Origin of the sequence: Micromonospora narathiwatensis (assembly GCF_900089605.1) — a bacterium.
In the GTDB taxonomy this organism is placed as follows: domain Bacteria; phylum Actinomycetota; class Actinomycetes; order Mycobacteriales; family Micromonosporaceae; genus Micromonospora; species Micromonospora narathiwatensis.
On record NZ_LT594324.1, the window covers coordinates 343,411 to 458,234 of the forward strand.

Consider the following 114,824-nt stretch of genomic DNA (forward strand, 5'->3'; position numbering starts at 1 on the left):
CGGGACCAGCGCCCAGCCACGGTGGGCGGGCCGCCGCGGCTGGGCAGCGCCACCCGGCCGGGCCGGCGGTAGCGGGTACGCGGGGCGGACGGCCGGGACCGGTGCGCCCCGCCCCCGCCGAGCACCGCCCGCAGCGGGGCGAGCGTGTCGTTGGTGAGGTGCCCGGCCCAGACCAGGTCCCAGATCGCGACCGCCAGCGCGGCGTCGTCGGTCGAGCCGACCCGGTCGGAGAGCGCGCGGAAGAAGAGCGCCTGCCCGTCGCCGAGCGCGTCCAGCACGGCCTCGTGCAGCGGGGTCGGCGCCAACGCCTCGCCTGGCGGCGGGAGCAGCAGCGGCGCGACATCGGCGTACGCGAGGGTGATCCAGCCGTCGCCGCCGGAGATCGCCCCGGACCCGGCCCACACCACCTCGCCGCTGGCGCACAGCTCGTCGAGCTGGGCGGGGGAGTAGTCGGCCACCCGGGCGGGCAGCACCAGGCGTTCCAGCGCGGACGCCGGCACCGCCGCCCCCTGCAACTGCTCGACCGTGGCGGCGACCGCCTCCACGCCCCGGGCCGACGAGCCGACCTGCTGCCAGCGGGGCAGGAACGCGGCGAGTGCTCGTGGCGGCACCGGCTCGATCTCCCGGCGCAGCGCGGCGAGCGAACGGCGGCGTAGCAGCCGCAGCACCTCGGCGTCGCACCACTGGGTGCCGACGCTGTCCGGGGCGAACTCGCCGGAGACCACCCGCCCGGTGGCGGCGAGCCGGCGCAGCGCCTGCTCGACCACGAACACCCCGAGCCCGAACCGGGCGGCGCAGGTGGCCGCCGCGAACGGGCCGTGGGTGCGCGCGTACCGGGCGACCAGGTCGCCGAGCGGGTCGGCCACCGGCGCCAGGTATGCCTCCGCGACCCCGACCGGCAGCGCCACGCCGAGCGCGTCGCGTAGCCGGGCCGCGTCCTCGACGCCGACCCAGCGTTCCTCGCCGGCGATCCGGACCCGCAGCACCCGGCGGGCCGCCGCCAGCTCGGCCAGCCACCCGGCCGGTACGCCCCGCTCGGCCAGCTCGGCGTCGCTCAGGTCGCCGACGACGCGGAGCAGCTCGACCACGTCCTCGGCGTCGCGGGGGCGGCGCTGCTCGGTGCGCCAGCGCAGCTGCCGCTCGGTCTCGGCGAGCACCGCCGGGTCGAGCAGCTCCCGCAGGTCGACCCGGCCGAGCAGCTCGCCGAGCAGCCCGGAGTCGAGGGCGAGCGCGGCGGCCCGGCGTTCGGCCAGCGGCGCGTCGCCCTCGTAGAGGAACGCGCCGACGTAGCCGAAGAGCAGCGAGCGGGCGAACGGGGACGGGCGCTCGGACTCCACCTCGACCAGGCGCACCTTGCGGGCGGCCAGGTCGCGCATCAGTTCGGCCAGCGCCGGCTGGTCGAAGACGTCCTGGAGGCACTCCCGGGCGGCCTCCAGGGTGACCGGGAAGTCGGCGTACTCGCGGGCGACGTCGAGGAGCTGGGCGGCCCGCTGCCGCTGCTGCCAGAGCGGCTGCCGGCGGCGCGGGTCGCGGCGGGGCAGCAGCAGGGACCGGGCCGCGCACTCGCGGAACCGGGACGCGAAGAGCGCCGAGGTGCCGACGGACTCCTCGACGAGCTGGGCGATCTCGTCGGGTTCGAAGACCACCACGTCGGCGCCGGGCGGCTCGTCGGCGGTGTCCGGCAGCCGCACCACGATGCCGTCGTCGGAGGGCATGACCTGGGCGTCCACCCCGTACCGTTCGGCGAGGCGGCGGCCGATGGCGAGCGCCCAGGGGCCGTTGACCCGCGCGCCGAGCACCGAGTGCACGGCGAGCCGCCAGTCGCCCAGCTCGTCGCGGAACCGCTCGACCACCACCGTCCGGTCGTCCGGCAGGGCGCGGGTGGCCTCCCGCTGCTCCCGCAGGTAGGCCAGCAGGTTGCCGGCGGCCCAGTCGTCCAGCCCGCCGGCGCGCAGCGCGGCGACGGCGTCGGAGTCGCTGGACCGGAGCAGTGCCCGGATCCGGGCGCCGATGGCCCGGCCCAGCTCGACGGGGCGGCCGAGCTGGTCGCCCTTCCAGAACGGCATCCGGGCGGCCTGCCCGGGGGCGGGGGAGACCAGCACCCGGTCGGGGGTGATCTCCTCGATCCGCCAGGACGACGAGCCGAGCAGGAAGACGTCGCCGACCCGGGACTCGTAGACCATCTCCTCGTCCAGCTCGCCCACCCGGGCGGCCCGCTCCGCCCCGGCCAGGAATACGCCGAACAGCCCCCGGTCGGGGATGGTGCCGCCGCTGGTCACCGCGAGTCGCTGGGCTCCCGGCCGGCCGGTGAGCACGTCGGTGGCCCGGTCCCAGACCAGCCGGGGCCGCAGCTCGGCGAAGGCGGTCGACGGGTAGCGGCCGGAGAGCATGTCGAGCACCGCGTGCAGCGCCGAGTCGGGCAGCTCGGCGAAGGGCGCCGCCCGGCGGACCAGCACGGCGAGGTCGCCCAGCCGCCACGGCTCCAGCGCCACCATCGCCACGACCTGTTGGGCCAGCACGTCGAGCGGATTGCGCGGGTAGCGCAGCTCCTCGATCGCCCCCTCGGCCATCCGCTCGGCGACGACCGTGCAGGAGAGCAGGTCGCCGCGGTGCTTGGGGAAGACCACGCCCCGGGAGACCGCGCCGACCTGGTGCCCGGCCCGGCCGACCCGTTGCAGGCCGGCGGCGACGCTCGGCGGGGCCTCGATCTGCACCACCAGGTCGACCGCGCCCATGTCGATGCCCAGCTCCAGGCTGGAGGTGGCGACCACGGCGGGGAGCTGCCCGGCCTTGAGCGCCTCCTCGATGTGCTTGCGCTCCTCGCGGGAGACGCTGCCGTGGTGGGCGCGGGCGATCACCGGCGCCGCGCCGGCCGCCGCCCCGGACTGGGCCATCACCTCGGCCGGCTGCCGGGGCGCCCGCAGCGGCCCAGCCGGGCCGCCCCACGCGTCCGCACCGCGCCGCCGTGCCGGCCCACCGAGCTGCGGGCCGGGTCCGTCCACCCGACTGCCGTCGCCGGCCGCCGGCCCGTCGCCCCGACCAGGCGGATCGGATACGCCCACCGACCCGCCGCCCAGCGCCACGCGACCGCCCTCCGGGGCGCCCGCCGACTCCAGCTCCTCGGCGGCCAGCTCGTTGAGGCGTGCGCAGAGCCGCTCGGCGCTGCGCCGGGAGTTGGTGAACACGATGGTCGACCGGTGCGACCGGATCAGCGCGAAGACCCGCTCCTCGACGGCCGGCCAGATCGACGCCCGGCGCGGGCCGGGGCCGCCGAGGTCGTCCTCCGGCGGCTCCTGCTCGTCGAGGCGGGTCATGTCCTCCACCGGCACCTGGACGCTGACCTCGATTGTCTTGCCGCTGGCCGGCTGCACCACGTCGACCGGGCGGGCCCCGCCGAGGAACCGGGCGCAGCCGTCGACCGGGCGTACGGTGGCGGAGAGGCCGATCCGCTGTGCGGGCGCCTCCAGCAGCGCGTCGAGGCGCTCCAGCGAGAGCGCCAGGTGGGCGCCGCGCTTGGTGCCGGCGACCGCGTGCACCTCGTCGACGATGACTGTCCGCACCCCGCGCAGCGAGTCCCGGGCGGCGGAGGTGAGCAGCAGGAAGAGCGACTCCGGCGTGGTGATGAGGATGTCCGGCGGGGTACGCGCGAAGGCCCGTCGCTCGTCGGCCGGCGTGTCGCCGGTGCGCATGCCGACGGTGATCTCCGGCGGGGTGACGCCGAGCCGGGTGGCCGCCTGCCGGATGCCGGCGAGCGGGGCGCGCAGGTTGCGCTCCACGTCGACGGCGAGGGCCTTGAGCGGGCTGACGTAGAGCACCCGGCAGCGCTGCCGCGCCTCGGCCGGCGGGGGCGCCTTGGCCAGCTGGTCCAGCGACCAGAGGAACGCGGCCAGCGTCTTGCCGGAGCCGGTCGGCGCCACGACCAGGGCGTTGCGCCCGGCGGCGACCGACCGCCACGCGCCGGCCTGGGCGGCGGTGGGCGCCGCGAAGGCGGCGGTGAACCACTCCCGGGTCGCCGCGCCGAAACCCGCCAGCACGTCTCCGCCGGTCACCTCGTCCGCCACGCCGTCCATCCTGCCTCGCCGATGTGACATTCGGCCCGCGCCGGACGCTGTTCTGTCCGGGTAGGAAGGCTTACGCGATGGATGAGGCGTTGCAGCTATTAAGTCTTACTTAACTGCTTGCTTGTGCCGCGCAACATAAAGTAACTTCACTCGCAACGCAGCGTGGGGTGGAGGGCGTGGATGACCGTCGAGGGGCGAGGCTCCGGGCCCGGGACCGACGTGCTCATCCGCAAGGTCGACAGTCATCTCGCCACGCTCCGCACCGGGCTGCACGGTCCCGAGCTGGAGCTCGCCGAGAAGCTGGCCCGCTGCCTGCGCGAGCTGGTCGTCGCCACCGCCCACTCCAGCGCCGCCGACCGCGGGCTGGTTCGCGCCGCCGTGCACTATTTCGTCCTGCGTCGGGAGAGCCGCGGCAAGCTGCTGCCGGTACGTTCCCTCGCCGCCGCCCAGCGGGTGGTCAACAAGGCCGTCCGCCAGCTCGGCCGCCCCGACCTGCTGGTGGAGACCCCGCGGGAGCGCCCGGCCCCTGAGCCGGCCACGACCATTCCGGCTCGACACGTCTGACGCCGCGTTTACCAGCCGGCCGCGCCTGGGTATGCCCAATCGAGCCCCGAGCGGGGCATTTTCCGTAAACCTGCCCCTCGCCCGGCGATCTGACGTCTGATCGGTCGTGGCGTGGCGGCGCGCGCCGCCACCTCGACCTGGAGTACGCGTGCTCGTCCTGCTGATCCTGCACCTGGTGGCGGCCCTGCTCGCGCCGCTGCTGGTGCGAAGGTGGGGACCGCGTGCCTGCTACCCGCTCGCGCTCGCCCCGGCCGCCACCTTCGGCTGGGCCGTCGCCCACACCGGGACGGTCCGCACCGGCGGCGCGGTGGTCGAGACGTACCCCTGGATCGCGGACCTCCAGCTCGACGTGGCGCTGCGGGTCACCACCCTGTCCTGGCTGATGCTGCTGCTGGTCGGCGGCGTCGGCGCGCTGGTGCTGGTCTACTCCGCCCGCTACTTCCACGCCGGCTCGGCGGGACTGGCCCGGTTCGCGGCCGTCCTGGTCGCCTTCGCCGGGGCGATGCTCGGCCTGGTCGTCTCCGACGACCTGCTGCTGCTCTACGTCTTCTGGGAGCTGACCACGGTCTTCTCCTACCTGCTGATCGGGCACAGCACCGAACGACGATCCAGCCGGTTGGCCGCCGCCCAGGCGCTGACCGTCACCACGCTCGGCGGGCTGGCCATGCTGGTCGGTCTCCTCCTGCTCGGCCACCACGCCGGCGGCTACCGCTGGTCCCTGATCACCGCCGTCCCGCCGCCGGGCGGCGGGTACCTCGTCACGGCCGTGTTGCTGATCCTGGCCGGGGCGCTGGCCAAGTCGGCGGTCTTCCCGTTCACCTCGTGGCTGCCGGTGGCGATGGCGGCCCCGACGCCGGTCAGCGCGTACCTGCACGCGGCGGCGATGGTGAAGGCCGGGGTCTTCCTGGTCGCGCTGCTCGCCCCGGCGCTCGCCCCGGTCGGCCCGTGGCGGTCGGTCACCGTGGTCGCCGGGCTGGTCACCCTGGTCGTCGGGGGTTGGGCGGCGCTGCGGCAGACCGACCTCAAGCTGTTGCTCGCGTACGGGACCGTCAGTCAGCTCGGCCTGCTGACCGTGGTGCTCGGCGCGGGCACCCCGCAGGCGGCGCTCGCGGGCACCGCGCTGCTGCTGGCGCACGGGCTGTTCAAGGCGGCGCTCTTCCTCGTCGTCGGCATCCTCGACCACAGCGCCGGCAGCCGGGACCTGCGCGACCTGTCCGGCGTGTGGCGGGGCGCGCCGGTGCTCGCCGGGGTCGCCGCGCTGGCCGCCGCCTCGATGGCCGGACTGCCGCCGCTGCTCGGCTTCGTCGCCAAGGAGGCGGTCCTCGCCGCGTTCCCCGGGCGGCCCGTGCTGCTCGCGGTGCTCGTCGCGGGCAGCGCGCTCACCGTGGCCTACAGCATCCGCTTCGTCTGGGGCGCCTTCGCCGCCCGACCGGGCGTCCCGGCCACCGACGTCGAGCGGCCCCCGGCCGTGATGCTCGTACCCGCGGGCCTGCTCGCCGTGGCCGGGCTCGCCGCCGGCCCGGCCGCCGGCTGGCTCGGCGGCCTGCTCCGCCCGTACGCCGAGCTGCTCGGCCCGGTCGAGGAGGGCCTGGCGCTCTGGCACGGACCGACCGTCGCGCTGGGCCTCTCCGCCGCCGCGATCGCCGGCGGCGCGGCGCTGCACCTGGTCCGCGGCCCGCTCGCCCCCGCGCTGGCCCGGCTGCGCGCCCCGGTCGGCGGCAACCAGGGGTACGAGTGGGTGACCCACCAGTTCGACCGGTTCGCCATCAAGGTCACCGGCGCCACCCAGCGCGGCGCCCTGCCGCAGTACCTCGGCACCGTGCTGGTCGTGCTGGTCCTGGTGCCCGGCACGGCGATGCTGGTCGCCCGGCCCTGGCGGACCGGCCTGGTCGCCTGGGACACCCCGGCGCAGGTCGTGGTCTGCGCGGTGATCGCGGTGGCGGCGGTGCTCGCGGTCGGCGCCCGGCGCCGGCTCACCGCGATGCTGCTGGTCGGGGTGACCGGCTACGGCACGGCGATGATCTTCGTGCTCTACGGCGCGCCCGACCTGGCGCTCACCCAGTTCCTGGTGGAGACGGCCACCATCGCGGTGTTCGTGCTGGTGCTGCGCCGGCTGCCGGACCGCTTCTCGGCCCGCCCGCTGCGCCTCAGCCGTTGGGCACGCCGGGGGATCGGGGCCGCGACCGGGGTGGTGCTGGCGGGACTCGCCCTCGTCGCGGCCGGCGCCCGGCGTGCCCCGTCGATCTCGCTGGCCTTCCCCGACCTGGCAGTCGCGCAGGGCCACGGCCGCAACGTGGTCAACGTGACCCTGGTGGACATCCGGGCCTGGGACACCATGGGCGAGATCTCGGTGCTGGTGGCGGCCGCGACCGGGGTGGCCAGCCTGATCTACGAGCGGTCCCGCACCGGGCCCCGGCCGCGCCGCCCGCGCCCGTCCGGGGACCGGCGCACGGTGTGGCTGCGCGGCGGGACCACCCTGCAGGAGCACCGCCGCTCGATCGTCTTCGAGGTGGTCACCCGGCTGATCTTCCACACCGTACTGATCTTCTCCCTGTTCCTGCTCGTCTCCGGGCACAACGCCCCCGGGGGCGGGTTCGCCGGCGGGCTGGTCGCCAGTCTCGCCCTGGCGGTCCGCTACCTGGCCGGCGGCCGGTACGAGCTGGCCGAGGCCGTACCGGTCGGGGCCGGCACGCTGCTCGGCGCCGGGCTGGGCCTCTCGGTCGGCAGCGGCGTGGTCGGGCTGCTGACCACCGGCGCCGTGCTGCGGAGCGGGCAGGTGCACCTCTGGCTCCCCCTGGTCGGCCATTTCCACCTGGTCACGTCGCTCTTCTTCGACATTGGCGTCTACCTGGTCGTGGTCGGGCTGGTGCTGGACGTCCTGCGCAGCCTCGGCGCCGAGGTGGACCGGCACGTCGAGGCGGCCGGCGAGCCGGCCCGGGGGCTCACGGTCGAGCGGGAGGGGGAGCGGCGGTGAGACAGCCGAGCCTGGTCCTGGTGGTCGCCGTCGGCGTGCTCGCCGCCGCCGGCGTCACGCTCCTGCTGGAGCGGAGCCTGACCCGCATCCTGCTCGGCATCATCCTGCTGGGCAACGGGGTGAACCTGCTGATCCTGGTCGGTGGCCGGGCGGGCGACGCGCCGCTGGTCGGCACCGGGTCGACCGGCGGGACGAGCGACGCCCTGCCGCAGGCCATGGTGCTCACCGCCGTGGTGATCACCTTCGGGCTGACCGCGTTCCTGCTCGCCGTCGCCTACCGGAGCTGGTATCTCAGCGGCGACGACGAGGTGCAGGACGACCTCGAGGACCGACAGATCGCCCGGCTCGCCGAGCGCAACGAGGTCTCCGCCGCGGACCTCGGCGGCGAGGGGCCGGACGACGACCCGGAGCAGGTGGACCCGGAGCCGGCGCTGCGCCGGCTGCGCCGCCGGGGGGAGGCACGGTGAGCGTGAGGAGTGAGCCGGTTTTGCGAGCCCCGCAGTCGCGAACGGGGGAAGCACGGTGAGCGGTGGCGGGGTGACCCCGGCGCTGGTGCCGTTGCCGGTGGTGGTGCCGCTGTTCGGCGCCGCGCTCACCCTGATCCTGGGCAACCGGCCCAGGTTGCAGCGCTCGGTCAGCGTGTTCGGCCTCGCCGCCACCCTGGCGGTCGCGGTGCTGCTGCTGGTCGAGGCGTACCGGCACGGGCCGGTGGTGGTCCAGGTGGGCGGCTGGCCCGCGCCGGTCGGCATCGTGCTGATCGCCGACCAGTTGGCGGCCCTGCTGCTGGTGGTCTCCTCGGCGGTGACCCTCTGCGTGCTGCTCTACTCGGTCGGCCAGGGTCGGGGGGAGGTCGGCGAGAGCGCGCCGGTGAGCATCTACCACCCCACCTACCTCGTGCTCACCGCCGGCGTGACCAACGCCTTCCTGGCCGGCGACCTGTTCAACCTGTACGTCGGCTTCGAGATCCTGCTGGCCGCGAGCTTCGTGCTGATCACGCTCGGCGGCACCGAGACCCGCATCCGCACCGGCCCGACGTACGTGGTGGTCAGCATCCTCTCCTCGATGATCTTCCTGACCGCGGTGGGCCTGGTGTACGCGGCCACCGGCACCCTGAACATGGCCCAGCTCGCCGGGCGGCTGGACGCGCTGCCGGACGGCGTACGCCTGGGGTTGCAGCTCATGCTGCTGCTCGCCTTCGGCATCAAGGCGGCGGTCTTCCCGGTCTCCGCCTGGCTGCCGGACAGCTACCCGACCGCGCCGGCCCCGGTCACCGCGGTCTTCGCCGGCCTGCTCACCAAGGTCGGCGTGTACGCGATCATCCGCACCGAGACCCTGCTCTTCCCCGGCGGGCAGGTCGCCGGCCTGCTCCTGGTGGTGGCCGGGCTGACCATGGTGGTCGGCATCCTCGGCGCGGTGGCCCAGTTCGACATGAAGCGGCTCTTCTCCTTCACCCTGGTCAGCCACATCGGCTACATGATCTTCGGGGTGGCGTTGAGCAGCGTCGCCGGCCTGGCCGGGGCGATCTTCTACGTGGTTCACCACATCACCGTCCAGACCACCCTCTTCCTGGTCGCCGGCCTGGTCGAGCAGCGGGCCGGCAGCACCGACCTGCGGCGGCTGGGCGGACTGGCCCGGGTCGCCCCGCTGCTCGCCGTGCTCTTCTTCGTACCGGCGATGAACCTGGCCGGCATCCCGCCGTTCTCCGGTTTCCTCGGCAAGCTCGGCCTGCTCCAGGCCGGCGTGGCGGCCGGCGGGGTGCTGCCCGCCGTACTCGTCGCCGCCGGGGCGCTGACCAGCCTGCTCACCCTCTACACCGCCTCCCGGGTGTGGAGCATCGCGTTCTGGCGGGCGCCCCGGCAGGCCACCACGCACCCGCCGGTACGGCTGCCCGCGCTGATGGTCGGCGCCACCACCGCCCTGGTGGCGCTCGGCGTGGCGCTGACCGTGGCCGCCGGGCCGCTGTTCCGGGTCAGCGTGGACGCCGCCACCGACCTGCGCGAACGCACCCCGTACGTGCGGGCCGTCCTGCCGGTGGACGCACCGTGACCGACGACCGGCCGGACCGCCGCGGACCGGCACCGGAGGCCCGCCCACCCGACGACCCGCAGGCGTCCCACGACCCCGGCGCGGCCCGTGACGCGCCGGCGGCTGAGGACCCGCCGGCGGCCGTCGGGCGGGGCGGGCGGCGGCGGGACCAGGCCGTGGCGCTCGGCTGGCTGGTGGCGATCTGGCTGCTGCTGTGGGGCGACCTCTCCTGGGGCAACCTGCTCGGCGGCCTCGTCGTCGGCGCGGCCGTGCTGATCTTCTTCCCGCTCCCGCCGGTCACCTTCGGTGGCCGGCTCCGCCCCGGCCCGCTGCTGGTCCTCGCGGTCACCTTCGTCGGCGAACTGGTCAGCGCCAGTGTGCACGTCGCGGCCGTCGCGGTCCGCCCCGGCTGCCGGCCGCGCGGCGCGGTCATCGCGGCGCCGCTGCGGGTCCGCACCGACCTCAACCTGGCCCTCACCGCCGAGCTGGTCTCCCTGGTCCCCGGCACCCTGATCCTCGACGTGGACCGCGACCGGGGCGTCCTCTACGTGCACGTCCTCGACGTCCGCCGCCCCGAGGACCTGACCGCCAGCCGCGAGCGCGTCCTCGCCGCCGAACGGCGCATCGTCCGCGCCGTCGGCTCCGCCGAGGAGGTACGCCAGCTCGGCGTCGAACCCGTCGAACCCGTCGACAGGAGGAATCCCGAATGACCACCGTCCTCGCCGTCGCGCTGACCGTGCTGCTCTCGGTCACCGCGCTGCTCGCCCTGACCCGCATCTACCGGGGGCCGTCGCTGGTCGACCGGGTCGTCGCCGCCGACCTGCTGCTGGCCACCATGCTCGGTGCGGTCGGCGCGGAGGCGGCGGTCAAAGGGCACGCCAGCACGCTGCCCGTGCTGGTGGTGCTCTCCCTGCTCGGCTTCGTCGGATCGGTCTCCCTGGTCCGCTTCGCGGTACGCGAGGAGGCGTGATGAGCGCCCTCGCCGACTGGCTGGGCGCGGCCTGTCTGCTGGCCGGTGCGCTGCTCGGCCTGGCCGCCGGGATCGGCGTGCTGCGGTTCCCCGACGCGCTGGGCCGGATGCACGCGGCCACCAAGCCGCAGGTGCTGGGCGTGCTGATGCTCCTGCTCGGGCTGGCGCTGCGCCTGCGTACGCCCAGGGACCTGGGCATGATCGCGTTGGTCGCGGTCTTCCAACTGGCCACCGCGCCGGTCGCGGCGCAGATGATCGGCCGGGCCGCCTACCGGTCCGGGCGGATCGACCGTGCCCTGCTGGACGTCGACGAGTTGGCCGGGCGGTGAACCGGACGGCGGGGAGGCTTCCCGGCACCTTCAGCGGACGTCCAGCCAACGCCGATAGAATGACCCGCATGATCGACTCTTCTGCCCAGGAGGGCAGCAGTAGCCAGCCGGGTCCGGCCCGGCAACCCCTCGCCCCGACGAACCCGGGAGCCCTGAACCTCCCGTGCTGATCCTCGTCGGTCTCGTTCTCATCATCGTGCTCACCGCCGCCACCGGTTACTTCGTGGCCCAGGAGTTCGGTTACGTCGCCGTGGACCGGGGCAAGCTCAAGCAGCTCGCCGACGGTGGCGACCGGGCCGCCGCCCGGGCCCTGGAGGTGACCGGCCGGCTCTCGTTCATGCTCTCCGGCGCCCAACTCGGCATCACCGTGACCGCGCTGCTGGTCGGTTACGCCGCCGAGCCGTACCTGGGCGCGGGGCTGGCCGACCTGCTCGGCGTCGCCGGGGTCTCCACCGGCGTCGCGCTGCCGCTGTCGGTGGCCCTCGCCCTGATCATCGCCACCGTGGTGCAGATGGTCCTGGGCGAGCTGGCCCCGAAGAACCTGGCCATCGCCCGCGCCGTACCCCTGGCGCGGGCGCTGGCCCGATCCACCCTCATCTACCTGCGGATCGCCGGACCGGTGATCACCCTCTTCGACCGGGCCGCCATCCGGTTGCTGCGCCGGGTCGGCATCGAGCCGATCGAGGAGCTGCCCAGCGGCGCCACCCCGGAGGACCTGGAACAGATCATCGCCGAGTCCCGGGAGGAGGGGCACCTCGACGCGGCGATGTCCGAGCTGCTCGACCGGGGCCTCGACTTCCGCGAGCTGACCGCCGGGGAGGCCATGGTCCCCCGGGTCGACGTGCACACCGTACGGGCCGACGAGCCGGTCAGTCGGGTCGTCGAGCTGCTCGACACCGGCCACTCCCGGTTCCCCGTCCGGGGTGCCGAGGGCGTCGACGACCTGGTCGGCGTGGTCGGCATCGCCGACGTGCTCGGGGTGCCGCCCGCGGCGCGGGCCACCACCCCGGTCGCGACGGTGGCCGTACCCCCGCTGCTGGTGCCGGAGACGCTGCCGTTGCCGACGGTGCTGGACCGGCTCCGGGTCGGGCATCGGCAGCTCGCCTGCGTGGTCGACGAGTACGGCGGCTTCGCCGGCGTGATCACGCTGGAGGACATCGCCGAGGAACTGGTCGGGCCGATCCGCGACGAGGACGACCCGCCCGAGCGGGCCCCGGCCCGGCAGGAGGACGGGTCCTGGGTGGTGCCCGCCCGCTGGCGGATCGACGAGGTCGCCGACAGCACCGGCATCGCGCTGCCCGAGGCGCCCGAGTACGACACCCTCTCCGGGCTGGTCATGCGGGAGCTGGGCCGGGTGCCCGAGGTGGGTGACCGGCTGGAGATCAGTCTCGGCGTCGACGGCGACGAGTCCGACGTCGAGCCCCGCGCGCTGGTCGAGGTGCTGGCCGTGGACCGGCACGTGGCCGACTCCGTCCGGCTCCGGATGGCCGCCGCCGAACGCGGGGAGGAGGCGGCATGACGCCCGGTTTCGCGCTGTTCTTCTCGATCGTGCTGCTGGCGCTCAACGGTTTCTTCGTGGCGGCCGAGTTCGCCCTGGTGGCGGCCAAGCGGTACCGCCTGGAACAGCTCGCTGCCGGTGGCGGCCGGGCGGCCCGCGCGGCGCTGGACGGCGTCCGCGAGCTGTCCCTGATGCTGGCCGGGGCGCAGCTCGGCATCACGCTGTGCACGCTGGGGCTGGGCGCCCTGGCCGAACCGGCGATCGAGCACCTGCTCAGCCCGCTGCTGCACGCGGTCGGGCTGCCGGCGGCGGCGAGCCACGCGGTGGGGCTGCTGTTCGCCCTGGCCCTGGTGACCTTCCTGCACCTGGTGGTCGGCGAGATGGCCCCGAAGTCCTGGGCGATCACCGACGCGGAGCGCTCGGCGATGCTGCTGGCGCTGCCGTTCCGGGCCTTCGCCCGGGTCGCCCGTCCGGTGCTTTCCGCGCTGAACGCCCTGGCCAACGCGGTCCTGCGGCTGGTCGGCGTACGCCAGCAGGACCAGCTCGCCCAGGTGCACGGCCCGGACGAGCTGCGCATCCTGCTGGAACAGTCCCGCGAGCACGGGCTGCTCGGCGCCGAGCAGCACCAGATGCTGACCAGCATGCTGGAGTTGCAGGGCACCACCGTGGCGCAGGTGATGGAGCCGTTCGACCGGATCGTCACGGTCCGGCGGGAGGACGACGCCGAGCGGATCGAGCACGTGTCCCGGGACAGCGGTCGTTCCCGGCTGGCCGTCGTCGACGCCGCTGGCGAGGTCTGCGGCCTGGTCCACGTACGGGAGGCGGTCCGCGCGGTCACCAACGGCCGGGCGGCGACCGCCGGCGAGCTGATGACCCCGGCGTTCGTCCTGCCCGCCGGGGCCTCGGTCACCGAGGCGGTGGCGGCGATGCGCGGCCGGCAGGCCCAGCTGGCGCTGGTCCGCAACGGTGGCGGCCCGACCCGGCCGATCGGCTTCGTGGCGCTGGAGGACCTGCTGGAGGAGGTCATCGGCGAGTTCGACGACGAGACCGACCCGGTGCCCAGGGGTCGTCGGATGCGCTGACGCTCGTCCCTTCCGTCTCTTTCCATCCGGCCGCCGGGTCCCTCGGGCCCGGCGGCCGCGCCGGCATCCGGCACGGACGCCGGAGGCGTGTCCGGGCGCTGGCCGGGAAAGCGCCGCGCACGGCAACCAGGACGGGGAGGGCGCGAGATGCGGCTGACCGGGGTGTCGCCGGAGTCCGTCCGGACCGGGCTCTCGGTGAGCACCACCCTGCCCAACCCCAGCACCCGACCGGGCCTGCGGCTACCCGGCCGGGTGACCCTCACCGCCGCGGGTGAGGACGTGCCCGTCCGGTACGTCCGGCTCGGGCTGGTCGCCCAGATGGAGCCGGCGGATCCCGACTCGCCCCGCCGGCTGGTGCAGTACCACCAGGTGCCGATCGCCGGCCGGTTCGTGGTGCCGGCCGGGCGGCGACGGGCGGTCGACTTCGTCTTCCTGTTGCCCTGGGAGACCCCGGTGACGATCTTCGGCGGGGTGCCGCTGATGAGCCTGCGCACCGGGCTGCGTACCGAGGTGTCGGTGGACCCCGATCTGGACCAGGGCGCGATGGTGCCGGTCTTCGTCCACCCGCTCCCCGCCCAGCAACACGTGCTCGCCGCGCTGGACACCCTCGGCTTCGTCATGCGGCAGGCGGGCCTGCAACAGGGCGCCCTGCCCGGGGTGGAGCAGAAGCTGCCGTTCCACGAGCGGCTCGGCTACTGGGCGGCGCCGCTCTACGCCGGTCCGATCACCGAGCTGGAGGTGATCTTCGTGACCAACGCGGCGGGCCTGGAGGTGCTGCTCTGGCTGGACCGCCGGCTCTCCCTGGCCGGGGTCACCCACCAGAGCATCAGCAGGTTCCGGGTCTGGCACGCCGGGGCCGAGCAGCGGGACTGGGTCGCCACCGTGGACGGCTGGCTGCGGCACGCGATCAACCGGCACGCGGCGGCCGCCGCGCACGCCGACTGGTCCGCCACGATCCGGGAGTCCGCGCACGTCAGCCGCCGGCCGGACGAGCCCGTCGCGCCCGGCTACGGCCTCGGCGGCACGGCCGGCGGCACCGGCGGCGTCAGCAGCGGAAACGGCGGCGGCATCTGACCACGGCACCGCCGGTTCCCGGCGACCGGGGCCCCTCCCGCAGGCGGTCAGGGGCCCCTCCTCAGACCGAGGCGGTGGCGAGCTTGAGGCTGAAGCCGAGGAAGAGCATCCCGATCCCGGTCGTGGCGCCGGCGGCCAGCCGCCGCCGGCGGTGGAACTGGGCGGCCAGGAAGGTGCCCGTGAAGATGAGCGCGGTGAGGTAGAGCGCGCTGGTCACCTGGGCGATCAACCCGAGCAGCACGAACGAGAGCGCCGGCCAGGCGTACCCGGGGTCGACGAACTGAATGAAGAACGAGATGAAGAAGAGGATCGCCTTCGGGTTGAGCAGGCTGATCACCAGCGCCTTCCGGAAGGGGCTGTGCAGCGCGGCCGGCTCCGCCGCGTCGATCAGGCGCGGCGTCGCCGGGTCGTTGCGGTCGCGCCAGCGCCGCCAGGCGCCACGCAACATGGTCAACCCCACGTAGCCGAGGTACGCGGCGCCGGCGTACTTGATCACCAGAAAGAGCGGCGGGTACGCCTTGAGCACCGATGCCACCCCGGCGGCGGAGAGGAACATCAGCACGGAGTCGCCGACGAACACGCCGCCGGCGGCCCGGTAGCCCGTCCGTACGCCGCGCTTGGCGGCGGTGGAGAGCACGAAGAGTGAGTTCGGCCCGGGCAGCAGCACGATCGCCACGGTCCCCAGCACGTACGTCCAGATGTCGGTGATGCCCAGCACGCCGGACATCATGACGCCAAGGGTGCCGTCGGGCGAAGCCTTTCCCGCAGCCGGAGTTGTGCGTTGGGCCACTCGGCGGCGAGCATCGAGTAGAACGCGGAGTCCCGCCAGGAGCCGTCGGCCCGCCGCCGGTTGGACCGCAGCGTCCCCTCCCGGGTGGCGCCGAGCCGCTCGATGGCCCGCTGCGAGCGCTCGTTGAGCGTGCTGGTCTGCCAGGTCACCCGGATCGCGTCCAGCTCCTCGAAGGCCCGGGTGAGCAGCAGCAGCTTCGCCTCGGTGTTGATCCCGGTACGCCACCACGGCCGGCCGAGCTGGGTGAAGCCGATCTCCAGGGTCCGCAGATCCTCGTCCGGCTGGTAGTAGGACGTGGTGCCGACCACCGCGCCGGTGACCGCGCAGCGTTGCACCCAGGGCGTCCGGACGCCGCGCAGGTTCGCGTCCAGCGCGGCCCGGATCTGGCCGGCCGTCTCGTCCACGGTGGCGGGTCGGGGGCTGCCGACGTACCGCCACACCTCCGGGTCGTCCAGGGCGGCGTACAGCTCCTCGGCGTGGGACTCGTCGAGCGGCTCCAGCACGACGTGCTCGCCCCGCAACGCCACCGGCTCCAGCCAGGGCGACCGGACCGGTCGCAGGTACGCCGGCACCGGTACGACCACCCCGGCGTCCGGTTCCGGCGCCCCGGCGGTGAGCCGCAGCGGCACCACTCCGGCCCAGTACGGCAGGTCATGGTCGTCGGGCTCGTCGCCCACCCCCCTGGCGCGGCTCCGGACCGACACCTCGCGCAGCGGCAGCGCCAGCACGGCCGTCTCGGCCAGTTCCCGGCGGGTCGGCGGCCGGCTGTCGGTGCTGCGTCCGGCGGCCACCTTCTCCACCAGCGCGGTGAGCACGTCGCGCTTCTCCCGCTCGTCGGTGACCAGGCGGGCGGTGCCGTGCACGATCACCGACCGGTAGTTGGCGCTGTGGTTGAACTGGGACCGGGCGAGGACCAGGCCGTCGAGGTGGGTCACCGCGACGCAGACCGGCAGCCCGTCCCCGCCGCGGGCGGCGAGCAGCGGCCGGCTGCCGGTGGAGCCGTGCAGGTAGAGGGTGTCGCCGACGCGGACGTGCAGGGTGGGCAGCACGCGCGGCTCACCGTCGGCGACGAACGACAGCGCGCAGTGGTACGCCTCGTCGATGGCGGCGTGCGCGGCGGTCTCGTCGTAGCTCATCCGGTCGCGCATCCGGGTGGCGGTGGTCCGTTCGGTCCGGGGGTACATGCGGCGGTCACCTTTGTTCTAGTACAATCTCCGAACTGTGGCAGCACATTATCAGATCGTCGGCTCGTCCTCGGCCGCCATTTCGGCCAGCGTGGAAACCGGCATCCGCACCGGCGCCCTCGCCCCCGGCGACACGCTGCCGGCCGTCCGCGCCCTCGCCACCGAGCTGGCCGTCAGCCCGGCCACCGTGGCCAGGGCGTACCAGGAACTGCGCCAGCGCGGCCTGGTCGTCACCGCCGGCCGGCACGGCACCCGGGTCCGGCCGCGCCCCCCGGTGGCCACCCGCCGCGCCGGGCTGATGCCGCCCCCGCTGCCCGGCGCCCGCGACCTCTCCGGCGGGCAGCCCGACAGCCGGCTGCTGCCGCCGCTCGGCCCGCACCTGGCCGCGCTCGCCGCCGAGGTCGGCCCGCCCGGCGGGTACGCGGCCACCGCCGTCCTGCCCGAACTGGCCGACGCGGCGCGGCAGCGGCTCGCCGCCGACGGCGTGCCGGCCGGCGAGATCACCGTCACCGGGGGCGCGCTGGACGGCATCGAGCGCCTGCTCGCCGCCCACCTGCGGCCCGGCGACCCGGTCGCGGTCGAGGACCCCGGCTGGGCCAACCTGCTCGACCTGGTCGCCGCGCTCGGGCTGCGCGCCGTCGGGGTGCCGGTCGACGACGACGGCCCCACCGCGCCGGGCGTCCGGGCCGCCCTCGCCGCCGGGGCCCGCGCGCTGGTCGTCACCAGCCGCGCCCAGAACCCGACCGGCGCCGCCGTCTCCGCCGGCCGGGCCGAGGAGCTGCGTACGCTGCTCGCCGGCCGGCCCGACCTGCTGCTGATCGAGGACGACCACGCCGCCGAGCTGGCCCGCGTACCCCTGCACCCGCTGGCCGGGGCGACTCCGAACTGGGCCTTCGTCCGGTCGGTGAGCAAGCCGTACGGCCCGGACCTGCGCCTCGCCGTGCTCGCCGGCGACGAGGCCACCGTGGCCCGGGTGGCCGGCCGCGCCCGGGTCGGCGCCGGCTGGGTCTCCACGGTGTTGCAGCGCCTGGTCCTGGCGCTCTGGCGTGACCCGGCCACCGCTGATCTGGTACGCCGGGCGGCCGAGAGCTACGAGCGGCGGCGTTCCGGACTGGTCGACGCGCTGGCCGCCCGAGGGCTGACCGCCCACGGCCGGACCGGGATCAACGTCTGGGTGCCCGTGCCGGACGAGACGGTGGTGGTCACCGCGCTGCGCGACGCCGGCTGGTCGGTCGCCCCCGGCGCGCTGAACCGGATCGCCGCCGACCCTGGCGTGCGCGTCACCGTCAGCTCCCTCGACGAGGCCGACCTGGCGTCGTTCGCCGACGCGGTGACCCGGGCCGTCCGTCCCGTGGCACCCGCCGCCTACACCGCCTGAGCGGGCCGCGGCATGGTCCGACCCCGGCCGGGTACCCGGGGGCCGGGAGGTGGACGACCATGGCTTCGAACAGATCCAGGACGGGACTCTGGATCGCCGTGGCGGTGGTGATCATTCTGGTGATCATCGGCATCGTGCTGGCCTCGCGGCACGGTGGTGGCGGTGGCGGCTACTGAGCCGGGACCCACCCCGGACCGGGCGGCGCTGACGAAACCGGTATATAAAGTCGGCATGGCCGAGACCGAGAGCGCGCCCGGCGCCCAGGAGTTCATCCCGCCGCAGGCGGACACCATCGACCAGCTACGCGCCGCCGCGACCGGCTGCCGGGGCTGCGAGCTCTACCGGGACGCCTCGCAGACCGTCTTCGGTCGAGGCGACGAGAGCGCCCGGGTGGTCTTCGTCGGCGAGCAGCCCGGCGACATGGAGGACCAGAAGGGGTTGCCCTTCGTCGGCCCGGCCGGCCGGGTGCTGCGCCGGGCGGTGGACGACGCCGGCATCGAACCCGGCCACATCTATCTCACCAACGCGGTCAAGCACTTCCGCTTCGAGCTGCGCGGGAAGCGGCGGATCCACCAGACGCCGGACCGGGTGCACATCACCGCATGCCGGCCCTGGCTGGTCGCCGAGTTCGCCCGGCTCCGCCCGGAGGTCGTGGTGGTGCTCGGAGCCACCGCCGCCAAGGCCCTGCTCGGCCCGACGTTCCGGGTGACGAGGCAGCGCGGGGAACTGCTGCCCTGGCCCGCGGCCGCCCAGCGCCCCGAGGACTTCATCCGGGTGCCGGTGGACAACACCGGCAAGGTGGCCGACGCCCCCGCAGCCCGACTGCTGGCCACCATCCACCCGTCCGCGGTGCTGCGCGCCGACAACCAGGACGTCGCGTACGACGGCCTCGTCGCCGACCTGAAGGTGGCCGCCCGCGCCCTGCGGTAGCTCGCCCCGCGACCGTACGGCCTCAGAGGCGACCGCCGGTGGCCGTGTCCGAGATCCGCTGAGCGAGGTAGATGGGCACCACCGAGGCGACGATCAGCACGGCCGCCACCACGTTGATGACCGGTGCCTGGTTCGGCCGGAACAGGTTGCTGAAGATCCAGATCGGGAGCGTCTGCACGCCCGGCCCGGCCGTGAACGTGGTGACGATGATCTCGTCGAAGGAGAGCCCGAACGCCAGCAGCGCACCGGCCAGCAGCGCCGAGCGGAGCACCGGGAAGGTGACCCACCGGAAGGTCTGCAACCCGTCGGCGCCCAGGTCGGCCGACGCCTCCTGGAGGTTGCCGCCGAGCCGGCGCAGCCGGGCCAGCACGTTGTTGTAGACCACCACGACACAGAACGTCGCGTGCCCGACGATCACCGAGAAGAGCCCCTTGCCGACGCCGAGCGGCGCCAGCACCGAGCGGAACGCGCTGTCCAGCGCGATGCCGGTGACGATGCCGGGCAGCGCGATCGGCAGCACCACCAGCAGCGACACCGTCCCCCGGCCGAAGAACCGGTGGCGCTGCACGGCGAAGGCGACCAGCGAGCCGAGCACCAGCGCGATGACCGTGGCGCCCAGCCCCGCCTTGACCGACGTCCACAGCGCCTCCCGCGCACCGGCGTTGTCCCACGCGCGCGCCCACCACTCGGTGGTCCAGCGCGGCGGCGGCCAGGCGAAGGTGCGGTCGGCGTTGAACGAGTTGACCAGCACGACGGCCAGCGGCAGGTAGATGAAGGCCAGGCCGAGCGCCATCGCGCCGCGCAGCAGCCAGCGCGCCGACCGGGAGAGCGTCACAACTCCTCCAGAGCCCCGGACCGCCGTACGGCGACCAGGTAGACGACCATGATCAGAACCGGGATGGTGGCCAGCGCGGCCGCGAACGGCAGGTTGTTCGCCGCCCCGATGTTGGCGTAGACGAGGTTGCCCATGAGCTGCGTCTTGCCGCCGACGATCTGGACGGTGATGTAGTCGCCCAGGGAGAGCGAGAAGGTGAAGATCGAACCGGCGATCACCGACGGGACGATGACCGGCAGCACCACCTTGCGGAACGTTCGGCCGGCCCGGGCCCCGAGGTCCGCCGACGCCTCCAGCAGCGAGTCGGGCAGGCGCTCCAGGCCCGCGTAGACGGGCAGGATCAGGTAGGGCAACCACAGGTAGGCCAGCACCAGCACGGTCGCGGTCAGCCCGTACCCGGGGCCGTGGCCCGGCCCGCCGAACAGCCAGTCCACCGGCCCGCCGTTGGCCAGCAGCACCCGCCAGGCGTACGCCTTGACCAGGTAGCTGGCCCAGAGCGGGGTGAGGATGGCGACCACCAGCCAGCGCCGGTGCCGGGGCCGGGCCACCTTCGCCATGTAGAAGGCCATCGGCAGGGCGATGAGCGTGTCGATCACGGTCACCGCCGCGGCCACGCCCACACTGCGCAGCGCGACCGTCCGATACACCTCGTCGCTGAGGATCGTGCGGAAGTTGGCCAGGGTCGGCTGCCGGACGACCTCACCGGTGAAGCCGTTGACGGTCCACAGTGCCGAGACGAACAGCACGGCCAGCGCACCCAGGTAGGCCACGACGAGCCAGAACAGCGGGGCGACGAGCAGCGCGGCGAGGCGTACCCCGGCGTGCCGGTGCAGCCAGGCGGAGAGCCGGCGGACCGGCCCGCGGGCGACCTCCGCCGGGGCGGCGCCCGTGGGCCGGTCGAGCGTGGAGGTGGCCACCTCAGCCCTTGACGGTGGTCCAGGCCTGGGTCCAGGCCGCGTAGTCCTTGCAGGTCACGTCCGTGCGCCCGTCCAGGCACTGGGCCACCGGGGTGCTCCAGAACCAGACCTTCTCGAAGTACGCCTCGTCCTCGGCGTGGAAGGTCGCGCAGTGCTTCTTGTCGGCCGTCTGCGCGCAGGCCAGCCGGTTGGCCGGCGCCTCACCGAACCACTCCGCCACCGCGGCGTTGGCCTTCGGCGAGATGATGTGGTCCATCCAGCGGTACGCGCAGTTGGGGTGCTTCGACTTCGCCGAGATCATCCAGGTGTCGGACCACCCGGTCGCCCCCTCCTCGGGCAGGATCGCCTCGACCGGGGCCTTGTCCGCCTGGGCCAGGTTGGCGATCACCTGCCAGGTGGTGCCCAGCACCGAGTCGCCCGTCTTGAAGGCCTGCACCTCCTTGGTGTAGTCCGACCAGTACTCGCCGATCGTCTCGTTCTGCTTCTTCAGCAGGGCCACGGCCGCGTCGAACTGCTTGTCGTCCAGCGCGTACGGGTTCTTGATGCCCAGCTCCGGCTGGTGCTTCATCAGGTAGAGCGCCGCGTCGGCGAGGTAGATCGGCGAGTCGTACGCGGTGATCTTCCCCCGGTACGGCGAGTTGGCGTCGAACACCGCACCCCACGACGTCGGGGCCGGCTTGACCGCGTCGGTGCGGTACATCAGCAGGTTGGCGCCGCGCCCGTGCGGGATGCCGTAGGCCACCCCGTCCACCGAGTTCCACTGCTTGAGCTTGAGCCCGTCGAAGACGTCCTGGTAGTTGGTGACCAGGTCGGTGTTGACCGGCGCGACGTCCCCGCCGTAGATCAGCCGCAGCGACGCGTCCCCCGAGGCGGAGACCACGTCGTACTCGCCGGTCTTCATCAGGGTCACCATCTCGTCGGAGGTGCCGGCGACCTTGACGTTGACCTTGCAGCCCGTCTGCTTCACGAAGTCGGTGACCCAGTCCACCTTCGGGTCGGTGGAGCCGTCCTCGACGTATCCGGCCCAGGCGACGATGTTGACCTGCCCCTCGCCGGCACCGAGTGACGCGAGTTCGTCGATTTTGGGTGGCTTGATGCCGCCCGGGCCAGAACCGCCGGCGTTCGTGCCGCCGTCGCCGCAGCCGGTCAGGGCGAGCAGGCCGACCGCGGCGAGCGCGGTCAGAGTTCTACCGGTACGCATGTGCGCTCTCCTTGTCACGGGGGGTCGGCACCACGGGGTCGGGTACGGGTACGGCGTGCTCGGTGCGCCAGGCGAGGCGGACCGGGGCGCCGCGCAGCGCCGCCACGTCGGCCGAGGAGGTGGTGAGGTTCTGCTGCGTCACGACCAGCCGGGCACCGGCGTCGAGGTCGACGACGAACCGGGTGGTCGGCCCGGCGTAGACGACCTCGGCGATCCGACCGGTGGCCGAGGTCTCCGCCGCGCTCGCGGGCGACAACTCCGGCTCGGGCGTTTCTGACGCCGCGCCACGATCCGGAGCCGTCGGCGGGCCCACGAGGCGGATCTTCTCCGGCCGGATCGAGAAGGTGCCGTCCCGGCCGAGCAGTGCCCGCGCCGCGTCGCCGCTGAGCAGGTTGGACGTGCCGACGAAGCCGGCGACGAACGGGGTGGCGGGCCGCTCGTAGACCTCGGCGGGGGTGCCCACCTGAGCGATCCGTCCGTTGTCGAAGACCGCCACCCGGTCGCTCATGGTGAGCGCCTCCTCCTGGTCGTGGGTGACGAACACGAAGGTGATGCCCACCTCCCGCTGGAGCGCCTTCAACTCGACCTGCATCTGCTCACGCAGCTTCAGGTCCAGCGCGCCGAGCGGCTCGTCGAGCAGGAGCACCTTCGGCCGGATGACCAGGGCGCGGGCGAGGGCGACCCGCTGGCGCTGCCCGCCGGAGAGCGCCGCCGGCCGGCGGTCGCCCAGGCCGTCGAGGCGTACGTCGCGCAGCGCCTCGTCCGCGCGCTCGCGGCGTTCGGCGCGGCCCACCTTGCGTACCCGCAGGCCGTACTCGACGTTCTGCCGCACGGTCAGGTGCGGGAACAGCGCGTAGTCCTGGAAGACGGTGTTGACGTCCCGCTCGAACGGGGCGAGCCGGGTGACGTCGCGCCCGCCGAGCAGGACCGTGCCGGCGGTCGGCGGCTCGAACCCGGCGATCATGCGCAGCACGGTCGTCTTTCCCGAGCCGGACGGCCCGAGCATGGCGAAGAACTCGCCGTCGGCGATCTCCAGATCGACGCCGGCCACCGCCTCCACCGGGCCGAACGACTTGCGCAGGCCGCGAAGGGCGAGCGCGGGGGTAGCGGGCCCAGCAGACATGGGCGCTCCTCAGTCCTACGGTTAGCGTCGCACCAGCGGACCAAGGTCCACGGAAATCGTTTCGTGAGAATAAAGCTGCGACGGATAGCGTCGTCAAGACCCTTGCGACTGGTTCCCTCGGCCGCCGGCCCCTTCCCGCCCAGCGGCCGGGCGGGCACACTCGTCGGCATGGAGCAGCATCTCTACGATCCGGTGCACGAAGAGTTCCGCGACCTGTGCCGCGCGTTCCTGGCCCGGGAGGCGGTGCCGCACCACGAGCGCTGGGAGGCCGACGGGATCGTCGACCGGGCGGTGTGGCGCGGGGCCGGCGCGGCCGGGCTGCTGGGCATGGACGTCGACGAGGCGTACGGCGGCGGCGGGCAGCGCGACTTCCGGTTCAACGCGGTGCTCGACGAGGAGATCGTCGCGGCGGGCTGCTCCGGTCTCGGGTTCGGCCTGCACAACGACGTGGTGGCCCCGTACCTCACCGAGCTGACCACCGGCGACCAGCGCAAGCGCTGGCTGCCGGGCTTCTGTTCCGGCGACCTGGTCACCGCCATCGCGATGAGCGAGCCGGGGGCCGGCTCCGACCTGGCGGGGATCCGTACCGGCGCGGTCCGCGACGGCGACTCGTACGTCCTCAACGGGCAGAAGACGTTCATCACCAACGGGGAACTGGCCGACCTCGTGGTGGTGGTCGCCAAGACGGCGCCGGACCGGGGCGCGCACGGGGTGAGCCTGATCGCGGTGGAGACCGGCACCCCCGGATTCAGCCGCGGCAGGCGGCTGGCCAAGGTCGGCCTGAAGGCCAACGACACCGCCGAGCTGTTCTTCGACGACTGCCGGGTGCCGGCGGAGAACCTGATCGGCACCGAGAACCACGGGTTCTACCACCTGATGGCCAACCTGCCCCGGGAGCGGCTGGGCATCGCCGTCGTGGCGGTGGCGGCGGCGGAGCGGCTGCTGGCCCTGACCCTCGACCACGTCCGCTCCCGGGAGGCGTTCGGTCGGCCGATCGGGTCGTTCCAGCACAACCGCTTCCTCCTGGCCGAGCTGGACACCGAGGTCACCATCGCGCGGACCTTCGTCAACCACTGCGTCGCCGAGTTCAACGCCGGCCGGCTCTCGGTGACCGACGCGGCGAAGGCCAAGTGGTGGACCACCGAACTCCAGAACCGGGTCGCCGACCGTTGCCTCCAGCTGCACGGCGGCTACGGCTTCATGCTGGAGTACCCGGTGGCGCGGGCCTGGCTGGACGGCCGGGTGCAGACCATCTACGGCGGCACCACCGAGATCATGAAGGAGATCATCGGCCGCGGGCTCGGCCTGTAGCAGAACCGCGTGCCGGCGGCCCGGTCGGGTGCGGGAGGATGGGTCACCCCTTACCGAGGAGCAGCACGCATGGCCACCGACCTGACCGCCCCGGCGCTGACCCGGCCCGAGGTCGCCCCGATCCAGCGCCGGACGCTGCGGCTGCTCTTCGTCACCCAGATCATCGGCGGGATCGGCGTCACCATCGGCGTCGCCGTGGGCGCGCTGCTCGCCGCCCGGATCGCCGGCACCGCCGTGGCCGGTCTGGCGCAGAGCGCCGCCGTGGTCGGTGGGGCGTTGCTCGCCGTCCCGGTCACCCGGATCATGACCGGGCACGGCCGTCGGCCGGGCCTGGTGGTGGCGTACCTGGTCGGGGCGGCCGGGGGTGTGCTTGTGGTGCTCGCCGCGGTCACCCGTCAGGTGCCGTTGCTTTTCCTCGGCATGCTGCTCTTCGGTGGCGGCAGCGCGGCGAATCTCCAGGCCCGCTACACGGCGGTGGACCTGGCCGAACCGGCCCGGCGGGGGCGCCAGCTCTCGCTGATCGTCTGGGCCACCACCATCGGCGCGGTGGCCGCCCCGAACTTCGCCGCGCTCGCCGACCACACCACCGGCGGCTGGGGGCTGCCTCCGCTGGCCGGCCCGTTCGCCTTCAGCGCCGCCGCGTTCGTGCTGGCCTCGGTCGTACTGCTGATCCTGCTGCGGCCGGACCCGTTGCTCACCGCCCGCCGGCTGGCGGCGGCCGAGCCGGTCGCGGCCCCGGCCGAGGCCCCCGCGCCGCGCGGCCCGGGGATGCGCGGGGCCTGGCAGGTGGTACGCGAGCGCCCCGCCGCCCGGCTCGGCATCGCCGCGGTGGCGGTCGGCCACCTGGTCATGGTCGCGGTGATGTCGATGACCCCGGTACGCCTCGGCGAGTTCCACCACGACGCCGACGTGCTGCGGGTGGTCGGTGTCGTGCTGAGTCTGCACATCGCCGGCATGTACGCGCTCGCCCCGGTGGTGGGCTGGCTCACCGACCGGCTCGGCCGGCGGCCGGTGATCCTCGGTGGGATCGGGGTGCTGCTGGCCGCCTGCGCGATCGCCGGCACCGCCGGACATCACACGCCGGGGCTCTCGGTGGGTCTGACGCTGCTGGGGCTGGGCTGGTCGGGCACGATGGTGGCCGGTTCCACGCTGCTGTCGGAGTCGGTGCCGACCGCCGTCCGGCCGACGGTGCAGGGGCTCTCCGACCTGATCATGGGGCTGGCCGGCGCCGGTGCCGCGGCGCTCAGCGGGTTTGTCATGCGGGTGGCCGGTTATCCGACGCTCACCCTGCTGGCGGCCGTCGCGGTGGTGCCCCTGGTGGCGTTAGCGTTGCGTCCGGCGCCGACGGCGCCCGACGAGGAGGATTGATCGCGTGCGGCTGACCGATTTCTGGACCCGGCTGGAGGAGGCGTTCGGGCCGGGTTACGCGGCCAGTATCGCCAGCGACCAGGTGCTGTCCCAGCTCGGCGGGCGGACCATCGAACAGGCCCTCGCGGCGGGCGAGGAGACGCACGTGGTGTGGCGGGCGGTGGTCGCCGCGTATCCCGACCGGGTGCCCGCGCGGCTACGCTGAGCAGCATTTTTCCCGGTTCCGCGTGTCGCTTGCCGAGTCGTACACCTGTTCGGCTATTGTCCACAGCGGGGTGCTCGTCCACAGCTCGCGGCCCGTCGGCTGGTTTTCTGTCGGACCTAGCGCCTAGCGTGTCCCGCGTGACGCGAAGCTCAGGTAAGACGCCGGCGAAGGCAGGGGTGGCAACGATGGCGGCAGGGCAGGACCGGGAGAAGGCACTCGACCTTGCTCTCGCTCAGATCGACAAGCAGTTCGGCAAGGGTTCGGTGATGCGACTCGGGGAGCGGCCGGTCATCCAGACCGCCGTGATCCCGACCAGCTCGATCGCGCTCGACGTCGCGCTCGGCGTGGGCGGTCTGCCCCGCGGCCGGGTCATCGAGATCTACGGCCCGGAGTCCAGCGGTAAGACCACGGTCGCCCTGCACGCGGTGGCCAACGCCCAGCGGGCAGGTGGCATCGCCGCCTTCATCGACGCCGAGCACGCGCTCGACCCGGAGTACGCGAAGGCCCTCGGCGTCGACACCGACGCCCTGCTGGTCTCCCAGCCGGACACCGGCGAGCAGGCGCTGGAGATCGCCGACATGCTGGTCCGCTCGGGCGCGCTCGACATCATCGTGATCGACTCGGTCGCCGCCCTGGTGCCGCGCGCCGAGATCGAGGGCGAGATGGGCGACAGCCACGTGGGTCTCCAGGCCCGGCTGATGAGCCAGGCGCTCCGCAAGATCACCGGTGTGCTCAACAACACCGGCACCACGGCGATCTTCATCAACCAGCTCCGCGAGAAGATCGGCGTCATGTTCGGCTCGCCCGAGACGACGACGGGTGGTCGGGCGCTGAAGTTCTACGCCTCGGTCCGGCTCGACGTGCGCCGCATCGAGAGCCTCAAGGACGGCACCGAGGTGGTCGGTAACCGCACCCGGGTCAAGGTCGTGAAGAACAAGGTCGCCGCGCCGTTCAAGCAGGCCGAGTTCGACATCATGTACGGCAAGGGCATCTCCCGCGAGGGCTCGCTGATCGACGTCGGCGTGGAGCAGGCGATCATCCGCAAGTCCGGCGCCTGGTACACCTACGACGGCGACCAGCTCGGCCAGGGCAAGGAGAAGGCCCGCGAGTTCCTCCGGGAGAACCCGGACGTGGCCGCCGAGATCGAGAAGAAGATCCTGGAGAAGCTCGGCGTCGGGGTCGGCGTGGGCGACGCCGCCGGTGGCCCGGAGCTGCCGCCGGTCGACTTCTGACCTGACCCGTGGCAGGACGACGCGCCCGTACGGGGCGGGGCTGGGACGCCAGTCCGCCCCGCACGGGTGACGCCACCACCCCGCCGCGCCCCCGTCCGGGGCGCCGTGGGCGCGGCGCGGAGACCGACCCCGAGGCCGCCCCGACCCCGCCCCGGGACGAGGCCGAGCTGGCCCGGGAGATCTGCCTGCGGCAGCTCTCCGTCCGGCCGCGTACCCGGGCGGAGTTGGCCGGTGCGCTCGCCCGGCGGGGCATCTCCGAGGAGGTCGCCGCCCAGGTCCTCGACCGGTACGACGAGGTCGGCATCGTCGACGACGCCGCCTTCGCCCGGGCCTGGGTCAGTAGCCGGCACTCCGGTCGCGGGCTGTCCCGGCGGGCGCTCGCCAACGAGTTGCGCCAGCGCGGCGTCGACGGCGAGGTGGCCAGCGAGGCCCTCGGCGAGCTCGACGAGGAGACCGAGGCGGAGACGGCCCGTGCCCTGGTGGAGCGGAAGCTGCGGACCGCCCGGGGCGAGCCCGACGCGGTGTTCCGCCGTCTCGTCGGCATGCTGGCCCGCAAGGGCTATCCGCCGGGCGTGGCGATCCGGGCGGTGAAGGACGCCCTGGCCGCGCAGAGCGCGGAGGCGGCCGAGTTCGCCGAGCACATCGACGCCGACGCGCTCGCCGACGCCGAGCACGAACTCGACCGGGACGCCCGCTGACCCGGCCGACCCGGTCGCGTACGCGCGATCTTCCGGAAAGTGTGGCGCTCCGGTTGCGTCGGGTCACACTTTTCCCGACGGTGCCGTCCCGAGCCCTGCGCATGTCGCGGCGAGGGGTCTGAGCAGGTCGGAAAGGTGACCGGGTCGGTCGGGCAGCCGAGAGGTTTGTCCGCCTGTGTCCGGCATTTGCTCGGCGCAGCGTAGTCTCGCGACTTCTCTCCGTCCGGGTGGTTTGATCATGAGTTCTTGACCGAACGGCCCTCGGAGACCTAGCCTCGCCATACAGGCTCACATTGCCCGACCAGCGCAGGCTAAGCGCACAACATAGAACGCGTAACAGAACAGCATCACTTTGGGCCAGCTTCACCGGCCTTTGACGGCGGTTCCGGAACGAAGGTCCGGAACCGACCGACAACTGCAACCGGCCGCCGGCGATGCCCCACGTTGGGCACCGCCGACGGAAAGCTACCCACGGCCAGTCGCTCCGGTCGGGCGTTCAGAGCCGCAGGTACGTGCCTGTTGGCACACCCGCCTGCGGCGCGTCGTTCAGGGGAGGCGGCCATGGCGGGGCGGTACAGGATCACCGGCGCTCTTCCACACGTCGCCGGTCGCGCGTCGCCGCCCAGCCATGCCGACGGGCCCGGGCTCCGGACCACCGGCCCCTGGCGATCCGGCCATCCGCTCGGAGCGGCCGCATGAGCGCGTTTGACGTCGTCATCCTCGCGGTGGTGCTGATCCTCGCCGTCGTGGTGGTCGGCGCCGTCCTGGCCGGAGTTCGCATCCTGCGCCGGTTCAGCCTCGCGCCCGCCCCCGAGGACCCGGCCTTCATCGCCGAGAAGGACCGGCAGGAGCAGTCGCTGGCGGCGCTGCGCAGCGCCGCCGACGAGGCGAACAGCACGATCGACGTGGCGAAGTCGGCCGCCGCGGCGGCCCGTACGGAGGCGGCTGCCGCGAAGGCGGAGGCGAAGGCCGCCCGTGCCGAGGCCCGGCGGGTTCTCGACGACGCCCGAACCGAGGCCGACACCGTGCTGGAGCGGGCGCACAAGCAGGCCGAGGCGGACGCCGAGCAGCTCCGCGCCACGGCCCGGCGTAGCGGTGAGCGGGAGGTGGCGGTGCTCGCCGCGACCACCCGCGAGCAGGCCGCCGAGGTCGAGCGGCGGGCCGCCCGGATGGACGAGCGAGAGCGGCTGCACACCGAGGAGGTCGAGCGGCTAGCCGAGCGGGAACGGCAGCTCACCGCAGCCAGCGCCGCCCTGGCCGCTCGGGAGACCGCCCTGGTCGAACGGGAACAGGACCTCGCGCGGGCCGAGCAGCAGCGCCGCCGGGAGCTGGAACGGGTGGCCGGCCTGACGGCCGAGGCGGCTCGGGTCGAGCTGGTCGAGTCGATCGAGAGCCAGGCCAAGCGGGAGGCCGCCCTGCTGGTCCGGGACATCGAGTCCGACGCGCGCAGCACCGCCGAGCAGCGGGCCCGGCACATCGTCGTCGACGCCATCCAGCGGGTCGCCAGCGAGCAGACCGCGGAGAGCGTGGTGAGCGTCCTGCACCTGCCGGGTGACGAGATGAAGGGGCGGATCATTGGCCGGGAGGGGCGCAACATCCGGGCCTTCGAGTCGGTCACCGGGGTCAACCTGATCATCGACGACACCCCCGAGGCGGTGCTGCTCTCCTGCTTCGACCCGGTACGCCGGGAGGTCGGCCGGCTCACCCTGGAGAAGCTGGTGCTGGACGGCCGGATCCACCCGCACCGGATCGAGGAGGTCTACGACCTGGCCCGGCACGAGGTCGAGGAGCTTTGCCACCGGGCCGCCGAGGACGCCCTGGTCGAGGTCGGCATCACCGAGATCCACCCGGAGCTGGTCACCCTGCTCGGTCGGCTGCGCTACCGGACGTCGTACGGGCAGAACGTGCTCAAGCACCTGGTGGAGACCGCCCACATCGCCGGGATCATGGCCGCCGAGCTGCGGCTGGACGTGCCGACGATCAAGCGCAGCGCGTTCCTGCACGACATCGGCAAGGCGCTCACCCACGAGGTGGAGGGGAGCCACGCCATCATCGGCGCCGACCTGGCCCGCAAGTACGGCGAGAGCGAGGACGTGGTGCACGCCATCGAGGCGCACCACAACGAGGTGCCGCCGCAGACCATCGAGGCGGTCCTCACCCAGGCCTCGGACGCCTGCTCCGGCGGTCGGCCGGGGGCCCGGCGGGAGAGCCTGGAGGCGTACGTCAAGCGGCTGGAGCGGATCGAGGAGATCGCGGCCGGCAAGCTCGGTGTGGAGAAGGTCTTCGCCATGCAGGCCGGCCGGGAGATCCGGGTCATGGTCAAGCCGGAGGACGTCGACGACATCGGCGCGGCAGTCCTCGCGCGGGACGTGGCCAAGCAGATCGAGGAGGAGCTGACCTACCCGGGCCAGATCCGGGTGACAGTGGTCCGCGAGTCCCGGGTGACCGAGATCGCCCGCTGACCCGCGTCCCGGCCGGCGCCGCGTTCGAGTCGCGTCGGGAACGCGGACGGAAACGACTGACGCCGTGCCACCGGGATGGTGGCACGGCGTCGTCGGAGGGTCCGATTTCAGCCCTGTGGCTCGACGACGGCGGCTCCATCGGCCGGGGTCGAGCCCGGCGCGGCGGTCTGCTTCACGACCCGGAACGCCCGCCGACGGCTACGCCGGTCCAGCCAGCCCGCCAGCGCGGTGAGCAGCGAGTTGAGCACGATGTAGATGGCGGCCACCACGATGGCGGCGGCGACCACGTTGCCGTGGTTGGCCGCGAGGTCGTTCACACCGCGTTGGAGCAGTTCGGGGAAGGCCACGATGTAGCCGAGCGCGGTGTCCTTGAGCAGCACCACGAGTTGGCTGACGATCACCGGCAGCATGGCCCGGGCGGCCTGTGGCACCAGGATCAGCCGCATGACCTGGTTCTTGCGCATACCCACCGCGTATGCCGCCTCGGCCTGCCCGCCGGGGATGGCCCGGATGCCGGCGCGGAACGCCTCGGCCAGCACCGACCCGTTGTAGAGGGTGAGACCGACGACGACCGCCCAGAACGCCGGGACCGGCCCCTGGATGAGGAACGGCACGCCGTAGAAGATGAAGAAGATCATCAAGAGTAGCGGCACGGCGCGGAAGAACTCCACCACCACGCCGGACGGAAGCCGGAGCCACCAGTGGTCGGAGAGTCGGCCGACGGCGAAGATGATGCCGAAGGCGAGCGAGAGCACCATGCCGGTGGCTGCGGCGAGCAGCGTTTGCTGAAGACCGGGCAGGATGAACTGGGTCCAGGTGGCCGGCTCGGTGAACGGCGTCCAGAGCCTGCCCTCCCACTGGCCGGCCTGGTCGAACTTGGCGTAGACCCACCAGAGCAGAGCGACGAGGCCCACGCCGAAGACGACGCTGAGCACCACGTTGCGGACGCGGGCCCGTGGCCCCGGGTGGTCGTAGAGAACGGTGCTGGTGCTCATCAGCGCTTCACCGCCAGTCGGTTGGCCAGCCAGCCGAAGAAGTATCCGGTGGGAACGAGGATCGCGGCGAAGGTGCCGGCGAAGACCAGGAAGATCGGGATCACCGCGTCACCGTTGTCGTTGATCAGCTGCTTCATCACGCTGGATGCTTCGATCAGGCCGATGGTGCCGACGATCGTGGCGTTCTTGCACAGCGCGATGAGCACGCTGCCCAGCGGGGCCACCACGGCCCGCCCGGCCTGCGGCAGGATCACGATCCGCAGGGTCTGGAAGAAGGTCAGCCCGATCGCCCGGGCCGCCTCCGCCTGCCCGCCCGGAACGGTGTTGATGCCGGAACGGACGGCCTCGCAGACGAACGCGGCGGTGTAGACCGACAGGCCGACCACGCCGAGCCAGAAGTTGTTCAGGTTCAGGTCGTCGGCGAGGCTCATGCTCAGCGTCGCGTAGAGGCCGAAGTAGCAGAAGAAGATGATCAGCGTGAGCGGTGTGTTGCGGAAGATGTTCACCCACGCCGCGCCGAACCACCGCAGCACCGGCACCGGGGAGACCCGGAACGCGGCGAGCAGCACGCCGAGCACCAGCGCGAGAACCGCCGACGCGCCGGTCAGCTTGAGGATCCAGAGAAAGCCCGACAGGTACGCGTCGAGGTTGGTCGGATCACTGAATACGTGCATGCGTCGACTCCCGGGGACGTCGTCGGCGTCGCGGCAGGCCGGGGCCGGCATCCGTACGGATGCCGGCCCCGGAACCTGTCAGACGCTGCCGCAGTTGGTCAGCTTGGTGGTGTCCAGCTCAGGGGCGGCCGTGCCGCTCTTGCCGAGGGTGGCGTCCCAGGCGGCCTTGTACGAGCCGTCACCGGCGGCCGTCTTGAGGATCTCGTTGATCTTCTCGCAGCCGTCCTTGTCGTCCTTCTTCAGACCGATGCCGTACGGCTCGGTGGAGAAGGGCTTGCCGACGACCTTGAACTTGCCGGCGTACTGGTCCTGGGCGGCGTAGCCGGCCAGGATGATGTCGTCGGTGCTCACCGCGTCGACCTGGCCGCCCTCAAGGGCCGTGATGCACTTCGAGTACGCGTCGAACTGCTGGAGCGACGCCTTCGGGTAGTCGGTCTGGATCCGCTTGGCCGGGGTCGAACCCTGCGCCGAGCAGACCTTCTTCCCGTCCAGCCCCTCCGGGCCGGTGATGGTGGAGTCCGCCTTGACCAGCAGATCCTGGCCGGCGACGTAGTACGGCCCGGCGAAGTTGATCTTCTGCTTGCGCTCGTCGTTGATCGTGTAGGTCGCCACGACCAGGTCGACGGTGCCCTGCTGGATGAAGGGCTCACGGTTGGCGGAGACGGTGGTCTTCCACTCGATGTTGTTCGCGTCGACGCCGAGGCCCTTGGCCACGATCTTGGCGATCTCGATGTCGAAGCCCTCGTACTGGCTACCCGTCTGCAGGCCCAGGCCCGGCTGGTCGGCCTTCACGCCGATGACCAGCTTCTTCTGGTTCTGCGCCTTGCCGATGATGCCCTTGGCGCTGCTGCCGCCGGAGCCGCTGTCCCCGTCGCCGCCGCAGGCGCTCATGCCGAACGCCAGGGTGGCCGCTGCGGCGACTGCCGCCACGCGCTTGTAACGCATTCTCATCTCCTTCTTCGACGGAGCCGCCGGGGGACGGCGCACTCCACTACGGACGCTCAGTGCGTGAGGATCTTGGACAGGAAGTCCTTGGCCCGCTCGCTGCGCGGGTTCGCGAAGAACTCGGCCGGCGGGGCGTCCTCGACGAGCCTGCCGTCCGCCATGAAGATCACCCGGTTCGCCGCGTGCCGGGCGAAGCCCATCTCGTGGGTGACCACGACCATCGTCATGCCGTCGCGGGCCAGCGAGGTCATCACGTCCAGCACCTCGCCGACCATCTCCGGGTCCAGCGCGCTGGTCGGCTCGTCGAAGAGCATCGCCTTGGGCTGCATGGCCAGCGCGCGGGCGATCGCCGCCCGCTGCTGCTGGCCGCCGGAGAGCTGTGCCGGGTACTTGTCCGCCTGGTTGGCGATGCCGACCCGGTCGAGCAGGGCCAGGCCGCGTTCGCGGGCGGAGGCCAGCTTCTCCTTGCGGACCTTCAACGGGCCGAGGGTGACGTTCTCCAGAATGGTCTTGTGCGCGAAGAGGTTGAACGACTGGAAGACCATGCCGACCTCGCTGCGCAGCTTCGCCAGCGCCCTGCCCTCCGCGGGCAGCGGGGTGCCGTCGAAGGTGATGGTGCCCGAGTCGATGGGCTCCAGCCGGTTGATCGTCCGGCAGAGCGTCGACTTGCCGGAACCCGAAGGACCGATCACCACGACCACCTCGCCCCGGCCGACGGAGAGCGAGACGTCGTCCAGCACGTGCAGGGGGCCGAACCACTTGTTGACCCCGTCCAGCACGATGAGCGGTTCGCCCGTCGTCACGTCGTCCACCGTCCCTTGTCGTCCGTGGCGGAAACCGGGGCGGTCGTCCCCGGTTGGGCAACTGTAGGCGGCGCGATGTGTCGGGATGCAACTCGAATGGTCACGGAGCGGTAACACCGGCTGCCAGTGTGCTGGGGAGTCCGAATTCCGTCACTGACCGGCCAGTTCGAGTGGCGGCGCAGGCAGCCCAGGGCGATCATGTGGGGATGACCGAGCCGCTCAGGCTGACCGATTACGCCCGCGGCGGCGGTTGCGCCTGCAAGATTCCCCCGGGCGAACTGGAGGCCATGGTCGCCGGCCTCGGCCCGGCCACCGGCGTCGCGGACCTGCTGGTCGGGTTGGACCACGGCGACGACGCCGCGGTGGTCCGGCTGGACGAGCGCACCGGCCTGGTCAGCACCGCCGACTTCTTCACCCCCGTGGTGGACGACGCGTACGACTGGGGCCGGATCGCCGCCGCCAACGCGCTGTCCGACGTGTACGCCATGGGCGGCACCCCGCTCGTCGCGCTCAACCTGCTCTGCTGGCCCCGGGACGTACTCCCGTTGGAGCTGGCCCGGGAGGTGCTGCGCGGTGGTCAGGACGTGGCCCGGGAGGCCGGCTGCCACCTGGCCGGCGGGCACAGCGTGGACGACGACGGCCCGAAGTACGGCCTGGCCGTCACCGGGGTCGTCCGACCGGAGGAGCTGATCACCCTGGACGCCGGCCGGGCCGGCCTGCCGCTGTCGCTGACCAAGCCGCTCGGGGTGGGGGTGCTGAACACCCGGCACAAGCGGACCGGGGAACGGTTTCCGGAGGCGGTCGCCACGATGGCCCGGCTCAACCGGGACGCGGCCCGGGCGGCGGTGGCGGCGGGCGTCCGCTGCGGCACCGACGTGACCGGCTTCGGGCTGCTCGGGCACGCCTCGAAGCTGGCCCGGGCCAGCCGGCTCACGGTCGCGATCGACGCGGCGGCGGTGCCGTACCTGCCGGCGGCCCGGGCGGCGTTGCGCGACGGGTACGTCAGCGGCGGCACCCGCCGCAACCTGGACTGGGTGACCCCGTGGACCGACTTCGGTGGTCTCGACGAGGGGGAGCGGCTGCTGCTGGCCGACGCGCAGACCTCGGGCGGGCTGCTGGTCGCGGGCGAGGTGCCCGGCGGCACGGTGATCGGGGAGCTGCTGCCGGCCGGCGAGTACCTGATCCGGGTCCGCTGAACCTCATGTCGTTGCCACCGGCGGGGCACCATACCCGATAAACTGTCATCTTCCCGCTACTCCGAGCAACGGCGCTGGAGGAAATTTTGCCCGGAATGGTCACAGACCGGTAACTTGCCCCCGGCTGAGGTCATATGCACCCCACCATCGTCAGTAAGGCCCGATCCGGAGGCCGGTGGGACGAGCACAGCGAGGAGGCGGCATGACCGAGCTGTGGAACTGGAGAATCGACGGCGCGGCGCCCGTGGAGGTCTACCCGGCGCTGGCCGAGGCGCTCGGCCGGGTGGTGATGCCCCTCGCCGTCGCCGACCCGGTCCGACTTCCCGCGTACGCGGTGGTGTGCGACGTGTGGGAGGCGCCGGGGGTGTACGGCACCATGATCGACTGCTACGGGGTGCCCGAACGGCTGCGCGAACTGCCCAGCATCGCGGCGCTGGCCAAGCTGCTGGAGCGCAACTGCCTGATGCGCGACGACACCCTCGACGCCGGGCGGCACCTGCTGGTCGCCCCGGACGGCACGATCCGCCCGGTGCACTTCGACGTCGTCGAGACCGACGAGGGTGAGGTGCTCAGCGACCAGCGGCTCTGCACCGTGGCCCACCCCGGCTGTCGGGGTTGGTCGCAGTGCCACCGGTCGCAGTGGGGCCCCGACTCGGTCGCCCCGGCGCTCGCCGCCGCCTGACCGAGCCGCCGGGACGCCGCGGGTCGCCGGGATCCGGGGTCAGCCCCGGGCGGCCGGCTGCTGGCCCCGGACCACCAACTGGTCCAGGAGGGTCGCGGTGGCGGCGGCCACCGCGTCCACCGCCGCGTTGAACGCCTCGGCGTTGTGCGCGGCGGGGGTACGGAACCCGGAGATCTTCCGGACGTACTGCAGCGCGGCGGCCCGGATGTCCTCCTCGGTGACCACCGGCACGTACGGCTCACGCAGGGTCTTGATACTCCGGCACACGGCTCCTCCTCATTCGGTCCGATCGGCTCGGCCCGGATACGCTGTTCCCGTCATGACTACCGCAGCCGCGGGCAGCCCGCGCACCTACCAGGTGCGCACGTACGGCTGCCAGATGAACGTGCACGACTCCGAGCGCATTTCCGGCCTGCTGGAACAGGCCGGGTACGTGCGTGCCGCCGAGGCCGACGAGCAACCCGACGTGGTGGTGTTCAACACCTGCGCCGTCCGGGAGAACGCCGACAACCGGCTCTACGGCAACCTGGGTCATCTGCGCCCCGTGAAGGACAGGCACCCCGGGATGCAGATCGCGGTCGGCGGCTGCCTGGCCCAGAAGGACCGGGGCGAGATCGTCCGCAAGGCCCCCTGGGTGGACGTGGTCTTCGGCACGCACAACATCGGCTCGCTGCCGGTGCTGCTGGAGCGGGCCCGGCACAACGCCGCCGCCGAGGTGGAGATCCTCGAATCCCTCGACGTCTTCCCCTCCACGCTGCCCACCCGCCGTGAGTCGACGTACGCCGGCTGGGTGTCGATCTCCGTCGGCTGCAACAACACCTGCACGTTCTGCATCGTGCCCTCCCTGCGCGGCAAGGAGAAGGACCGCCGCCCCGGCGACATCCTCTCCGAGGTGCGCGCCCTGGTCGACGAGGGCGTGCTGGAGGTGACCCTGCTCGGGCAGAACGTCAACTCCTACGGCGTGGAGTTCGGTGATCGCTACGCGTTCGGCAAGCTGCTGCGCGCCTGCGGCGACATCGACGGGCTGGAGCGGGTCCGGTTCACCAGCCCGCACCCGAAGGATTTCACCGACGACGTGATCGCCGCGATGGCCGAGACGCCCAACGTCTGCCACTCGCTGCACATGCCGTTGCAGTCCGGCTCCGACGAGGTGCTGCGGGCCATGCGGCGCTCGTACCGGTCGGAGAGATACCTGGGCATCATCGAAAAGGTCCGGGCGGCGATGCCGGACGCGGCGATCACCACGGACATCATCGTCGGTTTCCCGGGCGAGACCGAGGCCGACTTCGAGCGGACCCTCGACGTGGTCCGTGCGGCCCGCTTCTCCTCCGCGTTCACCTTCCAGTACTCCAAGCGCCCCGGCACCCCGGCCGCGACCATGGACGGCCAGCTTCCCAAGCAAATCGTGCAGGAGCGGTACGAGCGGCTGATCGCCACGGTGGAGGAGATCACCTGGGCGGAGAACAAGAAGCTCGTCGGCGAGACCGTCGAGGTGCTGGTCGCGGTCGGCGAGGGGCGCAAGGACGAGCGCACCGGCCGGATGTCCGGCCGGTCCCGGGACGGCCGCCTCGTTCACTTCGATGCGGGGAGCCTGGCCGGGCAGATCCGCCCCGGCGACATCGTGCACACCACGGTCACCTACGCCGCCCCGCACCACCTCAACGCCGACGGGGAGCCGCTGTCGCACCGGCGTACCCGGGCCGGCGACGGGGCCGAGGCGGGGCGTGCCCCGCGTACCCCCGGGGTGCTGCTCGGACTCCCCACGATCGGTGCCCCGGCCGCGGCGCCCGCGCCGGCAACCGGCTGCGCCGCCCACTGACGCGGGTCGGGGCCCGCCACGCCGGCGGGCCCCGACCAACTCGCCGTCAGACCGTGATCCGCCCGGCGCCCGCGCCGCCCGTCACGACCGACTTGACGCTGCTCGCGCTGTCGACGGTGTACGAGTACGGGATGCCGGCCACGCTGCTGAGGCTCGATGCGGACCCTGGCCCGGCCCGGCTCCGGCGTACCCAGAGGTGCGCACGATCCGGAGCGGAACGCGGCCGGCGTAGCCGCTCCGGATCGAGGCGGTCGTGGGGGTGGGATCAGCAGGCGGTGCCGTTGAGCTTCACGGTGGCGGGCGTGGAGGCCGTGCCGTTGGCGGTGAAGCCGATGGTCACCGAGGCGCCGGGGGCGAGGGTCTTCGCCCAGTCGGGCGCGGCGGCGGTGACCGTGGTGCCGGACTGGGTGACGGTGGCGTTCCAGCCGCTGGCCAGGGTCACCCCGGACGGCCAGGTCCAGGTCACCGACCACGGGTTCAACGTGCCGGTGCCGGTGTTCTTCACGGTCAGCTCACCCTGGAAGCCGCCCTGCCATGCGTTGGTCTGCTTGTACGTCGCCGTGCACCCGCCGGACGGCGGCGGCGTGGTCGGCCCCCCGGTCGGCCCCCCGGTCGGCGTCGCGGTCGGCCTGACGGTGGGGGAGACCGTCGGGCTCGGGCTGGTGGTGCCCCCGCCGACCGGCGCGATCAGGTACGGCTGGAGGATGTCCTGCTTGGCCTGGTTGATCGTGGTCCAGTCGTCGTTCGCGATGCCGCCGGTGTCACCGGAGTTCGGGTTCCACGACCAGTACGTGAAGGACATCCCGTTGACGCCGGTCCCGGTGTAGGCCATCAGGTTCTGCAGCCACACCTTGTCCTTCGGGTCCTGGAGCGTGGTGCCGAACTCGCCCATCATGATCGGCGCGATGTTCTGCTTGTAGAGGTAACCCCAGTACTTGTCCCAGATGGCCGGCATGTTCGCCGGGTACGTCGGGTCGTCGAACCACGTCTGGTGGTAGACCGAGATGGCGTACTCGTGCGGCGAGTAGACCAGCCGGTTGGCCACGTTCAGCCGGACCGGGAAGTCCTTGGCCTTGGAGAGGTTGCCGCCCCACCAGCCGCAGTCCTCGGTCTCGCCGTTCCAGACGTTCGGCTGCCCGCCGCTGGGGCAGCTCACTCCCTCCACGAAGATCAGCCAGTTCGGCTGCACCCCGAGGATCGCGTTGCCGGCCCGCTCGGCGGCCAGCCGCCAGTCCCGGGCGTTGTCGCCGCAGCCCCAGCAGGCGCCGGTGGCGTTGGGGTTGGTGCCCTCGGCGTGCGGCTCGTTGTGCAGGTCCGCCCCGATCACCGTGGTGTTGCCGGCGTACCGCTGGGCCAGCATCTTCCAGTCGTTGATCCAGGTCGCCTCGGACACGCCGGACGTGTACCAGAGCGCCGACTGCCCGGCCGAGGTCGGCCGGTGCCGGTCCAGGATGACCCGCATCCCCTTGCTGCCCGCGTAGTCGATGACCTTGTCGAGGATCTGCAACGGGGAGTTCCCGACCAGGTCGGGGTTGACGTAGTCGTTGATCCCGGTGGCCGTCGCGCCCGGCTTCAGCGCGTCGTTCGAGTACGGGATGCGCAGGGTGTTGTAGCCCAGCCGGGCCATGGTGTCGAGCTGGCTGCGCCACGGGTTGCTCGACCACAGACCGTGGAAGGTCTTGTTGTCGGTCTCCATGCCGAACCAGTTGATGCCGGTGAGCCGGACGGTGGCCCCCGTGCTGTCGACGATCTTGTTACCGCTGGTGCGCAGATAACCGGTGCCGGTGCCGCCGGTGGCGGCGGCGGCCGGGGTGGTGCTGACGGCGGCGGCGACGAGGACGCCGGCCGCGGCGGTGGCGAGCGCGGCGAGCGCGCCGCCGAGAGCGGACGGTCGGTGCATGCGGACTCCACTTCGGATGCCCGCGGCGCGCGGGCGCCGCGGACGGAAAGACCAAGGGAGACGGCCCGCTCGTCATCGAGTACGCGGACAACCGCGACGGGCCGTGTCACGTGGACGGCCACTCACGGGGATGCACCGGCGACTGCGACGGCGGCCTCGCCGTCGGGGTGCCCTCACGCCGGTGGGCTGACCTGGCTCTGCCGCCCATTCTGATCAGCTCGCCTCGATGCGTCAACCGGTCGCGCCTCCGCGAGATCGCGCTCGTTCCTGGATCGAGTGGTCTCAGGCCGGCTCCGACGCCAACTTCCCGGTCTGAGCACGATCTTGGCGGCTCCACCCGACAGACGGGAGCCCCCGGTCCCGTGGTGGGACCGGGGGCTCCCGGAATCGGCTCAGCTCAGCTGGCCTGCTCGGCCAGCTGGAGGAACTGCCGCTTCGAGGCGAGCGCCTGCTCGGCCTCCTTGATCCGCCGGGCGTCGCCGGCGGCCTGCGCCCGGGCCAGCCGCTCCTCGGCCTCGGCGACCTGCGCCCGCATCTGGGCGAGCAGCGGGTTGTCCTGCGGGGCGGTACGCCGCCACGCCGAATCCATCACCTCGCGGACCTTCTCGTCCACGACGCGCAGCCGGCGCTCCAACCCGGCGGCGGCCTCCCGGGGCACCCGGCCGGCCTCGTGCCACTGAGCCTGGATGTCCCGCAGCTTCGCCTGGGCGCCCTTGGGGTCGCCGTCGACGTCGAGCCCCTCCGCCTCGGCGAGCAGGGCCTGCTTGCGCTCCAGGTTGGCGCGCTGCTCGTTGTCCCGGGCCGAGAAGACCTCGCTGCGCCGGGTGAAGAACTCGTCCTGCGCCGCCCGGAACCGTTCCCAGAGCTTCTGCTCGGCCTCCTTGGACGCCCGCGGCGCGGCCTTCCACTGGGTCATCAGGTCCTTGAGCTGGCCGGCGGTGGCTCCCCAGTCGGTGGAGTCCTTCAGCTTCTCGGCCTCGGCGACCAGATCCTCCTTGGCCGACTGCGCCTGCTTGCGCTGCTGGTCCAGGGAGGCGAAGTGGGCGCCCCGACGCCGGGTGAAGCCGTCCCGCGCCGCGGCGAACCGCTTCCACAGCTCACCGTCGGCCTTCTTGTCGACCCCGCGGATGGTCTTCCACTCGTCGAGGATCTCCTTGAGCCGGTCCCCGGCGGTCTTCCATCCGGTCGACTCGGCGGCCAGCTTCTCCGCCTCCTCCACCAGGGCCGTCTTGCGGGCCAGGGCCTCGCCCCGAGCGGCGTCCCGGGCCGCCTTGGCCTCGCCGGCCTTCTCCTCGGCCACGGTGGCCAGCTTGTCGAGGCGCGCGGTCAGGGCGTCGATGTCGCCCACGACGTGCGCGTCGGCCAGCGAGGCGCGGATCCGCCGGATCGTGGTCAGGGAATGCCCGGCGTCCGCCGCGCCCGAGTTGAGCCGGGCCTCGGTCAGGTCAACCTCCGTCACCAGGTCGTCGAAGCGCCGGGCGAAGTGGGCCAACCCCTCCTCCGGGGCTCCCGCCTGCCAGGATCCGACCACCCGCTCGCCCTCGGCGGTCTTGACGTAGACGGTGCCGTCCGCGTCCACCCGTCCGAAGGCAGTCCAGTCGCTCATGTGCCCATCCTCGTTCTCCCGGCGTCGACGGGAGGTCCCCGCGATCGCCGCCACGGCGCAGCAAAGTTACTTCCGGCATTGTCACAGGTCCGACCCGGTCCGTGTCGAGCGCCTGTCGTCGACCGTGACCATACGGTGTCGTAGCGCCCGGATGACCGGATCGGCGCGGGGACGCACCGGGGCAGCCGGATAGGTTGGACCGGTGCCCCTGGTCGCCGCCGCCGTCTGCCCCCACCCGCCCCTGATCGTGCCCGAGCTGGCCGGTGCCGCCGCGCCGGAGCTGGACGACCTCCGCGCCGCCTGCGCCGCCGCCTTGGCCCGCCTCCTCGCCACCGAACCGGACGAGATCCTGCTGGTGGGCGGCGGGCCGGAGACCACCCGGTTCGGGGCCGCCGACCACGGGTCGCTGCGCGGATACGGCCTCGACCGGTACGTCCGGCTGTGGAAGACCAACTGCTCCGGCGTCGAGGCCCTCCCGCTGAGCCTCACCGTCGGGGCGTGGCTGGTCGGTCGGACCGGCACCGAGCTGCCCCGGCTGGCCCGCTCCGTGGCCGTCGACGCCCCGGTGGCCGAGTGCGCCGAGCTCGGGGTGGCCCTCTCCGCCGACTCCGAGCGGCGTACCGCGCTGCTGGTCATGGGAGACGGGTCGGCGTGCCGGGGCGTCAAGGCGCCCGGCTACGACGACCCGCGCGCGGAGGCGTACGACGACGGGGTGGCCCGGGCCCTGGCCGACGCGGACGCCGAGGCCCTGCTCGGCCTGGACCCGGTGCTGTCGGCGGAGCTGCGGGTCGCCGGGCGGGCGTCCTGGCAGGTGCTGGCCGGCGCGGTCCGCGCGGCGGGCGGCGACTGGCGCGGCGAGCCGCACCACTACTCGGCGCCCTACGGTGTCGCCTACTTCGTGGCCTTCTGGGGGCGGGTGGGCGAACCCGCGCGCCCCGCGGTCGCGAACGGAGAGCAGCGGTGACCGGGACCGTGGTGGCCGTGGTCGGGCCGACCGCGGCCGGCAAGTCGGCGCTGAGCATCGCCCTGGCGCACGCCCTCGACGGCGAGGTGGTCAACGCCGACTCGATGCAGCTCTACCAGGGCATGGACATCGGCACCGCCAAGCTGACCCCGGCCGAGCGGGAGGGCGTGCCGCACCATCTGCTCGACATCTGGGCGGTGACCGAGCCGGCCAGCGTCGCCGAATACCAGAAGCTGGCCCGCGCGGCGGTGGACGACATCCTCGCCCGGGGGCGGGTGCCGCTGCTGGTCGGCGGCTCCGGCCTGTACGTGCGGGCGGTGCTGGAGCAGTTCGAGTTCCCCGGCACCGATCCGGCGGTGCGCCAGCGGCTGGAGGCGGAGCTGGCGGCGGTCGGCCCGGCCCCGCTGTACGCCCGCCTCAGCGAGGCCGATCCGGCGGCGGCGGCGGGCATCCTGCCGGGTAACGGGCGGCGGATCGTCCGGGCCCTGGAGGTGATCGAGCTGACCGGGGCGCCGTTCACCGCGTCCCTGCCCGAGCCGACGCCGTACTACCCGTCGGTGCAGCTCGGGGTGGACCTGGACACCGCGCTGCTGGACGAGCGGATCGCGCTGCGGGTGGACCGGATGTGGGCCGACGGCCTGGTCGCCGAGACGCGGACGCTGGTCGGACGCGGCCTGCCCGAGGGGCGTACGGCCAGCCGGGCCCTCGGCTACCAGCAGGTGCTGCGCCTCCTGGCCGGGGAGCTGACCGAGACCGAGGCGTACGAGGAGACGATCCGGGCCACCCGCCGGTTCGTCCGCCGGCAGCGTTCCTGGTTCCGGCGTGACCCGCGTATCCACTGGTTGGACTCGGCGTCGCCTTCGTTTCTGGACACTGCGCTGCGGGTGGTCGCCGACCATCGGGAATGATGGGAGCGTGGAGTTCACCAAGGGCCACGGCACCGGCAACGACTTCGTCATCCTGCCCGACCCGGACGGGGCGCTCGACCTGACGCCCCGGCTGGTCGCCGCGCTCTGCGACCGGCGGCGCGGCATCGGCGGGGACGGCGTGCTGCGCGTGGTACGCGCCGCCAAGCACCCGGAGGGCGTCGCCCTGGCCGGCGAGGCCGAGTGGTTCATGGACTACTGGAACTCCGACGGCTCGTACGCCGAGATGTGCGGCAACGGCGCCCGGGTCTTCGTCCGCTACCTGCTGGACTCGGGGCTGGCCGTGCCGTCCGGGGCGGGGCTGCCGGTCGCCACCCGGGCCGGCCTGGTCCGCGCCCGCGTCGAGGGGGAGGAGGACATCGCGATCGAGATGCCCCACCCCCGGCTGGGCGACCCGGCCGCCGCCGGCCTGGGCGGGCTGGCCCTGACCGGCACGGCGGTGGACGTGGGCAACCCGCACCTGGTCTGTGCCCTGCCGGCCGGCGTGGAGTTGGCCGCCCTCGACCTCACCCGGGCGCCCGATGTCGACCCGGCGGTCTTTCCCGCCGGGGTGAACGTCGAGTTCACCGCCCCCGGCGGGCCGCTGGCCGGCACCGACGGGCACGTGCTGATGCGGGTCTACGAGCGCGGCTCCGCCGAGACGCTCTCCTGCGGCACGGGTGCCTGCGCGGTGGCGGCGGTGGCGCTGCGGGACGCCGACCGGGACGCCGGCACGATCGCCGTCGACGTCCCCGGTGGCCGCCTCACGGTCACCCTCACCGCCGACTCCTGCTGGCTCGCCGGCCCCGCCGTCCTGATCGCCACCGGCACCCTCCCCCTCCCCCTCCCCTTCCCCACCCCGCGCGATCTTGCACTTTGAGTCGCCCCTGCGCCCCAGATGCCCGGTATGCCTAGGCAGGAAGTGCAAGATCGGCGGGAAGGGGGTGGGGACGGGGGTGGGGAAGGGCGTGGGGAAGGGGGTGGGAAGGGGTGGGTTAGGGGGTGGCGCTGGCTTCGGCGGCGATCTCGGGGAGGTCGGCCGGGCCGGGGTCGGCGACCGGCGGAGGGGTCGCGGCCGGGTTCTGCGCGGCGGCGCGGACGGCGGCGGCGACGGCCGGGGCGACCCGGGCGTCGAAGACGCTCGGCACGATCACCGTCGGGTTGATCTTGTCCTCGCCGACCACGTCCGCGATGGCCTGGGCCGCCGCGAGCGCCATCTCCTCGGTGAACTCCTCGGCGTGCGCGTCGAGCATGCCCCGGAAGACGCCGGGGAAGGCGAGCACATTGTTGATCTGGTTCGGCTGGTCGGAGCGGCCGGTGGCGACCACCGCGGCGTACTTGCGCGCCTCCCGCGGGTCGACCTCCGGGTCCGGGTTGGCCAGCGCGAAGACGATCGCGTCCTTGGCCATGGTGGCGATGTCGTCGCCGGTGAGCAGGTTCGGCGCGCTCACCCCGATGAAGACGTCCGCGCCCGCGACCGCCCCGCGCAGGTCGCCCGCGTAGTTCTCCTTGTTGGTGTTCTCCGCCAGCCACTGCCAGGCCGGGTTGAGGTCGGTCAGCCCACGGTGCAGGGCGCCCTGCCGGTCGTACGCGATGATGTCGCCCACGCCCTGCCGGAGCAGCAGCTTCATGATCGCGGTGCCGGCCGCGCCGGCGCCGGAGACGACCACCCGGACGTCCGGGAGCCGCTTGCCCACGACGCGCAGCGCGTTGGTCAGCGCGGCGAGGACGCAGATCGCGGTGCCGTGCTGGTCGTCGTGGAAGACCGGGATGTCCAGCGCCTCGCGCAGCCGGGCCTCGATCTCGAAGCAGCGCGGCGCGGCGATGTCCTCCAGGTTGATCCCGCCGTACGCGGGGGCGATCGCCTTGACGATCGAGACGATCTCGTCGGTGTCCTGGGTGTCCAGCACCACCGGCCAGGCGTCCACCCCGCCGAAGCGCTTGAACAGCGCCGCCTTGCCCTCCATCACCGGCAGCGAGGCGGCCGGCCCGAGGTTGCCCAGGCCGAGCACAGCCGAGCCGTCGCTGACCACGGCGACCGTGTTGCGCTTGATGGTGAGCCGGCGGGCGTCGGCCGGGTTCTCGGCGATCGCCATGCAGACCCGGGCCACCCCCGGGGTGTACGCGCGGGACAGCTCGTCCCGGGTGCGCAGCGCCACCTTCGAGTTGACCTCGATCTTGCCGCCCAGGTGCAGCAGGAACGTCCGGTCGGAGACCTTACGGACGTCCACCCCGTCCAGCTCGGTCAGCGTCTTGACCACCTGGTCGGCGTGGCCGGCGTCGGCGGTGTCGCAGGTGAGGTCGACGATCACGTACGCCGGGTCGGAGTCGACCACGTCGAGCGCGGTGACGATGGCGCCGGCCTCGCCGGCCGCGGTGGTCAACCGCCCGATGGAGGAGGCGTCCGCGGGTACCGCGATCCGGATCGTGATCGAGAATCCGGCACTCGGCAGTCGGCTGATGGCCACGAAAACTCCTCCGTCTTCCTGAGCGGTTCGCCTCGCATTTCTACTCGCTCGCCCAGTTCTGTCGGCATCCGCCCCCGCTACTGGTGGGTATGCCCACGCGCGGTGTCCACGGGCATATAGCGGGTGCGTCGAGCGTTGCCACATGTCAGGATTGCTCGTACGCGCCGGAAACCGCTCGGCGAAGGATATAACGGACAGGAGACGCAGTTTGCGAGAGCAGGAGACCTTCCTTCCCTACGAGGACGACGAGCTCGACGCCACCACCGGCGAGTTCGAGCTGTCGGAGCGGCAGGCGCTGCGGCGGGTCCCCGGCCTCTCCACCGAGCTCACCGACATCACCGAGGTCGAATACCGCCAGCTGCGGCTGGAGCGGGTCGTCCTGGTGGGCGTCTGGACCGAGGGGACGCAGACCGACGCCGACAACAGCCTCACCGAGCTGGCGGCGCTGGCCGAGACGGCCGGCTCGCAGGTGCTCGAAGGGCTGATCCAGCGCCGCAACCGGCCCGACCCGGCCACGTACATCGGTCGGGGCAAGGTCGACGACCTGGGCGCGGTGGTCCTCTCCACCGGCGCCGACACGGTGATCTGCGACGGTGAGCTGTCCCCGTCCCAGCTGCGCAACCTGGAGCAGCGCACCAAGGTCAAGGTGGTCGACCGGACCGCCCTGATCCTCGACATCTTCGCCCAGCACGCCAAGAGCCGCGAGGGCAAGGCGCAGGTCGAGCTGGCCCAGCTCGAATACCTGCTGCCGCGGCTGCGCGGTTGGGGTGAGACGCTCTCCCGGCAGACCGGTGGTAGCGGCCGTGGCGGCGGCGCCGGCGGTGGTGTGGGTCTGCGCGGGCCCGGTGAGACCAAGCTGGAGACCGACCGGCGTCGGATCCGGCACCGGATCGCCAAGCTGCGCCGCGAGATCAAGAGCATGACCACGGTACGCCAGACCAAGCGGGCCCGCCGCTCGCGCAACGCGGTGCCCGCGGTGGCCATCGCCGGCTACACCAACGCCGGCAAGTCCAGCCTGCTCAACCGGCTCACCGGGGCGGGCGTGCTGGTGGAGAACGCGCTCTTCGCCACCCTGGACCCGACCACCCGCAAGGCCACCGCCCCGGACGGCCGGCTCTATACCCTCTCCGACACGGTCGGCTTCGTCCGGCACCTGCCGCACCAGATCGTCGAGGCGTTCCGCTCGACGCTGGAGGAGGTCGCCGACGCCGACCTGGTGGTGCACGTGGTCGACGGCACCCACCCGGACCCGGAGGAGCAGGTGCGCGCGGTCCGCGAGGTGCTCGCCGAGGTCGGTGCCGACCGGCTGCCCGAGCTGCTGGTGGTCAACAAGACCGACGCGGCCGACGAGGAGGCGCTGCTGCGGCTCAAGCGGCTCTGGCCGGACGCCGTCCTCGTCTCCGCGCACACCGGGCGCGGCATCGACGGGCTGCGCGAGGCGATCGAGCAGCGGCTGCCCCGCCCGGCGGTCGAGGTCCGCGCGGTGCTCCCGTACGACCGGGGCGACCTGGTGGCCCGGGTGCACCGGCAGGGCGAGGTGCTGAGCACCTCCCACCTGCCCGAGGGCACGCTGCTGCACGTACGGGTGGGGGAGGCGCTCGCCGCCGAACTGGCGCCGTACCGCGCCGGGGACCGGCTCGTCGGCGAGGAGCGGGTGGGCGCCGGTCGCTGAGCCGTCCGGCGTCACCCGCCCGAAACCGGGGACATGCGACACTTGGCACATGCGGCACGCTGTCTCTTCGGCCACGATCGCGCTGGGCCTGCTCGGCGCGGTCGTGGCGTCGCCAGGGCTGGCCCTGGCGGCGCCCGCCGCGGCCCCCGCACCGAAGAAGAAGTGCACGGTCGAGGACAAGCGACTGCGTGAATTGTCCGGTCTCGTCGTCACCGCGAGCGGCTACGTGGTGATCAATGACGGCAGTGAGCTGGACAGCCACAAGCGGGTCTTCTTTCTCAACGCCAAGTGCGCGGTCTCGGACGAGGTCCGCTACTCGGGCGCGGGCCCGTACGACACCGAGGACCTGGCCCTCGGGCCGGACGGCAAGACCCTCTGGATCGCCGACACCGGTGACAACATCACCAACAAGACCCGCCGGGAGCGGGTCGCCGTCTGGACCATGCCGCTCGACGGCTCGAAGCAGCCCGTGCTGCACCGGCTGTCGTACCCGGAGAAGAAGCCGCACGACGCCGAGGCGCTGCTCATCGGCGACGACAACCTGCCGCTGGTCATCACCAAGGACCCGTCCGGCAAGGCGGAGATCTTCAAGCCCGAGGCGAAGCTCAGGTCGGGCGACACCGACCCGGTGCCGATGACGAAGGTCGGCGAGGTCACCGTTCCGAAGACGACCACCGAGAACAAGCTCGGCGCGCCCGGCCGGATGACGGTCACCGGGGCGGCCCGCTCGCCCGACGGCGCCAAGGTCGTCCTGCGCACCTACGCGGACGCCTTCGAGTACGACGTCACCAACGGCGACATCGTCGGCGCGCTCACCACCGGCAAGCCGCGGGTCACCCCCCTCGCCGACCCGTTCGGCGAGGCCATCTCCTACACGCCCGACGGCAAGCTCTTCGTCACCGTCTCCGACGGCGGCCTGCTGGACAGCTCCGAGCCGATCGACATCCTCAGCTACACCCCGTCCACCGGCGGCGCCGAGGCGCTGCCGAACGCCGGCAAGGACGCGCCCAAGCCGGCCGCAGAGAAATCCTGGATCGAGGGACTGACCCTGAACGAGATCACGTACCTGATCGCGGCGGTGGGGGTGATCGGCGCGCTGATGGTCGGCGCCGGCATCTTCGGCATCATGTCGGCCCGCCGCAGGTCCGCGCCGACGGAGGAGCCGGCCGGTGGGCCGGAGCGCGGCGACGATGTGCCGCGTAACGGCGTCCCGCCGCGTGGCGGCCGGCCCGACGCCCCCGGTGGTCCGCGGGGCGGGGTCTACGGCGGTGGCGGCGGCTACGGTGGTGCCCCGGCGAACGGCCCCGCCGGCCGGAACCCCTCCGGTGGCGTGTACGGCGGCGGCCGGCCGCAGGACGGCGGCGGCCGCGGGGGCGGCCGGCCCCAGGACGGCGGCGGTCGCGGCGGCCACGGTGGCGGCCCGCAGCACGGTGGCGGCGTCTACGGCGGTGGCGGTGGCCGGCCGAGCGGTGGCGGTGGCGGTGGCGGTGTCTACGGCGGCGGTGGCGGTGGCCGCCCGCAGGGTGGCGGCGGCTACGGCGGCGGTGCCCCGCAGGGCGGCGGCAGGTACGGCGGCGGGCGCGCCGAGCCGCCACGGCGGGAGCCCGACTACGGGGACCCGCGTGCCGGCCGACACGGCGACGGCTACGACGACCGGGGCCACTACGGGCCGGTTTCCGGCAGCCGGGAGTATCGGGGCGACCGCTACTGAGCCCGCCCCCGCTTCGCGCTCCGTGACGCGGGTGACCGCCCTGTGGGCGGTCACCCGATCGCGGGTCAGATCCGGCGTAGCACGGCGACCACGCGACCCATGATGGTGGCGTCGTCGCCGGGAATCGGGTCGAAGGCCGGGTTCTGCGGCATCAGCCAGACGTGCCCGTCGCGGCGCCGATAGGTCTTCACGGTCGCCTCGCCGTCGAGCATGGCGGCCACGATGTCGCCGACCTCGGCGGTCGGCTGCTGCCGGACCACCACCCAGTCGCCGTCGCAGATGGCCGCGTCGAGCATCGAGTCGCCCTTGACCTGGAGCATGAAGACCTCGCCCTCACCCACCAGCTCACGGGGGAGGGGGAAGATGTCCTCCACCGCCTGCTCGGCGAGGATCGGACCACCGGCGGCGATCCGGCCCAGCATCGGCACGTACGCCGGGGTGGGCCGCTGCGCGCGGGCCGCCTCGTCGTCGGCGTCGCCCGGGGCGCGGACGTCCACCGCGCGTGGCCGGTTCGGGTCGCGGCGCAGGAAGCCCTTCTTCTCCAGCTCCTTGAGCTGGTAGGCGACGCTGGACGGGGAGACCAGGCCGACCGCCTCGCCGATCTCCCGCACGCTCGGCGGGTAGCCGTGGCGCTCCACCCAGGTGCGGATGAACTCCAGGATGCGGCGCTGCCGGGCGGTCAGGTCGACCGCCGCCGGGTCGGGGAAGCCGCTCACCACCGGCGTGACCGGGCGCACGGCGGGCTGGGCCGCCCGGCTGCGCGCGGCGCGGGGTCGGCGGGTCGCCGGCGGACCCGCCCCGTCGATCGGCTGCGGGTTCTTCTGCCGGCTGGCCCGGTCCTCGGTCACGTCCGTCCTCCCTGGTCGGCGCTGGGTGCCTCGTCGGCTCGTGGTGCGTGCTCAGGTGGTGCTGCGCTTTAGGTGGTGCTGCGTTCAGGTGGTGCTGTGGACCGGTCCGCCGCGACACGCCGCGTCCGGTCGTTGTTGACCGTATAGGTGAGATCGGTCATTTTCAAACATCTGTACGACCTGTTGTCGGCGTGTTGCGGTGAAATCCTGGATTTCCGAACGCCTGTTCTGCTAATAGTACGTGGTTCTCGAACGGGTGTTCGATCCGCGGACGTGGATTGAGGGTTGTGCGGTAACCGTCCCGGGTGTCGACCGTTGGGTCTTCGGTGACCGGAAGGGGTGGTTCGGGTGGGTGATGCGCGTGACGCGCCGGACACGCCGGCCAACTTGACCTCGCTAGGGCGACGGCATACGGTCGACCCCTAGATGTAGTAGTCACATGGGCGTAAGTCGCCTACAGGTTGGGTTCGACTACCGAACGCACTCCCGTATCGTCGACCGGCGACCGCCATCGGAACGATGGCGTCGTCGCGGTCACGCGTGCCCGGGAGCCGGTCGGTGTGCCCGTGGTTGCTCTTGGTCAAGGAGGTCAGGCGATGCGGTGTCCGTACTGCCGGCACGCCGACTCCCGGGTCGTCGACTCGCGGGAGGCCGACGACGGCCAGCTCATCCGGCGGCGGCGGGCCTGCCCGGAGTGCGGCAAGCGGTTCACCACCGTCGAGGAGGCGGTGCTCGCCGTGGTCAAGCGCAGCGGGGTGACCGAGCCCTTCAGTCGCATCAAGATCATCGGCGGGGTGCGCAAGGCGTGCCAGGGCCGGCCGGTCGACGACGACTCCATCGCGCTGCTGGCGCAGAAGGTCGAGGAGACCGTACGGGCCAAGGGGGCCGCCGAGATCCCCAGCCACGAGGTCGGGCTGGCCATCCTCGGGCCGCTGCGCGACCTGGACGAGGTGGCCTACCTGCGATTCGCCAGCGTCTACCGGTCCTTCGACTCGCTCGCCGACTTCGAGCGCGAGATCGAGACGCTGCGGGCCGCCGCACGCGCCCGGGAGGGCGCCGGGGCCGAGCCGGCCGAGGTCGCCGGCCGGACCAGCTGAGTTTTTTCGGGTTTCTGACAGATTGGTACGCGCGGTGGGTGACCGCGCACACGAGGGGGGCGACGTCGGTGACGACGAGCAAGTCGCGGAACAAGGCCGGGACAGGGCTGAAGATCGAGCGCGTCTGGACGACCGAGGGGGTGCACCCCTACGACGAGGTCGCCTGGGAGCGCCGCGACGTCGTGATGACGAACTGGCGGGACGGCTCGATCAACTTCGAGCAGCGCGGGGTGGAGTTCCCCGAGTCCTGGAGCGTCAACGCGGCCAACATCGTGACCACCAAGTACTTCCGGGGCGCGGTGGGGACCCCGGAGCGGGAGTGGTCGCTCAAGCAGTTGATCGACCGGGTGGTCGGCACCTACCGCACCGCCGGTGAGGAGTACGGCTACTTCGCCACCCCGGCCGACGCGGAGGTCTTCGCGCACGAGCTGACCTGGATGCTGCTGCACCAGGTGTTCAGCTTCAACTCGCCGGTCTGGTTCAACGTGGGTACGCCGTCGCCGCAGCAGGTCAGCGCCTGCTTCATCCTGGCCGTCGACGACTCGATGGACTCCATCCTCGACTGGTACAAGGAGGAGGGGCTGATCTTCCAGGGCGGCTCCGGCTCCGGCGCCAACCTGTCCCGGATCCGGTCCTCCAAGGAACTGCTCTCCTCCGGCGGCACCGCCTCCGGCCCGGTCAGCTTCATGCGTGGTGCGGACGCCTCCGCCGGCACCATCAAGTCCGGTGGCGCCACCCGGCGCGCGGCCAAGATGGTCATCCTCGACGTGGACCACCCGGACATCGAGGAGTTCGTGGTCACCAAGGCGCGCGAGGAGGACAAGATCCGCGCGCTGCGGGACGCCGGCTTCGACATGGACCTGGGCGGCGCCGACATCGTCAGCGTGCAGTACCAGAACGCCAACAACTCGGTCCGGGTCTCCGACGAGTTCATGACCGCGGTGGAGAAGAGCGGCACCTTCGACCTGCGTGGCCGGCTCGACGGGCAGACCATCGAGACCGTCGACGCCAAGAAGCTCTTCCGCACCATCTCCCAGGCCGCCTGGGAGTGCGCCGACCCCGGCCTCCAGTACGACGACACCATCAACGACTGGCACACCTGCCCGGAGACCGGGCGGATCACCGCGTCGAACCCGTGCTCGGAGTACCTGCACCTGGACAACTCCTCCTGCAACCTGGCCTCGCTGAACCTGATGAAGTTCCTGCGCGCCGACGGCGGCTTCGAGGTGGCGAAGTTCGTCAAGTCGGTCGAGCTGGTCATCACCGCGATGGACATCTCGATCTGCTTCGCCGACTTCCCGACCGAGAAGATCGGGGAGACCACCCGCGCCTACCGGCAGCTCGGCATCGGGTACGCCAACCTGGGCGCGCTGCTGATGGCCTCCGGCCTGCCGTACGACTCGGAGCCGGGCCGGGAGGTCGCCGCGGCGATCACCTCGCTGATGACCGGCACGGCGTACCGCCGCTCGGCCGAGCTGGCCGGCATCGTCGGCGCGTACGACGGCTACGCCCGCAACGCGGAGGCGCACAAGCGGGTCATGCGCAAGCACGCCGCCGCCAACGACGTGATCAAGCCGACCGGCACGGTGGCCACCGCCATCCAGCGGGAGGCCACCAAGCAGTGGACCCTGGGCAACAGGGTCGGTGACAAGTTCGGCTGGCGGAACTCGCAGGCCAGCGTGCTCGCCCCGACCGGCACCATCGGCCTGATGATGGACTGCGACACCACCGGTGTCGAGCCGGACCTGGCGCTGGTCAAGTTCAAGAAGCTGGTCGGCGGCGGCTCGATGCAGATCGTCAACCAGACCGTGCCGCGCGCCCTGCGCAGCCTCGGCTACCCCGAGGAGCAGGTCGAGGCGATCGTCGAGCACATCGCCGACCACGGCCACGTGGTGGACGCCCCCGGCCTCAAGCCGGAGCACTACCCGGTCTTCGACTGCGCCATGGGCGAGCGGTCCATCGCGCCGATGGGCCACGTGCGGATGATGGCGGCCGTCCAGCCGTTCATCTCCGGCGCCATCTCCAAGACGGTCAACATGCCGGAGCAGGCGACCGTCGAGGACGTCGAGAAGATCTACTTTGAGGGTTGGAAGCTCGGCCTCAAGGCGCTGGCGATCTACCGGGACAACTGCAAGGTCGGCCAGCCGCTCTCGGCCGCCAAGCCGAACAAGGCCGCCGCCGAGACCCCCGCCGCCGAGGTGGCGAAGGTCGTCGAGAAGGTCGTCGAGTACCGGCCGGTGCGCAAGCGGCTGCCGAAGAAGCGCCCGTCGGAGACGATCTCCTTCTCGGTCGGCGGCGCCGAGGGCTACCTCACCGCCTCGTCGTACCCGGACGACGGCCTCGGCGAGGTCTTCCTCAAGATGTCGAAGCAGGGCTCGACCCTGGCCGGCGTGATGGACGCCTTCTCGGTGGCCATCTCCATCGGTCTCCAGTACGGCGTCCCGCTGGAGACGTACGTCAGCAAGTTCACCAACATGCGCTTCGAGCCGGCCGGCATGACCGACGACCCGGACGTGCGGATGGCGGCCTCGGTGATGGACTACATCTTCCGTCGCCTGGCCCTGGACTTCCTGCCGTACGACCGCCGCGCGGAGTTGGGCATCTTCACCGCCAAGGAGCGGGCCGCCCAGCTCCAGGCCGAGGCGGAGGCGGAGGCGAACGGCGCGGACCTCGCCGCGATGGCCGCCTCCGCCCCGGTCGCGACGCCCGAGCCGAAGACCGGCCCGGTCGCCCAGCCGAAGCAGGAGGTCGCGGACGTCGTCGTCGTCAAGCCGGCGCCGTCGGTGGGCTCCAGCACCGAGCTGCTGGAGGCCGTGATCGGCAAGGCCGCCGACGCGCCGCTCTGCTTCACCTGCGGTACGAAGATGCGGCCGGCCGGTAGCTGCTACGTCTGCGAGGGCTGCGGCTCCACCAGCGGCTGCAGCTGACCCCAACGGGGTATCGCTCGCGGGCGCGGCAGGGCTTCCTGCCGCGCCCGCGGCGTTCCGCGGTGCTCGTTCGCTGCGCGCTCGACGCGCCGATGGGCGTTGGGCGGCCTGAACGACGGTGCTTCAGTTCGCTATGGACCTGATGTCGTAGACGATTCAGCCGGGGCGCCGATCCCTGCCACCGTTACCGCCGGGCCACCCATAGACTGCGGCCATGGTGGTCTCGCCGCCGGTCGTAGCGGAGTTCGGTCGGGAACTCGCCGCGCTCAACTGGGTCGGTGGACTTCTGGTCGCGGGCTCGTTGGCGACCGGCGACTACCTTCCCCGGGTCAGCGATCTCGACCTGGTCGCCCTGGTCGACGGCCCGGTCGACGCGGACCGGCAGGCCACGCTCGCCGCCCTGCACGGTCGCCTCGACACAGACAGCGGTGAAGGTCTGCGGCTCGGCTGCGTCTACGTCGACACCGCGAGGATGCTCGACGTCCAGGTGCGGCATCCGACCTGGACCCACGGGCAGCTCGTCCAGCGGATCCTCTCCGGCATCACCCGGGCCGAACTGGTACGCCACGGGTACGCGATCTTCGGCCCCGCGCCCCGGGACGTCCTCCCGCCGATGAGCGCCGACGACGTACGCGCGGCGGCCCGCGCCGAACTCACCGGCTACTGGGCCTGGGCCGCCCGGCGTCCGTGGCTGTGGTGGGATCCGGTCATCGCCGACCTCGGACTCACGTCGATGGCCCGGGGACGCTACGCACTTCGTCACGGCGAACTGCTCACCAAGTCCGAGGCCATCCAGCGGGCTGCCGCCCCGGGGTGGCTGATCGACCAGCTCGCCGCCCGGCGCCGGGGCGAGAACGTCTCCTCACCCCGGCTACCGGCCGCCCTGATCGCCTGGCGCGACGCCCGTCGGACCGTCGCGCGGGCACGAAAGGAGCTTGAGCGATGACGACCGCGACCAGTTACGCCAGGTTCGGCGCCCGCGAGGCGCACGGTGTGTCACCCGCGTACGAGCGGCTGGCGCTGGCGGTGTCCCAGGACGACGAACTGCTCGCCCTGCTGGCGGCTCTCCCACCGGCCAAGCGGCAGCCGAACCTGCTCTTCGCCGTGGTCCGCCTCCTCGGCGGCCCGGTCGAGGATCCGGCCGCCTTCCACGACTACGCGGCGGCGAACTGGCCGGCGATCGAGGCGGAGATGCGTACCCGGTCGACGCAGACGAACGAGCCCGGGCGGTGCGCCGTACTGCTGCCGGTGCTCGCCACGCTGCCGCAGCCGCTCGCGTTGCTGGAGGTCGGCGCGTCCGCCGGCCTGTGCCTCTACCCGGACCGGTACGCCTACCGCTACGGCGAGCAGGTGCTCGGCGCGGGTGAGCCGGTCCTCGACTGCACGGCGACCGGGGTGTCGCTGCCGGCTCAGCGGCCCGAGGTGGTGTGGCGGGCCGGCCTGGATCTGAACCCGCTCGACGTGACCGACCAGGCGGACGTGGCCTGGCTGGACGCCCTCATCTGGCCGGAGCACACCCACCGGCGTACCCGGTTGCGGGCCGCGGCGGAGGTGGCCGCGGCCGACCCGCCACTGCTCGTCCGGGGCGACCTGGTGGACGACCTGCCCGCGCTGGCGGCGCAGGCCCCGGCCGGCGCCACCCTCGTGGTGTTCCACACCTCGGTGCTGTACCAGGTGCCGGCACCCCGCCGGGACGCGTTCGCCGCGCTGGTACGCGGGCTGCCCGGCCACTGGGTCGCGAACGAGGGCCCGGAGGTGCTGCGCTACGACGGGCTGCCGGAGCCGCCGAGCGGGGCACACCTCAACGTGCTCGCGCTGGACGGGAAGCCGCTCGCCTGGACGCGGGGCCACGGGCAGGGGATCACCTGGTTCGGGTAGCGCGTCTCATGGGGTGAGGGAGGCGAGACGGGTGGTCAGGAAGGCGCGTTCGGCGTCGTTGTCGACGAGGGTCAGCGCCGTGCGGTACGCGTTCGCCGCCTCCTGCCGTCGGTCCAGGCGGCGCAGCAGGTCGGCGCGGATCGCCGGGAGGTAGTGGTAGCCGGCCAGCCGGGAATCCCCGGCGAGGGCGTCGACCTCGGCCAGGGCGGCCTCCGGGCCCTCGGCCATCGACACGGCCACCGCCCGGTTGAGCGCGACGACCGGCGACGGCCAGCGTTTCAGCAGCTCGTCGTAGAGGCGTACCACCTGGGGCCAGTCGGTCGCGGCGTAGCTGGGCGCGACCGCGTGCAGCGAGGCGATGGCGGCCTGGAGCGCGTACCGGCCGACCCGGCCGGTCCGGAACGCGCCGAGGACCAGCCGGTTGCCCTCGGCGACGGCGGCCCGGTCCCAGGCGGACCGGTCCTGCTCCGCCAGCACCAGCAGCCGACCCTCGGGGTCGGTACGGGTGGCCCGGCGGGCGTCGGTGAGCAGCAGCAACGCGAGCAGGCCGCGGACCTCCGGCTCGTCGGGCATCAGGGCGAGCAGCATCCGGGTCAGGTGCAGCGCCCGGTCGACCAGGTCGGCGCGGACCAGGTCGCCGCCGGTCGGCGCGGTGTGCCCGGTGGTGTAGAGCAGGTGGATCACGGACAGCACCGCGTCCAGCCGCTCGGGCAGCTCGGCGGCCTCGGGCACCCGGTACGGGATCCGGGCCGCGGCGATCTTCTTCTTGGCCCGGGTGACCCGGGCGGCCATCGTCGGCTCGGACACCAGGAACGCCCGGGCGATGTCGCCGGTGCTCACTCCGCACACGAGGCGCAGGGTCAGCGCCACCTGTGCGTCCCGGGCCAGCGCCGGGTGGCAGCAGGTGAAGACCAGCCGCAGTCGGTCGTCGGGCACCGCGTCCTCGCCTGGATCCTCCGCCATCTCGGCCTCCACCGGCTCCACGAGCAGGGGCATCTTCGACCGGAACACCTTGTCCCGGCGCAGCACGTCGAGGGCCTTGCGTTTCGCCGTGGCGGTCAGCCAGGCGCCGGGCTTGTCGGGTACGCCATCCCGGGCCCAGGCGGCCAGCGCGGCCACGTACGCCTCCTGGACGCACTCCTCGGCGACGTCGAGATCGCCGGCGACGCGCGCCGTCGCGGCGAGCACGAAGGCCCACTCGCGACGGTGCGCGTCCGCCACGGCGCGTTCGGCCGCGGCCGTCCCGGCCTCGGTCACTCGGCCGGCGGGACGAACAGCGGCCGGACCTCGACGCCGCCGCTGATGGTGGCCGGGTTCAGCTTGGCGATCCTCAGGGCCACGTCCAGGTCGGGCGCCTCCAGGATGAAGAACCCGGCGACGACCTCCTTGGCCTCGATGAACGGGCCGTCGGTGACGAGGTCGCCGCGGATCGCCGTGGCGGTGGTGCTGGGCTGGAGCGCGAACCCCGTGACGATCTTGCCGCCCAGCTCCTCGACCTGCGCCGGGTACCGCTCCAACAGCGCCAGGTAGTCCGGCGTGATCTCCGTCGGGTCGGCCGGCGCGGGCGAGTAGATCAGGACTGCGTACTGGGCCATGAGGTTCTCCTCTTGATCGGTGTTCCGCCTTCTTGCCAACCCGACGATCGGGTCCGGCCGGATTCGACAGCGCTCCGTGGGAAAGTTTTCCGGACGCCGTGGCCGTCGTCACGCAGGCGCGAGGCCGCGCACGCGACGCGGCCGGAACCGTTCGTCGCGTACCCGGCCCGACTGGGGACGGGAACCGACCCGGCCGGCGACTAGGGTCTCCTGTCGTGACCGAACCGAGCTGGCTGACCGAGACCCGCGCCGCGTACGACACGGTCGCCGTGGACTACGCGCGGCTGATCCCCGATGTGGTGGAGGGCCCGCTCGACCGGGGCATGCTGGCCGCCTTCGCCGAGCGGCCGGACCTGACGGTGGAGGACCGGTGACCGTCGCGTTGTTCACCCTCGGCGGCACGATCGCCATGGCCGGGAGCGCCGGTCAGGGCGTGGTCAACCGGCTCACCGGGGCCCAGCTCACCGCCGCCGTACCGGGGCTCGCCGACGTTCCGCTCGACGTCCACGACGTGCGGGCGGTGCCGAGCGCCGCGCTGACGTACCGGCAGGTTCTGGACCTGGTCGACACGGCGGGCGCGGCGGTGGCCGCCGGGGCGACCGGCGCGGTGGTCACCCAGGGCACCGACAGCCTGGAGGAGACGGCGTTCCTGGCCGACCTGGTCTGGCCGTATTCGGCGCCGCTGGTGGTCACCGGCGCGATGCGCAACCCGACCCTCGCCGGCCCGGACGGCCCGGCGAACCTGCTCGCCGCCGCCCGGGTCGCCGCCGCGCCGGCCGCGCGCGACCTCGGCGTGCTGGTCGCGTTCAACGACGAGATCCACGCCGCGCGGCACGTCCGCAAGACCCACAGCACCAGTACGGCCACCTTCGCCTCGCCCAACGCCGGCCCGCTCGGCCACGTCATCGAGGGGGAGGTACGCCTGCTCACCCGGCCGCCCCGACGCGCCCCGCTGCCGCCGGTGGACGCCGGCCGGCTCGCCGCAACCCGGGTGGCGCTGCACACGGTCACCCTCGACGACGACGTGGCGCTGCTCGACGGGCTCGCCCGCGACCTGGACGGGCTGGTGGTGGCCGGTTTCGGGGTGGGGCACGTGCCGCCGGACTTCGCCCCGGCGCTCGGCGCGCTGGCGGAACGGATGCCGGTGGTGCTCGCCTCGCGGACCGGCGCCGGGTCGGTGCTGCGGCGCACGTACGGGGCGGTCGGCTCGGAGACCGACCTGCTCCGGCGCGGGCTGGTCGGTGGCGGGCTGCTCGACCCGTACAAGGCCAAGGTGCTGCTCCGACTCCTGCTGGCCGGCCGCGCGGACCGCGCCGCGGTCGCCGACGCCTTCGCCCGGCACGGGTAGCCCGGCCCAGGCGTTGAAGCCCGGTACGGGCGGGTGGGTGTCCGCGCGATCTCCGTAGACTCGCCGGGTGAGCGGAGAGCGACGACCTCTGGCGGGGCGGCCGTTGACCGAGCCGCACCCGTCCCGGCTCTCGCCCGAGCACCCGCACCGGGAGCGGATTCTGACCGCCCACGCGGCGGCGCTGGCCGCCGGGGAGGCCGGCTACCTCGACCCGGAGACCGCGCTGTTCGTCCTCACCGCCGGGTTCCTCGCCCGGCGTGGCACCTGCTGCGGGCGAGGCTGCCGGCACTGTCCGTACGTGGACGATTGACGACTTCCCTCGCACGCGGGCACCCCGTTACGGTGTCCGACGGACATCCGGCGGGTTCCCGTCGACGATCGCGGAGGTCTCCACGTGCACGCCCGGATCTGGCTCGCCGCTTCGGCCGTACTGCTGACCGCCGGCTGCACCGCGGACGCCACCCCGGTGGCGTTGCCGGCGGCGGCGCCGAAGCGGGTCGAGGTGGCCGCCGCCTCCTCGGGCGGCGCCTGCCGGCTGCTCGACTTCGGGGTGATCGCCAAGCACACCGGGGCCCGGTTCGACGTGGCCGCCGCCGTGGAGCGGGGCGACACGCACACCTGCGTGCTCCGCGCCGAGGCCGCCCTGCTGCCGGAGCTGACCCTCAGCGTCACCGAGACGTCGATCGACACGTCGGGTTTCACCCAGGACGTGCTGCCCAGGGGCGCCACGAAGGTCAGCAAGCTGGGGAAGATCGCCTACCAGCATCACCTGCCGAAGGCCGGCAAGGTCGGCCCGGTGGCCGAGGTGGGCTGGCTCGCCACCGAGGGGCGGCTGGCCACCCTGCGCTGGACCTGCCCCAACGGCAGCGACGTGGGGGAGGCCCAGAAGATGGCCGGCAAGCTGGTCAACCTGGCCAAGGCGGTGGACACCCGCCAGCTGTGACCGGCGGGGCCAGCCTGACCGCTGTGGCCGGCGCGGGGCCAGCCGGACCGGCGGGTCGGCGAACAGCGCTGACCGGAGGTCAGCGGGCCGCGACGAACACCCGGGAGGCCACCTCGCGGGGCAGCCGGACCCGGTCGCCCGAGCGGTCGATGGAGACGCCGTCGCGCTCCTGGGCCACGGTCACCGTCGCACCCGGGTCCACGCCGGCCGCGTGCAGTTGCCGGAGCACGTCCGCGTCGGTCTGCACGCTCTCGCAGATCCGCCGGACCACGACCGGACCGGTCAGACCGGGGAAGGCGAGGTTGCGCTCGGTCTCCGTGGACGTGGACTCGGTCTCCGGCTGGCCCGGCTCGCCCAGCTCCTCCAGACCGGGGATCGGGTTGCCGTACGGCGAGCGGGTGGGGCGGTTGAGCAGGTCGTAGACCCGCTTCTCCACCGCGTCGCTCATCACGTGCTCCCACCGGCAGGCCTCGTCGTGGGCCTCCTCGTAGGGCATCCCGATCACGTTGACCAGCAGCAGCTCGGCCAGCCGGTGCTTGCGCATGACCGCAACCGCGGTGCTGCGCCCCAGCGAGGTGAGCGACAGGTGCCGATCGCCCTCGACGGTGAGCAGGCCGTCCCGCTCCATCCGGGCGACGGTCTGGCTGACGGTGGGGCCGCTCTGGCGCAGCCGCTCGGCGATCCGGGCACGCAGCGGTGGCACCCCCTCCTCCTCCAGCTCGAGGATGGTGCGCAGATACATCTCGGTCGTATCGACCAGGTCATGCTTCACGTCATGGCCTCCCGGTCGTCGATGCTACCCCGGACCACCGACACCCGGCCGCCGCCGAAGCGCGGGGTCGCTGCCCGGATGGTGTTGACTGGACCGCATGTCCGGAACCGCAGACCTGCTGGTCGAGCCCGACCGGCTCGCCGCCGAACTCGACCGCGCCGACCCGCCCACCCTGCTCGACGTCCGCTGGCGGCTCGCCGGCCCGCCCGGCCGGGACGACTACACCGCCGGCCACCTGCCCGGCGCCGTCTTCGTCGACCTGGACACCGAGCTCTGCGGCCGACCGGGCGCCGCCGGCCGGCACCCGCTGCCCGACCCCGCCGCGCTCCAGGCCGCGCTGCGTGCCGCCGGGGTCCGCGCCGGTCACCCCGTCGTGGTGTACGACGGCGGCGACGGCATGTCCGCCGCCCGAGCCTGGTGGACGCTGCGCTGGGCCGGCCACCGGGCGGTCCGGGTGCTGCACGGCGGCTTCCCCGCCTGGGTCGCCGCCGGACTGCCGGTCTCCACCGCGGCACCCGCCCCGACGCCCGGCGACGTGATCGTCACGCCGGGTGAGCTGCCGGTGCTCGACACGGGGGAGGCCGCCCGGCTGGCCGCCGCCGACGCCGGGGTGCTGCTCGACGTGCGGGCCGCCCCGCGCTACCGGGGCGAGACCGAGCCGATCGACCCGGTCGCCGGGCACGTGCCGGGCGCGGTCAACCTGCCCGCGCCGGAGTACGTCACCGACGGCCGGTTCCCCGCCGCCGAGGCGCTGCGTCAGCGGTTCGCCGACGCCGGGGTCGCCTCGGGCGCGCCGGTCGGGGCGTACTGCGGCTCCGGGGTGACCGCCGCGCAGGCGGTCCTGGCGCTGCACCTCGCCGGCCGCCCGGATGCCGCCCTGTACGTCGGCTCGTGGAGCAACTGGGTGGCCGACCCGGACCGTCCGGTCGCCACCGGTGGGACACCCGGCCACTGAACACCGCGGGGAACAGGCGTGCCCAGGACCACGTGCGACGATGACCCCATGGCCGACGACACGGTGGTGGTGTGGGACGAGGGCCTGCTCGCCTACGACATGGGTGACCATCCGCTCGACCCGGTCCGGGTCGAGCTGACCATGGCGCTCGCCCGCGAACTCGGCGTGCTCGACCGGCCCGGGGTCCGGCTGGTCAAGCCGGAGCCGGCCGACGACGAGCTGCTGACCCGGGTGCACGACCCGCGCTACCTGGACGCGGTGCGGGCCGCGCCCCGGGACCCGCTCTTCGCCGGCTTCGGGCTGGGCACCTCGGACAACCCCGTCTTCGACGGCATGCACGAGTCCAGCGCCCTGGTCGCCGGGGCGAGCGTGGCCGCCGCCGAGGCGGTCTGGCGGGGGGACGCCCGCCGCGCGGTCAACGTGGCCGGCGGGCTGCACCACGCCATGCCGGACCGGGCCGCCGGGTTCTGCGTCTACAACGACCCGGCGGTGGCCATCGCCCGCCTGCTCGACCTCGGCGCGGAGCGGATCGCGTACGTGGACGTGGACGTGCACCACGGCGACGGCGTGCAGCAGATCTTCTACCACGATCCCCGGGTGCTCACGGTGAGCCTGCACGAGACCCCGCTCGCGCTCTTCCCCGGCACCGGGTTCCCCGACGAGACCGGCGGTCCGGGCGCGGAGGGCAGCGCGGTCAACCTGCCGCTGCCGCCCGGCGTGGGCGACGCCGGTTGGCAGCGCGCCTTCCACGCCGTCGTACCGTCGGTGCTGCGGGCGTTCCGGCCCCAACTGCTGGTCACCCAGTGCGGGGCGGACGGCCACCGGCTCGACCCCCTCGCGGACCTGCAACTCTCCGTGGACGGGCAGCGGGCCACCTACCGGACGCTGCGGGCGCTCGCCGACGAGCTGTGCGACGGCCGCTGGGTGGCCACCGGCGGCGGCGGGTACGCGCTGGTCGAGGTGGTGCCCCGGGCCTGGACGCACCTGCTCGCCGTGGCCACCGGGGAACCGATCGACCCGGCCACGCTCACCCCGCCCGCCTGGCGGGAACTGGCGGCGAAGCGGCGGCCCGGCCACGAGGTGCCGCTGCGGATGACCGACGACGTCGACCCGGCGTACGAGCCGTGGCAGCCCAACGGCGAGCCGGATCCGGTGGGCCGGGCGATCGCGGCCACCCGCCGGGCCGTCTTCCCACTGCTCGGGCTCGACCCGTACGACCCACGCGACTGACCGGACGGTAGGGGAGGACCGACCGGTGACCACTGTCGAGCAACCGGTGGACGTGCTGCTCAGCGACGGCACGGCCGTGCAGCTGCGACAGATCCGTCCCGCCGACGCCCCCGAGATCGTGGCGATGCACTCGCGCTTCTCCGAGCGCACCCGCTACCTGCGCTACTTCTCGCCGTATCCGCGTATCCCGGAACGGGACCTGCGGCGGTTCGTCAACGTCGACCACCGCGACCGGGAGGCGTTCGTGGTGCTGGCCGGCGACCGGATCGTGGCCGTCGGCCGGTACGAGCGGCTCGGCCCCGGGTCTCCGGAGGCCGAGGTGGCCTTCGTGGTGGAGGACGAGTACCAGGGCCGGGGGATCGGCTCGGTGCTGCTGGAACACCTGGCCGACGCGGCCCGCCGGTTCGGCATCGTGCACTTCGTCGCCGAGGTGCTCCCGGCCAACGGGGCGATGCTGCGGGTCTTCTCCGACTTCGGCTACCAGGTCCAGCGCCAGTACGCCGACGGCGTGGTGCACCTGAGCTTCCCGATCGCACCCACCGACGCGACGCTGGAGGTGCAGCGTGGCCGGGAGCACCGCACCGAGGCCCGCTCGATCGCCCGGCTGCTCGCCCCGCGCGGCATCGCCGTCTACGGGGCCAGCACCAGCGGGCAGGGCGTCGGCGCGGCCCTGCTCGGGCACCTGCGCGACGGCGGGTTCACCGGCGCGATCGTGCCGGTGCACCCGAGCGCGGCGACGGTGGCCGGGCTGCCCGCGTACCCGTCGGCGGCCGACGCCGGGCTCGACGTCGACCTGGCGGTGGTGGCGGTGGCGCCGGAGGCGGTGCCGGAGGTGGTCGCCGACGCCGCGGCGGCCGGCGCGCACGGCCTGGTGGTGATCTCGGCCGGGTTCGCCGAGGCCGGGCCGGCGGGGGCGGCCGTCCAGCGCGCCCTGGTCCGCGCCGCGCACCTGGCCGGCATGCGGGTGGTCGGCCCGAACTGCCTCGGCGTCGCCAACACCGACCCGGCGGTACGCCTCAACGCCACCCTCGCCCCGGTGCTGCCCGCCGCCGGCCGGGTCGGCGTGTTCAGTCAGTCCGGCGCGTTCGGGGTGGCCCTGCTCGCCGAGGCGTCCCGGCGCGGTCTCGGCCTGTCCAGCTTCGTCTCCGCCGGCAACCGGGCCGACGTCTCCGGCAACGATCTGCTCCAGTACTGGCAGGACGACCCCGGCACCGACGTCATCACGCTCTACCTGGAGACCTTCGGCAACCCGCGCAAGTTCGCCCGGCTGGCCCGGCGGATCGGCCGGAGCAAGCCGATCGTCGCGCTCGCCTCGCTGGCCCGCCCGCCGGGGCTGGGCGACGGGCCGGCGCTGGACGCCGCCGCGGTCAGCGCGCTCTTCGCCCAGTCCGGGGTGATCCGGGTGGACACCGTCGCCGAACTGCTCGACGTGGGCGTGCTCCTGGCCCACCAGCCGCTGCCGGCCGGCCGCCGGGTCGCCGTGGTCGGCAACTCGTCGGCGCTGACCGGGCTGGCCGCCACCGCCTGCGCCGCCCAGGGGCTCACCGTCGCCGACGGCTACCCGCACGACGTCGGCCCCCGGGCCGGTGCCGTCGAGTACGCCGCCGCGCTCGCCGCCGCCACCGCCGACGAACGGGTGGACGCCGTGGTGGCCGTCTTCGCGCCGCCGCTGCCCGGCCAGCTCACCGATCCGGAGGCCGACTTCACCGGCGCCCTGCCCGACGCGGCGGCCGTCGGCAAGCCGGTGGTGGCGACCTTCCTCGCTGGCCGGGTGCCCGCCGGGGTGCCGGCGTACCCGAGCGTGGAGGAGGCGGTACGGGCGCTCGGCCGGGTCGCCACGTACGCCGACTGGCTGCGCCGCCCGCCCGGCGTGCCGCCCGAGCTGGGCCGGGTGGACCGGGTGGCCGGGCAGGCGGCGCTGCGGGCCGACGGCACGGATCCGGCGGGGCTGCTGCGCGCGTACGGGATCGACGTGGTGGGCTCGGCGCCGGCGCGCTCGGCCGACGAGGCGGTGGCGGTGGCCGAGCGGCTCGGCTGGCCGGTCGCCCTCAAGGCCGCCGCCCCCGGGCTGCGGCACCGGCTCGACCTCGGCGCGGTCCGGCTCGACCTCGCCGACCCGGTCACGCTGCGCCGCGCGTACGCCGAGATGGCTCCGGTCTTCGGCGCGGACGTCCTGGTCCAGCCGATGGTCCAGCCCGGCGTGGCCTGCGTGGTGGAGCTGGTGGAGGATCCGGCGTTCGGGCCGGTGGTCGGGTTCGGCCTGGGCGGCGTCGCCACCGAGCTGCTCGGCGACCGGGCCTGGCGGGCGGTGCCGCTCACCGACCGGGACGCCGCCGAGCTGGTCGACGAGCCCCGGGCCGCCCCGCTGCTGCGTGGCCACCGGGGTGCCGTGCCGGTGGACCGGGTGGCGCTGGTCGACCTGCTGCTGCGGGTCGGGCGGCTCGCCGACGAGCAGCCCCGGGTCCGCTCGCTCACCCTCAATCCGGTGCTGGCCCGCCCGGACGGCATCTCGGTGCTGCACGCCACCGTCCGCACCGGCGTCGAGGCGCCCCGCCCCGACACCGGCCCCCGCCGGCTGTGAGCCTCAGCCGCGGCTGGAGATCTGCTGCACGGTCCAGGCGTTGCCGTCCGGGTCGGTGAAGAAGACGAAACCGACGTTGTCCAGCGGGTGTGGCACCGGAAACGGGTTCTGCCCGAGCACCTGGATCTCGCTGACCTCGACGCCCCGCTCGACCAGCTCGGCGCGGGCCCGCTCGATGTCGGGCACGACGAGCTGAACCCCCTTGAGCGAGCCGGGCGGCATGTCGGGCAGCGGGCCCCGGCCGATCACGATCGAGCAGCCCGAGCCGGGCGGGGTGAGCTGGACGATCCGTGCGTCGTCGCCGAACCGGGTGTCGTGGTCGACCACGAAGCCGAGCCGCTCGGCGTAGAACTCCTTGGCCCGGTCCACGTCGGAGACCGGCACCACCACCACTTCCAGGGTCCAGTTCATCGTCCCTGCCTAGCGGTCGCGGTGCGGCGATTCAAGCACCGACGGCCCCGGCGAACCGCCGGGGCCGTCGGGGTGCCGTCCCGCTCAGCAGGCGTACGCCTCCAGGCGGTTGGCGCGCTCCGGGGCGCGCAGCTTCAGCAGCGTCACCTTCTCGATCTGCCGGATCCGCTCCCGGGACAGGCCGAACTCGCGGCCCACCTCGTCGAGGGTGCGCTGCCGGCCGTCGTCCAGGCCGAACCGCAGCCGGATCACCGCCTGCTCCCGCTGGGACAGGGTGGCCAGCACGATCCGTACCTCGTTGCGCAGCTCTCCGTTGGCGGCGACGTCGCCCGGCTCCTCGCGCGGGTCCACCGCGGCGACGAAGTCACCGAGCGCGCTCTCGCCGTCCTCGCCGACCGCCTGGTCCAGGCTCACCGGCTCCCGGTCGTACGAGATCAGCTCGATCACCTGGAACTCGGGGATCTCCAGCGCCTTGGCCACCTCGGCGACGGTGGGTTCGCGGCCCAGCGCGACGGACAGCTCGCGGCGGACCCGGACCATCCGGTTGACCTGCTCGACCATGTGCACCGGGATGCGGATGGTGCGGGCCTGGTCGGCCATGGCGCGGGTGATGGCCTGGCGGATCCACCAGGTGGCGTAGGTGGAGAACTTGTAGCCCTTGGTGTAGTCGAACTTCTCGACCGCGCGGATCAGGCCGAGGTTGCCCTCCTGGATCAGGTCGAGGAAGGCCATGCCCCGACCGGTGTAGCGCTTGGCGATGCTCACCACCAGTCGCAGGTTCGCCTCCAGCAGGTGGTTCTTGGCGGCGTGGCCCTCGGTCACGATCAGCTCCAGGTCGGCGCGGAGTTCGGCGGAGACCGGGGTGCAGGTGGACAGCTTCTCCTCGGCGAAAAGGCCGGCCTCGATCCGCTTGCTCAGCTCGACCTCCTGGGCGGCGGTGAGCAGCTTGGTGCGGCCGATGCCGTTCAAATAAGCCCGGACCAGGTCGGTGGAGACGCCGCGCTCGTCGGTGGCGTCCAGGTCGGTCAGGGCGGCGTCCTGGTCGGTCGGGTTTGCGGTGCCGAGCTCGGCGTCGATGGTGGCAGCCGGGCGGGTCTGGTGCTCGATCATCTGCTGGGCCATCTCTGTTCTCCCCGTGTCCGTCGTGCCGCGTCCCGGTTCCGCGCCCTGTGCCGCAGCGGCGCCGGTGAGAACAGCTTGGCGGTCGGGGCGTAAAACGGGAGTGAGGCGATCGGGGAACCGACACCAATCCGCGCGGAATGCCCGGTGTCGCGGGCCGGATCCGGTTACCGTGCCAGCGGCCGGTCGGGACCGGCGGCACGGGCGATCGGAGGACGCGGTGGTCTTCAAGCGGCTCAGGCAGGCGACGGGGGTGGGCGGACCGGCGGTGGACACGGTGCTGGCCGACTCCGACTGCCGTCCCGGCGGCCACCTGGAGGGCCGCGTCCAGCTGGTCGGCGGGGACCACCCGGTGGAGGTGACCCAGGTGGCGCTCGGCCTGGTCACCGGGGTCGAGGTGGCGAGCGGCGACTCCGGGTACGAGACCACCCAGCAGTTCGGCCGGGCGCACGTGACCGGTGCGTTCGGGCTGGACCCGGGGCAGCGGTACGACGTGCCCTTCCGCTTCGAGGTGCCCTGGGAGACCCCGCTGACCGACCTGTACGGCCAACGCCTGCCGGGCGTGACGATGCGGCTGCGGACCGAGCTGGAGGTGGCCCGCGCGGTCGACCAGAGCGACCTGGACCCGGTGTCGGTGCACCCGTTGCCGGCCCAGGAGCGGCTGCTGGAGGCGTTGCTGCGGCTGGGCTTCCGGTTCGCCCGGGCCGGCGTCGAGCGTGGGCACCTCTACGGCGTGCACCAGACGCTGCCGTTCTATCAGGAGATCGAGTTCCTCCCGGCACCGTCGTACGCCCACGCGATCGACCAGTTGGCGGTCACCTTCGTGACCGACCCGGACCGGATGCGGGTGGTGCTGGAGGTGGACCGGCGGGGCGGCCGGTTCACCGAGGGCGGAGACGCCTTCGGCCGTTTCACCGTCGACCACGCCACCGTGGACCGTACGGACTGGGCCGCCCAGCTCGACGCCTGGCTCCGCGAGTCCCTCTCCCGCCGCGGCCTCCTCTCCTGACTCTCCGCCGGGGCGGGGTCAGAGGTCCAGGAGGACCGTGCGGGGGCCCACGTTGACGCTCTCGACCAGCATGTGGGCACGGAAGCGGCCGGTCTCGACCGGCGCGCCGCGCTCGCGCAGGGCCTCGACGACCGCGGTGACCAGGGGTTCGGCCACCTCGGCGGGGGCCGCCGCCGTCCAGGTCGGCCGCCGGCCCTTGCGGGCGTCGCCGTAGAGGGTGAACTGGCTGACCACCAGGATCGGCGCACCGGTGTCGGCGGCGCTCTTCTCGTCGTCGAGGATGCGCAGCTCGTGGATCTTGCGGGCCATGGTGGCCGCCACCTGCGGGGTGTCGGCGTGGGTCACGCCGAGCAGCACCAGCAGGCCGTTGTCGATCTCGCCGACCACCTCGTCGCCGACGGTCACGCTGGCCCGGCTGACCGTCTGCACCACCGCCCGCATCAGTCCGTCACCGGCTCGACGATGCCCCGCTCGACCAGGTGCGCCACGATCGGGCCGGCCGCCTCGGCCAGCTCGTCCGGGGTGACGTCGTGCGCGGCGGCGAGCAGCGCGAGCTGGTCGCGCAGCGGCAGCCGGCCGTCCGCGCCGCCGACCAGGGCCAGCACCAGCGGGTCGATCTCCTCGGTCCAGCGCAGCCCGTGCGGCATGGCCAGGACCTGCCGGTCCACCGCCCAGCCCTCGTCGCCCATGGTCGCCTCCTGCCGTAGCTGGAGCCCCTCGGCGGCCCGGTAGCGCGCGGCGAGCAGCCCGTCGGCGTCACGGGACCGGAGCCAGTCCTGCCGGTCGAACCACTCGGCGATCCGGTCGCCCATCGGCGGTTCCACCCGCTGGCGCAGGTCCTCCACCCGGACGACCGGCTGGTCGTTGCCGGAGCGGCGCAGCGAGACGATGCCGAAGCCGACCGCCTCCACCTTGTGCGCGTCGAACCAGTCCAGCCAGGCCGCCATCCGCTGCGGGTCGGCCGCCTCGCCGACGTCGGTCAGCCACAGGTTGACGTACGCCATCGGGTCGGCCACCTCGCGCTGGATCACCCAGGCGTCCAGCCCGGTGCCGGCGAACCAGCCGGCCACCCGCTCGTCCCACTCCTCGCCGGCGACGTGCACCCAGTTGGCCAGGTACTGCATCGTGCCGCCCTCGGTGAGCAGGTGCGGGGCGGCGGCGGCCAACTCGGCGCCGATCGCGTCGCCGACCCGGCCCGAGTCCCGGTAGACGTGCGTGGTGGTGCCGGGGCCGACCACGAACGGCGGGTTGCTGACCACCAGGTCGAACCGGCGCCCGGCGACCGGGGCGACCATGTCCCCGCGCAGCAGCTCCCAGTCCTGGCCGTTGAGCGCGGCGGTGGTGGCGGCGAAGCGCAGCGCCCGCTCGGAGACGTCGGTCGCGGTCACCCGCCGGGCGTGGGTGGACAGGTGCAGGGCCTGTACGCCGGAGCCGGTGCCCAGGTCCAGCGCGGTCTCCACCGGGCGGCGGACGGCGGCGCCGATCAGCGTCTGGGTGGCCCCGCCGATGCCGAGCACGTGCTCGCTGTGCAGCGGCTTCCCGGGCCGGGCGCTGGCCGGCACGTCGGCGAGCACCCACCAGTCGTCGCCGTACGGTTCGAGGTCGACGCCGGCGCGCAGGCCGTCGGCGTACCGCTCGACGATCCCGCCGGCGACGGCCTCCGCTACGGTGAGCGGGGCGAGCGCGGCGGCCACCGCCGCCTCCGGCTCGGTCTGGTCGCAGATGAAGACCCGGATCAGCGTGGCGAGCGGGTCGCGGTCCTCGGTGGCGCGCAGCGCGGCCCGGAAGTCGTTGCGGGCCACCCCGCCGGTGGCCTGCGAACCGAGCCGGTCGGCGATGCCGTTGGCGGTGAAGCGCGCCCGGGTCAGCGCGGTCCGCAGCGCCTCGACGCCGGCGGGGGAGAGGAGCATGTCTTGACGGTCCACATCGCCATCCTGCCCTCCCGGTGTCGTCGACCGGCCGGCACCCGCGACTTCCATACCGCGAACACCATACATTTGCCGTGATCCCTTTCATCAACTTCGATGTCTGGCTACCATCTCCCCCAACATCCGCCGATGGGTGCCCCGATGGCCACGAGCCCGGGCGTGCCCGGTAGGGAGCCAGACAATGTCCGACGTGTCCGTGCCCCGGCGGCGCGCCCTCCGCGCGCTCGCCATCGCCGCAACCGCCGCGGCCCTCTCCGCCGCCGCCTCCACCCCCGCCCTCGCCGCCCCCACCGGCGACATCCGCTACGCGGGCTCCCCGGACGCCGTCAGCGGCAGCTACCTGGTGGTGCTCAAGAGCGACACCGTGGGTTCCGTCAACAGCCCCGCCGCCCGCACCGCGGTCCCGGAGCGCGCCGCCGGACTCGCCAAGCGCTACGGCGGCTCGGTCGGCACGGTCTGGAGCGCCGCGCTGACCGGCTACAGCGCGAAGATGAGCGCGGGCCAGGCCCGCCGGCTCGCCGCCGACCCGGCCGTCGCGTACGTCGAGCAGGACCAGGTGGTTACCCTCCAGGGCACCCAGACCGGCGCGACCTGGGGGCTGGACCGGATCGATCAGCGGAACCTGCCGCTGAACGGCAGCTTCACCTACCCGAACACGGCCACGAACGTGCGGGCGTACATCATCGACACCGGTATCCGGATCACCCACAGCAACTTCGGTGGCCGGGCTAGCTGGGGCACCAACACCGTGGACAGCAACAACACCGACTGCAACGGCCACGGCACGCACGTCGCCGGCACCGTCGGCAGCAGCACCTACGGCGTGGCCAAGGGCGTCCGCCTGATCGCGGTCAAGGTGCTCAACTGCGCCGGCAGCGGCACCACGGCCGGCGTGGTGAACGGCGTCAACTGGGTCACCGCGAACGCGGTCAAGCCGGCCGTGGCCAACATGAGCCTCGGCGGCGGCGCCAGCACCACCCTCGACAACGCGGTGGCCAGCTCGGTCAGCTCCGGCGTCACGTACGGCGTCGCGGGCGGCAACGACAACGCCAACGCCTGCAACTACTCCCCGGCCCGGGTCTCCTCCGCGATCACCGTCGGCGCCACCACCAGCACCGACGCCCGTGCCTCGTACTCCAACTACGGCTCCTGCCTGGACATCTTCGCGCCGGGCTCGTCGATCACGTCGACCTGGAGCACCAGCGACAGCGCCACCAACACGATCAGCGGCACCTCGATGGCCACGCCGCACGTGGTCGGCGCGGCCGCGCTCGTGCTCGGCGCCAACCCGTCGTACACCCCGGCGCAGGTGAAGAGCTACCTCACCAGCAACGCCACCAGCGGCGTGGTGACCAGCCCCGGCAGCGGCTCGCCGAACCGGCTGCTCTTCGTCGTCAACTGACGACCCGCCCCGTACGCGGCCCGGTGGACCCCGTCCGCCGGGCCGCGTCGCGTCGTCGCGGGGAGTCGCCGTGGCGGGCGGCGGCCCGACCGGCAGGATGGGGGCATGACGCTCTCCCTGCCCATCGACCCCGAGGCCAACGCGCTGCTGGCGCGCAGCCCGCTGGCGCTGCTCCTCGGCATGGTGCTCGACCAGCAGGTGCCGATGGAGAAGGCATTCTCCTCGCCGTACGTCCTCGCCCAGCGGATCGGTCACGAGCCGGACGCCCGGGAGCTGGCCGGCTACGACCCGGAGGCCCTGGTCACGATCTTCGCCCAGCCGCCGGCCCTGCACCGGTTCCCCAAGGCCATGGCGGCCCGGGTCCAGGAGGTGTGCCGGGTCCTGGTCGAGCGGTACGACGGCGACCCGGCCGGGCTCTGGTCCGACGTCACGGACGGCCGTGAGCTGCTGCGCCGGGTCGGCGAACTGCCCGGCTTCGGCAAGCAGAAGGCGCAGATCTTCGTCGCCCTGCTCGGCAAGCGGTTCGGCATCGCCCCGGCCGGCTGGCGGGAGGCCGCCGGCGGGTACGGCGAGGCCGAGGCGTACCGGTCGGTGGCGGACGTGACCGGCCCCGAGGCGCTGCGCCAGGTCCGGGAGTACAAGCAGCGGATGAAGGCCGAGGCGAAGGCCGCGAAGGGCTGACCCGGCCGCCGCGTACCCCGGTCGTCGGGTCGGTCAGGCGGCGGTGGGGCGGGACAGCGCGGCCAGCGCCCGGCGTACGTCGGCGAGCGAGACCGTCGCCGAGTCGTCCAGATCGGCCAGCCCGGCCTCGATCCACTGCCGCATCAGCGTGGTCACCCCGATGCCGCGCGCCTCGGCGACGGCCCGGACCCGTTCGTACGTCTCCAGCGGCAGGCGGACCGAGCGGCTGACCATCGGCACGTCGGTGTCGGGGGTGGGCAGCTCGGCCGGCTGTGTCTCGTCGATCAGGTCGGCGAACGCGTCGCCGCCGTCGTGGAACCGCTTGGTCGCCTCGTTACGGTGCATCGTGACCGCCTCCTCGTCGGCGTGATCTCCGCACCGTCTCGTCGTAGCGCTTGGCCTCGACGTCGCTCAGTTCGCGGGCGGAGAGGATGTCCCAGTCGTTGTCGGTGCCGTCGGCCTCGGCCAGCAGCACGGCGAGGCGCCGCCCCCGGTGGTCGGTCGCGTAGACCACCATGACGTCGTCCCCGAGGTGCCGGATGACCCGTCGCGTGCTGTGCAGGGCCTCCCAGACTTCCCCCGGCGTGACGTCGTAGACCCGCAGGTTGGCCAACGCCTCGTCGGTGAAGCTGAACCGGTTGCCCACGGGCGGAGCGTACCACGCACGTAACACGCACGCCTTGTCACGATTTTCGCCGATCAACCGTCCGGGGTGACAGGATGAGGCGTAATCCCCTTGAGGAGGTCCGTGGTGAAGCGTCAGGCGTACCAGCCGATCCTGATCACCGACGCCTCGCGCAGCCAGGACGACCAGCTCACCAGCCGGCAGAAGCGCTACGTGCTGATGATGGGCATCCGGGTCGCGTGTCTGGTGGCCGGCGCGATCCTGGTCGGCGCGAAGGCGCCCCTGCTCTGGCTCTGGCTGCCGCTGTGCGGCATCGGGATGGCGCTCATCCCGTGGCTGGCGGTGCTGCTGGCCAACGACCGCCCCCCGAAGGAACAGCACCGCCTGACCAACAAACTCCACCACCGCCCCCCTGCCGCCACCCCACCCACGGCCCTCCCCGCCGAACAGTCCCCCCACAAAATCATCGACGCCGAACCCTAACCACCCCCACACCCCCGCCCCCCGCCCTCTCCCCGCCCTCTCCCCGCCCTCTCCCCGCCCTCTCCCCTCCGCGATCTTGCACTTCATGCCTCGGCAAAACGCCCCGAACGCGGACAAATTCGGGGCCGTAAGTGCAAGATCGCCGTGGGTGGGTGGGAGGGAGGGAGGGTGGGTTAGGGGGTGGGGCGGGCGCCGATGGAGGAGACGGCGAGGGCGCCGAGGTCGCCGGCCCGGGAGAGGGCCGCGCGGGGGTCGGCGCCGGCTCGCCAGGCGGTGAGCAGGCCGGCGGCGAAGGCGTCGCCGGCGCCGGTGACGTCCACCACGGGCACCCCACGGGCGGGTGCCGCCTCGACCACCCCGGTCCGGTCCACCCAGACCGCGCCGGCCGCGCCCCGCTTGACCACCACCCGCCGGGCCACCGAGGTCAGCGCCCGCCCCTGCGCCGCCGGGTCCAGCCCGCCGGCCAGCACCGTCGCCTCGTCGGTGTTGACCAGCAGCAGGTCGACGTCGCGTACCCAGGTCAGGAAGGCCGTCGCGCCGACCCGCCGCAGCGGCGCCGCGGAGGCGGCGTCGACGCTGGTGGTCAGCCCGCGCTCGCGGGCGGCGGCCAGCGCGCGCAGGCCCGCGCCGCGCGACCCGGCGTCCAACAGGGTGTACGCGGACAGGTGCATGTGCCCGGCGTCGGGCGCCTCCGCCAGGGCCCGGTCGATCTGCGCCGCGGTGAGCCGCAGGTTCGCCCCGCGCTGGCTGATCATCGTGCGCTCCCCGTCGTGGGTGAGCACGATGACGGTGCCGGTCGGGTAGTCCTCGTGGCGTTCCACCGCGCAGGCCACCCCGACCCGCTCCAGCTCGGCCACCCGTTCGCGGCCCGCCTCGTCGTCGCCGACCGCGGCGGCCAGCGTGACCTCCGCCCCCTGGGCGGCGAGCCAGGCCGCCGTGTTGGCCGCCTGCCCGCCACCGCTGAACCGGATCCCGGCCGCGGTGTCCGAACCGGTCGCCAGGGGACCTGAGAGCACCGCGACCACGTCGGTGATCACGTCCCCGACGACGACGATGCGGGACGCTCGGCTCATGCCGTCACCTCTCTGCGGCGATGTTTCGCTCGCGGACGCTCGCTCATGCCGTCACCTCGCTTCGCTCGGCGCCGACATGAGGCACCACGGCGCCCCGGGCGATGATTCGCTGGCTCATGCCGTGCGTTCGGCGCGCCGGGCCGCCGCGGCGACCGCGACGCGTGCCGCCAGGTCGGCGTTGCGCAGGATGATCCGGACGTTGACCGCCAGGCTGGCACCCTCGGTGGCCGAGTGGAAGTGGGCCAGCAGGAACGGCGTGACCGCCTTTCCGGTCACCCCCTCGGCGGCCAGCATGGCCAGGCCGGCGGCGAGGGTGCGGTCGTGCAGCGCCGGGTCGAGCTGCTCGTCGGTCGGGAGCGGGTTCGCCACCACCAGCCCGCCGTGGTGCACGCCCTGCCGTTTCCGCGCGAGGAGCACGTCGGCGACCTGCTCCGGCGACTCGACCGACCAGTCCAGGTCGAAGCCGGCGTCGGTCAGGTAGAAGCCGGGGAAGCGGCGGGTGCGGTAGCCGACCACGCTCACCCCCAGGGTCTCCAGCCGTTCCAGGGTGGCGCCCACATCGAGGATGGACTTCACCCCGGCGCAGATCACCGCGATCGGCGTCCGGGCCAGGGTGATCAGGTCGGCCGACTCGTCGAAGGTCTGCGCCGCCTCCCGGTGCACCCCGCCCAGGCCGCCGGTGGCGAAGACGTCGATTCCGGCCGCCGCGGCCACCGCGCTGGTCGCGGCCACCGTGGTGGCACCGTCCGCGCCGGCCGCCGCCGCAACCGCCAGATCGCGTACGGAGAGCTTGCTCACGCCGTCGACCGTGGCGAGCCGGGTCAACTGCGCGTCGTCCAGGCCAACGATCAGCTCGCCGGCGACCATGCCGATGGTGGCCGGAACCGCCCCCGCGTCCCGGACCGCCTGCTCGATCTGCCGGGCGACCAGCAGATTGTCCGGCCGGGGGAGGCCGTGCGAGACGATGGTGCTCTCCAGGGCGACGACTGGACGCCCGTCGCGCAGGGCGTCGGCCACTTCGGTGCCGAAACTGATGTGAAAGTTGGTCACTTCCGTTACGGTACGGGCCGCGTTCGGGCCGGTCTGCGGTGGACCGGCCCCGCGGGACCTGCAAAACTGGAAAGTTGGAGGTGTAGACGTGAGCACACAGGTTCTCGAGCGTCCCGAGCTGAAGGACGCCGACACCGGTCCCGAGATGTTCCACTACGTCCGCAAGGACAAGATCGCCGAGAGCGCGGTCATGGGCACGTTCGTCGTCGCGCTGTGCGGGGAGACCTTCCCGGTCACCAAGGCGGCCAAGCCCGGGTCGCCGGTCTGCCCGAAGTGCAAGGAGATCTACGACTCCTGGGACGAGTGACCTTGGGCGGCCCCGCCGCCCGCCCGCGTACCCTTCGCCGGTGACCACCTCCACCGTCCTGCTCGTCGCCGACCTCACCGGTGTCGCGGTCTTCGCCGCCTCCGGCGCCTCCGCGGCGGTGGCCAAGCGGCTCGACCTCTTCGGGGTGGTCTTCGTGGGCGTCGTCGCGGCGCTCGGCGGCGGGATCTTCCGCGACCTGGTCATCAACGAGGTCCCGCCGCTGGCCTTCGCCGACTGGCGGTACGCGGCCACGGCGGCGGCGACCGCCGCCGCCGTGTTCTGGCTGCATCCGCAACTGGCCCGGCTGCGCACCACCGTGCTGGTGCTCGACGCGGCCGGCCTCGGCCTGTTCACCGTCACCGGCACGCTCAAGGCCCTCGACGCCCACGTCCCGGCGGTCGGCGCCTGCATGATCGGCGTGCTCACCGCGATCGGCGGCGGTCTGGGCCGGGACCTGCTCACCGGGGAGATCCCGGTGGTGCTGCGCCGGGAGATCTACGCCCTCGCCGCGCTCGCCGGGTCGATCCTGGTGGCCCTGCTGTCGGCGTACGGACAGGCGCACGCGGCCGGGCTGATCGTGGCGATCGCCTTCGTCTTCGTGCTGCGGCTGGTCGCGCTGCGGCGGCGCTGGTCCGCCCCGGTCGCCACCCTGCGTCCGCCCCGCACCGGCACCCGCGGCCCGCGAGGCTGAGCCCCGCGCCGCCGCCGGCACCGTGCCCGCTCCCGCACGGCGTCCGTCGGCGAGCACGGAGGTGCGGGGCCGGCGGATGTGACCAGCGTGGCGTCGAGTGGGGAGAACGGGCCCCGCTGGTTATGCTGAGTCGGCCTTCGCGGCACCTTTTGCGCGGAGGCGTTTTCATGGGCGGCGGGACCCGTGGCCCTCGGCCGGGGCCCGCCGTCGTGCGGTCGGAGAGGAGCTACGTGTGGCACCGCGGTTGCCGGCGCTGGACACGTTCCCGCCCCTGCGTGCATGGCAGCGCAAGGCGATGGTGGACTACCTGCGCCGCCGCAGCGAGGACTTCACGGCGGTCGCCACCCCGGGCGCGGGCAAGACCACCTTCGCCCTGCGGATCGCTGCCGAGCTGCTGAACGACGGCACCGTCGAGGCGGTCACCGTGGTCGCCCCGACCGAGCACCTGAAGTCCCAGTGGGCGCAGTCCGCCGCCCGGGTCGGCATCCAGCTCGACGCCGCCTTCCGTAACGCCGACCTGCACTCCGCCGCCGACTTCCACGGTGCCGTGGTCACGTACGCCCAGGTCGGCATGGCGCCGCAGGTGCACCGGCGGCGCACCATGACCCGGCGCACGCTGGTCATCCTCGACGAGATCCACCACGCCGGTGACTCGCGTACCTGGGGCGACGGCGTCAAGGCGGCCTTCGAACCCGCGGTACGCCGGCTGATGCTCACCGGTACGCCGTTCCGTTCCGACGACAACCCGATCCCGTTCGTCGGCTACGAGCGGGGCGGGGACGGGCTGCTGCGGTCCCGCGCCGACTCCGTCTACGGCTACTCCGACGCGCTGCGCGACGGCGTGGTCCGGCCGGTGCTCTTCCTGGCGTACTCGGGGGAGACCCGGTGGCGCACCAACGCCGGGGAGGAGCTGGCCGCCCGGCTGGGCGAGCCGATGACCCAGGACCTGATCGCGCAGGCCTGGCGTACCGCCCTGGACCCGGCCGGCGACTGGATGCCGCAGGTGCTGCGGGCCGCCGACGCCCGGCTGAGCGTGCTGCGCGAGGCGGGCATGCCGGACGCCGGCGGCCTGGTGATCGCCACCGATCAGCAGACCGCCCGCTCGTACGCGAAGCTGCTGGAGCAGGTGACCGGGGAGAAGGCGGCGGTGGTGCTCTCCGACGACCAGGGCGCCTCCGCGCGGATCGCGACGTTCGCGGCGTCCGAGCAGCGCTGGCTGGTGGCGGTCCGGATGGTCTCCGAGGGTGTCGACATCCCCCGGCTGGCGGTCGGCGTCTACGCGACCAGCGCCAGCACCCCGCTGTACTTCGCGCAGGCGATCGGCCGGTTCGTCCGGGCCCGGCAGCCCGGGGAGACCGCCTCGGTCTTCCTGCCCAGCGTGCCGCACCTGCTCGGGCTGGCCAGCGAGATGGAGGTCGAGCGGGACCACGTGCTCGGCAAGCCGAAGGAGTCCGACGGCTTCGACGACGACCTGCTGGAGCGCGCCCAGCGCGACGACCAGGCCAGCGGCGAGCTGGAGAAGCGGTTCGCGGCGCTCTCCGCGACCGCCGAGCTGGACCAGGTGATCTTCGATGGGGCGTCGTTCGGCACCGCCGCCCAGGCGGGCACCCCGGAGGAGGAGGAATATCTCGGCCTCCCCGGGCTGCTCACCGCCGACCAGGTCTCGATGCTGCTGAGCAAGCGGCAGGCCGAGCAACTCGCCGCGCAGCGGCGCAGAGCCGCCCAACGGGCCGCCGAGCCGGCCGCTGAGGCCCCGGCGTCGGCGTCACCACCGATGAGTGCCGCCCAGCGCCGGGTGGCGCTCCGGCGTCAGCTGAACGCCCTGGTGGCCGCCCAGCACCACCGGACCGGGCAGCCGCACGGCAAGATCCACGCTGAGCTGCGCCGGATCTGCGGCGGTCCGCCGAGCGCCCAGGCGACGATCGAGCAGCTTGAGGAGCGCATCGCCACCGTGCAGACCCTCTGACGCCACCTCAGTCGGTCGATGCCGCAGCATTCCGGACATCGTGGGGGCGCGGGGACCTCGGGTCGCAAAAGCCGGCCGGAGGCACCCATGGGTGCCTCCGGCCGGCTATGTCAGGTTGCGGACTCTTCGAACTCAGTTCGCCATCAGATCGGCGCCACGCCAGCTGAACTCGGGGTCCGCCGCGAACCGCACAGTGATCTTGACGAGATCCTCTGCGTACTTGTTCGCGTGGTGCCCACAGAACACCAGCTCGCTCCCACCCGCCAGAGTGATCCGGAGCTTGCCGGCAGCATTGCAGCGGTCGCACCGTTCATCGGCGGCCGGGGGGCTCACCGTCTCGGGCGGCGGCGTGAGGGTCGGGGTCATCGCCTTCCTCCTCTGGTCGTCACCGATGAACACTCTCTTCGGTCGTTGCTCACCTATCGTGCAACACCCTGCTCGGGCCCTGCCTTCCCTGTGTGCCCGCGGGGGACCGAGGTCACACCTGGCGTGGAAGACAGTGTGCCGTGTACCAAGGGTGCCACGTCAACGATCACAAACAGGCAACCGACCGATCACCAATGAGTGTTCTACGGCTGGTGATCAAACCGACACGACTGGTTGACGTGCGCGGTCAGTCCAGGTAGTCGCGGAGCACCTGGGAACGCGAGGGATGCCGCAACTTGGACATGGTCTTGGATTCGATCTGCCGGATGCGTTCCCGGGTCACGCCGTACACCTGGCCGATCTCGTCCAGGGTGCGGGGCTGGCCGTCGGTGAGGCCGAAGCGGAGGCGTACCACGCCCGCCTCGCGCTCGGAGAGCGTCTGGAGGACCTGCTGGAGCTGGTCCTGGAGCAGCGAGAACGAGACCGCGTCGACCGCGACCACGGCCTCCGAGTCCTCGATGAAGTCACCAAGCTGACTGTCACCCTCGTCACCGATGGTCTGGTCGAGCGAGATGGGCTCCCGGGCGTACTGCTGGATCTCCAGCACCTTCTCCGGTGTGATGTCCATCTCCTTGGCCAGCTCCTCCGGGGTGGGCTCGCGGCCCAGGTCCTGGAGCAGTTCGCGCTGGATCCGGCCGAGCTTGTTGATCACCTCGACCATGTGCACCGGGATGCGGATGGTGCGGGCCTGGTCGGCCATGGCGCGGGTGATGGCCTGGCGGATCCACCAGGTGGCGTAGGTGGAGAACTTGTAGCCCTTGGTGTAGTCGAACTTCTCGACCGCGCGGATCAGGCCGAGGTTGCCCTCCTGGATCAGGTCGAGGAAGGCCATGCCCCGACCGGTGTAGCGCTTGGCCAGCGAGACGACCAGTCGCAGGTTCGCCTCGAGGAGGTGGTTCTTGGCCCGCTCGCCGTCCCGGGAGATCCAGAGCAGGTCGCGCTGCATGTCGCGGGTGAGCTTCTCCTCGCCCTCGTCGGCGGCGCGCAGCCGCTCGGCGGCGTAGAGGCCGGCCTCGATCCGCTTGGCGAGCTCGACCTCCTGCTCCGCGTTGAGCAGCGGCACCTTGCCGATCTGCTTGAGGTAGGCCCGGACGGAGTCGGCGGAGGCGGTCAGCTCGGCGTCGCGACGCGCCTGCTTGAGCGCCTCGGACTCCTCGTCGTCCCACTCGAAGTCGTTGTCGCTGGCGGAGCTGGCCGCGTCGGCCTCGGCGGCCTGGGTCAGCTCGGCCGGCTCGTCGACCACCACGTCCTCGATCTCGGCGGCCAGTTCCTCCGGGTCGATCTCGCCCTCGGGGCCCTCGCCCTTAGGAGCGGCCTTGGCCCCGGCGGTCTTCGCGGCCACCGTCGCCTTGGTGGCCCGGGTCGCCTTGGTGGCCTTCGCCGGGACGGCGGCCTTGGCGGCCACCTCGGCGGTGGTGCCGGCGGCCTTGCGCGCGGTCGCCTTCCGCGGGGCGGGGGCCGTGGCCTCCTCGGCGGCCGGCGCCTGCTTCGGGGCGGGCGCGGCGGCCTTCTTCGTGGTCTTGGCGGTGGTGGCCCGGGAGGCCGGCGTGGCGGACCGGGCGGCGGCCACCCGGCGGCGGGTGCTGGCGGAGCCGTCCACGACCACCGTCACCCCCGCCTCGGAGAGCGCACGCAGGATCTTCTTGGCCTGGGCCGGGGTCACCTCAGCGGACTCGACGGTGCGCGCGAGCTGGGCCGACGTGAGCTGGCCGCCCGCGCTCTGCGCGTGGGCGATCAGGGTGTCGGTGAGCGAGCGAACGTCGGCGCCGGTCTGGCGGGGATCTGTCACGAAGACCTTCCGGAGGCGAAGAGCGAGCACGGCCGGGTCGTCCGGCGCAGCACCGAACGCCGTGCCGGGCGAGTAGTTGAGGGACCCCCGTGTCCCGGGCCGGCCGGTCGCTGGCGGTCCGTGGCGCGTGGGCAGGGTGAATTGTAACGCCGTCTGCGGCGATCATCCCGCGCCGCACGGCGTAACGGCGCTCTGGACCACCGATTGGGCGCAGATGTGGACTTTGTAAGGATGATACTCGCGCTCGGCCGGGCCGGTCCCGGTCGTGCCGGAAGGGGACGAAACATGATCCGCTCGGCGCCCACCCCGCCGGAATTGCTGGAGATCGCCGTCACGGTGGCCCGCGACGCCGCCGCCACCGCGCATCGGATGCGGGCCGAGGGGGTGTCCGTCGCCGCCACCAAGAGCACCGTCACGGACGTGGTCACCGCCGCGGACCGGGCCGTCGAGCGGCAGGTGCTGGACGCCCTGCGGACGCTTCGGCCGGACGACGCGGTGCTGGGCGAGGAGTACGGCGCGGGGGAGACCGGCCCGGCCGCCGACGGCGGGGTGCGCTGGATCGTCGACCCGATCGACGGCACGGTCAACTACCTCTACGGGCTGCCGTACTGCGCGGTCTCGCTCGCCGCCGAGGTGGCCGGCGAGGTGGTGGCCGGGGTGGTGCGCAACGTCGCCACCGGGGAGGAGTGGACCGCCACCGCGGGCGGCGGCGCGTGGCGGGCCGGAGAGCGGCTACGGTGCTCCACCGAGACCGACCTGGGGCAGGCGCTGGTGGCCACCGGATTCGGCTACGCCGCCGGCCGCCGGGCGCACCAGGCCCGGGTGGTCGCCGAGCTGATCCCGCACGTCCGGGACATCCGCCGGATGGGCGCCGCCGCGCTGGACCTCTGTCTGGCCGCGGAGGGGCGGGTGGACGCGTACTACGAGAAGGGGTTGGCCGCCTGGGACCTGGCCGCCGGCGGGCTGGTCGCGCGCGAGGCCGGGCTGCTGGTGACCGGCCTCGCGGGTCGGCCGGCCGGGCCGGACCTGGTGATCGCCGCCCCGCCCGCGCTCTTCGAGCCGCTGCACACCCGGCTCGCCGCTCTGGACGCCTCCGGCGGACCCTGACCCGTCCGCGCCTGACCCGTCCGCGCCTGACCCGTCCGCGCCTGACCCGTCCGCGCCTGACCCGTCCGCGCGTGACCGTCCGCGTCGGGCCCGACGGGCCTGGTCCGGCGGCGTCGGGCTGCGTACCTCCGGACAGGCCGACCGGGCGGCGTCCCGCGAGTCGGGGCGCCGCCGGGGCCCGGGGTGGGCTACTTGTCGTCGACCGGGGCGGGGCAGGTGCCGGGCGGCGCTTCGGGCGAGCCGAGGTCGCCGAGGGACTGGTTGACCTCGGTGGTGGTGGCCAACTGCTGGAAGTTGTTGCCCAGGACCACGTCGACCGTGTCGTCCTTGCGGTTGATGTCGAAGGCGAGCTTGGCGTTGTTGAGGAAATAGGCGCGCAGCAGGTGGGCGGAGCCGACGCCCTTGGGGCCGTAGCGCAGCACCGCGACCTCGTCGACGTTCTTTTCCGCGTTGCCCACCTTCTTCACCTGGAACTTGCGATTGCGGAAGTCGTCGGCGACCGCGCCGGCCCGGCCGGCCTCCTCGGTGGCGTTGTAGACGTTGATCTTGACGTCCTTCTGCTCGTGCAGTGCGACGTCGGCCAGCGGCCAGCCCTTGGGACAGCCCTTCCCGGTGCCCGCCTTGCTCTGGGTGTCACGGACCATCGCGACCACGACGAAGACCAGGGCGAGGACCGCCAACAGACCGACGACAACGAGTGCCCGCACTCGCGCAAAACTCATCTGGGCGCTCCCCGAACAGTGGTTGGGTGGCGGCGGCCGCTGGCGGTCGGGCCGCCCCGCCGGCCGTCGAGTACGCCGCTGAGGTTAACGGTTGTCCGGCCGTCGCGTGGAAACAGTCCGACATGCCGGCGCGCCACCGGGGGAACGGGTACTACTACCCCTATCTTCGTGTCGCCTGAGTCACATTGGGAACAACTTCGGGCGCAGGGGCGTACATCTCTGCCACGAGGGCGGTATACATGCCTCGCCCAAAGGGGGGGTAAGGTTCCGCGCTCGCGGGCAGTTCCAGTCCGGCGGGACTCGGCCCACCGGTCGTCGGGTCGGGTGACCGACACAAATGGTGGCCGGCCAGTGGAACCGAAGCACGTCGTCCGGCGTTACAACCGGAAGCGACCATATCGATATGGGAGAGTGAAACCGATGGCCACCGACTACGACGCCCCGCGTCGCGACGAGGTCGACCTCGGCGAGGACAGCCTGGAAGAGCTCAAGGCCCGGCGGGTCGACTCACAGTCGGGTGCCGTGGACGTCGACGAGGCCGAGGTGGCCGAGAGCTTCGAGCTGCCTGGCGCCGACCTGGCCGACGAGGAGCTCACGGTCAAGGTGCTACCGATGCAGCAGGACGAGTTCCGGTGCGCCCGCTGCTTCCTGGTCCACCACCGCAGCCAACTGGCGGTCGAGCGCAACGGCGAGCTGATCTGCCGCGAGTGCGCCTGACCGAGATCCGTGTCACCGGCGGCGGCCTCCGTGACGGGGCCGCCGCTGTTCGAGTCGCCGTGCGGGCGTGGCGCGGAGCTGCTTGACTCGTACCGGCGGCTGCCGCCGCGTGTCGACTCGTACGGGCGGCTGCCGTCGCGTGAGCACGGGAGGGCGGACGGGTGGGCAAGCGCAGGCACGGTGGACCGGGCGGCGCGGGAGCGGCCGACGGCGACGACGCCGAGCGGCCGGCTCCGGCCACTCCGGACGATGACGCTGATCAGCTCGGCGCGACCGTCGCGGCGCTGACCGCCGACGACATCGCGCCGGGCCGGCGCCGGCAGTTGCTCGCCCGGGTGGCCGGCCAGGCCCGGGCCCGTGGCCTCACCGACCTGTTCAAGCCGAAGGCCGCGCTCCGCTGGATGACGGAGACCATCGCCGAGGTCGCCCCGCACGTACCGGTCCGCGACCTGGCGACCCTCCGCCGGCACTTTCCCGGCCTGACCGACGACGAGCTGGCCGAGCGGCTGGTCCGTAACGCCGCGCGGGCCACCGCGGGCGTCGGCGCGGCCGGCGGCGGGGTCGCCGCGGTCGAGTGGACGGTCGCCCCGACGCTGCTCTCCGCGCCCGTGCTGCTGGCCGCCGAGACGATCGCCGTGGTCGCGATCGAGCTGAAGCTGATCGGTGAGCTGTACGAGGTCCACGGGGTGCCGCTGCCCACCCGTGGCAGCGAGCGCGCCGTGGCCCTGGTGCAGTCCTGGGCCGGCCAGCGCGGGGTCAACCCGATGATGCCGGGCGTCGGGGTGAGCGCCGTGCTCGGCACCGCCGCCCGGCGGGAGCTGCGGGACCGCCTGCTGCGCCGGTTCGGCCGGAACCTGACCACCCTCGGGCCGTTCCTGACCGGGGCCGCCGTCGCCGGCTACCTCAACCGCCGGGCCACCCGGACCCTCGCTGACCAGCTCCGCAAGGACCTGCGTCGCCGGGCACCCCGGGCACTGCCCCCCGGCCGGACCTGATCCGGCGCGGCGGGCGTCGACCAGCTCAGCCCGATCTTCAGCACCACCAGGTCGGGGAGGTGGCGGGGTCAGTTGGGCGCGGATGCCGCCAGATCGGCGACCCCGGCCGACCCGACTCCGCTCAGGCGGCGTCGCGGCCGGCGAGGATCGCCGTGGCCAGCTTCACCGGGTGGCGCGTGCTTACCACCCAGAACGGGGTCGGGTCGGCGGGGTCGTCGAGCACCACCTGCACCGCGCCGCCGATCCACGGGCGCTGCACCACGAAGGCGAGCGGGTCGGACCCGATGCCGAGCACCTCGCGCCGGCCGGTGGTGTCCAGCGGGATCGCGTCGGCCACGTAGCGCACCGGGAGGCGGGCGTCGTCCACCCGCAGCTCCCCGTCGCGGACCGCGACCCGGATCCGGCCCAGCCACGCCAGCACGGCCGCCGCCAGCGGGATCAGCAGCACGAACGGCAACCAGGCCCGCAGCCCGGAGGCACCCATCCACAGCTCGGCGGCGAGCAGCCCGGCGAAGGCGAGCCCGGCCGGCCAGGCCCACCAGGGCAGCCGCAGCCGCTCCGCGTACTCCGGCGGGACGGCCACCGGCGACGCCGGGGCGGACGAGGACGACGACTGGCGCACAGTCCGAGGGTACGGCGCACGACGGGCCGGACAACCGGCAGGATGGCAGGGTCACCCCCGCAAGGACCGGACGGAAGAGGAAGACCGTGACAGACGTCGTACCCGTGCCCGTACGACAGCTCGACCCGGAGCTGCCGCTGCCGGCGTACGCCCATCCCGGCGACGCCGGCGCGGACCTGGTGGCCGCCGCGGACGTGGAGCTGCCGCCCGGCGGTCGGGCCCTGGTGCCGACCGGCGTGGCCATCGCGCTACCGGAGGGATACGTCGGTCTGGTGCACCCCCGATCGGGGCTGGCGGCCAGGCTCGGCGTGACGGTGCTCAACGCGCCCGGTACGGTCGACGCCGGCTACCGGGGTGAGATCCTGGTCAACCTGATCAATCATGATCGGGAGATGCCGGCGAAGATCAGCCGGGGCGACCGGATCGCGCAGCTCGTCGTCCAGCGGGTCGCGCGGGCCGAGTTCCGGCCGGTGGCCGAGCTGCCCGCGTCCCGGCGCGGGACCGGCGGGCACGGGTCGACCGGCGGACACGCCGGGCTGGTCCCGGCACCGGCGGGCGGGCACACGGAAGAGGTGGCAGGGTGAGTGCGAACAGCGGAGGGTGGGCGCAGTGATCTTCTCCCGAAAGCGGGCCGGCGAGGCGCGTGACGAGCGGACCACCGAGGTCCTCGACACCGAGGACAGCGGGGAGCCGACCTCGCCGGTGCGCGGCCCCTACGACGTCTCCGAGGCGCCCGACGAGCCCCGGCTCGACCTGGGCAGCCTCCAGATCCCGGCGGTGGCCGAGGTCGAGGTGCGGGTGCAGGCCGACCCGCAGGGTGTGATCCAGCAGGTCGTGCTGGTGCACGGCGAGAACGCCCTGCAGCTCGGCGTCTTCGCGGCGCCCCGCTCCGAGGGCATCTGGGACGAGGTGCGCGAGGAGATCCGGCAGTCGCTGTTCAACGACGGCGCCGCCGCCCAGGAGGTCGAGGGGGAGTACGGCACCGAGCTGCGGGCCCGGGTCCGCACCCCGGACGGCCTGACCGACCTGCGCTTCGTCGGCATCGACGGGCCGCGCTGGATGGTGCGCGGGGTCTACCAGGGTGGCGCGGCCACCGACCCGGCCGCGGCCGGCCCGCTGGCGCTGTGCCTGAACGGCCTGGTGGTCGACCGGGGCCAGGAGGCCAAGCCGGTCCGTGAGCCGCTGCCGCTGCGGCTGCCCCGCGAGGTGGCCGAGCAGCAGGCCGCCGAGCAGCAGGCCGCCGGGCAGCCGTCCGCGCCCGGCCAGCGCGAGGCCTGACCCGTACCACGCCGGGCCCGGCCCGTCGGCATCCCGACGGCGCCGGGCCCGTCTTGGCGTCCGGTAGGCGCAGGGGTACGTGAGTGAGGCACAACTGCGCACTTACGCCGGGTCCGCGAGCGGGCCGGTTCGGCGTACGCTGGCGGGACGGTTCCGGCATCCCGGGGCCGGACCAGTGCCGGCGTGGGCCGGCCAGCGTGGAGAGGGTGACGCGGAGGTCATGACGACCGACGAGAGCCGGCTGTCGCTGCGGCGTCTCCTGCATCGGCTCACCGCGAGCGAGGCCGAGATCGAGGCGCAGGAGCTGCGCCGGGAGAGCGCCGAGTCGGGCGGCATGCCCGCCCAGCAGTGCACCCGCGGCCAGGTGGTCTCGGTCGCCGGGCGGCTGCGCACGGTGGTCTACACGCCCCGGACCAACCTGCCCACCCTGGAGGCGGACCTCTACGACGGCAGTGACGTGGTCACCCTGGTCTGGCTGGGCCGGCGGCACATCGCCGGCATCGAGCCGGGCCGGCACCTCACCGCCCGCGGCCGGGTCGCCGTCCGGGACGACCGCAAGGTGATCTACAACCCGTACTACGAGCTGGAGTCGCCGAAGTGACGACCGGACAGCAACCGACCACCGAGCCGGAACTCGGTCCGGAGGACGAGGAGCGGCTGCCCAGCCTCGCCGAGCAGATGGCCGACCAGCTCGGCGGCTGGCGGGGCCTGGTCGAGTCGAGCGTCCCCGTGGTGGTCTTCGTGATCGCCAACGTGGTGGGCGAGCTGCGCCCCGCCGTGATCGCCTCGGTGGCCGTCGCGCTGCTGATCGCCGGGCTGCGGCTGGCCCAGCGCCGGCCGGTCCGGCACGCGGTCAACGGGCTGTTCGGCGTCGGCATCGGCGCCGCCATCGCCTGGCGTACCGGCAACGAGCGGGACTTCTACCTCCCCGGCATCCTCTACGGCATCGGCTACGGCCTGGCCCTGCTGCTGTCCGCCGCGGTGCGGCAGCCGCTGGTGGGCTGGATCTGGTCGGTGCTGGTGGCCAAGGGTCGGTCGGAGTGGCGGGACAATCCGCGCCTGGTGCGTACCTTCACCCAGCTCACCGTGCTCTGGGGCGTGGTCTGGCTGGCCAAGGTGGGCGTGCAGGCCGGGCTCTACCTGGCCCACCAGGACACCGCGCTGGGCGTGGCCCGGCTCGCCCTGGGCTACCCGCCGTACGCGCTGCTGCTGCTGATCACCGTCTGGACGGTGCGCCGGGTGACCCGGGAGACCGCGCCGACGCCGTTGCCGGGGGCCTGAGCCCCCGGCCGTACCGGTCCGGCGGGTGGCCGCCCGGCTCAGCCCCGGTCGTGGCCGCCGCGTTCGGCGCTGGCCGGGCCGAGGATCACCGCCCGGACGTCGTCCTCCACGGCCGCCGTGCACACGAAGATCAGCTCGTCGCCGGCCTCGATCGGGTCGTCCGGGCTGGGCACCAGCACCCGCTTGCCGCGCAGGATCGCCACCAGCGCCGCGTCCCGGGGGATCGGCACCGCGTGGATCGGCTGACCCACGTACGGCGCAGTGGGCGGCAGGGTGATCTCGACCAGGTTCGCCTCGCCCTGCCGGAAGGTCATCAGCCGGACCAGGTCGCCGACCGTGACGGCCTCCTCGACCAGGGCGGCCATCACCCGCGGCTTGCTCACCGCGACGTCGACGCCCCACTGCTCGGTGAAGAGCCACTCGTTCTCCGCCCGGTTGACCCGGGCGACCACGCGGGGCACCGCGAACTCGGTCTTGGCCAGCAGCGACACCACCAGGTTGACCTTGTCGTCGCCGGTGGCGGCGACCACCACCTCGCAGCCGGCGACGTTGGCCTCCTCCAGGCTGGCCAGCTCGCACGCGTCGGCGAGCACCCACTCGGCCGCCGGTACCCGGTCGGGGCGGAGCATCTTGGGCTGCCGCTCGATCAGCATCACCTGGTGCCCGTTGTCGATCAGCTCCTGGGCGATGGACCGGCCCACGTTGCCCGCGCCGGCGATGGCGATGCGCATGGCTCAGTGCCCTCCTTCCGGCGGCGCCGCCGCCACCGACGTGACCGGGGTGATGATGTCGTCGGTCACCAGCATGAAGACCTGGTCGCCCTCCTGCACCACGGTGGAGGCGGTGGGCAGCGTGCCGATCCCGAACCGGTTGAGGTACGCCACCCGGGCCCCGGTGGACTCCTCGAGCTGACGCAGCGGCCGGCCGATCCACTCCTTGTGCACCGGCACCTCGATGATCGACACGGTGCTGGTCGGGTCCCGGAAGATCTCGACGTTGCCCTCGGGCACCAGGTGCCGCAGCATCCGGTCGGCCGTCCAGCGGACCGTGGCCACGGTGGGGATGCCGAGCCGCTCGTAGACCTGGGCGCGGCGCTGGTCGTAGATGCGGGCGGCCACCCGGGAGACACCGAAGGTCTCCCGCGCCAGCCGGGCCGAGATGATGTTGGAGTTGTCGCCGCTGGAGACCGCCGCGAAGGCGTCCGCGCGCTCGATGCCGGCCTCGCGCAGCACCTCGCCGTCGAAGCCCGCGCCGGTCACGGTGATGCCGGCGAAGTCCGGTCCGAGGCGGCGGAACGCGTCGGCGTCCTGGTCGATCACCGCCACCGAGTGGCCGCGGCTCTCCAGGCTGTGGGCGAGGGTCGACCCGACCCGGCCGCAGCCCATGATCACGACATGCACGGTGTCCGCTCCTCCCACGGTGCGCCCCGGTGGGCCCGTCGACTGCGAGCCTGCCACGTCCCTGCTCCGGGCGGGGGATCGACCGTACCGCGCGGGTGATCAGCCACCCCCACCGCGGGCGTCGGGTGGTCGTACTCTTGGCGGTTGTGGCCAGACCCACCTCGCTGCTGAAGCGACTCCTCGTCGGTCGACCGTTCCGGTCCGACCGGCTCCAGCACACCCTCCTGCCGAAGCGGATCGCCCTGCCGGTCTTCGCGTCCGACGCGCTCTCCAGCGTCGCGTACGCGCCCGACGAGATCCTGTTGACGCTCTCCATCGCGGGCGCGTCGGCGTACCTCTTCTCACCGTGGATCGCGCTCGCGGTCGTGGTGGTGATGCTCACCGTGGTGGCGAGCTACCGGCAGAACGTGCACGCCTACCCCTCGGGCGGCGGCGACTACGAGGTGGCGACGGTCAACCTGGGGCCGCGTGCCGGCCTGGCGGTGGCCAGTGCGCTGCTGGTCGACTACGTGCTCACCGTCGCGGTCTCGATCTCCTCCGGGGTGGCCAACCTCGGCTCCGTGCTCCCCTTCGTGGCCGCCCACAAGGTGCTGATCGCGGTCGTCGCGGTGACCCTGCTCACCGCGATGAACCTGCGCGGCCTGCGCGAGTCCGGCACGGCGTTCGCCATCCCGACCTACGGTTTCGTGATCGTGATCGGCGGCATGCTGCTCACCGGCCTGATCCGGATCTTCGTCCTCGGTCACGAGCTGCGCGCGCCCAGCGCCGGCCTGGAGATCCAGGCCGAGCACAGCGTCACCGGGTTCGCGCTGGTCTTCCTGCTGCTGCGGACCTTCTCCTCGGGCAGCGCCGCGCTCACCGGGGTCGAGGCGATCTCCAACGGGGTGCCGGCGTTCAAGGCGCCCAAGAGCCGCAACGCGGCCACCACGCTGCTGCTGCTCGGCCTGATCGCGGTGAGCATGCTGTTCGGCATCGTCTGGCTGGCCCGGCTGACCCGCCTCCAGTTCGTCGAGTCCGCCGGCCAGATCATCTCCGGGCCGGACGGGTACGTGCAGAAGACCGTCACCACCCAGCTCGGCGAGGCGGTGTTCGGCCACGGGTCGGTGCTGCTCTACGTGGTCGCCGGGATGACCGCGCTGATCCTGTTCCTGGCCGCCAACACCGCCTTCAACGGCTTCCCGGTGCTCGGCTCGATCCTGGCCCAGGACCGTTACCTGCCCCGCCAGCTGCACACCCGGGGCGACCGGCTGGCGTTCTCCAACGGCGTCGTGTTCCTCGCCGTCTTCGCGGCCGTGCTGATCATCGGCTTCCAGGCCGAGGTGACCCGGCTCATCCAGCTCTACATCGTCGGCGTGTTCGTCTCGTTCACGCTCTCCCAGGCGGGCATGATCCGGCACTGGAACCGGCACCTGCGTCACGAGCGGGACCCGGAGGCGCGCCGCCGGATGGTGCGCGCCCGGGCGATCAACAGCTTCGGCATGGCGCTGACCGGCACGGTGCTGATCATCGTGCTGGTCACCAAGTTCCTGCTCGGCGCCTGGATCGCGATCGCCGCGATGGCGGTGATCTACGTGCTGATGCTGGCCATCCGCCGGCACTACGACCGGGTCGCCGCCGAGCTGGAACCGACCGAGGCCCGGGGCGTGCTGCCCGCCCGCAACCACGCCATCGTGCTGGTCAGCAAGCTGCACCAGCCGACGCTGCGGGCCATCGCGTACGCCCGGGCCACCCGGCCGGACACGCTGACCGCGGTGACCGTGAACGTCGACGAGAAGGACACCCGGGACCTCCAGGCCGACTGGGAGCGGCGCGAGCTGCCCGTCCCGCTGACCGTGGTCGACTCCCCGTACCGGGAGATCACCCGGCCGATCCTGAACTTCGTCGCCTCGGTGCGCCGCGAGTCGCCCCGCGACGTGGTCACCGTCTTCATCCCCGAGTACGTGGTGGGCCGCTGGTGGGAGAACCTGTTGCACAACCAGAGCGCGCTGCGGCTGAAGGGGCGGCTGCTCTTCGAGCCGGGCGTGATGGTGACCAGCGTGCCCTGGCAGCTCGCCTCCACCGCCACCAAGAACCTGGACCGGCTGGACGCCACGCTCAGCCGCGGCCCGAAGCGTGGGCCCCGGGTGGCCCCGCGCAGCACCCTGCCGCCCGCCGCCCCGCCGGTGGTCTCCGCGCCGCCGGCGGAGAGCGGCCCGAGCGCCGGGGAGCGCCCGTGACGGGCGTTCCGGCCGGGAGCGGCGTGGCCGCCGTTCCGGCCGGGAGCATCGGGGCGGCCGGGAGCATCGGGACCGCCGGCAGCGGTGAACGGCGCGGGCTGGAGGAGGCCGAGCGAGTCGAGCTGACCGTGGACGCGGTCGCGCCGGGCGGGCACTGCGTGGCCCGGGTGGACGGTCAGGTGGTCTTCGTCCGGCACGCGCTGCCCGGCGAGCGGGTGGTGGCCGAGGTGACCGAGCTGCACCGGGGCTTCGCCCGCGCCGACGCGGTGGAGATCCGCAGCGCCTCCCCGGACCGGGTCGAGCCGCCCTGCCCGTACGCGAAGCCGGGCCGCTGCGGCGGCTGCGACCTCCAGCACGTCGCCCCCGCGGCCCAGCTCGACTGGAAGACCGCCGTGGTGCGCGAGCAGCTAACCCGGCTCGGCGGCCTCAGCGACGGGCAGGTCGACGCGCTCGACGTCCGGGTGGCGGCCCTGCCCGGCGGGCCGCTGGGCTGGCGCTCCCGGGTCCGCTACGCGGTCGACGGGGCCGGCCGGGCCGGGCTGCTCAAGCACCGTTCGCACGAGGTGGTGCCGGTCGACCGCTGCCTGATCGCCCATCCGGCCATCCAGGAGCTGCGGGTGCTGGCGCCCAGCGGGGCCCGCTGGCCGGACGCCGACGCGGTGGAGACGGTCGCCTCGACCGGCGGGGACGTCAGCGTCACGGCGCTCGCCGAGGGGACGTCCACCCCGGTCAGCGGTCCGGCCCTGGTCCGCGAGGTGGCCGCCGGCCGGGAGTGGCAGCTCCCCGCGTCCGGCTTCTGGCAGGTCCACCCGGCCGCGGCGGACACCCTGGTCGGCGCGGTCCTCGACCTGCTCGACCCGCGCCCGGGCGAGACCGCCTGGGACCTGTACGGCGGGGCCGGCCTCTTCGCCGCGGCGCTCGCCGGCCGGGTCGGCGACGCCCGGATCACCCTGGTCGAGTCCGCCGAGCAGGGCGTGGCCGCGGCCCGGGAGAACCTGGCCGACCTGCCCGCCGTGGAGGTCGTCGCCGCCCGGGTGGAGACCGCGCTGGCCCGCCGCCGGGTCACCGGCCCGGTCGACCTGGTGGTCCTCGATCCGCCCCGCTCCGGCGCCGGCGCGCCGGTGGTGCGGCACATCGCCGCCGCCGGCCCGCGCGCGGTGGCGTACGTGGCCTGCGACCCGGCCGCCTTCGCCCGGGACGTACGCGCCTTCACCGGGCTGGGTTGGCGGCTGGCTGCGCTGCGTGGCTTCGACCTGTTCCCGATGACCCAGCACGTCGAGCTGGTCGGCCTGTTCCTCCCGCCCGCCGGCTGACTAGCCTGGCCCGATGAAGATCGTCGGGCTGATGTCGGGGACGTCGTACGACGGGGTGGACGTGGCGGCGGCCGAGTTCACCCGGGACGGGGAGACACTGCGGCTGTGTCCCCTCGGCCACCGTGGCCTGGACTACCCCGACGACCTGCGCGCCGAGATCGGCGCGCTGCTGCCGCCCGGGGCCACCACGATCGAGGCGGTCTGCCGACTGGACAACCGGCTCGGGGAGGTCTTCGCCGAGGCGGCGGCGATCGGGGTCGAGCTGGCCGGGGGCCGGGTCGACGCGGTGGTCTCGCCGGGGCAGACCGTCTTCCACTGGGTCGAGGCGGGGCGGGCCCGGGGCACCCTCCAGCTCGGCGCGCCGGCCCGGGTGGCCGCCCGGGTGGGCGTACCGGTGCTGCACGACCTGCGGTCGGCGGACGTGGCGGCCGGTGGTCAGGGCGCGCCGCTGGTGCCGGCCTTCGACGCGCTGCTGCTCGACCCGTCCACGGCGCTCGACCCGGGCGGTATCGCGCCGCGGGCGGCGCTGAATCTCGGCGGTATCGCGCCGCGGGCGGCGCTGAATCTCGGCGGTATCGCCAATCTCACCGTGGTCGCCCCCGGCGCGCCCGTCCTCGGGTACGACGTGGGACCGGCCAACGCCCTGCTCGACGCGGCGGCCCGGCGCTTCCTCGACCGGCCCTGCGACCTCGACGGCGCCGGCGCGGCGGCCGGCCGGGTGCACCCGGGCCTGCTGGGGCTGCTGCTCGCCGAGCCGTACTACGCCGCGCCGCCGCCCAAGTCCACCGGGAAGGAGCTGTTCCACGGCGGCTACCTGGACGAGCGGCTGGCCGCGCTGGGCGAGCCGGTGGCCGCCGACGACGTGTTCGCCACGCTGACCGAGCTGACCGCCCGGACGGTCGCCGCCGAGTGCGACCGGTTCGGGGTGACCGAGGTGGTCGCCGCGGGCGGGGGCGTACGCAACCCCACCCTGTGCGCCCGGCTGGCCGCGCTCGGGCAGGGGCGGTGGCGGCTGCGGACCACCGACGAGCTGGGGGTGCCGGCGCAGGCCAAGGAAGCGTACGCGTTCGCCCTGCTCGGCTGGCTCTCCTGGCACGGCCTGCCCGGGGCGATCCCGTCGGTGACCGGGGCGTCCCGGGCCGCCGTGCTGGGCTCCTGGACCCCGGCCGGCCCGGCGTACGCGGCCGTGCCGGCGGTCCCGCCGCGACGGCTGGTCGTCACCCCGTGACCCGGCGTTCGCCACCGCCGAGATCCATGGTCAGGCTGCGGGCCGGTGGGCGGCCGATAGACTCTTCGGTCATGAGCGTTGAAGAGGACACGGCCAACGACGGTCGGCTGCTCCGCACCGTCCGGGGCCCGCAGGACGTGAAGCGGATGACCGCCGAGCAACTGGACATCCTCGCCGCCGAGATCCGTGACTTCCTGATCACCAAGGTTTCCCGCACCGGCGGGCACATCGGGCCCAACCTGGGTGTGGTGGAGCTGACCCTGGCCATGCACCGGGTCTTCGACTCGCCGCGGGACCGGCTCCTGTTCGACACCGGCCACCAGGCCTACGTACACAAGATCATCACCGGCCGGCAGGAGGGCTTCGACAAGCTCCGCCAGCGCGGTGGCCTCTCCGGCTACCCCAGCCAGGCCGAGAGCGACCACGACCTGATCGAGAACTCGCACGCCTCCACCGCCCTGTCGTACGCCGACGGGCTGGCCAAGGCGTACGCGCTGCGCGCCGAGCGGCGCTGCGTGGTCGCCGTGGTCGGCGACGGCGCGCTGACCGGCGGCATGTGCTGGGAGGCGCTGAACAACATCGCCACCGCCGGCAACCCGCTCGTCATCGTGGTCAACGACAACGGCCGGTCCTACTCGCCGACCATCGGCGGCCTCGCCGACCACCTCTCCTCGCTGCGGCTCAACCCCGGCTACGAGAGGGTGCTCGACACCGTCAAGGACGCCCTCGGCTCGACCCCGCTGGTCGGCAAGCCGATGTACGAGGTGCTGCACGCGGTCAAGAAGGGCATCAAGGACGCGGTCGCGCCGCAGGCCATGTTCGAGGACCTCGGCATCAAGTACGTCGGCCCGGTCGACGGCCACGACGTGCCCGCGGTCGAGTCGGCGCTGCGCGCCGCGAAGAACTTCGGCGGCCCGGTGATCGTGCACGCGGTCACCCGCAAGGGCTACGGCTACCGCCCGGCCGAGGAGGACGAGGCGGACTGCCTGCACGGCCCGGGTGGCGCGTTCGACGTCGAGACGGGTCAGCTGGTCGCCGCTCCCTCGGTGAAGTGGACCCATGTCTTCGCCGACGAGCTGGTCGCGATCGCCGACGAGCGGCCCGACGTGGTCGGCATCACCGCCGCGATGGCCGAGCCGACCGGGATCGCCAAGCTGGCCCGCAAGCACCCGAAGCGGGTGTACGACGTGGGCATCGCCGAGCAGCACGCCGCCACCTCGGCGGCCGGCCTCGCCATGGGCGGGCTGCACCCGGTGGTGGCCGTCTACGCCACCTTCCTCAACCGCGCGTTCGACCAGGTGCTGCTGGACGTGGCGATGCACAAGCTGCCGGTCACCTTCGTGCTGGACCGGGCCGGCATCACCGGCCCCGACGGGCCGAGCCACTACGGCATCTGGGACATGTCCGTCTTCGGCGTCGTGCCGGGCCTGCGGATCGCCGCGCCCCGCGACTCGGCCAGCCTGCGTGAGGAACTGCGCGAGGCGGTCGCCGTGGAGGACGGCCCGACCATCCTCCGCTTCCCGACCGGCACCGTCGCCGGTGACCTTCCGGCCGTCCGCCGGATCGGCACGGTCGACGTGCTGGCCGAGTCGGCGCGTACCGACGTGCTGCTGGTCGCGGTGGGCTCCTTCGCCGGCCTCGGCATGGAGGTGGCCGCCCGGGTCGCCGAGCAGGGCTACGGCGTGACCGTGGTCGACCCGCGCTGGGTCCGCCCGGTCCCGGCCGAGCTGGTCGAGCTTGCCGCCGGGCACCGCCTCGTGGTCACCGTCGAGGACGGGGTCCGGGTCGGCGGCGTCGGCGACGCGCTCGGCCAGGCCATGCGGGACGCCGACGTCCGGGTGCCGCTGAAGGACCTGGGCGTGCCGGCCGACTGGCACCCGCACGGCACCCGGGCGCAGATCCTGGCCGACCTCGGCCTGACCGCGCAGGACGTGGCCCGCGACGTCACCGGCTGGATCTCCGGCCTGGACGCCGAGCCCGTCGAGCCGCCCGCCGACCGGGCCGCCGCCAAGAACTGAACCCGCTGGGAGATCTTGGTAGGAAACGGCCCCGCCGAGGGCCATTTCCTACCAAGATCGCTACGGGCTCAGCGGCCGCCGAGCGACCTGTACCAGGTCTTTTCGGTGCCGGCCAGGCTGAACGTCTGCATCCGGTCCGGCTGCGGCAGCACCACCAGCCCCGGCTTCTCCACCAGCAGCGAGGTCGTCGGAGGCGCGGCGAACGAGGCGTCCCGGTTGGTGCGCCAGCTCAGCACCGCCAGCGCCTGCCCGGGCACCGGTAGGCGGTATGCCTGGAGCGTGGTGGACCGGTCGGCCGGGGAGACGATCGGCGCCCCGCCGTCGGCCGGGCGGTAGACCACCGCGGTCATCGTGCCGGTGGCGCTCTCCCAGCTCAACTGCTCCAGGTCGCCCGGCTCGCCGCCGTGCAGCGCGACCGCGCCGAGCGACCGGACGGCGATCTTCGCCATCGGCCAGGACGCCGGGACGGAACGTGGCGCCTCCCGGTCGCCGCTGCGTCGCGGGACGCTGCCGAACGGCCCGGTGTCGCCGGCGAGGACGCAGGTGTCCAGCCCGGCCAGGGCCCGCTTGCCGGAGCCGGTCTCGTCGGGGACCAGGGGATAGCGGGGTGCGGCGGTGGCCGTACCCAGGTCGAGGATGCGGTCCGCGGCCCGGCCGCGCGGCAGCGACCGGGTGGGGCGCAGCGTCGCGGTCAGCTCCACCGCCTGGCAGGCCGGTACGGCGACCGGCTCGGTCAGACCGTCGGCGCTGGTCAGCGCCCGGCCGTCCGGGCCGAGCAGCCGCTCCACCCGGGCCGAGGTGAGGTAGCGGCGGCCGTCCGGGAGCTGGACCGGCAGCACGTCGGAATAGACCAGGTAGCCGGGGTCGGTGTACTCGGTCGCCTGGGTCACCCGCCACCGGTCCCCGTCGCGGCCGAGTTGCAGCAGCCAGGAGGCGCTCTCGCCGGGCACGTCGGCGGCGACCAGGGCCAGCGGGCCCCCGGCCACCTGGCCGGCGAAGAGGATGCCGGAGGAGGGCAGGCGTGCCCGGTCGCCGACCGGCGAGCGCCAGTCCCGCACGGCAGCGGTGATCGTGGCGGTCGTGGCGGCGTCGCCGGCCAGGCTGCCGCGTGCGGGCCAGACGGTCAGCGGCCCGTCCAGGCTGTCGTGGCCGGCCCGCAGCGCCGCCGGCTGCCGCCCGGCGACGGGACCGCACCCGGCCGCGGCCAGCAGGGCCAGCAGCGCGATGGCCTTCGTGCCGCGTCGGCGGACTCTGGCCACCCGTACGCCCCCGATCGCGTTGGTCGTGGTTGGAAGCCACATGGTACGAGATGTCCGGTGGGCCGGCCGCGCCGGTCCTTGCCCCCGTTGCTCCCACCACAGTGGACAGGTGCGCGTTTCGCGGCCATTTTCCGGCTCCGGTAGAATCCGCCGACTGTGCCGCTTGCCGAGCCTCGTGCCGAATCGCCTCCGTACGCCGACACCCTGACCGGCATCGTCCCCGCCCCTCGCGGCGTCGCCGTCGCACCGGAACTCGCCGCTCCACGGGCGTCGTCCGACGCCGGGCCGGGCCGTTCGACGCCACGTCGGCGGTGGACACCGCGCCGCCTCGACCTCGCCGCGTACGGCGTCTTCCTGCTCGCCGCGCTCTGGGTGACCAGCCGGATCTGGATCGACCCGGACGGCCGGGTGGCCGCCCTCTACAGCAGCGACCCGGCACAGGTGCAGTTCTTCCTCGCCCACTCGGTACGCGTCGTGCTGCACGGCGAGTTCCCGTTCTTCACCGACCGGTTCAACTATCCGGACGGGGTGAACCTGATGGCGAACACCGCCATCCTGGCCCTCGGCATCCCGATGGTGCCGGTCACCGTCCTGTTCGGACCGGCGGTCAGCTTCGTCACACTGGTGACACTCGGCCTCGCCGGCACCGCCGCCGCCTGGTACCGGATGCTCGCCCGGCACGTCGTGCGCAACCGGCTGGCCGCCGCCGTGGGCGGCTGGTTCTGCGGGTTCTCGCCGGCGATGCTGTCGCACGCCAACTGGCACCCCAACATCATCAGCCAGTTCCTGCTGCCGTTCATCGTCTGGCGGGTGCTGGTGCTGACCCGTTCCACCCGCCCGCTGCGCGACGGCGTGCTGCTCGCCCTGCTGGTGACCGCGCAGGCGTTCATCAACGAGGAGATCCTGCTCTTCACCGCGCTGGCCTGCGGGGTGTTCCTGTTCGCGGTGGTCGCCCAGGAGCGCCGGCGGTGGGCCGCCGCATGGCGCCCGCTGGGCGTCGGGCTGGCGGTCTGCGCGGTGCTCGCCGGGGCGCTGCTGGCGTACCCGCTCTGGGTCCAGTTCGCCGGGCCGATGGCGTACCACGGGCTCAGCGACACGGTCCGCGACTACGGCAACGACATCGCCTCGTTCTTCGCCCCCGGCTCACCCACCATCGGCGGCAGCGAGCGGGCGAACGTCAACCTCGCCCCGAACTACTCGGAGGAGAACGCCTTCTTCGGGTGGAGCCTGTCGCTGCTGACCGTCGGCATCGTGGTCTGGCTGCGCCGGGAGGTGATGGTCCGGGCGCTCGCGGCGACCGGGCTGTTCTTCGCGGTGCTCTCCCTGGGCGAGCGGGTGTCCTGGTGGGACCGGGAGCTGATCGTCGGGCCGTGGGAGCTGCTGGTCCGGCTGCCGCTGCTCGACGCGGTGGTGCCCACCCGGTTCGGGCTGATCACCACGGTGGTCGTCGGGGTGCTTTTGGCGATCGCCGTCGAACGTGCCTGGTCGCTGCGGACCTTCGACCGGCGGACCGCCCGTACCCTCACCGCCGCCGGGCTGGTCCTCGCGCTGCTGCCGATCGCGCCGATGCCGTTGCAGGTCACCACCCGTCCGGCGGTGCCGGAGTTCATCACCGCCGACCGGTGGCGGCGGTACGTCGGCCCGGACCAGACCCTGGTGCCGGTGCCGGTACCGAGCATGGGCCACACCGACCCGATGCGCTGGGCGGCCAGCACCGACCTGGCCTTCCGGATCCCCGGCGGCTACTTCCTCGCCCCCCGCAACGGCGTCACCGGCGACCCCGGCCGTTTCGGCGGGCGGCCCAGCGGCATCGGCGCGCTGCTGGCGGAGGTCGCGGCGACCGGGCGTACGCCGGAGCTGGACGACCGGCAGCGCCGCCGCTGCCTCGACGAGCTGCGGCACTGGCGGGCCGCCATCGTGGTGCTTCCGCTGGACCAGCCGAACGCCGAGCCGCTGCGGCGGACCGTGGAGCAGTTGGTCGGCCCCGCCCGCCAGGAGTTGGACGTCTGGCTCTGGGACGTCCGCGCCCTCAGCAGTTGACGCGGGGGCCCGGCCGTGACCGGGCCCCTCCTTACCGCACGTCCCACAGCCAGACGTCGTCGACGCGTTGCGGCGGGCCGAGCAGGGCGGTCATCAGCTCGCGCAGCACCGGCTCGCGCGGGCCGGCGCCGAGCACCACCACCGACGCCCGCCAGTGGCGCAGGTCCTCGACGGCCCGGCGGCGGTCCTCGTCGGTGACCGCCGGGACCTGGTTGGCGTCCATCGTGGCGTAGATGAGCCTGGTGGTCGGGCGGTTCGGTGCGCCGAAGACGCCGGCGCCCCGCTCGTTCGGGCCGATGAAGTAGCCGCCCGGGATCGGGAACTCCTGCCCGGTCAGCGCGCTCCAGCGCAGCGTCGTCAGGCCGTGCACGTTGCTCGGGATCGGCACCGGCACGAGGGTCCGGCCGGCCGGCACGTACGGCCGCCAGCCGCCCGCGGTGATGAAGTGTGGCGGTGGGTCGATCCGCTGGGCCGGCAGCGGACGCGGGAACAGCGGCAGCAGGGCGGCCACGATCGCCGCGTACCCGGCGCCGCGCAGCCACCGCCGCCGCGTCAGGCCGCTGCGCGGGCTTGCCGGCCCGGGGTCGTTCCCGGTGCGCTGGGCCGGCACGGGCGGGCGACCGGTTCCGGAGAGGGCGTTCCAGGCCAGCGCGAGCAGCACCCCGAGCGCGCCCGCCACCACCAGGGTGAGCCGGGTCGGCATCATCATCTCGACCAGCGGCAGGTCGTTCGGCACGTACGCCCAGGGGCCGTCGACGCCGGTCTCCACCCCGTCGAAGCGCACCTTCGGGCCGATCGCGGCCACGCTGAAGAGCACCACCAGCACGGCGACGATCCGGGCCGGCAGCGACCGGCGTACCAGCAGCACCAGGGCGACCAGCGCGACGAGCACCAACGGCCAGCCGAACCAGGAGTTCTGCTCGGTCAGTCCGATGGTCTTCTCGACCGCCTCGTCACCGGCCACGGTGTCCCGGGCGAAGGTGACGAAGGCCATCAGGTCCTCGCCCCAGCTGTGGAAGACCCCGCCCTGCAGGCCCCGGTAGGACTGCGGCCCGTTGAACTGGAACCAGATCGGGTACGCGGTCAGCAGCAGCGCCAGCCCGCCGCCCACGCCGGTCGCGGCGAGGAACGTGCCGGCCTGCTCGCGGGCCGCGCGCGGGCGCTGCACCGCGTACGCGACCACGACGACCAGACAGGCCAGCGCGGTGAGCAGCAGCATCTCCTCGTTGATGAAGACCTGGTACGCCACCAGCAGACCCAGCACGATCCCGTTGCGCCGCCAGCGGCCCGGCTCGCCGAGGCGCAGCACCCGGGCCACGATCAGCGGGAGCAGGAAGTTGGAGACGAAGTTGGGTTGGCCGTTGGCGTGGTGCACGACGCCGGGGGCGAAGCCGAGGAACGCGCCGCCGACGAACGCGGCCGCGCGGGAGCGCACCAGGTGCCGGGAGAGCGCCCAGTACGAGGTGGCCGCCGTCGCGGACAGGGCCGCGCCCAGATAGAGCGCGTACGTCACCTGTGGACCGAACAGCAGGGTGAGCGGCGCCAGCGGCAGGGTGACCCCGAGCAGCGAGGTGTTCGCCATCATGTTGACCCCGTCCGGGGCGTTCTGCCGGACGGTGAACAGCGGGTTCTCCAGGTGCCGTACCGAGTGGGCGCCGTGCGCGAAGAGCCACTCGAACCAACTGTGGTCGGTCGGCAGGTGCGACGAGACCCGGTGCTGCACGTCCCCCCAGTAGTTGAGGCAGACGAGAACGCCGAGCAACGCATAGGCTCCGATGGCCAGCACGTCGGCGCGGGCCGGCCGGCGTCGGGATCGGCGCGGCACCTCCGCCACGGCGGGCTCGGCCGCGACGGACGAGGAGTTCAGCGAGGGGTCTACCACCGGCACAGCCACGACGGGCCATCGTACCGGCCGGCCCGGCGTCGCCCCGGCCGCCCGGTGCGCCCCGACGTGGGTCCGGCCGCCGCCGTCCAGCGGTGGCGCGGGAGAGGGGTGATCGTGGCGGTCATCGATCTGGGTGAGCTGCGTGACGAGGCGCCCCCCGACCCGCCAACCCGGCCACCGCGGGCCGCCGGCCGCCCGTACCGGTTCGTCGTGGTGCTGCTGGCGGCGTTGGCCACCCTCGCCGGCGCGGCGCCCGCACCCCGCCGGATCGCCGCCACCGTGCCGGGTGGTCCCGCCGCCGCGGCGTTCGTCGTCGATGACCGGGTGTACGTGGTGGAGGCCGTCGACCCGGAGCGCGGAACCGGCCGCCGGCTGGTCGCGTACCGGCTGGCGGCGGATCGGCCGCGGACGCTGTGGCGGACCTCGTTGCCCGGCACCGGCGTCGTCGATCTGGCCTGGGCGGTGGACGGGATGCTGCTGCTGATCGGCCGGACCGCCAACGACGCGGGGTGGGAGGCGATGGCTCTCGACGCCGCGACCGGCCGGCTCGGCTGGCGGCACCCCGGGGTGGCCTTCCCGACGGGCGACATCGTGCTCCTGCGGACCAGTGATGGCGACGGCGCCCAAGAGACCCGCCGGCTCGACGTCCGCACCGGAAGGACACTGTGGTCGGTGCCGACGAACTCGGCCGAGCCGCACAACGATTGGGGACCGGCCGGGGTCGAGCGGGTGGTGCTGGTGCACGACTCCGGCACGACGGAGGTCCTCGACGCCACCTCCGGCGCCCGGCTGCTCGCCCGTGACCTGCGTACCGGTGAGCCGCCCCGGCGACAGCGGACGGTGGTGGCCGCCGGCCTGCTGCTCGTGCTCGACGATGCCGGCGGCACGGTGACCAGCTACGACCTGGACCGGCTGGAGCAACGCTGGAGCGTCTCGCTGCCGCAGGCCGACTACGCCGACCGGTGCGGCCGGTCGCTCTGCGCCTACCAATACCCGAGCGGGATGTGGGTGCTCGACCCGGCCACCGGCGCGACCCGGTGGACCGACCCGCGCTGGACGGCGTCGGCGGAGGCTGTGGCTGACGGGCTGCTGCTGGTCGCCGAGCAGACGCTCACCTCGCCCGTGCTGGCCGTGGTGGAGGAGACCACCGGCCGGCTCGTCGCCGAGCTCGGCAAGTGGCAGGTGGTCCCGCGCGTCGACAGGGACGGCCCGATGACCGCGGTACGGCTGGGCCGCAACGGTCGGCTGCTCGTCGCCGAACTGGACCCGGCGGCCGGGCAGGCCCGGATCCGCGACGCCCTGCCCGGCGCCGTCGGGGACTGCCGGGCCGGCGCGACACTGCTCGTCTGCCACCGGATCGACGGCAGCTTCGTGCTGTTGCGGAACCCGTGAACCGGATGATCGAGCTGGGGGAACTGCGGCACGGCGACGAGCCCGAGCCGCCACCGCAGCCGCGCCGGCCCCCGACGGCATCGGCCCGGTTGGCGGCGCTCTGCTGTGCCGTGCTGCTCACCCTGGCCGGGGCCGCGCCGGTGCCCGATCAACCGTCCGGCGTCTCTGTGCCGGCCCCGCGGAACGCCAACTTCCTGGTTCTCGCCGACCGGCTGGTGACGGCCGGCGGGCCGGGCACGGCCGATCCCGGCGACCGGCTGGTCAGCGGGTACCGGTTGCCCGACGGCGCGCCGGTGTGGCGGTTCAGCCTGCCCGTCGGCGACGAGTTGTTCGGGTTGTGGACGGTGGCCGACCTGGTGCTGGTGGCGAGCAACCCGGCGGGCTTCCCGGGCGACGTCCGCACCGTCGCCCTGGACCCGCGCACCGGCGCGACGCGCTGGCGGCAGCCCGGCCACCCGACGCCGACCCAGGCGGGCGGGGTGATCTTCGACTCGCCCGGCACCGACGGTACGGGCGTGCTCCGGGCGGTCGACCCGGCGACCGGAAAGCTCCGGTGGTCGCTCCCGTTGGCCGGCAAGGGGCCGATGTACGGGTACGGGAGCCGGGGCGTGACGGCGCTGGTGCTGGTCGGCGGCGACGGGCTGGTCGAGGTGTACGACGTCGACTCCGGCGCGCTGCGGCGGGCCGGCCGGCTGCCTCCGGCCGTCGACCGGGCGTACCGGTTGACGCACGTGCTGGGCGACCTGCTGCTGGTCGGCGACGCGTCGGGCACGGCCGCCGCGTACGGCCTGGACCGGCTGGACCGACGGTGGACCCTTCCGTGGCAGCCGGCGGGCGACACCTGGTTCACCGACTGCGCCGAGGTGGTCTGCCTGAGCGGCCGGTCGGCCGGCCTGCGGGCGTACGACGCGGCCACCGGCCGTCCCCGCTGGCACGCCGACCGCTGGCGCGACGCCATCCCCGTCGACGGCCGGCTGCTCGTCGCTCCCGACGACTGGCGGGCGGAGGACCTGGCGGTGCTCGACGCCGGCACCGGGCGCACCCTGGCCCGGCTGGGCCGCTGGCGGTTGGCCGACTTCGTCCCGAACCGGTCCCGGCCGCTCGGCTCGCGCCCCGTCAGCGGGGGCCGCACGCTGGTGGCGGAGCTGGACGTGCCGGCCGGTCAGGTCCGGATGCTCGCGGTGCTTCCCGGCTTCTGGAGCGAGTGCGCCACCGCCGCCGCCGTGCTGGTCTGCAAGCAGCCGGCCGGTGGGCTGGTGATCTGGCCGCTGGAGCGGTGAGTCACCAGTTGGCCTGGGCGGGCGCCGGGGGCAGCGGCACCGAGCCCGGCCGGACCACGTACGCGACGCCGCCGCTGCCGGCCTGCCAGGCCGCCTCGAACGGCGCCCGTGGCACGGTCCGGCGTACCGCCTCGTCGTCCGGGGCGTACGGGTCGTTGAGCACCGGGTCGCCGTCGGCGGTGAAGCCGACCAGCACCATCAGGTGTCCCCGGGTGGCGTAGTCCAGCCCCGGCACCTGGCCGGCGGTGAAGGCGGCGGAGAGGATCAGCGGGATGCCGGCGGCGACGAACCGCTCCGCCTCGGTCAGGCCCCGCAGCCGGGTGACGAAGGCGTCCACCCCGTGCCGGCCCGCGTACGCGGTGTTGAACGCCCAGTTCCCGGCCCCCGCGTACGCGTGGTCGTAGCAGTGTCGGGCGGCGTGCACCACCACCGGCCGGGGGCCGGGCGGGTCGACCCAGGCGTACCGGTCGGGGGTGGGGCCGGCGCCCCAGAAGTCCAGCACCATCGAGACGCAGGTGGGGCTGCACCAGGAGTCCCCGCCGCCGCCCCAGCGGGTCTCCCCGCCGGCGTGCAGTCGCTGCGCGTAGCGGGGCACGTCGAGCACCCGCCCCCGGGCGTCGACGTCGTCCGCCCCCGTCGCCTCGTCGGCCGGGTCGGCCGGCGCGTCGGTCGAGGCGACCGCGCCGACGGTCCGCAGCACCGGACCGGCCGTGGCGTCGCAGCGGCGGAACAGGGTGACCCGGAGCTGCCAGCCGTTGACCCGCGCCGCCGCGACGCGCAGCACGTCGACAGTCACCCGCGCGTCGTCGCCGGTCTGCCCGGGCACCGAGCTGCGGTGGATGGCGGTGTCGTCGGCGGCCCAGTGGCCCAGCACGTACCAGTCGGTGGCCGGCGCGTCCTCGTGCCAGCCGCGCGCCTCCACCCGGAGCCAGCAGCCCTCCGGGGTGTCGGCGGTCCACGACGGTACGATCTCGTCGACCGTGAAGCCCGCCCGGACCACCGGGGACGTCCAGGCGGCCCGCTCGTACCCGGCGGTGACGCCGGTGTGCGGGTCGGTGTGCTCGATCCGGCCGGCCGGGCCGGCGACCACCAGGCCGTCCGCGCCGGCGGCCACCCCGTCGACCGTGCCCAGGGCGAGGTCCTGCGGGAAGCGGAAACGGCGGTACGCCACGTCCCGCCGGGCGGCCGTTCCGGTCATCGGCAGCTCCTTGTCGCCGGTTGCCGGGAAGCATGGCGTACCCGAAGGTTTTTTGCAACGACGGCGAGGGACGCTTGGTTGGCGGCCGGCACTAGGTTGTCGGGAGGTCACGAGGCGGGAGGCCGGGATGCGGGTACTGGTGGTGGAGGACGAGCGGAACCTCGCCGACGCGATCGTGCGCGGGCTGCGCAAGCGCGGCATGGCCGTGGACGTCGCCTACGACGGCGACACCGGGCACGAGGCCGCCTTCGTCACCCGGTACGACGTGGTGATCCTGGACCGGGACCTGCCCGGCGTGCCCGGCGACCGGATCTGCGCCGACCTGGCCGCCTCCGGCACCCTGACCCGGGTGCTGATGCTGACCGCCAGCGGCACGGTCGCCGACCGGGTCGAGGGGTTGCAGCTCGGCGCCGACGACTACCTGCCCAAGCCGTTCGCCTTCGACGAGTTGGTCGCCCGGGTGCAGGCGCTCGGCCGGCGGGCCACCCCGGCCGCCCCGCCGGTGCTGGCGCTGGCCGACCTGGTGCTCGACCCGGCCCGCCGGGTGGTGGCCCGTGGCGGCGTGCCGGTCGAGCTCACCAACAAGGAGTTCGGCGTGCTGGCCGAGCTGCTCAAGGCACGCGGCGCGGTGGTCTCCAGCGAGGAGCTGCTGGAGCGGGTCTGGGACGCGAACACCGACCCGTTCACCACGATCGTCCGGGTCACCGTCATGACGCTGCGCAAGAAGCTCGGCGACCCGCCACTGATCGAGACGGTGGTCGGGGCCGGCTACCGCACCGCCGAGGAGAGGTCAGCGTGACTCGGTTGAGGATGCGGCCCACCCTGCGGCTGCGGCTCACCCTGCTCAACGGGGTGCTGCTGGTCGGGGCCGGGGCGATCATGGTGTTGCTGGCCTGGCTGCTGCTCCGGGACGGGCTGCGCCCGGCCGACGACCTGCGGCCCGGCACGACGGTGCTGCTCGCCGACGGCCGCACGCTCGAAGCCGGGCAGTGGCAGGGGCAACTGGTCGACGCGGCCTCACGGGAGCTGCTGCTCAAGGGCCTGGGGGCGCTGCTCGCGATCAGCGTGGTCGGCGTCGCTGGGGCGTACCTGGTGGCCGGGCGGGCGCTGCGCCCGCTGCACCAGGTCACCGCCACCGCCCGCCGGCTCGGCGAGGCCACCCTGGACCAGCGGATCGGCTGGTCGGGCGCCGACGACGAGGTGGCCGAGCTGGCCAAGACCTTCGACGCGATGCTGGACCGGATCGCCACCGCCTTCGAGGCGCAGAAGCGCTTCGTGGCCAACGCCTCGCACGAGCTGCGTACCCCGCTCGCGGTGATGCGGACCGAGATCGACGTGACGCTCAGCGACGACGAGTCGGACATCGCCGACTACCGCCGGATGGCCACCGTGGTCCGGGACGCCTCGGGGCGGGCGAACGGCCTGGTCGACGCGTTGCTGGTGCTGGCCCGCAGCGAGGCGCAGGCCGGGCGTCGGCTGGCCCGCCGCGTCGAGGGTGACCTCGCGGTGGGCGTCGCCAACGCCCTCTCGGCGATGGCCGGCGAGGTGGAGCGGATCGGCCTGAAGGTGCACACCGCGCTGCGTCCGGCACCGGTGGTCGGTGACCCGGGGCTGCTCGACCGGCTGGCCGGCAACCTGGTGGAGAACGCCGTCCGCTACAACCACCTGCACGGTCGGCTGTGGATCCGGACCGGCAGCGACGGGCCACGGTCCTGGCTGGTGGTCGGGAACACCGGCTTCGAGGTCGCCCCGGCCGACGTGCCGGGGCTGTTCGAGCCGTTCCGCCGCGGCGGCCAGGAGCGTACCGGCGCACGCGGTTCCGGCCTGGGGCTCTCCATCGTCCGGGCGGTCTGCGACGCGCACGGCGGCACCGTCAAGGCGGTCGCCCAGCCGGGCGGCGGGCTGGAGGTGAGCGTCATCCTGCCCTCCGCGGACGCCCCCGCCGCCACCTGACCGGCCCGCCGACCGGCGTACGTCCGACGCGGCCGACCGCCGACCTGACGGCGGGGGCCGCCGAACCACCATCCACAGTCACCTTTTCGTGTGGCCGGCCCGGCTGTCCCGTCCGGTGGCGTCGGGTGGTCGGGCGGGACCGTCGGCGTGGTCGGGCAGAAACCTGACGATCGCTGGACCGCCGGTGAGCGGTGCCTCAGGGTGTGTGGTGCGATACGCCTCACCCCGTCCGCGCACGCCCAACCGGAGCTGCCAGTGACCCACTCCTCGGCCTTCATGCGCCGTGCCATCGCGGTCCTCACCACCGCCGCGCTCACCGTCGCCGGCCTGGCCACGGCCCGTCCCGCCGACGCCGCCCCCGACCACGGCACGGTGGTCAAGGCGGCGCCGTCCACCGCCTCGCCGGACATCAAGGACGGCACGGTCAACGCGATCTACGACGCCGGCGCGAAGATCATCGCGGCCGGCACCTTCACCCAGGTACGGAACCGCGGGTCCGACGTCGACATCACCCGCAACTACATCCTCGCCTTCGACAAGGCCACCGGGACGGTGGACAACGCCTTCGCGCCGACCGTCGACGCCGAGGTGAACGCGGTGATCGCCGGACCCACCGCCGGCACGGTCTTCGTCGCCGGCAAGTTCAACACCGTCAACGGGACCACCCGGCGCAAGGTGGCCCTGCTCAACGTCGCCACCGGCGCCCTGGTCACCAGCTTCGCCGGCCCGGCGTTCAACGGGCTGGTCAAGGACGCCGTCCTGGTCGGCAACCGGCTGCTGGTCGGTGGCATCTTCACCACCGCCGGCAACCCCAACCCGCGCGGCGGCCTCGCCTCGCTCAACGCCAGCACCGGCGCGGTGGACAACTACCTCACCACCAACCTGACCGAGCACCACAACTACGACGGGGTCAGCGGCTCCAACGCCGGGGTCGGGGCCGAGAAGCTGGCCGTCTCGCCCGACGGCAGCCAGCTCGTGGTCATCGGCAACTTCAAAAACGCCGACGGGGTGCTCCACGACCAGATCGTCAAGCTGGACCTGGGCGCCACCGCGGCCACCGTCGCCGACTGGAACACCAGCCGGTACACCCCGCGCTGCGCCTGGTGGGCGTTCGACTCGTACATGCGTGACGTCGCGTACGCCCCGGACGGCAGCTACTTCGTGGTGGTGACGACCGGCGCCCCGAACGGGGGGACGCTCTGCGACGCCGCCGCCCGCTGGGAGTCCGGCGCCACCGGCTCCGAACTCCAGCCCACCTGGGTCGACTACAGCGGCGGCGACACCTTCCTCTCGGTCGGCATCAGCGAGCAGGCGGTCTACGTCGGCGGGCACATCCGCTGGCTGAACAACAGCTTCGGTGGCGACAACGCCCAGGCCGGCGCGGTGGGTCGGCCCAGCATCGCCGCCCTCGACCCGCGCAGCGGCCTGCCGCTGTCGTGGAACCCGGGCCGGCACCCGCGCGGCGTCGGCGTCTCCGAGATGCTGGTCACCCCGGACGGGCTCTGGATCGGCTCGGACACCCCGTGGATCGGCAACTTCCAGTACCGCCGGGAGCGGATCGCGTTCTTCCCGCTGACCGGTGGCGCCGCGCCGCACCCCACCACCACCGCCGCCCTGCCCGGCAACGTCTACCAGGCCGGCCTCCCGGCGCCCACGAACGTGCTGTACCGGGTCAACGCCGGCGGCCCGCTGCTCGCCTCGACGGACAACGGACCGGACTGGGCGGCCGACGAAGGCGGCAACCCCAGCCCGTACCACAACGCGGGCAGCAACACCGCCGGCTACGGGACGGTGGGCAGCCTGGACGCCACTGTGCCGGCCGGCACGCCCGCCGCCCTCTACAGCGCCGAGCGGTGGGACCCCGCCGGGGACCCGGAGATGCGCTGGCAGTTCCCGGTGCCCGTGGGCACCGAGGTCAAGGTCCGGCTCTACCTGGCCAACCGGTACGACGGCACGTCGACCACCGGCTCGCGGGTGTTCGACGTGGCGCTGGACGGGGCGACCGTCCTCGACCGCCTGGACCTGTCCGGCAGCGTCGGGCACAACGTCGGCACCATGCGGGAGTTCACCATCGTCAGTGACGGCTCGGTCGACATCGACTTCCGGCACCGGGTGGAGAACCCGTTGATCAACGGCATCGAGGTCGTCAAGACCGGACCGCCGCCGGCCGGCAGCCCCGACGAGATGCAGGTTCGGTCGTACGACGGGGACACCACCGTCGGGGCCGCGAGCCCGGTGGCCAGCCCGGACGGCACCGCCTGGTCCACCGCGCGGGGCGCGTTCTGGGTCGGTGGCACGCTGTTCTACGGCATGAACGGCGCGTTGTGGCGGCGTACCTTCAACGGCACCGTCCTCGGCACGCCGTCGCTGGTCGACCCGTACCACGACGCGTACTGGGACACCGTGGACTCGGCCTCCGGCGGCCACACGTACGCCGGGGCGACGACGAACTTCTACGCCGAGATCCCGAACGTGACCGGGATGTTCTACAGCGGTGGCCGGCTGTACTACACCCTCGGCGGGCAGGGCGGCCTCTACTGGCGCTGGTTCACCCCGGACAGCGGGGTGGTCGGCGCGGACAAGTTCACCGTCGCCGGGGTGACCGGCTTCGCCGACGCCGGCGGGATCTTCCTGTCCGGCAACACCCTCTACAAGGTCAACCGGAGCACCGGCGACCTGTCCGCGACGGACTGGTCCGCCGGCGTGCCGACCGGCGCGTTCACCGTCCGCAGCGGCCCCGCCGTGGACGGCGTCGACTGGCGGGCGAAGGCGGTCTTCGTCGGCCCGTGACCGGGTGACCCGCCCGGCCCGGCCCCGCACCAGCGGGGCCGGGCCGGCGGCGTTAAACCGCCTTGTGCGCGGGGTGGGGGCGGTGACATGATCTTCCGCGTCAGCCCGACGCGTGGAAGGGGGTGTGGTCGATGTCCACCGTGAACAGTCCCGCGCCCCGCCCTGGTCCCCGCTGACACGGTCCACTCCCCCGGGGCGCACTCCGATCAGGAGGAAGCACCGTGAGTGCACAGATCCACTGCGTGACCTGCGAGACCGACGACCCGTACGCCCTGGCGAGCTGGTGGGCCGAGGTGCTCGACCGGAAGCTGCACGACGACGACCACCCGGGCGACCCCGAGGCCGTGCTCGTCGCGCCCGACGGGCACGGTCCCGACCTGCTCTTCGTACGGGTGGGGGAGCGGCACGGCAAGGGCGCGTTCCACCTCGACCTGCACCCGGCCGACGGCACCCGGGACGCCGAGGTCGAACGGCTGCTCGGCCTCGGCGCCACCCTGGTCGCCGACCGGCGTCGGCCGGACGGCACCGGCTGGGTGGTGCTGGCCGACCCGGAGGGCAACGAGTTCTGCGTCTGCCGTGGTCCGGCGGAACGGGCCGCGGCGCACTGATCCGCACAGCGAACCGGGCCCCCACCAGCCTGGCGGGGGCCCGGTTCACCGATCAGGTGAAGGTCAGTCCTTCTTCTCGACCTCGCCCCGCATCGCGACGAACTCCTTCTGCAGGTCGGCCGAGGACTTGAAGTAGCTGACGATCATGCCGAGGCTACCCCGGTCGGCCCAGACGCAGACCCCGACCTGGAGGCCGGCGGTCTGGCCGTCGCCGCACTTGGCGTCGCCGCCCAGCGGGCCGGCGTCGACCGACTTGAACTCCGTCACGCCGAGGCCGGCGCCGAGGCCGCTGATGGCGCTGTCCAGCTCCTTCTTCGGGTCGACCAGCAGAGCGGACGCGCCGACGACCATGACCATGTCCTGCTTCGCCGGGTCACCGTAGACACCGCCGACGACGCTGGTCGCTCCCGGCACACTGCTCTTGATCTGTGCCTTCGCCTCCTCGGTGGCGGAGATGAGCGCGGGCTCGGTCGCCTTCGGCCGCCCGCCCAGGGTCTCGGGCTCGACCAGGCGGGTCTTGGCGGCGTCGACCACCTCGTTCACGGTGTCCTTGGTCGCGAAGTAGACGGCCACGCCGCCACCGACGCAGAGCACCACCACGACGGCCAGGACGATCAGCAGGATCTTGCCGACGCTGGACTTCTTCTTCGGCGGCTCGGCGGGGGTGCCGAAACCGGGCTGGCCCGGTGCCGGGTATCCGCCGACCTGCTGGCCGGGCTGCTGCGGGGCCGGCGGGTGGTCGCCGCCGTACTGGGGCTGCTGCGGCGGCGGGTAGCCACCGGGCTGCTGCTGGGGCGGGGGGTAGGAACCGGGGTAGGGACTGGACGGCGGCTGCGACATGATCTTGGTCAGCTCCTGTTTGAAATCTAGGACGCGTGATCGTATCGAGCACCACCGACAAGCCGCCGTCCGGCCACGACGGGCGTGACGAAACCGGAACCGGCTTGTGACCAGCGGGCCGAACGACGATCGCGGCGGCCGGACCGCCCGGGAGGGGCGGCCGGCCACCGCGATCACCGGACGCGGCGGCGGATCAATGGCGCAGGCTGGCCACCCCGGGCGGCAGGAACCGTCGGCCGGTGACCCGCTCGGCGGTGCCGGTCCGGTCCAGGTACGGCGTGACGCCGCCCAGGTGGAACGGCCAGCCGGCGCCGAGGATCATGCACAGGTCGATGTCCTGCGCCTCGGCGACCACGCCCTCGTCGAGCATCAGCCGGATCTCCTGCGCCAGCGCGTCGAGGGCGTTCTGCCGGACCTGCTCGGCGGTCAACGGCTGGTCGCCGACCACGAGCAGCTTGGCGACGTCGGCGTTGATCCGGTCTTCGACCACGATCGGCTGGCCGGAGTCGGCGATCCGCTTGAGGTTCTCGCTGACCCCGAACCGGTCCGGGAAGGCGGCGTGCAGGGTGCCGCCGACGTGGTACGCCACGGCCGGGCCGACGAGCTGGAGCAGGGCCAGCGGACGCATCGGCAGACCCAGCGGGTCCAGCGCGCTGTCCGCCACGTCCAACGGGGTGCCGGCGTCGACGGCGGCGAAGACCGTGCCGAGGAAGCGGGTCAGCAGCCGGTTGACCACGAACGCGGGGGCGTCCTTCACCAGCACCGACGACTTCTTGAGCCCCTTGCCGACGGCGAACGCGGTGGCCAGGGTGGCGTCGTCGGTCCGCTCGCCCCGGACGATCTCCAGCAGTGGCAGCACGGCGACCGGGTTGAAGAAGTGGAAGCCGACCACCCGCTCCGGGTGCTCCAGGTCCTCCGCCATCGCGGTGACCGAGAGCGAGCTGGTGTTGGTGGCGAGCACCGCCTCCGGGGAGACGATCTTCTCCAGCTCGGCCCAGACCTGCTTCTTGACGGCCAGGTCCTCGAAGACCGCCTCGATGACGAAGTCACAGTCAGCGAACGAGGTGAGCTGGCCCGGCGTCGACGCGGCGAAGGCCTCCGCCTTCGGCGAGCCGCTGACCAGGCCGTACAGCTTGGCGGCGGTGCCCTTGTCCATCCGCCCCCGGCTGACCTGCTTCTCGATCTGGGTGTGCACGTAGCCGACGCCCTTGTCGACCCGGGCCTGGTCCAGGTCGGTCAGCACGACCGGCACCTGGAGGCGACGGGCGAACAGCAGCGCGAGCTGGCTGGCCATCAGGCCGGCGCCGACGATGCCCACCTTGGTCACCGGGCGGGCCAGGCCCTTGTCCGGCGCGCCGGCCGGCCGCTTGGCCCGCCGCTGCACCAGGTCGAAGGCGTACAGGCCGCTGCGCAGTTCCTCGGAGAAGACCAGGTCGGCGAGGGCCTCGTCCTCGGCGGCGGTGCCGGCCGCGAAGTCGGCGTCCTTCGCCGTCTCCAGCAGGTCCAGCGCCTTGTACGCGGCCGGGACCGCGCCGTGCAGCCGCTGGTCGAGGGTCTGCCGGGCGAAGTAGAGCACGCCCGCCCACATGTCCTTGTCGACCTCGGGCCGGGTCACGGTGACCTCGCCCCGGACCACCCCGGCGGCCCATTCCAGGGACCGCTCCAGGAAGTCGGCCGGCTCCAGCAGCACGTCCGCGATGCCCATCTCGGCCGCCTGCTTCGGCTTGAGCATCCGGTTCTGCATCAGCGGGTTCTGCAGGATCACCTGGGTGGCGGCCGGGATGCCGATGAGGTTCGGCAGCAATTGGGTGCCGCCCCAGCCGGGCACCAGTCCGAGCGAGACCTCGGGCAGCGCGAGCGCCGCGGCACCGCCGGAGAGCGTCCGGTAGTGGCAGTGCAGGGCCAGCTCCAGGCCGCCGCCCATCGCCGCGCCGTTGACGAACGCGAAGGTCGGGATCCCGCTGTCCTTCAGCCGGGCGAAGACCCGGTGGCCGAGCCGGCCGATCTCCAGGGCCTGCTCGCGGTTCGCCAGCAGCGGCAGGCTGGTGATGTCCGCGCCCACGCAGAAGATGTACGGCTTGCCGGTGACCGCGACGAACGCCGGGTTCGCCGCCAGGGCCGCGGTGATCGCCTCGTCCAGGCTGGCCAGCCCGGCCGGGCCGAAGGTGTTCGGCTTGGTGTGGTCGAGGCCGTTGTCCAGGGTGATCAGGGCGGCGGGACGGTCCAGCCCCGGTACGTCCACCTGGCGCAGCAGCGCCCGGGTGACGACCTCGTTCGGTGCGGCGAGCGCGCTCACAGTGCCACTTTCCGTTCGCGACTGCGGGGCTCGCAAACCCGGCTCACTCCTCGCGCTCACTTGTCTCCACCCTCCCAGTTGGGGTTCTCCCAGATGACCGTGCCGCCCATGCCGATGCCGATACACATGGCGGTGATGCCGTAGCGGACCTCGGGGTGCTCGGCGAACTGCCGGGCGAGCTGGGTCATCAGCCGTACGCCCGAGGAGGCGAGCGGGTGACCGATGGCGATCGCGCCGCCCCACGGGTTGACCCGCGGGTCGTCGTCGGCGATGCCGAAGTGGTCGAGGAAGGCGAGCACCTGCACGGCGAACGCCTCGTTCAGCTCGAACAGGCCGATGTCGGAGATGGTCAGGCCGGCGATGCGCAGCGCCTTCTCGGTCGACGGGATCGGGCCGACCCCCATCACCTCGGGCTCGACGCCGACGAAGCCGTACGACACCAGCCGCATGGCGATCGGCAGGCCCAGTTCGCGGGCGGTCTCCTCGGCGACGATCAGGGCGGCGGTGGCGCCGTCGTTCAGGCCGGCCGCGTTGCCGGCGGTGACCTTGCCGTGCGGGCGGAACGGGGTCTTCAGGCCGGCGAGCTTCTCCAGCGAGGTGTCCCGGGGCGCCTCGTCCACGGACGCCAGGCCCCACCCGGTCTCCGGGTCGCGGACGGCGACCGGCACCAGGTCACCCTGGAGCTTGCCGTTGGCGTACGCCTTGGCGGTCCTCTGCTGGGAGGCGAGCGCGAACGCGTCGGTGCGCTGCTTGGTGATGTGCGGGACCCGGTCGTGCAGGTTCTCCGCGGTGGCCCCCATGACCAGGGCGGACGGGTCGACCAGCTTCTCCGCGACGATCCGCGGGTTGGGGTCGACGCCCTCGCCCATCGGGTGGCGGCCCATGTGCTCGACGCCCCCGGCGATGGCGACGTCGTACGCGCCCATCGCGATGCCACCGGCGACGGTGGTGACGGCGGTCATCGCGCCGGCGCACATCCGGTCGATGGCGAAGCCGGGCACCGTCTTGGGCAGGCCGGCCAGCAGGGCGGCGGTGCGGCCGATGGTCAGGCCCTGGTCGCCGATCTGGGTGGTGGCGGCGATGGCGACCTCCTCGACCCGCTCCGGCGGCAGCTGCGGGTTGCGTCGCATCAGCTCGCGGATGCAGCGGATCACCAGGTCGTCGGCGCGGGTGTTGGCGTACATGCCACCCGCCTTGCCGAAGGGGGTGCGGACGCCGTCGACGAAGACGACATCCCGAACTTCACGGGGCACTTGGAGCCTCCTTTTCGACCATGATCCGGCCTCCGCGCCGACAGGCGGCGCCACGGGCCGAATGAAGGTCGCCGGCACTGGCGTTTATCCGGATGCTACTCGTCAGTAACCAGCGCCGTCACCATCCCCCGTGTGGCTCACCCCACACCACGGCGAGGTATTTGACGACACATAATAGCGTCACTATTATGTGTCGCATGGTACCGGTGGAGGAAGGCGAGGGTGAGGAGCGGCAGACCCAGCTGCTCCGGGGCGTCCTCGACATGTGTCTGCTGGCGCTGCTGGATCACGAGCCCGCCCACGGCTACGAACTGGTCCGCCGGCTGGACGCCGCCGGCCTGGTCGGGGTCGGCTACGGCACGGTCTATCCACTGCTCACTCGGATGCGGCGACTCGGGCTGGTCACGGACGTGGTGCAGGAGAGCCCGAGCGGCCCGCCCCGCAAGGTCTACGCACTCAGCGCGGAGGGCAGGCGACGGCTCGCCGCCTGGAAACGGCAATGGAAGTCCTTCGTCGACACGGTCGACGTCGCGATCACCGACGTGCACACCACCGGGAGGTAGCCGTGCAGGACGCGGACGACGTCATCGCCATCGCCGAACACGAGTGGCGGGCCCTCGGGGTGGTACCCCGCGACCGGGCGGCGCTCGCCGACGACCTGCGCCGGGAGTTGGAGGCCGCGGCCGCGGACGGCATCACCCCGCAGGAGTTGCTCGGTGACGCCGATATCCGGGCGTTCGCCCGGCGACTCGCCGCCGAGGCCGGTGCCGGCCGCCTGCCGTACGAGACCGATCGTCTGCTGCGCACCGCGCTCGTCGGCGCGCTGCCCGGACTGGTGCTCTCCTGGCTGTTGCTGTGGGCGCAGACGCCGGTGCCGTTCCCGGTGGAGCAGTCGGTCGCGGACCTGGTGCTCCGGTACCTGATCTGCGTCCTGGCCGTGCTCGGCGGCGCGCTTTTCGCCGTCCGCCGGTGGATGGCCGATGTTCCCGCGATCGGCCGGACGGTGTGGGCGATGGCCCTGCTCCTGCCGGTAGCCGGGGTGCTGGTGACGCCGGTGACCATGGCCTTCGCCTGGACCATGGGCTACAGCACGGCGCAGCCGGTGGTGCTGGCCGAGGCGGCCCTGGTGGCTGGCGCGCTGGCCGGGGCGACGGCGCTGGCCCGCCGGTGGGCGCTCGCCCCCGCACTGCGGGACGCCCGGTCGGCAGCCACCGGAAGCCGGTGACCCGTCCGGCCCGCCGCCACCGATCCCCTCCGGCGGGCCGCCACCGGAGGGGATACGCCGGTCAGGTGAGCTCGTCGGGCCCGGGGAGTTGTCCCGTCAGTTCCCCGGCGAGCAGCCCGATCTGCCATTCCCGGGCGCCGAAGCCGCGGAGGGTTTCCGCCACGGTGTCCTCGGTGATCTCCTCGGGGGGCTGCCAGGCGAGGCGGCGGACGTAGTCCGGCGC

General features: G+C 73.3%; 104 protein-coding genes (2 of these 104 only partly in view). 64 read left to right on the forward strand and 40 right to left on the reverse strand.

All coding sequences use genetic code 11. The annotated features are described in order from the left end of the window. Positions 1-4,091 carry the 5' portion of an Lhr family helicase gene (locus GA0070621_RS01520; RefSeq protein ID WP_167666495.1) on the reverse strand. 664 nt of this gene lie to the left of the window's left edge, so the window shows 4,091 of its 4,755 coding nt (coding positions 1-4,091); its start codon is at positions 4,089-4,091; its stop codon lies off the left edge, out of view. Positions 4,092-4,241: 150 nt separating this feature from the next. Here GA0070621_RS01520 and GA0070621_RS01525 point away from each other — a divergent pair, with 150 nt between their 5' ends. The 10 genes from GA0070621_RS01525 (at position 4,242) to GA0070621_RS01570 (ending at position 14,577) form a co-directional block, all read left to right on the forward strand. Further along, entirely contained in the window at positions 4,242-4,625 is a 384-nt protein-coding gene (locus tag GA0070621_RS01525; protein WP_091190870.1) for a hypothetical protein, read from the forward strand. A gap of 148 nt (positions 4,626-4,773) precedes the next feature. Further along, positions 4,774-7,599 (forward strand): Na+/H+ antiporter subunit A, encoded by a 2,826-nt coding sequence (locus GA0070621_RS01530; protein WP_091190874.1) that lies wholly within the window; start codon positions 4,774-4,776, stop codon positions 7,597-7,599. Further along, positions 7,596-8,066 (forward strand): Na(+)/H(+) antiporter subunit C, encoded by a 471-nt coding sequence (locus tag GA0070621_RS01535; RefSeq protein WP_091190878.1) that lies wholly within the window; start codon positions 7,596-7,598, stop codon positions 8,064-8,066. The genes GA0070621_RS01530 and GA0070621_RS01535 overlap by 4 nt, the downstream gene beginning before the upstream one ends. A 55-nt stretch (positions 8,067-8,121) precedes the next feature. Beyond that, the gene (locus tag GA0070621_RS01540; RefSeq protein ID WP_167666496.1) at positions 8,122-9,645 is read left to right on the forward strand and encodes a Na+/H+ antiporter subunit D; all 1,524 of its coding nucleotides are present in this window, start codon (positions 8,122-8,124) and stop codon (positions 9,643-9,645) included. Further along, a complete protein-coding gene (locus GA0070621_RS01545; RefSeq protein ID WP_091190883.1) occupies positions 9,642-10,334 on the forward strand; it encodes a Na+/H+ antiporter subunit E in 693 nt (230 codons plus the stop codon). The genes GA0070621_RS01540 and GA0070621_RS01545 overlap by 4 nt, the downstream gene beginning before the upstream one ends. Beyond that, positions 10,331-10,594 carry a monovalent cation/H+ antiporter complex subunit F gene (locus tag GA0070621_RS01550; RefSeq protein WP_091190887.1) on the forward strand — a complete coding sequence of 88 codons (264 nt, stop codon included), beginning with the start codon at positions 10,331-10,333 and terminating at the stop codon, positions 10,592-10,594. The genes GA0070621_RS01545 and GA0070621_RS01550 overlap by 4 nt, the downstream gene beginning before the upstream one ends. Next, on the forward strand, positions 10,594-10,923 hold the full coding sequence (mnhG, locus tag GA0070621_RS01555) for a monovalent cation/H(+) antiporter subunit G (RefSeq protein ID WP_091190890.1): 330 nt from the start codon (positions 10,594-10,596) through the stop codon (positions 10,921-10,923). The genes GA0070621_RS01550 and mnhG overlap by 1 nt, the downstream gene beginning before the upstream one ends. A gap of 163 nt (positions 10,924-11,086) precedes the next feature. Continuing rightward, a complete protein-coding gene (locus GA0070621_RS01560; RefSeq protein WP_091190892.1) occupies positions 11,087-12,442 on the forward strand; it encodes a hemolysin family protein in 1,356 nt (451 codons plus the stop codon). Continuing rightward, a complete protein-coding gene (locus GA0070621_RS01565; protein ID WP_091190895.1) occupies positions 12,439-13,503 on the forward strand; it encodes a hemolysin family protein in 1,065 nt (354 codons plus the stop codon). The genes GA0070621_RS01560 and GA0070621_RS01565 overlap by 4 nt, the downstream gene beginning before the upstream one ends. Positions 13,504-13,650: 147 nt before the next feature. After that, entirely contained in the window at positions 13,651-14,577 is a 927-nt protein-coding gene (locus tag GA0070621_RS01570) for a sporulation protein (protein WP_091190898.1), read from the forward strand. Positions 14,578-14,638: 61 nt separating this feature from the next. Here GA0070621_RS01570 and leuE read toward each other — a convergent pair whose 3' ends face one another. Beyond that, positions 14,639-15,307 (reverse strand): leucine efflux protein LeuE, encoded by a 669-nt coding sequence (leuE, locus tag GA0070621_RS01575; RefSeq protein ID WP_091190902.1) that lies wholly within the window; start codon positions 15,305-15,307, stop codon positions 14,639-14,641. After that, complete coding sequence (locus GA0070621_RS01580) at positions 15,304-16,551, reverse strand: bifunctional pyridoxamine 5'-phosphate oxidase family protein/GNAT family N-acetyltransferase (RefSeq protein WP_091190904.1); 1,248 nt, start codon at positions 16,549-16,551, stop codon at positions 15,304-15,306. The genes leuE and GA0070621_RS01580 overlap by 4 nt, the downstream gene beginning before the upstream one ends. Positions 16,552-16,588: 37 nt before the next feature. Between GA0070621_RS01580 and GA0070621_RS01585 the strand changes: the two genes are divergently transcribed. Next, on the forward strand, positions 16,589-17,929 hold the full coding sequence (locus GA0070621_RS01585) for an aminotransferase class I/II-fold pyridoxal phosphate-dependent enzyme (protein ID WP_091190907.1): 1,341 nt from the start codon (positions 16,589-16,591) through the stop codon (positions 17,927-17,929). A 231-nt stretch (positions 17,930-18,160) separates the two neighbouring features. Next, positions 18,161-18,859 (forward strand): UdgX family uracil-DNA binding protein, encoded by a 699-nt coding sequence (locus GA0070621_RS01590; RefSeq protein ID WP_091190911.1) that lies wholly within the window; start codon positions 18,161-18,163, stop codon positions 18,857-18,859. Between the two features lie 22 nt (positions 18,860-18,881). Here GA0070621_RS01590 and GA0070621_RS01595 read toward each other — a convergent pair whose 3' ends face one another. The 4 genes from GA0070621_RS01595 to GA0070621_RS01610 are packed head-to-tail and all read right to left on the reverse strand — an operon-like array spanning position 18,882 to position 22,935. After that, on the reverse strand, positions 18,882-19,694 hold the full coding sequence (locus GA0070621_RS01595) for an ABC transporter permease (protein ID WP_091190914.1): 813 nt from the start codon (positions 19,692-19,694) through the stop codon (positions 18,882-18,884). Beyond that, the gene (locus GA0070621_RS01600) at positions 19,691-20,611 is read right to left on the reverse strand and encodes an ABC transporter permease (protein WP_091190918.1); all 921 of its coding nucleotides are present in this window, start codon (positions 20,609-20,611) and stop codon (positions 19,691-19,693) included. The genes GA0070621_RS01595 and GA0070621_RS01600 overlap by 4 nt, the downstream gene beginning before the upstream one ends. Before the next feature lies 1 nt (position 20,612). Next, on the reverse strand, positions 20,613-21,812 hold the full coding sequence (locus tag GA0070621_RS01605; RefSeq protein WP_091190922.1) for an ABC transporter substrate-binding protein: 1,200 nt from the start codon (positions 21,810-21,812) through the stop codon (positions 20,613-20,615). Continuing rightward, a complete protein-coding gene (locus tag GA0070621_RS01610; protein ID WP_091190924.1) occupies positions 21,799-22,935 on the reverse strand; it encodes an ABC transporter ATP-binding protein in 1,137 nt (378 codons plus the stop codon). Before GA0070621_RS01610 ends, GA0070621_RS01605 begins: the two co-directional genes overlap by 14 nt. 168 nt (positions 22,936-23,103) lie before the next feature. On the opposite strand from GA0070621_RS01610, the gene GA0070621_RS01615 reads away from it, so the two are divergent. The 6 genes from GA0070621_RS01615 to rny all read left to right on the forward strand — a co-directional run bounded on the left by GA0070621_RS01615 (position 23,104) and on the right by rny (position 30,211). Next, a complete protein-coding gene (locus GA0070621_RS01615; protein ID WP_091190927.1) occupies positions 23,104-24,246 on the forward strand; it encodes an acyl-CoA dehydrogenase family protein in 1,143 nt (380 codons plus the stop codon). 69 nt (positions 24,247-24,315) lie between these two features. Further along, on the forward strand, positions 24,316-25,614 hold the full coding sequence (locus GA0070621_RS01620; protein ID WP_091190929.1) for an MFS transporter: 1,299 nt from the start codon (positions 24,316-24,318) through the stop codon (positions 25,612-25,614). A 4-nt stretch (positions 25,615-25,618) separates the two neighbouring features. Beyond that, entirely contained in the window at positions 25,619-25,819 is a 201-nt protein-coding gene (locus tag GA0070621_RS01625; protein ID WP_091190932.1) for a DUF3046 domain-containing protein, read from the forward strand. Between the two features lie 185 nt (positions 25,820-26,004). After that, on the forward strand, positions 26,005-27,051 hold the full coding sequence (recA, locus tag GA0070621_RS01630; RefSeq protein WP_091190936.1) for a recombinase RecA: 1,047 nt from the start codon (positions 26,005-26,007) through the stop codon (positions 27,049-27,051). 8 nt (positions 27,052-27,059) lie between these two features. Next, positions 27,060-27,749 carry a regulatory protein RecX gene (locus GA0070621_RS01635; protein ID WP_091190939.1) on the forward strand — a complete coding sequence of 230 codons (690 nt, stop codon included), beginning with the start codon at positions 27,060-27,062 and terminating at the stop codon, positions 27,747-27,749. 695 nt (positions 27,750-28,444) lie between these two features. Further along, the gene (gene rny / locus GA0070621_RS01640; RefSeq protein ID WP_091190941.1) at positions 28,445-30,211 is read left to right on the forward strand and encodes a ribonuclease Y; all 1,767 of its coding nucleotides are present in this window, start codon (positions 28,445-28,447) and stop codon (positions 30,209-30,211) included. Positions 30,212-30,318: 107 nt separating this feature from the next. Here rny and GA0070621_RS01645 read toward each other — a convergent pair whose 3' ends face one another. From GA0070621_RS01645 to GA0070621_RS01660, 4 genes are all read right to left on the reverse strand, one after another. Continuing rightward, positions 30,319-31,206, reverse strand: coding sequence for an amino acid ABC transporter permease (locus tag GA0070621_RS01645; protein WP_091190944.1), 888 nt, complete (start codon positions 31,204-31,206; stop codon positions 30,319-30,321). Next, positions 31,206-31,880 (reverse strand): amino acid ABC transporter permease, encoded by a 675-nt coding sequence (locus GA0070621_RS01650; protein WP_091190946.1) that lies wholly within the window; start codon positions 31,878-31,880, stop codon positions 31,206-31,208. The genes GA0070621_RS01645 and GA0070621_RS01650 overlap by 1 nt, the downstream gene beginning before the upstream one ends. Before the next feature lie 78 nt (positions 31,881-31,958). After that, a complete protein-coding gene (locus tag GA0070621_RS01655; protein WP_091190949.1) occupies positions 31,959-32,825 on the reverse strand; it encodes a glutamate ABC transporter substrate-binding protein in 867 nt (288 codons plus the stop codon). Positions 32,826-32,881: 56 nt separating this feature from the next. After that, positions 32,882-33,637 carry an amino acid ABC transporter ATP-binding protein gene (locus GA0070621_RS01660; protein ID WP_091190954.1) on the reverse strand — a complete coding sequence of 252 codons (756 nt, stop codon included), beginning with the start codon at positions 33,635-33,637 and terminating at the stop codon, positions 32,882-32,884. A gap of 197 nt (positions 33,638-33,834) precedes the next feature. Between GA0070621_RS01660 and selD the strand changes: the two genes are divergently transcribed. Beyond that, positions 33,835-34,824 carry a selenide, water dikinase SelD gene (selD, locus tag GA0070621_RS01665; RefSeq protein ID WP_091190957.1) on the forward strand — a complete coding sequence of 330 codons (990 nt, stop codon included), beginning with the start codon at positions 33,835-33,837 and terminating at the stop codon, positions 34,822-34,824. Between the two features lie 202 nt (positions 34,825-35,026). Further along, complete coding sequence (locus GA0070621_RS01670) at positions 35,027-35,506, forward strand: hypothetical protein (protein ID WP_091190959.1); 480 nt, start codon at positions 35,027-35,029, stop codon at positions 35,504-35,506. Between the two features lie 39 nt (positions 35,507-35,545). Here the strand turns inward: GA0070621_RS01670 and GA0070621_RS01675 are convergent, their stop codons facing one another. Beyond that, on the reverse strand, positions 35,546-35,773 hold the full coding sequence (locus GA0070621_RS01675; RefSeq protein WP_091190962.1) for a DUF2277 domain-containing protein: 228 nt from the start codon (positions 35,771-35,773) through the stop codon (positions 35,546-35,548). A gap of 52 nt (positions 35,774-35,825) precedes the next feature. Here GA0070621_RS01675 and miaB point away from each other — a divergent pair, with 52 nt between their 5' ends. Continuing rightward, complete coding sequence (gene miaB, locus GA0070621_RS01680; protein WP_091190964.1) at positions 35,826-37,325, forward strand: tRNA (N6-isopentenyl adenosine(37)-C2)-methylthiotransferase MiaB; 1,500 nt, start codon at positions 35,826-35,828, stop codon at positions 37,323-37,325. Positions 37,326-37,590: 265 nt separating this feature from the next. Here the strand turns inward: miaB and GA0070621_RS01685 are convergent, their stop codons facing one another. After that, positions 37,591-39,225 carry a cellulase family glycosylhydrolase gene (locus GA0070621_RS01685; RefSeq protein WP_091190967.1) on the reverse strand — a complete coding sequence of 545 codons (1,635 nt, stop codon included), beginning with the start codon at positions 39,223-39,225 and terminating at the stop codon, positions 37,591-37,593. Between the two features lie 397 nt (positions 39,226-39,622). After that, positions 39,623-40,831, reverse strand: a complete 1,209-nt coding sequence (locus tag GA0070621_RS01690) for a DUF349 domain-containing protein (protein WP_091190970.1) — start codon at positions 40,829-40,831, stop codon at positions 39,623-39,625. Between the two features lie 202 nt (positions 40,832-41,033). Between GA0070621_RS01690 and GA0070621_RS01695 the strand changes: the two genes are divergently transcribed. Genes GA0070621_RS01695 through dapF form a run of 3 tightly spaced genes read left to right on the forward strand, consistent with a single transcriptional unit; the run spans position 41,034 to position 43,580 of the window. Next, a complete protein-coding gene (locus tag GA0070621_RS01695; RefSeq protein ID WP_091190973.1) occupies positions 41,034-41,795 on the forward strand; it encodes a class III extradiol ring-cleavage dioxygenase family protein in 762 nt (253 codons plus the stop codon). Further along, positions 41,738-42,703: a tRNA (adenosine(37)-N6)-dimethylallyltransferase MiaA gene (gene miaA, locus GA0070621_RS01700; protein WP_407940364.1), complete on the forward strand. Its 966-nt coding sequence runs from the start codon at positions 41,738-41,740 to the stop codon at positions 42,701-42,703. Before GA0070621_RS01695 ends, miaA begins: the two co-directional genes overlap by 58 nt. 7 nt (positions 42,704-42,710) lie before the next feature. Beyond that, positions 42,711-43,580, forward strand: coding sequence for a diaminopimelate epimerase (dapF, locus tag GA0070621_RS01705; protein WP_091190975.1), 870 nt, complete (start codon positions 42,711-42,713; stop codon positions 43,578-43,580). A 115-nt stretch (positions 43,581-43,695) separates the two neighbouring features. Here the strand turns inward: dapF and GA0070621_RS01710 are convergent, their stop codons facing one another. Next, complete coding sequence (locus GA0070621_RS01710; protein ID WP_091190979.1) at positions 43,696-45,168, reverse strand: NAD-dependent malic enzyme; 1,473 nt, start codon at positions 45,166-45,168, stop codon at positions 43,696-43,698. 208 nt (positions 45,169-45,376) lie between these two features. Here GA0070621_RS01710 and hflX point away from each other — a divergent pair, with 208 nt between their 5' ends. Both hflX and GA0070621_RS29735 read left to right on the forward strand, forming a co-directional pair. After that, entirely contained in the window at positions 45,377-46,840 is a 1,464-nt protein-coding gene (gene hflX / locus GA0070621_RS01715) for a GTPase HflX (RefSeq protein ID WP_091190983.1), read from the forward strand. Between the two features lie 49 nt (positions 46,841-46,889). Further along, positions 46,890-48,551 (forward strand): hypothetical protein, encoded by a 1,662-nt coding sequence (locus GA0070621_RS29735; RefSeq protein WP_091190986.1) that lies wholly within the window; start codon positions 46,890-46,892, stop codon positions 48,549-48,551. Between the two features lie 65 nt (positions 48,552-48,616). Here GA0070621_RS29735 and lexA read toward each other — a convergent pair whose 3' ends face one another. Beyond that, on the reverse strand, positions 48,617-49,399 hold the full coding sequence (lexA, locus tag GA0070621_RS01725) for a transcriptional repressor LexA (RefSeq protein ID WP_091190990.1): 783 nt from the start codon (positions 49,397-49,399) through the stop codon (positions 48,617-48,619). A gap of 596 nt (positions 49,400-49,995) precedes the next feature. On the opposite strand from lexA, the gene nrdR reads away from it, so the two are divergent. The 4 genes from nrdR (at position 49,996) to GA0070621_RS01745 (ending at position 55,301) form a co-directional block, all read left to right on the forward strand. Next, complete coding sequence (gene nrdR / locus GA0070621_RS01730) at positions 49,996-50,496, forward strand: transcriptional regulator NrdR (protein ID WP_091190993.1); 501 nt, start codon at positions 49,996-49,998, stop codon at positions 50,494-50,496. Between the two features lie 68 nt (positions 50,497-50,564). Then, positions 50,565-53,423 (forward strand): vitamin B12-dependent ribonucleotide reductase, encoded by a 2,859-nt coding sequence (locus tag GA0070621_RS01735; RefSeq protein ID WP_091190995.1) that lies wholly within the window; start codon positions 50,565-50,567, stop codon positions 53,421-53,423. Between the two features lie 214 nt (positions 53,424-53,637). Further along, positions 53,638-54,369, forward strand: coding sequence for a nucleotidyltransferase domain-containing protein (locus tag GA0070621_RS01740; RefSeq protein ID WP_091190997.1), 732 nt, complete (start codon positions 53,638-53,640; stop codon positions 54,367-54,369). Further along, on the forward strand, positions 54,366-55,301 hold the full coding sequence (locus tag GA0070621_RS01745; protein ID WP_091191000.1) for a DUF2332 domain-containing protein: 936 nt from the start codon (positions 54,366-54,368) through the stop codon (positions 55,299-55,301). The genes GA0070621_RS01740 and GA0070621_RS01745 overlap by 4 nt, the downstream gene beginning before the upstream one ends. Positions 55,302-55,307: 6 nt before the next feature. On the opposite strand, the gene GA0070621_RS01750 is transcribed toward GA0070621_RS01745, so the two are convergent. Further along, positions 55,308-56,489, reverse strand: a complete 1,182-nt coding sequence (locus GA0070621_RS01750; RefSeq protein WP_091201872.1) for an RNA polymerase sigma factor — start codon at positions 56,487-56,489, stop codon at positions 55,308-55,310. 65 nt (positions 56,490-56,554) lie between these two features. Beyond that, positions 56,555-56,896, reverse strand: coding sequence for a YciI family protein (locus GA0070621_RS01755; RefSeq protein WP_091191004.1), 342 nt, complete (start codon positions 56,894-56,896; stop codon positions 56,555-56,557). A 215-nt stretch (positions 56,897-57,111) separates the two neighbouring features. On the opposite strand from GA0070621_RS01755, the gene GA0070621_RS01760 reads away from it, so the two are divergent. The 4 genes from GA0070621_RS01760 to GA0070621_RS01775 all read left to right on the forward strand — a co-directional run bounded on the left by GA0070621_RS01760 (position 57,112) and on the right by GA0070621_RS01775 (position 59,187). Continuing rightward, positions 57,112-57,270 (forward strand): hypothetical protein, encoded by a 159-nt coding sequence (locus GA0070621_RS01760; protein WP_167666501.1) that lies wholly within the window; start codon positions 57,112-57,114, stop codon positions 57,268-57,270. Continuing rightward, positions 57,267-58,244: an asparaginase domain-containing protein gene (locus GA0070621_RS01765; RefSeq protein ID WP_091191008.1), complete on the forward strand. Its 978-nt coding sequence runs from the start codon at positions 57,267-57,269 to the stop codon at positions 58,242-58,244. The genes GA0070621_RS01760 and GA0070621_RS01765 overlap by 4 nt, the downstream gene beginning before the upstream one ends. 67 nt (positions 58,245-58,311) lie before the next feature. After that, positions 58,312-58,554, forward strand: coding sequence for a DUF5522 domain-containing protein (locus tag GA0070621_RS01770; RefSeq protein WP_091191010.1), 243 nt, complete (start codon positions 58,312-58,314; stop codon positions 58,552-58,554). A gap of 84 nt (positions 58,555-58,638) precedes the next feature. Next, positions 58,639-59,187 (forward strand): hypothetical protein, encoded by a 549-nt coding sequence (locus GA0070621_RS01775; protein WP_091191012.1) that lies wholly within the window; start codon positions 58,639-58,641, stop codon positions 59,185-59,187. 79 nt (positions 59,188-59,266) lie between these two features. Here the strand turns inward: GA0070621_RS01775 and GA0070621_RS01780 are convergent, their stop codons facing one another. Beyond that, on the reverse strand, positions 59,267-59,959 hold the full coding sequence (locus tag GA0070621_RS01780) for a metal-dependent transcriptional regulator (RefSeq protein ID WP_091191014.1): 693 nt from the start codon (positions 59,957-59,959) through the stop codon (positions 59,267-59,269). A gap of 97 nt (positions 59,960-60,056) precedes the next feature. Between GA0070621_RS01780 and GA0070621_RS01785 the strand changes: the two genes are divergently transcribed. Genes GA0070621_RS01785 through GA0070621_RS01795 form a run of 3 tightly spaced genes read left to right on the forward strand, consistent with a single transcriptional unit; the run spans position 60,057 to position 64,725 of the window. Next, complete coding sequence (locus GA0070621_RS01785) at positions 60,057-60,914, forward strand: sulfurtransferase (protein WP_091191016.1); 858 nt, start codon at positions 60,057-60,059, stop codon at positions 60,912-60,914. Positions 60,915-60,962: 48 nt separating this feature from the next. Next, a complete protein-coding gene (locus tag GA0070621_RS01790; RefSeq protein WP_091191019.1) occupies positions 60,963-62,144 on the forward strand; it encodes an acetoin utilization protein AcuC in 1,182 nt (393 codons plus the stop codon). Between the two features lie 25 nt (positions 62,145-62,169). Then, the gene (locus GA0070621_RS01795) at positions 62,170-64,725 is read left to right on the forward strand and encodes a bifunctional acetate--CoA ligase family protein/GNAT family N-acetyltransferase (RefSeq protein WP_091191022.1); all 2,556 of its coding nucleotides are present in this window, start codon (positions 62,170-62,172) and stop codon (positions 64,723-64,725) included. 3 nt (positions 64,726-64,728) lie between these two features. On the opposite strand, the gene GA0070621_RS01800 is transcribed toward GA0070621_RS01795, so the two are convergent. Together GA0070621_RS01800 and sigB are read right to left on the reverse strand one after the other, a co-directional pair. Next, positions 64,729-65,136 carry a VOC family protein gene (locus tag GA0070621_RS01800; protein ID WP_091191025.1) on the reverse strand — a complete coding sequence of 136 codons (408 nt, stop codon included), beginning with the start codon at positions 65,134-65,136 and terminating at the stop codon, positions 64,729-64,731. An 84-nt stretch (positions 65,137-65,220) separates the two neighbouring features. Beyond that, entirely contained in the window at positions 65,221-66,258 is a 1,038-nt protein-coding gene (gene sigB / locus GA0070621_RS01805) for an RNA polymerase sigma factor SigB (RefSeq protein ID WP_091191029.1), read from the reverse strand. 217 nt (positions 66,259-66,475) lie between these two features. On the opposite strand from sigB, the gene GA0070621_RS01810 reads away from it, so the two are divergent. Continuing rightward, positions 66,476-67,264: a sporulation protein gene (locus GA0070621_RS01810; RefSeq protein ID WP_091191032.1), complete on the forward strand. Its 789-nt coding sequence runs from the start codon at positions 66,476-66,478 to the stop codon at positions 67,262-67,264. A gap of 18 nt (positions 67,265-67,282) precedes the next feature. Here the strand turns inward: GA0070621_RS01810 and dtd are convergent, their stop codons facing one another. Both dtd and GA0070621_RS01820 read right to left on the reverse strand, forming a co-directional pair. Continuing rightward, entirely contained in the window at positions 67,283-67,705 is a 423-nt protein-coding gene (gene dtd / locus GA0070621_RS01815) for a D-aminoacyl-tRNA deacylase (RefSeq protein ID WP_091191034.1), read from the reverse strand. Continuing rightward, positions 67,705-69,189: a DUF7782 domain-containing protein gene (locus GA0070621_RS01820; protein ID WP_197673936.1), complete on the reverse strand. Its 1,485-nt coding sequence runs from the start codon at positions 69,187-69,189 to the stop codon at positions 67,705-67,707. The genes dtd and GA0070621_RS01820 overlap by 1 nt, the downstream gene beginning before the upstream one ends. Positions 69,190-69,373: 184 nt before the next feature. Between GA0070621_RS01820 and GA0070621_RS01825 the strand changes: the two genes are divergently transcribed. Both GA0070621_RS01825 and GA0070621_RS01830 read left to right on the forward strand, forming a co-directional pair. Beyond that, entirely contained in the window at positions 69,374-70,594 is a 1,221-nt protein-coding gene (locus GA0070621_RS01825; RefSeq protein WP_091191039.1) for a S8 family peptidase, read from the forward strand. A 105-nt stretch (positions 70,595-70,699) separates the two neighbouring features. Further along, positions 70,700-71,275 (forward strand): HhH-GPD-type base excision DNA repair protein, encoded by a 576-nt coding sequence (locus GA0070621_RS01830; RefSeq protein ID WP_091191042.1) that lies wholly within the window; start codon positions 70,700-70,702, stop codon positions 71,273-71,275. 33 nt (positions 71,276-71,308) lie between these two features. Here the strand turns inward: GA0070621_RS01830 and GA0070621_RS01835 are convergent, their stop codons facing one another. Both GA0070621_RS01835 and GA0070621_RS01840 read right to left on the reverse strand, forming a co-directional pair. Continuing rightward, positions 71,309-71,620 carry a hypothetical protein gene (locus GA0070621_RS01835; protein WP_091191046.1) on the reverse strand — a complete coding sequence of 104 codons (312 nt, stop codon included), beginning with the start codon at positions 71,618-71,620 and terminating at the stop codon, positions 71,309-71,311. After that, the gene (locus GA0070621_RS01840; protein WP_167666502.1) at positions 71,610-71,921 is read right to left on the reverse strand and encodes a hypothetical protein; all 312 of its coding nucleotides are present in this window, start codon (positions 71,919-71,921) and stop codon (positions 71,610-71,612) included. The genes GA0070621_RS01835 and GA0070621_RS01840 overlap by 11 nt, the downstream gene beginning before the upstream one ends. 102 nt (positions 71,922-72,023) lie before the next feature. Here GA0070621_RS01840 and GA0070621_RS01845 point away from each other — a divergent pair, with 102 nt between their 5' ends. Continuing rightward, entirely contained in the window at positions 72,024-72,383 is a 360-nt protein-coding gene (locus GA0070621_RS01845) for a DUF3099 domain-containing protein (protein ID WP_197673938.1), read from the forward strand. A 173-nt stretch (positions 72,384-72,556) separates the two neighbouring features. Here the strand turns inward: GA0070621_RS01845 and GA0070621_RS01850 are convergent, their stop codons facing one another. Together GA0070621_RS01850 and GA0070621_RS01855 are read right to left on the reverse strand one after the other, a co-directional pair. Next, positions 72,557-73,456, reverse strand: coding sequence for a carbohydrate kinase family protein (locus tag GA0070621_RS01850; protein ID WP_091191053.1), 900 nt, complete (start codon positions 73,454-73,456; stop codon positions 72,557-72,559). A 114-nt stretch (positions 73,457-73,570) separates the two neighbouring features. Continuing rightward, positions 73,571-74,506, reverse strand: coding sequence for a pseudouridine-5'-phosphate glycosidase (locus GA0070621_RS01855; RefSeq protein ID WP_091191057.1), 936 nt, complete (start codon positions 74,504-74,506; stop codon positions 73,571-73,573). A gap of 88 nt (positions 74,507-74,594) precedes the next feature. Here GA0070621_RS01855 and GA0070621_RS01860 point away from each other — a divergent pair, with 88 nt between their 5' ends. The 3 genes from GA0070621_RS01860 to GA0070621_RS01870 all read left to right on the forward strand — a co-directional run bounded on the left by GA0070621_RS01860 (position 74,595) and on the right by GA0070621_RS01870 (position 77,470). Beyond that, positions 74,595-74,813 (forward strand): DUF3039 domain-containing protein, encoded by a 219-nt coding sequence (locus tag GA0070621_RS01860; RefSeq protein WP_091191060.1) that lies wholly within the window; start codon positions 74,595-74,597, stop codon positions 74,811-74,813. Positions 74,814-74,853: 40 nt separating this feature from the next. Beyond that, positions 74,854-75,504 (forward strand): trimeric intracellular cation channel family protein, encoded by a 651-nt coding sequence (locus GA0070621_RS01865; RefSeq protein ID WP_091191063.1) that lies wholly within the window; start codon positions 74,854-74,856, stop codon positions 75,502-75,504. Positions 75,505-75,736: 232 nt separating this feature from the next. Then, positions 75,737-77,470, forward strand: coding sequence for a DEAD/DEAH box helicase (locus GA0070621_RS01870; protein WP_091191066.1), 1,734 nt, complete (start codon positions 75,737-75,739; stop codon positions 77,468-77,470). Between the two features lie 132 nt (positions 77,471-77,602). Here the strand turns inward: GA0070621_RS01870 and GA0070621_RS01875 are convergent, their stop codons facing one another. Together GA0070621_RS01875 and GA0070621_RS01880 are read right to left on the reverse strand one after the other, a co-directional pair. Next, a complete protein-coding gene (locus GA0070621_RS01875) occupies positions 77,603-77,836 on the reverse strand; it encodes a DUF7455 domain-containing protein (RefSeq protein WP_091091264.1) in 234 nt (77 codons plus the stop codon). A 247-nt stretch (positions 77,837-78,083) separates the two neighbouring features. Beyond that, positions 78,084-79,685: an RNA polymerase sigma factor gene (locus GA0070621_RS01880; protein WP_091201876.1), complete on the reverse strand. Its 1,602-nt coding sequence runs from the start codon at positions 79,683-79,685 to the stop codon at positions 78,084-78,086. Positions 79,686-79,970: 285 nt separating this feature from the next. Between GA0070621_RS01880 and GA0070621_RS01885 the strand changes: the two genes are divergently transcribed. Continuing rightward, positions 79,971-80,792, forward strand: coding sequence for an inositol monophosphatase family protein (locus GA0070621_RS01885; RefSeq protein ID WP_091191068.1), 822 nt, complete (start codon positions 79,971-79,973; stop codon positions 80,790-80,792). A gap of 188 nt (positions 80,793-80,980) precedes the next feature. On the opposite strand, the gene GA0070621_RS01890 is transcribed toward GA0070621_RS01885, so the two are convergent. Then, a complete protein-coding gene (locus GA0070621_RS01890; protein WP_197673970.1) occupies positions 80,981-81,499 on the reverse strand; it encodes a LytR C-terminal domain-containing protein in 519 nt (172 codons plus the stop codon). A gap of 435 nt (positions 81,500-81,934) precedes the next feature. Here GA0070621_RS01890 and GA0070621_RS01895 point away from each other — a divergent pair, with 435 nt between their 5' ends. Next, positions 81,935-82,231: a DUF4193 domain-containing protein gene (locus GA0070621_RS01895; RefSeq protein WP_073835372.1), complete on the forward strand. Its 297-nt coding sequence runs from the start codon at positions 81,935-81,937 to the stop codon at positions 82,229-82,231. 161 nt (positions 82,232-82,392) lie between these two features. Beyond that, the gene (locus tag GA0070621_RS01900; protein WP_167666503.1) at positions 82,393-83,226 is read left to right on the forward strand and encodes a hypothetical protein; all 834 of its coding nucleotides are present in this window, start codon (positions 82,393-82,395) and stop codon (positions 83,224-83,226) included. A gap of 121 nt (positions 83,227-83,347) precedes the next feature. Here the strand turns inward: GA0070621_RS01900 and GA0070621_RS01905 are convergent, their stop codons facing one another. Further along, the gene (locus GA0070621_RS01905; RefSeq protein ID WP_091191072.1) at positions 83,348-83,848 is read right to left on the reverse strand and encodes a DUF3093 domain-containing protein; all 501 of its coding nucleotides are present in this window, start codon (positions 83,846-83,848) and stop codon (positions 83,348-83,350) included. Between the two features lie 86 nt (positions 83,849-83,934). Between GA0070621_RS01905 and dut the strand changes: the two genes are divergently transcribed. The 4 genes from dut (at position 83,935) to GA0070621_RS01925 (ending at position 86,407) form a co-directional block, all read left to right on the forward strand. Then, positions 83,935-84,432, forward strand: coding sequence for a dUTP diphosphatase (gene dut / locus GA0070621_RS01910; RefSeq protein ID WP_091191073.1), 498 nt, complete (start codon positions 83,935-83,937; stop codon positions 84,430-84,432). Between the two features lie 25 nt (positions 84,433-84,457). After that, positions 84,458-85,126 carry a DUF3710 domain-containing protein gene (locus tag GA0070621_RS01915; protein WP_091191075.1) on the forward strand — a complete coding sequence of 223 codons (669 nt, stop codon included), beginning with the start codon at positions 84,458-84,460 and terminating at the stop codon, positions 85,124-85,126. Positions 85,127-85,346: 220 nt separating this feature from the next. Further along, positions 85,347-85,727 (forward strand): OB-fold nucleic acid binding domain-containing protein, encoded by a 381-nt coding sequence (locus tag GA0070621_RS01920; RefSeq protein ID WP_091201879.1) that lies wholly within the window; start codon positions 85,347-85,349, stop codon positions 85,725-85,727. Beyond that, positions 85,724-86,407 (forward strand): DUF3159 domain-containing protein, encoded by a 684-nt coding sequence (locus GA0070621_RS01925; protein WP_091191077.1) that lies wholly within the window; start codon positions 85,724-85,726, stop codon positions 86,405-86,407. Before GA0070621_RS01920 ends, GA0070621_RS01925 begins: the two co-directional genes overlap by 4 nt. 38 nt (positions 86,408-86,445) lie before the next feature. Here the strand turns inward: GA0070621_RS01925 and GA0070621_RS01930 are convergent, their stop codons facing one another. After that, entirely contained in the window at positions 86,446-87,138 is a 693-nt protein-coding gene (locus GA0070621_RS01930; protein WP_091191078.1) for a potassium channel family protein, read from the reverse strand. Positions 87,139-87,141: 3 nt separating this feature from the next. Then, positions 87,142-87,807 carry a potassium channel family protein gene (locus GA0070621_RS01935; RefSeq protein ID WP_091191080.1) on the reverse strand — a complete coding sequence of 222 codons (666 nt, stop codon included), beginning with the start codon at positions 87,805-87,807 and terminating at the stop codon, positions 87,142-87,144. A 146-nt stretch (positions 87,808-87,953) separates the two neighbouring features. Here GA0070621_RS01935 and GA0070621_RS01940 point away from each other — a divergent pair, with 146 nt between their 5' ends. From GA0070621_RS01940 to dxs, 4 genes are all read left to right on the forward strand, one after another. Further along, entirely contained in the window at positions 87,954-90,023 is a 2,070-nt protein-coding gene (locus GA0070621_RS01940; RefSeq protein ID WP_091201882.1) for an APC family permease, read from the forward strand. 65 nt (positions 90,024-90,088) lie between these two features. After that, the gene (locus GA0070621_RS01945) at positions 90,089-91,336 is read left to right on the forward strand and encodes a class I SAM-dependent RNA methyltransferase (RefSeq protein WP_091201884.1); all 1,248 of its coding nucleotides are present in this window, start codon (positions 90,089-90,091) and stop codon (positions 91,334-91,336) included. A 13-nt stretch (positions 91,337-91,349) separates the two neighbouring features. Beyond that, the gene (locus GA0070621_RS01950) at positions 91,350-92,564 is read left to right on the forward strand and encodes an anhydro-N-acetylmuramic acid kinase (protein ID WP_091191081.1); all 1,215 of its coding nucleotides are present in this window, start codon (positions 91,350-91,352) and stop codon (positions 92,562-92,564) included. A gap of 71 nt (positions 92,565-92,635) precedes the next feature. After that, positions 92,636-94,582 carry a 1-deoxy-D-xylulose-5-phosphate synthase gene (gene dxs, locus GA0070621_RS01955; protein ID WP_091191082.1) on the forward strand — a complete coding sequence of 649 codons (1,947 nt, stop codon included), beginning with the start codon at positions 92,636-92,638 and terminating at the stop codon, positions 94,580-94,582. 68 nt (positions 94,583-94,650) lie between these two features. Here the strand turns inward: dxs and GA0070621_RS01960 are convergent, their stop codons facing one another. Then, on the reverse strand, positions 94,651-95,841 hold the full coding sequence (locus tag GA0070621_RS01960) for a hypothetical protein (RefSeq protein ID WP_091201886.1): 1,191 nt from the start codon (positions 95,839-95,841) through the stop codon (positions 94,651-94,653). A gap of 156 nt (positions 95,842-95,997) precedes the next feature. Between GA0070621_RS01960 and GA0070621_RS01965 the strand changes: the two genes are divergently transcribed. Then, positions 95,998-97,881 (forward strand): YfhO family protein, encoded by a 1,884-nt coding sequence (locus GA0070621_RS01965; protein WP_167666506.1) that lies wholly within the window; start codon positions 95,998-96,000, stop codon positions 97,879-97,881. A gap of 31 nt (positions 97,882-97,912) precedes the next feature. Here the strand turns inward: GA0070621_RS01965 and GA0070621_RS01970 are convergent, their stop codons facing one another. Next, complete coding sequence (locus tag GA0070621_RS01970) at positions 97,913-99,775, reverse strand: hypothetical protein (RefSeq protein ID WP_091191084.1); 1,863 nt, start codon at positions 99,773-99,775, stop codon at positions 97,913-97,915. Positions 99,776-99,880: 105 nt separating this feature from the next. Here GA0070621_RS01970 and GA0070621_RS01975 point away from each other — a divergent pair, with 105 nt between their 5' ends. Beyond that, complete coding sequence (locus GA0070621_RS01975; protein WP_157739798.1) at positions 99,881-101,158, forward strand: outer membrane protein assembly factor BamB family protein; 1,278 nt, start codon at positions 99,881-99,883, stop codon at positions 101,156-101,158. 5 nt (positions 101,159-101,163) lie between these two features. Beyond that, the gene (locus tag GA0070621_RS01980; protein ID WP_167666507.1) at positions 101,164-102,438 is read left to right on the forward strand and encodes an outer membrane protein assembly factor BamB family protein; all 1,275 of its coding nucleotides are present in this window, start codon (positions 101,164-101,166) and stop codon (positions 102,436-102,438) included. A 1-nt stretch (position 102,439) separates the two neighbouring features. Here GA0070621_RS01980 and GA0070621_RS01985 read toward each other — a convergent pair whose 3' ends face one another. Beyond that, positions 102,440-103,636 (reverse strand): peptidase C39 family protein, encoded by a 1,197-nt coding sequence (locus tag GA0070621_RS01985; protein ID WP_157739799.1) that lies wholly within the window; start codon positions 103,634-103,636, stop codon positions 102,440-102,442. 127 nt (positions 103,637-103,763) lie between these two features. Here GA0070621_RS01985 and GA0070621_RS01990 point away from each other — a divergent pair, with 127 nt between their 5' ends. The 4 genes from GA0070621_RS01990 (at position 103,764) to GA0070621_RS02005 (ending at position 108,987) form a co-directional block, all read left to right on the forward strand. Continuing rightward, positions 103,764-104,435 (forward strand): response regulator transcription factor, encoded by a 672-nt coding sequence (locus tag GA0070621_RS01990; RefSeq protein ID WP_091191089.1) that lies wholly within the window; start codon positions 103,764-103,766, stop codon positions 104,433-104,435. 11 nt (positions 104,436-104,446) lie between these two features. After that, positions 104,447-105,589: a sensor histidine kinase gene (locus tag GA0070621_RS01995; RefSeq protein WP_091191090.1), complete on the forward strand. Its 1,143-nt coding sequence runs from the start codon at positions 104,447-104,449 to the stop codon at positions 105,587-105,589. A gap of 276 nt (positions 105,590-105,865) precedes the next feature. Further along, positions 105,866-108,379 carry a malectin domain-containing carbohydrate-binding protein gene (locus GA0070621_RS02000; RefSeq protein ID WP_091201888.1) on the forward strand — a complete coding sequence of 838 codons (2,514 nt, stop codon included), beginning with the start codon at positions 105,866-105,868 and terminating at the stop codon, positions 108,377-108,379. A 221-nt stretch (positions 108,380-108,600) separates the two neighbouring features. Further along, positions 108,601-108,987 (forward strand): VOC family protein, encoded by a 387-nt coding sequence (locus GA0070621_RS02005; RefSeq protein ID WP_091191092.1) that lies wholly within the window; start codon positions 108,601-108,603, stop codon positions 108,985-108,987. Positions 108,988-109,050: 63 nt separating this feature from the next. On the opposite strand, the gene GA0070621_RS02010 is transcribed toward GA0070621_RS02005, so the two are convergent. From GA0070621_RS02010 to GA0070621_RS02020, 3 genes are all read right to left on the reverse strand, one after another. Then, entirely contained in the window at positions 109,051-109,827 is a 777-nt protein-coding gene (locus GA0070621_RS02010) for a hypothetical protein (RefSeq protein WP_091191093.1), read from the reverse strand. A gap of 193 nt (positions 109,828-110,020) precedes the next feature. Beyond that, positions 110,021-112,123 carry a 3-hydroxyacyl-CoA dehydrogenase NAD-binding domain-containing protein gene (locus GA0070621_RS02015; RefSeq protein WP_091191094.1) on the reverse strand — a complete coding sequence of 701 codons (2,103 nt, stop codon included), beginning with the start codon at positions 112,121-112,123 and terminating at the stop codon, positions 110,021-110,023. A 56-nt stretch (positions 112,124-112,179) separates the two neighbouring features. Further along, positions 112,180-113,376 (reverse strand): thiolase family protein, encoded by a 1,197-nt coding sequence (locus tag GA0070621_RS02020; RefSeq protein ID WP_091191097.1) that lies wholly within the window; start codon positions 113,374-113,376, stop codon positions 112,180-112,182. Positions 113,377-113,573: 197 nt separating this feature from the next. Here GA0070621_RS02020 and GA0070621_RS02025 point away from each other — a divergent pair, with 197 nt between their 5' ends. Together GA0070621_RS02025 and GA0070621_RS02030 are read left to right on the forward strand one after the other, a co-directional pair. Continuing rightward, positions 113,574-113,939, forward strand: a complete 366-nt coding sequence (locus GA0070621_RS02025; protein ID WP_091191099.1) for a PadR family transcriptional regulator — start codon at positions 113,574-113,576, stop codon at positions 113,937-113,939. 2 nt (positions 113,940-113,941) lie between these two features. Further along, a complete protein-coding gene (locus GA0070621_RS02030) occupies positions 113,942-114,601 on the forward strand; it encodes a hypothetical protein (RefSeq protein ID WP_091191101.1) in 660 nt (219 codons plus the stop codon). 61 nt (positions 114,602-114,662) lie between these two features. Here GA0070621_RS02030 and GA0070621_RS02035 read toward each other — a convergent pair whose 3' ends face one another. Next, a protein-coding gene (locus GA0070621_RS02035; RefSeq protein WP_407940365.1) for an HRDC domain-containing protein crosses the window boundary here: on the reverse strand, positions 114,663-114,824 show its 3' portion. It continues 1,110 nt past the right edge of the window; only the last 162 of its 1,272 coding nucleotides appear in the window; the start codon falls outside the window, past its right edge; its stop codon occupies positions 114,663-114,665.

Coding starts and splice junctions, on each gene's coding strand:
- miaB (WP_091190964.1), top strand. CDS start 35,826: ATGACTACCGCAGCCGCGGGCAGCCCGCGCACCTACCAGGTGCGCACG.
- GA0070621_RS01895 (WP_073835372.1), top strand. CDS start 81,935: ATGGCCACCGACTACGACGCCCCGCGTCGCGACGAGGTCGACCTCGGC.
- GA0070621_RS01550 (WP_091190887.1), top strand. CDS start 10,331: ATGACCACCGTCCTCGCCGTCGCGCTGACCGTGCTGCTCTCGGTCACC.
- GA0070621_RS01995 (WP_091191090.1), top strand. CDS start 104,447: ATGCGGCCCACCCTGCGGCTGCGGCTCACCCTGCTCAACGGGGTGCTG.
- GA0070621_RS01610 (WP_091190924.1), bottom strand. CDS start 22,935: ATGTCTGCTGGGCCCGCTACCCCCGCGCTCGCCCTTCGCGGCCTGCGC.
- recA (WP_091190936.1), top strand. CDS start 26,005: ATGGCGGCAGGGCAGGACCGGGAGAAGGCACTCGACCTTGCTCTCGCT.
- GA0070621_RS02025 (WP_091191099.1), top strand. CDS start 113,574: ATGGTACCGGTGGAGGAAGGCGAGGGTGAGGAGCGGCAGACCCAGCTG.
- GA0070621_RS02000 (WP_091201888.1), top strand. CDS start 105,866: ATGCGCCGTGCCATCGCGGTCCTCACCACCGCCGCGCTCACCGTCGCC.
- nrdR (WP_091190993.1), top strand. CDS start 49,996: ATGCGGTGTCCGTACTGCCGGCACGCCGACTCCCGGGTCGTCGACTCG.
- GA0070621_RS01605 (WP_091190922.1), bottom strand. CDS start 21,812: ATGCGTACCGGTAGAACTCTGACCGCGCTCGCCGCGGTCGGCCTGCTC.
- GA0070621_RS01980 (WP_167666507.1), top strand. CDS start 101,164: ATGATCGAGCTGGGGGAACTGCGGCACGGCGACGAGCCCGAGCCGCCA.
- GA0070621_RS01690 (WP_091190970.1), bottom strand. CDS start 40,831: ATGAGCGACTGGACTGCCTTCGGACGGGTGGACGCGGACGGCACCGTC.
- GA0070621_RS01525 (WP_091190870.1), top strand. CDS start 4,242: ATGACCGTCGAGGGGCGAGGCTCCGGGCCCGGGACCGACGTGCTCATC.
- GA0070621_RS01620 (WP_091190929.1), top strand. CDS start 24,316: ATGGCCACCGACCTGACCGCCCCGGCGCTGACCCGGCCCGAGGTCGCC.
- dtd (WP_091191034.1), bottom strand. CDS start 67,705: ATGCGGGCGGTGGTGCAGACGGTCAGCCGGGCCAGCGTGACCGTCGGC.
- GA0070621_RS01785 (WP_091191016.1), top strand. CDS start 60,057: ATGTCCGGAACCGCAGACCTGCTGGTCGAGCCCGACCGGCTCGCCGCC.
- selD (WP_091190957.1), top strand. CDS start 33,835: ATGACCGAGCCGCTCAGGCTGACCGATTACGCCCGCGGCGGCGGTTGC.
- mnhG (WP_091190890.1), top strand. CDS start 10,594: ATGAGCGCCCTCGCCGACTGGCTGGGCGCGGCCTGTCTGCTGGCCGGT.
- GA0070621_RS01590 (WP_091190911.1), top strand. CDS start 18,161: ATGGCCGAGACCGAGAGCGCGCCCGGCGCCCAGGAGTTCATCCCGCCG.
- GA0070621_RS01950 (WP_091191081.1), top strand. CDS start 91,350: ATGAAGATCGTCGGGCTGATGTCGGGGACGTCGTACGACGGGGTGGAC.
- GA0070621_RS01655 (WP_091190949.1), bottom strand. CDS start 32,825: ATGCGTTACAAGCGCGTGGCGGCAGTCGCCGCAGCGGCCACCCTGGCG.
- rny (WP_091190941.1), top strand. CDS start 28,445: ATGAGCGCGTTTGACGTCGTCATCCTCGCGGTGGTGCTGATCCTCGCC.
- GA0070621_RS01920 (WP_091201879.1), top strand. CDS start 85,347: ATGACGACCGACGAGAGCCGGCTGTCGCTGCGGCGTCTCCTGCATCGG.
- GA0070621_RS01990 (WP_091191089.1), top strand. CDS start 103,764: ATGCGGGTACTGGTGGTGGAGGACGAGCGGAACCTCGCCGACGCGATC.
- GA0070621_RS01835 (WP_091191046.1), bottom strand. CDS start 71,620: ATGCACCGTAACGAGGCGACCAAGCGGTTCCACGACGGCGGCGACGCG.
- GA0070621_RS01850 (WP_091191053.1), bottom strand. CDS start 73,456: ATGAGCCGAGCGTCCCGCATCGTCGTCGTCGGGGACGTGATCACCGAC.
- GA0070621_RS01875 (WP_091091264.1), bottom strand. CDS start 77,836: ATGACCCCGACCCTCACGCCGCCGCCCGAGACGGTGAGCCCCCCGGCC.
- GA0070621_RS01570 (WP_091190898.1), top strand. CDS start 13,651: ATGCGGCTGACCGGGGTGTCGCCGGAGTCCGTCCGGACCGGGCTCTCG.
- GA0070621_RS02010 (WP_091191093.1), bottom strand. CDS start 109,827: ATGTCGCAGCCGCCGTCCAGTCCCTACCCCGGTTCCTACCCCCCGCCC.
- GA0070621_RS01670 (WP_091190959.1), top strand. CDS start 35,027: ATGACCGAGCTGTGGAACTGGAGAATCGACGGCGCGGCGCCCGTGGAG.
- GA0070621_RS01565 (WP_091190895.1), top strand. CDS start 12,439: ATGACGCCCGGTTTCGCGCTGTTCTTCTCGATCGTGCTGCTGGCGCTC.
- GA0070621_RS01985 (WP_157739799.1), bottom strand. CDS start 103,636: ATGACCGGAACGGCCGCCCGGCGGGACGTGGCGTACCGCCGTTTCCGC.
- GA0070621_RS01825 (WP_091191039.1), top strand. CDS start 69,374: ATGTCCGACGTGTCCGTGCCCCGGCGGCGCGCCCTCCGCGCGCTCGCC.
- dxs (WP_091191082.1), top strand. CDS start 92,636: ATGAGCGTTGAAGAGGACACGGCCAACGACGGTCGGCTGCTCCGCACC.
- GA0070621_RS01740 (WP_091190997.1), top strand. CDS start 53,638: ATGGTGGTCTCGCCGCCGGTCGTAGCGGAGTTCGGTCGGGAACTCGCC.
- GA0070621_RS01930 (WP_091191078.1), bottom strand. CDS start 87,138: ATGCGCATCGCCATCGCCGGCGCGGGCAACGTGGGCCGGTCCATCGCC.
- GA0070621_RS29735 (WP_091190986.1), top strand. CDS start 46,890: ATGCGGCACGCTGTCTCTTCGGCCACGATCGCGCTGGGCCTGCTCGGC.
- GA0070621_RS01800 (WP_091191025.1), bottom strand. CDS start 65,136: ATGAACTGGACCCTGGAAGTGGTGGTGGTGCCGGTCTCCGACGTGGAC.
- sigB (WP_091191029.1), bottom strand. CDS start 66,258: ATGGCCCAGCAGATGATCGAGCACCAGACCCGCCCGGCTGCCACCATC.
- GA0070621_RS01790 (WP_091191019.1), top strand. CDS start 60,963: ATGGCCGACGACACGGTGGTGGTGTGGGACGAGGGCCTGCTCGCCTAC.
- GA0070621_RS01685 (WP_091190967.1), bottom strand. CDS start 39,225: ATGCACCGACCGTCCGCTCTCGGCGGCGCGCTCGCCGCGCTCGCCACC.
- GA0070621_RS01885 (WP_091191068.1), top strand. CDS start 79,971: ATGATCCGCTCGGCGCCCACCCCGCCGGAATTGCTGGAGATCGCCGTC.
- GA0070621_RS01650 (WP_091190946.1), bottom strand. CDS start 31,880: ATGCACGTATTCAGTGATCCGACCAACCTCGACGCGTACCTGTCGGGC.
- GA0070621_RS01745 (WP_091191000.1), top strand. CDS start 54,366: ATGACGACCGCGACCAGTTACGCCAGGTTCGGCGCCCGCGAGGCGCAC.
- GA0070621_RS01580 (WP_091190904.1), bottom strand. CDS start 16,551: ATGTACCCCCGGACCGAACGGACCACCGCCACCCGGATGCGCGACCGG.
- GA0070621_RS01755 (WP_091191004.1), bottom strand. CDS start 56,896: ATGGCCCAGTACGCAGTCCTGATCTACTCGCCCGCGCCGGCCGACCCG.
- leuE (WP_091190902.1), bottom strand. CDS start 15,307: ATGATGTCCGGCGTGCTGGGCATCACCGACATCTGGACGTACGTGCTG.
- GA0070621_RS01830 (WP_091191042.1), top strand. CDS start 70,700: ATGACGCTCTCCCTGCCCATCGACCCCGAGGCCAACGCGCTGCTGGCG.
- GA0070621_RS01615 (WP_091190927.1), top strand. CDS start 23,104: ATGGAGCAGCATCTCTACGATCCGGTGCACGAAGAGTTCCGCGACCTG.
- GA0070621_RS01645 (WP_091190944.1), bottom strand. CDS start 31,206: ATGAGCACCAGCACCGTTCTCTACGACCACCCGGGGCCACGGGCCCGC.